We start from the raw sequence: 115,343 nt of genomic DNA on the forward strand, positions 1-115,343 counted from the left end.
CGACGGGACCACGATGGCAAGCAGGACGAGGAACTTCCATCCGATCGGGAATCGGAAGAGGTGGCGGCGTCGCGTTTGCGCACGCGACGACACCCCGCGAGGCCCGTGCCGGGCCGGGGCCGGGATGCCCATGGAGAACGCATCGACCGGCGCCGGTTGGTGCTTGAGGAGGCCCCCTGAGCAGCGGCGACGAGATCGGCCCGATCGCGACGAACGGAGCTTGCGAGGAGAAACACGGGGATGATGGCGCATAATCACGGCGTGACCAGAGCGGCGGGTCGAGCGACCCTCGTCCTTACCTAGCCGCGAGCGCGGGCTCCGCGCTCGCGGCACCTCGGCTGTCTTCGCGCCCAGCCGCCAGTTCCAATCTCGCTGAAGGCAGCTCGCACCCCGCACCGCGCAACGAACTGGTCATCCAGGGACGAGAGGAATTCCTTCTATGTCGGCACCGCCAGAGGATCGGGGGTACGACCCCTCCGCGATCGAGGCGCGATGGCAGGCGCGTTGGACCGCGGATCACTTGGCGCAGATCGACGTCGATCACGTTGCGCCGGATCGCAAGTTCTACAACCTCGTCGAGTTCCCCTATCCCTCGGCCGAGGGGCTCCATGTCGGGCATGCGTACACCTACGCGGGCGCCGACACCTACGGCCGCTATCTGAGGATGCGGGGCAGAGAGGTCTTTCAGCCGATCGGGTTCGACTCCTTCGGGATCCACACGGAGAACTACGCGCTGAGGGTCGGCGAGCACCCCCGCACCCTGACCCAGCGCACGATCAACAACTACCGGCGCCAGCTCACAGCGCTCGGTGCCGCGTGGGACTGGAGTCGATCGATCGCCACGAGCGATCCCACCTACTACCGATGGACGCAGTGGATCTTCGTCAAGCTGTACCGGGCGGGGCTTGCGGTACGTCAGGAGGCCCCGGTCGTGTGGTGTCCCTCGTGTCTGACGGTGCTGGCGAACGAGCAGCTTGAGGGCGACCGCTGCGAACGCTGCGGTACCCGCGTCACACAACGGGCGTTGCACCAGTGGTTCCTGAGGATGACCGCCTACGCGGATGAGCTCCTCCGAGGCCTCGACGACCTCGACTGGCCAGACTCGGCGAAGAGGGCGCAGCGCGAGTGGATCGGGAAGTCGGAAGGTGTCGAGATCGACTTCGAGGTCCCGGACCACGGGCTCACCCTTCGCACCTTCACGACCAGACCGGACACGTTGTTCGGCGTGACGTTCCTCGCCGTCCCCCCGGAGCACCCGGACGTTGACGCGCTGACGACAGGTACGGGTGCGTCCGACGCTGTTCGCCCGTACATTGATGAGGCCTCGCGGAACCGCGTCGCGGCCCCGAGTCACAGCGCGGCAGTGTTGAGTTCACCGCGAGGGGTGTTCACCGGGTCGTACGCCATCCATCCCGTCACACGAGAGCGAGTGCCGATCTACGTCGCTGACTACGTCGTCGCGACCTACGGCACGGGCGCGGTGATGGGTGTTCCGGCGCACGACGAGCGGGACTTCCGATTCGCACAGACGAACGCCCTTCCTCTGGTGCGTGTGATCCGGCCGCCCGGGAGCGCGGAGGGCTCCGCGGACGGGCCGTGGACCGGTGAGGGCGTGCTGATGCACTCGGGTGATTTCTCGGGACTTCCTTCGGAGCGAGCTCGGGATTCCATCGCGGAATGGCTGGAAGCGCGCGGGTCCGGCCGGCGCACCGTTCGATACCGGCTCAGGGACTGGCTGATCTCCCGGCAACGCTACTGGGGCCCTCCGATCCCCATCGTGTACTGCGCCGACTGCGGCACGCTTCCGGTTCCCGAGGAGGACCTCCCTGTGCTCCTGCCCGACGTGGTCAACTTCCGGCCGACGGGCACCAACGTGTCACCGCTCGCGACCGACGAATCCTTCGTCCACACTTCCTGCCCGTCGTGCGGTGGATCCGCGCGTCGGGAGACGGACGTCTCCGACACGTTCTTGGACTCCGCGTGGTACTTCCTGCGATACCCGTCGAGCGAACTCCACGACGAGCCTTGGAGCCCTGAGCGAACCGAGCGAATGCTTCCCGTGGACTCGTACGCCGGCGGACCCGAGCACGTCACGCGACATCACCTGTACGCCCGGTTCCTCACCCGAGCCCTCCACGACCTGGGACTCCTGCCGTTCGCAGAGCCGTTCGCGCGCCTTCGACTCCACGGCGTGCTCACTAGGGACGGCGTTAAGATGAGCAAGAGTCGGGGGAACGTCGTGAACCCCGATCGCTCCATCTCCGAGCATGGCGCCGACGTCACCCGGATGTATCTGCTGTTCATCGGACCATGGGGCGAGGGCGGCGACTTCTCGGATTCCGGCATCGCCGGGATCGAGCGATTCCTTCGTCGCGCTTGGCGCCTGGTGACCCAATTCCACAAACCGGGGCCCGGCGGCGTTGATCTCCGCCCGCTTGACCGAGCTATCGCGACGATCGGCTCCGACCTCGAGCAGATGAAGTTCAACACCGCGATCGCCTCGCTCACGGAAGTGGAACGATTTGCTCGGCGAGAGCGCGACAAGATGTCCGACGAGGAGTGGACCAGAGTGTCGAGCACACTCGTACTGATGCTTGCGCCACTCGCCCCCCACCTGGCCGAGGAGCTCTGGTCGAGAATCGGCGGGGCGTATTCGGTCCACCAACAGCGCTGGCCTTCATTCGACCAGAGCTCGCTCCTCGAACAGAACGTGACGTTGGTGATCCAGGTCGACGGCAAGACCCGCGACAGGATCCAGGTCCCCGCCGGCCTCGACGAGGAACAGACGCTCGAGCGAGCGATGGGCCGAGAGCACGTTCGACGCCACCTCATGGGCCGCGAACCGACGAAGGTGATCTTCGTTCCCAACCGGCTGATCAACATGGTGACGATGCCGCACCGATGAGTCTCGGAGTCCAGACGAGTCGTGGTGTTCGGGAAAGGAGGCAGCGAGATGAGCAAGCTCAAAGCGACCATGGCGATATCGCTCGACGGGTTCGGGGCCGGCCCCAACCAGAGCGAGAAAGATCCCCTGGGCGTCGGCGGCGAGCGCCTTCACGAGTGGTTGGTGTCGCTGGCCGTCTTCCGTGAGATGCAGGGTGAGGAAGGGACCGGCGGCGAGGTCACCGCGAGCACCGACGTGGTTCGGGCCTGGTGGGACAACGTCGGCGCCATCGTCATGGGAAGGAACATGTTCGGCGGCGGCCCCGGTCCGTGGCGAGGGGACTGGCGCGGCTGGTGGGGTGAGAACCCTCCATACCACGTGCCCGTCTTCGTGCTCACCCACCACCCCCGCGAGCCACTGGAGATGCAGGGCGGGACGACCTTCCACTTCGTCACCGAGGGCATCGAGGCCGGCCTGAAGTTGGCCACGGACGCTGCGGGTGGGAAGGACGTGTGGCTCACCGGCGGAGCCAGCGTGATCCGGCAGTACCTGCGGGCCGGCCTGCTCGATCAGATCGAGATCTCGTTGGCACCCGTCCTCCTCGGCGCGGGCGAGCGGCTGTTCGCCGACATCGACGGATCAGCGATCGAACTGGAGCAGGTCCGCGCGATCGAGGCGCCCGGCGTCACCCACATCACGTACCGCACCAAACGGGACGCATGATGACGGCGTGACCAGATCAGTCGGTCGACTGTTCGGTCTCGCGAAGAGCGTCTGCCAACCTCAGGAGCGCGTCACCGATCGCTGATGCCCGGTCCGCGGAGGTGATCTCCCCCTTCTCGAGGGCCTCGGACACCTTCTCGAGCAGCTTGTCGATCTCCTCGAGGGACCTGTCGACTTCCTCACCCTTGTCGGTTTCGCGGAGGATCTCGTCGATCGCGTGATCGATCTCGTGGTCGATATGGCCGGTGACCTCGCCCGTCTCGACGCCCTCACCCACCGTTGCGAGCACCACCGCCGCGGCTTCCTCGGGCGACGGTTCCGACGGTACTTCCGGCACCGGCGAGGTGGTCTCCACGGGCGAAGGCTCCTGCACCGCCGGCGAGCTGCTGACGTTCGGCGAGTTGGTCTCCACGGGAGAAGGCTGTTCCATCGCCGGCGAGCTGCTGACGTGTGGGGACGGCCGAGACGCGTTCGTTCGGCCCTCCGGTGCGCCCCCTGCCAGCAGGGCTATGAGGAAGAGCACGGCGAGGCCGCACGCCGCCATGACAGCCGTCGGCCAGGCCTTCGATCGGGATCTCCGACGTCCGCCCGCGGGCCGGCCAGCGATGAGGGCGGGTGTGTGCTGCGCCGGCACCAACACCGCGGTCGGCTCCACGGCCTCGTGCCTCATGGCGGACAGGAGGAGGCCTTGAACCGCGTCTCCGGTCTGGGGGCGGCGCGCGGGATCCTTCTCGAGCATCGAGGCGACAAGTTCGTCCATCGCGGCCGGGATGCCGGGGTTGATCGAGCTAACACGAGGTGGGGGCGTGTTGACATGGGCAAACGAAAGCGCCACGGGACTGCCCTCGAACGGCGTTCGGCCGGTAAGCATCTCGAAGAGCACACATCCCAACGAGTACACGTCGGATCGACCGTCGAGACGATCACCGCGCGCGTTCTCTGGAGACAAATAGCGGGCTGTACCGAGCACCGTTAGCGTGAGGGTGAGCGCCTCCTGAGAAAGGAGTCGCGCAATCCCCAAATCCACGAGTTTCACGCCACCGTCGTGAGGGAGCATGACATTCGACGGTTTGACGTCTCGATGAACGATGCCACGATCGTTAGCCAACCCGAGCGCCGAGGCGAGTTTGCTCGTGATCTCCGACGCTCGTTCGAGCGAAAGCGGACCGTCGTTGTCGAGCAGTTCGCGGAGCGTAGGTCCCTCGATGAACTCCATCACGATGAACCGGTCTTCGCCGTCGATCCCCGTATCGAACACGACGACGATGTTTGGATGATGGAGGCTGGCCAGGATCTGCGCCTCCCGCTCGAACCGCGCGGCCGAGCGGGGATCCCCGTCGTCACGAAGCAGCTTGATCGCTACGGTACGGCTGAGGCGCAAGTCCTCGCCGCGGCGGACCTCGGACATCAGACTCCGTCCGATCACGTCCCCGAGGCGGTAGCGCGCTCCGATGAGCCGCTGCGTTTCGATGGAGTCTCCGTCGATCGGACGATTCACAGAAGGTTCCATTCACGTAGTTCTCGACCCGGTCGGTGAACGGGTTGACGGCGCGCTCACACGTATCCAGCCTGGCCCGACCCTCGTCCGTGTTCGTCTGACCGCCGGGTAAAGGTGGGGCTGGCCTTACCCGATTCAATATCGACACGCGAGAGGGGGCTCGAGAGAGGGAGGCTGAAGATGTTGGAAGTCGAGCAGGCTGATGAAGTGGTGAACGCGGCGTCTCGACGTGTGCACGGCCTCGATCGCTTCTCACGGTCCGCGCCTATCGGAAGGGCCGAGCTTGCCACCATCGTGCTTCAGGGACTCGCGGAACTTGGTGCACACGCCGATTGGACGGTGATGCCGGGCATTACTGGCTCGATACTTCACCTTCTGAACGAAGACGAACGAGCGAGGTATGGCGAGTTTCAGGAGTCCGTTCGGCGAGCGGCCGAGAACGGTGGATCCGGGGAGGAGCACCAGTCCTCCAATGGGGCGGTCTCCACGCCCGCCGCACTCGAGATCGATCCGGCACCGCGAAGCGATTCGCGGACGGCGACGCTTGAAGAAGTCCTCAAGGATGAGCAGCTGGCAACGAGGGCGGCCGAGGCCATCGTGTATCAGCTCTACTACGAGATCGTCGACCGAGCTGCGCTGCTTGTTGAGCATTCGCCCGCCGCCCGGGAACGCCTGTGGCCGCTCGTGTGGGCGGTTGCCGCTCTGATTCCCCGGCCCGATACGTCGTTGCGCCATCTGGACGCGAAAGCGAAATAGGCGGGTCGCCTTGCCAACGGTTGTGGTCAAGACCGGATCGGAGGCCGGCCGGAGGTTGGAGCTGGGAGGCGCTGTGGCCATCGGCCGCCAGGATGGCGACCTCGTGTTGGAGGATCCCGAGGTGTCACGCCGCCACGCGGTGCTGAGGCGGGAGGGCGAATCCATCGTTGTAGAGGATCTCGATTCGACCAACGGCACCTTCGTCAACGGGGAAAGGATCCGAAGCCCCATTCCGGTCGGGCCAGGGGACCTGGTCAGGGTGGGACGGACCACGCTGGAGATCGAGCCGGATCGGCGAGCGGACGATACGATCGTGTCGGCACCCCAACGGGCAGACGACACGATCGTGGCGAGACCCGTACGGTCGGATCAGATCCAATCAGCCGAGGCGCAACCGTCCGACGATCCCGTCGCGGAGGACGCCGACGCGACTCAACCCTTGCCCAACCGATTTCTCGACAGCGGTTCGCGACCGTCGCGCTCGAACAGGAAGGGGCTCGGCGCCGCGGCGGCAGTCGTGGCCGTACTCGTAGGGGTGGTGATCGCGTACGCGGCAGGAACTGATCGATCCGTCGAGAGCGACTTCGTCACGCTCGCCAATGAAGCGTGCGTGGCAAGGCAGCGATCGGACGGCGGGGTGGATTTGAGCCGCGTCCCGACGCGCGGCGCAGTCCAGCACGCTCGAGATATCCGGCTCCAGGCGCTCGGCGCGATTCGCGCCGTCGACCGATCCCAACAAGAGGCCGCCGCGGTGAGCAAGTTCCTTTCCGCATTCGAGAAGACAAACGCGTCGATCACGCGCTTGGAGAGCGTGATCGGCGCTGACAACTCCAAGGTCGACAACGCCTTGCGAAGCCTTCGCGGGAACGTCCGAGACGAACGTGGCCTGGCGGCGAAGGCCGGTATCGCAGGATGTGGCGGTCTCGCGATCGGCTAGAGGAAGCAACGGCCGGCGTGCCGTGACACCATTCGGCGGTGACGAACAGATCCGCCGAAACTCAGCACCTGCGCGACCTCGCGCAACTCCGTCGCGTGCGCGACCGGATCGACCGGGACTACGCGCAGCCGTTGGACGTCGAGGCGCTCGCCCGCGGGGTACACATGTCGGGCGGGCACCTCAGCCGCCAGTTCCGGCTCGCCTACGGCGAGTCGCCGTACAGCTACCTGATGACGCGCCGCATCGAGCGCGCTATGGCGCTGCTGCGTCGCGGCGAGCTCAGCGTGACCGAGGTCTGCTTCGAGGTCGGCTGCTCCTCGCTGGGCACGTTCAGCACCCGCTTCACCGAGCTGGTGGGGGTGCCGCCCAGCGTCTATCGGCGCCAACAGCCGCGCCCGATGGCGGGGATCCCGCCGTGCGTGGCGAAACAGGTGACCAGACCGATCAGGAATCGAGAAGCGTCGGTCACCGAGCCGCAGCTAGCCTGAACGCCATGGACATCACCATTCACTCGAGCTACCTCCCGCAGGACGATCCGGACGCAGCCTTGGCCTTCTACCGCGACACGCTCGGCTTCGAGGTCCGCAACGACGTCGAGTACGCGGGGATGCACTGGATCACCGTCGGCCCGGCCGACCAGCCCGACACGTCGATCGTGCTGCACCCGCCGGCCGCCAACCCCGGCATCACCGACGACGAGCGCCGCACCATCGCCGAGATGATGGCCAAGGGCACGTACGCGGGAATCAACCTTGCCACGAAGGACTTGGACCGCACGTTCGAACGCCTGCAGGCACGCGAAGTCGACATCGTCCAGGAACCTATCGACCAACCCTACGGCGTTCGCGACTGCGCCGTCCGCGATCCAGCGGGCAACCTGATCCGTATCCAGGAGCTCCGCTAAGGCCGACGAGTGATGCCGTGGTGTTGGACCTCACCTGGGGTCGGGTCTCGTACCTCGGAGACGGGGGGCAAGCGATCAGGAATCGAGAAGCGCCGGTCGCGGAGCCGCACCTAGCATGAGGGCCAAGGACACACCACCGAGACTGGAGGAGGGAACATGACCGGCTCTACCACTGAAGTGGTCAAGACCGTTCTGCATCCCGTCTCCGACGTGGCGAAGGCCTCGGCGACGTACGCGGCCCTGCTCGGCGTGCCACCGCAGACTGAGAGCTCCTACTACGTCGGTTTCGAAGCCGAGGGCCAGCACATCGGACTGGTGCCGGGTGGAGGGCAGCAGGGCATGACTTCACCGGTGGCCTACTGGCACGTGTCGGATATCGAGGCGAAGCTGGCCGAGGTGACCGCCGCGGGCGCCTCCCTGAAAGACACAGCCCGCGATGTCGGGGGTGGTCGCTTGGTGGCCACCGTCACCGACCCCCGACGGGAACGTCCTCGGGCTGCTTCAGGACACATAGGAACGAACATTCGACACGAGGAGATGCTCCGCGATGGCTGAGCGGAAGGCCGCCACGAAGAGCAAAAAGACGTCGGCCAAGCGCACGACCGGCACGGCGTACACGGGGTTCTCGGCCGAGGAACGAGCGGCGATGAAGGAGCGAGCCCGAGAGCTGAAGGCAGAGGAGCGCTGGAAGAAGGACAGGGCGGCCGGGGAAAAGGCCGTGCTCGAGAAGATCGCCACGATGCCGGGACCGGATCGCACCATGGCCAAGCGGCTCCATGCCATCATCAAGGCCACCGCGCCGGACCTGTCGCCGAAAACCTGGTACGGGATGCCCGCGTATGTCAACCAGGACGGCAAGGTCGTCTGCTTCTTCCAAAGTGGGGATCAATACAAATCGAGGTACTCGACGTTCGGCTTCCAGGACGCGGCGAACCTCGACGAAGGCAAGATGTGGCCGACCGCCTTCGCGCTGGAGGAGTTGACCCCCGCCGAAGAGAAGAAGATCGCCGCGCTCGTGAAGAAGGCAGTGCGCAAAGCCTAGCTGCCTCCAGAAGTCGAGAGACTCGTCTCCTGGTGCTCCGTCGCCGTTCAGCAGCAGTCCGGCGGGCACTCCGGGCAGTCCGGACAGCAGGGATCCAGCCGCATCGCTTCACCACCCTTCGAGAAAGCTTCAACGCACATATCGATTCGCATCGATACGTTGACATATACATCGACCGTCGTCAATATGTCGGCCATGCGGAAGAAGATCGCCCAGCTCGACGCGTGTTGCACCCCTCTGGGGCCGGCCCCGCTCTCCGCCGATGAGGCGGGCCGCATGGCGGAGGCGCTCGGCGTCCTTGCCGATCCCGTACGTCTCCAGATCGTGAGTCTTCTCGCGAGCACGTCGGAAGCGTGCGTGTGTGACCTCACCCCCGCGGTGGGCGTGTCGCAGCCGACGGTCAGCCATCACCTTCGCGTCCTCACCGATGCCGGACTCGTCGACCGCGAGCAACGAGGGCGGTGGGCTTTCTACCGGCTCCGACCTGAACGGCTGCGACTCGTCGCGGACGCGCTCGTCCCTCGCTCGCGATCCACGGCTGCCTGATCGCCTCGCCGCTTGAGCGCCCGAATGGCGAGCGGGCGTCAGATCGACGGCAGCCTGAACCCTGATTTCGCGATGACGTGATCCCGGGAGTCCGCGGCCGCGCGCTTCACGGCGGCCCAGTCGACGTGGAGAAGCTTGCCGTGGCGCTTCATCACGCGACCGGCGATCATCACCGTGTCGACGTTACCGGTGTCCATCCCGGCCACGACTGCGGTCGCGGGATCGTTCAGCGGCGTGACGTTCATCCGATCGGTCCGTAAGAGGATGACGTCCGCCTGCTTCCCGGGCGTAAGCGACCCCGTCTTCGCGTCGAGGCCGTTCGCCTTCGCGCCGTCGATCGTCGCGCAGGCGAGCACCTCGGCAGGTGTGATCGGCGACTTCCCGTGCGTGGCCGCCATCGCGCGCTGAAGCGCGAGCACCGAACGCATCTGATTGAACATGTCTGCCGGCACGTTGGTCTCGACGTCGACGCTGAGGCTCGGCCGCAAGCCGCGATCGAGGAACTTTTGGATCGGCGGCATCCCGTGACCCATCATCATCTCGACGGGCGACGCGAGCGAGACGGTCCCGCCGGAGTCGACGATCATCTGGATCTCGGTGTCGTTCAGCGTCGTGCAGTGGATGTACGTCGTGTCGGGTCCAAGGAGGCCGGCCTCCCCCATCTCCTGGACCTTGCCGTCTTGGCCGTACGATCCGACGCCGACGTGCGTCGTGATCCGCGCACCGGCCTCGCGCGCGAGCTTCCAGTGATCGCGTGAAACCTCGAAGTCGGTGAACTCCGGTCCGGGTGCCGCGAGCGCAAGCGTCAGCATCTGGTCGTTCGTGGAGAAGTGCTCGTTCGCCGCCCGAACGAACCAGCTCGGCTGACGCTCCTCCCACTTGCCCCACCACGGGAACCCGTACGCGAACACCGCTCGGAGCCCCGAGTCCTTGAGCGCTTGGATCACCGCATCCGTGTGAGCCGGAGAGCCCTGGATGTGCGACCAGTCGAGGAGCGTCGTGATCCCCGCGTCGATCGCACCGAGCGCCGAGATGAGGTCGCCGACATAGGCGTCCTGGGGGCGATACGCCGGCGCGAGCTTGTGCAGAACGTACGAGATGTAGCTCGAACGACCCTCGAGCGGAACGTCGGTTCCGATGTTCCGCAGCAGGCCCTCCCAGATGTGACGGTGGGTGTCGACGAACCCCGGCATGACGATCATGCCGGACGCGTCGATCACGTCGACTTCCCCGTTCGACAGATCGCGTCCGACGGCGAGGATCCTGTCGCCGTCGATGAGGACGTCGCCTGCGGCGACGTCACCGACCTTCGCGTCCATGCTCAACACGTTTCCGCCGCGGATCAGCGTCCTGTGCGTCGGCGAGACGCGAAAGTCCATCGACGTGTACAGCCGCGGGATCTCGGCGGCCTTCGACGGCCGGCTGCCGATCACCAGGCGACGCGCTCGCTTGTAGTTCCGCTTCACGAGCTCCTTGATGTCGCCGAGCTGGAACAGCACGATGCCGAGCAGGACAAGGACGCCGATGATCATCGGTCCATCGTCAGGTGACAGACCGAGATATGGCAGGACGGTGACGATGAGCGCGAGGAGGATCGCAGCAACCGTCCCGCCGAGGAACGTGGCCCGGCCGCCCGCGAGCGAAGCGCCTCCGAGGACGGCGGCGGTGATGCTGTTCAACGCGAACGTCGAGCCGATCGTGGCGTTGCCGATCGGGGATCGGGCCATGACGAAGAACGCCGCCACTGCCGCCAGAAGAGCCGACAAGACGAGGGCACGAACCCTGACCCAGTTGGTTCTGACTCCGCCGCGCTTGGCCGCCCGCTCGTCGAAGCCCACCGCTCTCAATGCAAGTCCTGAGCCCGATCCATGGAGCCACAGATCCGCCAGACCTGCTCCAACCAGGATGACCATGAAGGCCACGGGGAGCGGACCGAGGCTCGCCTTGAGCGTCGACGCCAGTTCGGGGCTGATGATCCCCTGCGCCGTCGGTCGCAACGTCAGCGAGATCCCGTCCAGGATGCTCAATGTCGCCAGGGTGGCGATGATCGAGGGTATCTTCAGTCCCTTGATGAGCAGAGCGTTGACGAGGCCGAGCGCGACCCCACACAGAAGGATGACGCCGATACCCATCACGATCTGCGCGGCGGAGGCGTCGGCGCCGATCAGGAACGAAGCGATGACGACGCCGAGGCCGATCATCCCCCCGACCGAGAGATCGAGATACCCGACGAGCAGGGCATGGGTCTGGGCCATCGCAGCCACGATCAACGGCAGCGCCAGGATGAGGATCTGGTTGACGTTGTAGGCGTTGACGAAGCCCGGGAACCGCGAGTTCGTATACAGGAGCAACCCGGCGACCAGCAGGATCTGCAGCCCGACGGGCATCCACAGGCGGAACCTGACGATCTTCCGCCACTTGTTCTTGTCGCGGGCATCGCGGATGAGCTTCCGGACGGCGCGTCGCGCCGTGTCGATGCGGTTGCTCATCTCCGGCCGTTCGACCTGGATGCCTTCGGCATCGCGATGCCGAGGGGCGAACGTCCCGCTTTGGAGAGACCAGGCCCTCTGACCACCGCCTCGACGATGCGCAGCTCGTCGAGCTCATCGCCGGGGATCTCCTCGACGATCTGACCCCGGGACATGACGAGCACTCGGTCGCACAGCCCGGAGAGCTCGAGAGGGTCGCTCGACTTGACGAGCATCGCCGTTCCGGCATTGGTGCGAGTGCGAAGGGCCTTGTAGATGTCGAAGCGGGAACCGACGTCGACGCCCTGCGTGGGTTCGTACGCGAGGATCACTGCCGGCTCCTTGAGGAACGTGCGGGAAACCGAGACCTTCTGCTGGTTGCCCCCGGAGAGGAACTCGACCGGTTGCTCGAGGGACGGCGTGCGGATCTCCAACTGGCGGACGAGATCGGTGACGACGCGCCGCTCCCTGCGTCTCCTCAACAGACCGAACACCGAGAATCGGCGCAAAGCTTGGATCGTCGCGTTCACCTTGACGCCGAGCACCGACATCAGCGCTTCGCGCCGGCGATCGCCCGGCAGCAGCATCATCCCTGCGCCGACAGCCTCATGGGTCGAGATCAGCGACAATTCCTTGCCATCGCAGACGATGCGTCCTGCCTTCGGCGGTTGGCGGCCCGCCAAACAGTCGAAGAGCTGAAGCTGCCCGTTGCCTTCCGCACCGGCGACCCCGACGATCTCACCTCGGTCCAACGTGAAGCTGACCGGCCCGAACGACTGACCCTGAAGACCGTCGACTTCGAGCACCCCGCGACGCTCGTCCACGTTGAGGGCCGGTGGGGGGAAAGCCGCCTCGAATGGACGACCAACGATCAACTCGACCAGTGCCGGCTCCGACGTGGTCTTCGCGTCGAACGTGCCCTGGTTCCGACCGTCCCGAAGGACGGTGATCCGGTCGGCGATCTCGAGCACCTCGGGCAGTCGATGACTCACGTACACCACCCCGACGCCGCGACGGCTGCAGGCGGTGACGGTCCGGTGCAACGCTTCCACCTCGTGCGGCCCGAGCGCGGTGGTTGGCTCGTCGAGCAAGAGTACCTTCGGGTTGGTCACCAGCGCCTTCGCGACCTCGAAGAGCTGGCGGTCGGCAAGGCTGAGAAAGCCGGCCGGAGCGTCCGGGAACAGCTCGAGGTCGAGGTCGAACTCGGCCAGAAGCCTCCTGGCCCACTTCTTCCTCCGCCAAAACGGCGGCCGCTGGTCGTCGGGGGCGGCCAGGAACAGGTTGTTCTTCACCGGTTCCGGAAGGATCAGCGACGTGTCCTGGTATGCCATGGCCAGACCGAGCTTCTGGGCCAAAGCCGGGGAGTCGCGGCGAAGCGGCCGACCGCCGATCTCGACCGTCCCCACATCGGGGTCGATGAACCCGCTCGCGATGCCGAGGAGGGTCGACTTCCCCGACCCGTTCTCGCCGACGACCGCGTGGACCTCGCCGGCGCGACAGTCGAAGCTCACGTCGGTCAGCGCCCGAACGGCCCCGAACTGCCGCGAGACGCGGCGCAGCTCGAGGACCACACGGGGGAAGGCCGACCCTCCTCCGGTATCGCCTTTCTCCAAGTCAGCCGCCGAACATCAGCTGCAGGACCGGATCCGGAACCAGCGACGTGCCCGAAACGGCCTCGTGGACACGGTTGGGATCGCAGTCGTCCTCCGTCACCTGCCGCATCACGTGTGGCACGACGACCTCCGCCGGGATCTCGGCTCCCTTGAGCGACATCATCGCCGCGGTGACGCCGATCCGTGATTGGAAGTTCCCTCCCGCCGAGTAGAAGATGTTGTAGGAGGGCTCGTCCCGCTCCGCCCAGTCACAGAACAGGTTCTGCTCGTCCGTGCGCAACGCGACGGTCAGGTTCTTGACCGGGATCCCGAGGTCCTCGTAGGTCTGCAGGCCGATGTACATACCGTCGGCGTACTCGTAGGCCCAACCTCTGATGTCGGGGTTCGTCGTCAGCAACCCTTGATAGACACCGGGGATCGCCGGTGGGAACCAACTGGTATCACCGGTCGTGCTGTTCTCGTTGGCCGGCGGGTTGACCAGGTCGACGCCATCGGCAAGGGCGTCCACCGCGCACTGTTGCCAGCCGAGCGACAGCGCGTTGCCGGGGGTTCCTCCGAGGAGCGCCACTTCGCCGTTGCCGACACCCTCGTTGAGGACCTCGGCGAAGCTGTTGCCGAGGGCACACAGATCCTCTCCCACGACGCTGAGGTAGTCCTCGCCGGGAGTGAGCGCCCCTTCTTGACCGGGAAGACCGACCCAGCCCGCGGAGAACGGAACGTACGGGATGCCGGCGTCGTCGGCCTCCTTGATGGCGTCGGCGATGGCGATACCCATGTCGGGATAACCGACGATGAAGTCGACCCCTCGCTGGATCAGGAACCGTATGTCGTTGGCGTGGACGGCGGGGTCGGGGTCGAAATCGGCCTCGGTGGAGACGATGGTCCCGATCTCGTCGTAGGTCAGCGCCTGGAGGATAGCCTCCATGTGGCTCACGGCGCGCCACACGTTCACTGTGTCTCCGCCGCCGTCGGCGTAGCCCATGATCAGGTCACCGCCGGTTCCCGTGTCGCACTCCTGGTTGTTCCAACACTCCATCGCCTTGTCGATGGTGGCTTGATCGAGGTCCTGATCGGCCCTGGCCACGGACGCCAAGATGATGTTCCAGCTCGCCTCGTCCGACGGTTCCACGGGGCCAAGCGCCTTGTCGATCAACGCGGTGTCGGCATCGGTGCTCTCGCCGAACTCCGCAAGTGGTCCGGTGGCGCCGGTGGCGGTGCCAGTTTGTGCGGGTCCCGTGGGTGTCCCGTCATCGTCATCGCCCCCACCGCACGCGGCCGCCACCAACGCAAGTGCCGCGATGACCGCGGCGATCCTGATCCGGTGCATGTTCCTCCTCCCTGAATGGGCCGATCTCCGTCGGGGATCGATCGTGTTCGTCACATGTCCCCCCCTTCTTGGCCGTTGGTCAATCCGAACGATGGACGGCCGGCGGCTGCGAGGCATCCGGGCGTCTCCGTTCTCGAAGCACCTGCTCGACACCGCGGATGATGCGATCTCCCGAGACGAGCATGCCGCCGATGATCACCAGTCCGAACACCACGAATTGGAGCGACGTGGGCAGGCCCATCGTTCGCAACATCTGGTTGAGACCGGTGAGGAAGATCGCGGCGACGAACGTCGACAACGGGCTTGCCAGCCCTCCGGTGAGGGAGGCGCCTCCGATCACCACTGCAGCGATCGGGCCGAGGAGATACAACCTTCCGACCGCGACCCCGGGAGTGCGCAGCAGTCCTGCGAGCGCGACTCCCGCAAGCGCATAGAAGACGGCGGCCACGACGTAGACCAGGATCTGGTTCAAGTTCACCCTGACCCCGACCACGTGGGAGGCCACCGGGTTGGCCCCCACCACTTGGAACCTTCGACCGATCGCCGTATAGCGAAGGCCGAGGATCAGGACGATGGTGAGCGCGGCGCCACCCCAGAACACAGGGCTCACGCCGAGGATGCGGTTGGATGTCCACTCGGAGAGACCGCGTGGCACGGGGCTTGAAACCGGGAAGGTACCTCCGTAGCGGTTCACCACGCCGATCACGATGAGACCCACGGCGAGCGTGGTGATGAGGGCGTTCAGCTTGAACCCGCCGATCAGGATGCCGTTGACGAGTCCGATCGTCGCTGCGACGGCGATCGCGGTGACAACGGCGACCACGATGTTCTCGTTCGAGCCGTCCCCGACACCGACCATGATGACGGCCGCCAGACTCATCGTGCCTGGGACGCTGAGGTCGATCCCGCCGGTCATGACGACCAACATCTGACCAAGGGCAACGATGCCCAGGACCGCTCCATAAGGAGCGATGGCACGGACGGCGACACGACCGAGTGTGGCTGGAGCCCAGATCGAGGCGACGATCACGAGCACGAGGAGCGCGATGTACACGGGCAAGTACCGGGACGCCACGACGAACGACGTCAACGCGGACGAGGGTGTCGGCTTGCGCTGCTCGATCATCCGTCACCTCCCGCCCCAGAACGCACGACGAGAACCCCGGCGGTTGCGACACGCTCTCGGGCGGACATGGCCAACGCGCGGGCGCGCTCGACATCGGCGTCGAGGACTCCGTCCCGCACCAGCGCGCGTCCCGCGGCGAAGACCCAGCCAACGTTCGACGTATCCATCCCCCACACCACCGCACCGATGGGGTCGTTGATCGGGTAGATGTTCGGCCGGTCTGTCCGGAGAACGACAACGTCGGCCTGCTTGCCAGGCTCGAGCGATCCTGTGACCGTGTGCAGCCCGGCCGCCACCGCTCCATCGATCGTCGCGAACCGGATGACGTCGCGAGTGCTCATCAATTTCGGAAGCGCGGCCTTCCCCGCGAGCTTTCGGTCGAACACGACGGCGTGTTGCAGGGAAATCGTCTCGCGCATCTGCGCGAACAGGTCCCCGGGGGCGACGCGCTCGTCGTCCACGCCAAGGGCCGGCCGGACGTCGTGATCGATCAGCAATTGGATGGGCGGCGCCCTGAGTCCACCGGCCATCTCGCTCGACGGCGTCACCGAGACGGACGTGCCGGACGACGCCAGCGCCCTCGCCGCCGCGTCATCGAGCCCGAACGGGTGAACGAGCGTCACGTCCGATCCCAGCACGCCTCGCTCTGCCAGCCGTGCGATGGCGTTTGATCCGGGAACGTTCGAGCCGCCGTGGATGTGGATGCGCATTCCGAGTTCACGCGAGAGCGCCACCGGATCGCCGTCAGAACGGACACCGTCCGAGGTCAGGTCGAGCCCGAGGGCGATCGTCGTCCTCGGTCCCACTTCCTCACGCATGCGCGTGATGCCGGCTCGGGTCGGCATGCGCAGGCCGCCGTTCGAAGCCTCGACGAGACCGCGAACGAACACGGTTCGCGCGCCCGCGTCGGCGTGAGCCTGAAGCGCTGCGGCGGCGAGCGCCGGGTCGACCGGGAGATCCGACCAGTCGACCACCGTGGTGATCCCGGCTTCGACCGCGCCCAGCAAGCCGACAAGCGTCGCCGCGTACACGTCATCGGGTTGGAGTTGACCGCCGAGCTTCGCTGGGTCCACGACCGCGCCGTTCGTCGACGCGTCGCCCAGGTTCCTGAACAACGACCGCCACGTGTGGCGGTGGGTGTCGACGAAGCCCGGCATGACGATCGTTTCGCTGGCGTCGACGTTCTCGGCATCGCGGGCGCGAACGCCGGAGCCGACCTCGGCGATCCGGCCGTCCTCGATCAGCACGTCGGCGGTGGCGAAGTTCGGCGTCTTCTTCCCGAGCGTGAGGACGCATCCGCCGCGGAGCAGGGTGCGGCTCGTCACTGCGTGGATGGGGATCGGACCTGATGGGACCGATGACCGCGGACGTCAAACTCCGGCGCTATTCCGCCGCGACAGCCCTTAGTGACGACCGAGTGCCCCCCCACCGTTCAGCAACGCTACACATCTTCCTCCGGGCGCGCCAGGGACCCCTGCCGCCCGGAACCGTGCCTGACGCAGGCGATCAACGTCAGCGGGAGCACGATGGGAACAGCGTTGCTGCACACCGCGCGGCCACGCTCTTTCGCGCGGGATGTCGAAGCGAGTTACGGTCAGCCGTCGCGACCAACGACGAACCAGATCCCGTGGACCGGCTCGTCGCCGAGGTTCCACAGCCGATGCGGCTGCGTGGACTCGAAGGAGATCGAGTCGCCCGGTCCGAGCTCGTGCCGCTCGAACGTGAGCTGGACGCCGAGCCGTCCGGAGATGATGTAGCCGTACTCTCGTCCGGGGTGTCGCATGAGCCGGTCGTCGGGAGACGACGACCCTCCAACGTCGTAGATCACATGGAGAAAGTCGACGTCCTCGTCGTCGCTGGTGAGACGCTCCCACCGGACGCCGGAGGCCAGGTCGAGCGCGTGTCGCTCCTCCGAGCGCACCACCGATCCCGGCGCCGATCCCTCAACTGTCGTAGTCCCGCCGGCGATCGCCACGGCCGCCTCGTGGCGATGGACTTGAAACACGTGATCGAGCGAGACGCCGAGCTCCGAGACGATCGCGTACAGCGTGCTGACCGAGGGCTTGGATTGTCCGGATTCGATCTGCGATATCAGGCTGGCCGAGACGCCGAGTCGTCGTGCGAGCTCGCGCTGGCTGATCCTGACGCGTTCCCGCTCCTCGCGAAGGCGTGAACCGATCTCGCCAAGCTCACCCGTCACACATCCCCCCTGCCTTCCGCGCACCCTAACACGCGACATTCCTTCCACTCGTGCTGAACGACCGTCGCGTATCACTGGACGATGCAGCCGGTGACTTGCGGGTGGGCCGGATGACGTGGGACGCTCCGGCCCAATATCGTGCAGTCCCGCTTTCCGGTACGCGCCGGCCGGACGCTCGAGGGAGGTGCCGGGCATGGATGGATTCCCCGTTGCGACGACGCCATCGCCGGGTCTTCACGGCGTCGATTGGGAGAACCGCGTCGACTTCGGGCGCCTCCGCGAGTACCGGCTGTCGCGCGTCCGCGAGCAGCTCGACGCCTCCGACCTGGGCGCCGTCCTGCTGTTCGAGACCAGCAACATCCGCTACGCGACGAGCACCCACATCGGGTACTGGGCATTCAACAAAGGCGAACGGTACGCGCTCGTGACGCGCACGGGTCCGCCGCGCATCTGGGACTTCGGATCGGCGGCACGCGCGCACCGATTGCAGCTGCCGCAGCTGTACGACGAGACGAACGCCGTCGGCGGGAATACCGGGCTGCAGGGCGCGATCTCGCCGGCTGTCGGGCTGCAACGCCGCGCCGCCGAGGAGATCCGGTCGGTGCTCAAGGACAACGGGGTCGGCGACATGCCCCTGGGGGTCGACGTGGCCGAGACGTCGGTGTTCCTCGAGCTGCAGCGGGCCGGGATCGATGTCCGCGACGGCCAACAGGCGATGATGCTCGCGAGGGAGATCAAGAGCCCCGACGAGATCACGCTGCTTACGCAGGCCTGCGCAATGGTCGACGGCGTCTACCAGGACATCTTCGAGTTCCTGAAGCCGGGCGTGCGCGAGAGCGACGTCGTTGCACTCGCGCATGCCCGCCTCTTCGAGATGGGCTCGGAGTTCGTCGAAGCCATCAACTCGATCGCCGGCGAGCGCTGCAGCCCGCACCCCCACGTCTTCTCGGACCGGCTGATCCGCCCCGGCGACCAGGCGTACTTCGACATCATCCACGTGAACAACGGCTACCGGACCTGTTACTACCGCACGTTCGTCGTCGGTCGTGCGACGCAAGCCCAGCGCGACGCGTTCACCCGCTCGCGCGAGTGGATGGACGCGGCCATCGACCTGGTGAAGCCGGGCAACACGACCGATCAGATCGCGGCGGTGTGGCCGAAGGCGGAGGAGTTCGGGTTCAAGGACGAGTTCGACGCGTTCGGCCTGCAGTTCGGGCACGGGGTCGGCGTCGGCCTCCACGAGCGTCCGATCATCAGCCGGTTGAACTCGTTCGAGGAACCGATCGAGCTCAGGGAGGGCATGCTCTTCGCCCTCGAGACGTACTGCCCGGCAACCGATGGGCGATCGGCGGCGCGGATCGAGGAAGAGGTCGTGGTGACCGAGTCGGGCCCCAAGGTCATCACGCTGTTCCCGTGCGAAGAGCTGATGGTCGCCAACGAGTACTGACATGAGCAAGGCCCTTCGCTCTCGCAGCGACAAGCCGCGGACCGACGAAGCCGTTCGGCTCGATATCTACCGGATGATGGTCGAGGCTCGTCTGTTCGAGCGGCGCGTGCACGACCTGTTCCTGCAAGGGCTGGTCAAAGGCACATCGCACCTGGCGCTCGGTCAGGAGGCGATCGCCGCCGGCTACGCGGCGGTCCTGCAGCCGAACGACCTCGTGTACTGCACGTATCGCGGTCACGTCCACACGCTGCTCCGCGGTGCACCGATGTCCGCCCTCATGGCCGAGCTGCTCGGCAGGGCGAACGGTATCTGCGGCGGTAAGGGCGGCTCGATGCACCTCACCGATGTGTCGAAGGGCGCGATGGGGTCCTACGCGATCGTCGGCGCGCACATGCCGATCGCCGCCGGCGCGGCGTGGGCGGCGAAGGAACGGGAGACTGGACAGGTCGTCGTGTGCTTCTTCGGTGACGGGACGACCAACATCGGCGCGTTCCACGAGGCGCTCAACTTCGCCGTGGTGTGGAAACTCCCGGTTGTGTTCGTCTGCGAGAACAACCTGTACATGGAGTACACGCCGATCCGTTCGGTGACGGCCGTCGAGAACCCGGCCGCCGACCGCGCGAGCGCGTACGCCCTCGAGCCGATCCTCGTCGACGGCAACGACCCCGACCAGATGCACGCGGTCGCCCGGCGAACGGTGGACCTCGCTCGGAGCGGGGACGGTCCGTCGTTGGTGGAGGCGCGGACGTACCGCCACGGTGGCCATTCGCGCGCGGACCCCGCCAAGTACCGGCCGGAAGAGGAGGTCGCCGAGTGGGTGGCCCGCGATCCGATCCCCTCGCTCCGCGAGCGATTGATTACCGACGGCGTCGACGCGAGCACGCTCGACGGGATCGATCGCGCGGCCGAGCGCGTCGTCGACGACGCCACCGCGGAGGCGCAGGCGGGGCCGCCGCCCGACCGCTCGACGCTCCTCACCGAGCTGTGGGCGGACGGAGGTTCCGAGTGGCGGAACTGACCTACCGAGAGGCGGTCTCACGCGCGATCGCGCAGGAGATGGAGCGCGACGAAACCGTCTACTTCATTGGCGAGGACGTCGCGGCAGCGGGCGGAGTCTTCAAGACGACGGAGGGACTGCTCGAGCGGTTCGGTCCGCGTCGCGTTCGGGACACACCGATCTCCGAACAGGCGATCGTCGGCGCCGTGATGGGCGGAGCCATGAACGGCCTCCGACCGATCGCAGAGATCATGTTCAGTGACTTCTTCGCCGTGTGCTGGGACATGATCGCCAATCAGATCGCGAAGACGCGGTACATGACGAATGGACAGGTCGCCCTTCCGCTGGTGATCCGGACGGCGAACGGCGGCGGCGTCCGCTTCGGCGCTCAGCACTCGCAGAGCGCCGAGGCATGGGCGATGGCGATCCCGGGACTCAAGGTCGTCGTCCCGTCGAACCCAACCGACATGATCGGGCTGTTCGCCGCGGCCGTTCGCGATCCCGATCCGGTGATCGTCGTCGAGCCGAAAGCGCTGTACGCGATGAAGGCCGACGTTCCCGACGGCGAGATCGTCGACCGGCTCGGCGCGGCCACCGTGCGTCGCGAGGGATCCGACGTGACGATCTGCGCGCTGGGCTCGATGGTCCATCGAGCGATGGAGGCTGCCGAACGACTCGCTGCGGACGGCATCGGCGCCGAGGTCATCGACGTACGTTCGCTCGTCCCGCTCGACACCCAGTCGATCCTCGCGTCGACGTCCAAGACCGGGCGGTTCGTGACCGTCGAGGAGAGCCCGCGGCTCTGCGGGTGGGGCGCAGAGGTCGCATCGATCGTCGCGGAAGAGGTCTTCTACGACCTCGACGGTCCTGTCGTCCGTATCACGACACCGCACATCCCGCTGCCCTCCACCGACGCGCTCGAGGACCTGGCGATCCCGTCAACCGACGTGATCGTGGAACGGGTCGAGGCGTCGATGGGATGACGACCCCATCGAGGCCGGTCCGCCAGGGGGAAGCGCTCGTGAGCCCGAGCCACGTTGTCCGGAGCCGCGCGGACGCCACGTACGACGTCCCTCCGCTGTACGAGCCGCACGTTCAAGGATTCCGGAGGTGGACGGTCGTCGACGAGACCGCCGGATCGGTTCACACTGGGTTCGCCCTCGGCGAGATGGACCCGGGCGGCCGTATCGACCCACACGTTCACTCATTCGAAGAGAGCCTCTACGTCCTGGAGGGCGAGGTCGTGTGGCGGACTCCCGGCGCGGCCGTGCTCATGCGACCGGGCGATTACGGCGTGATCCCCGTCGGCATCACGCACGCATTGCGGAACGAAGGGACGACGACGGCGCGCTGGGCCGCGATGACGGCCCCGGTCCCCCGGCGCGCGCATCACGGCGACACCTACTTCGTCCCGGAGCTCGCCGACGCCGACCCCGTGCCCGTCGATCCGCGCGATCCGCGAACGCGTTCGTTCGGTCACATCGACCCCGCGAACATGGACGTGGGGAACCAACGTCAGGAGATGCTGGCCCTCTCCGCGAGCATGCGGACGGCTCTGCTCGTGTACAGCGGCATCACCGTGAAGATGATGGTGGACACCGATCTCGGCGCGAACCTGTCGACGATGTTCATGGTGCAGTACGAGACGCGCGGTGTCGTCGGCCCGCACGACCACCCGCTCGAGGAGACCTACTTGATCCTGGACGGCCTGGTCGACGCGACGTTCGACGGCGCTCAGTACCGGCTCGAGCCCGGTGACGTCGCATGGGCGGGCGTGGGATGCGTGCATTCGTTCACGAACCCTGGACCCGGAACTGTGCGATGGCTCGAGACGCAGGCGCCGCAGCCACCGGCCAGGCACTCGTACCGATTCGCGCGCGACTGGGATTACCTGCAACAGGCGCTGACCGAACTGACGGAGGCGGTGCGGGAATGAGCGATGGCGTGGTGGTGGTCGTCGGTGCGACGGCCGGTCTGGGCAAGGAGGTGGCTCGCCACTATGCGGATGCCGACCGCGATGTGGTGATCACCGGACGCGACGAGGCGCGCGTGAAAGAGGTCGCCGATGAGCTCGGCGGGAAGACGACGGGGGTCGCACTCGACCTGTCGCGGCCGAACGAGATCGCGGACGCGCTCCGCGGTGTCGGCGAGGTCCACCGGCTCGTGCTCGCCGGCGTCCAGCGCGACCAGAACACGATGCGCGATTACGACGTGGACGCGGCCATCCGACTGGTGACCCTCAAGCTCGTCGGCTACACCGAGGTCGTGCACGTGCTGATGGATCGGCTCCGAGACGACTCGTCCATCCTCATCTTCGGCGGGCTGGCGAAGGAACACCCCTACCCCGGCTCGATGACGGTCACGACGATCAACCATGGCGTCGACGGCCTCGTGCGGTCGCTCACATTCGAGCTCGCGCCGATCCGAGTGAACGCGATCCATCCGGGAATCGTTGAAGACAGCCCGTTCTGGGGTGGGAAGACCGAAGCGCTCCACGGACATCGCGCACGAACGACGACCGGGCGTCTGGTTCAGATGCAGGACATCGTCGACGCGGCCGTCATGATGCTGGAGAACCCCTCGATCGTCGGCGCGGAGCTCAGGGTGGACGCCGGCTGGTCTCTTCCTCTGTAGGCACATGACCACCGTCGCCGTTCTGGGCACCGGACGGATGGGCGGCGCCATGGTCGGAACGCTGTCGCGCGCCGGCTTCGACGTCGTGGCGTGGAATCGATCGAGCGGAAAGGTCGCGCACGTGGCAGCGTCTGCCGGCGCGAACGTCGCCGATAGCCCGACCGAAGCGATCCGCGACGCGGATGTCGTCGTCAGCAGCCTCGCGGACGACGCCGCGGTCGAGTCCGTCTTTGGGCAGACGACCGATGCGTTGCATGAGTCGCAGGTCGTGTTGGAGATGAGCACGATCTCCCCCGTCACGACCCGCCGGGTCGGCGAGCGGGTGCTCGCTCGGGGCGCCGGCTACCTCGACGCGCCGGTCTCCGGCAGCGTGTCGCTCGTAGAGGCGGGGAACCTAACGATCATGGTCGGGGGCGACGGGGCAACGCTCGACCGAGGTCGTCCCGTGCTCGAGGCCCTCGCGGGCAAGATCCTGCACGTCGGCGCCCTCGGTGCGGGGGCGACGATGAAGCTCGCGGTCAACGGGCTCGTCCACGGCCTCAACGTCGCTCTCTCGGAGTCGCTGGTCCTCGCCGAACGCGCCGGCGTCGACCGATCGGAGGCGTACGAGGTGTTCGCCTCGGGGGCGGCGGCGGCGCCGTTCGTCCTGTACAAGCGCGCTGCCTACGAACGTCCGGACGACACGCCCGTCGCGTTTAGCCTCGAGCTGGTGGCGAAGGACCTCGATCTGATCCTCGGTCTGGCCGACGACGTGGGCCTGCCGCTGAAGCAGGCCATGATCAACCGCGAAGCCGTCGATGAGGCCATCAGCGCCGGTCTCGGCGAACGCGACCTCAGCGCGCTAGCCGTTCACCTTCGATCGCTCTCGTAATCGCGCGTCGTCTGTTTGTTACGGTGCGCCCGTGAACGGAGCGGTCCTACGCGACGCGTTCGGCCACCACGTGTGGGCGACGCTCCGATTGCTCGACGTCTGCCTCGAGCTCACTGCCGACCAGCTCGCGACGACGGTTCCGGGAACGTACGGGTCGATCCTCGACACAGCGCGCCACGTGGTCGGAGCAGATGCGTGGTACCTGTCCAGGATGACCGACGATACGGCCTTCCGGGTCGACGAGGAGCAGATGAATCTCGCGGAGATCCACGCCGTCATGGAGCGGAACAGCCAAGCGTGGACCCGCATCATCGAAGGCGACATCGACCCCGATGCGGTCGAGGTCACCCCGCAGGAGGATGGATCCGAGTTCCACACGCCGAAAGGGATCCGGATCGCACAGGCGCTTCACCACGGGACCGATCATCGCAGCCAGATCTGCACGGCGATCACGACGCTCGGGATGGAGCCGCCCGACATCGACGTGTGGGCCTACGGCGAGCTGTACGGTCGGACGGCGGAGATCCCGGCGCAGTCCTGAGACCGCTTTCCATCGTCTGAATCCCACCGGCGCTGGAACGGCTCGGTCGTTTCGGCATCGCGCACCCCGTCTTGCGCGCCGCGAGCGGACGGACCTAGCATCGCCGCAAGTTTCCGCTCCGAGCCGCGAACGCGAGGGGGTACCGATGCCGGCCGTACGCGATCCGCTCCTTAGCCTTCCCATGGAACGCCGCACGCTCCTGAAGGGGATCGGTGCAGCCGGCCTCTTGGGGTCGGGGGTGCTCGCTGCATGCCGCCGCAACATCGACGAGCGAGCCGCGCCGGTCGCGCCGGAGGAGCGGCCGCCCATCCAAGAGGAGCCGGGGACCCTCAAGGTCTACGAGTGGGCCGGATACGAGGCCAAGTGGCTGTGGCGTGACTATGCACGGGCCGGCTTCCCGGAACCTCGATTCGCGTTCTTCACCAACACGCAGGAGGCGATCGCGCGAACGGTCGGCGGGTACACGTGGGACCTCTCCCACCCCGAGTCGACCGAGTTCCCCCAGTACGTCGAGGAAGGGCTGATCCAGCCGTGGGACACGTCCCTCCTCCAGACCTGGGACAGCCTGAACCCCGAGCTCCAGCGGCTCGGCATGTGGGAGGACCAGCAGTACGAGGTGGTGCTCGACTGGGGCTACTCGGGCGTGATCATCCGAAACGATCACGTCGACCCGGATATCAACTCGTACAACTACCTACTGGACGACGCCTACGAGGGTCACATCTCGTGGTGGGACACCGTCGCCATGCTCACGATCGCCGGACTGGTCCTCGATGTCGAATCGGACCCGAACGCGATGACGTCCGAGGACCTCGAGGCATCAAAGAACCTGCTGATATCCAAGAAGAAGAACCTCCATTCGATCTGGACCGACTACACGCAGATGTGGGACAACGTCCGCACAGGTGCGGTGTGGACCGCGTACTCGTGGCCGGACACGTACGTCGTGCTGAAGGACGAGGTTCCCGTCAGCTACAGCAAGCCGAGCGAGGGCGTGCTCGGATGGGCGGAGGGCCTGATCCTGCACAGCGAGTCGGAGAACTATTTCCACGCGCACGAGTACGCCGATGCATGGGCCGCGCCCGACGTGGGACAGCGGCTCGTCAGCACGTGGGGCTATGGACACTCCAACCTCGACATCGACCTTGCCCAGATCGATCCGGAGGTCGTCGACGTGTTCGGCCTGGACGACCCGATCGGGTCGCTTCAGGCGACCGTCTTCGGGCAGTACGTCCCCCAGGACGTCAACCAGGCGTACCAGCGCGCGTGGGATGAGGTGAAGGCGGCCTGAGGTAGGCCGCTGGCGACCGCGTGGCGACGCAAGCGGCGGTCGACGCGGCGAGCCCGCCGATCCAACGCGGGACGCGATATCAGCGCGCGCTCGGCACGCTCGCGCTCGTGTCGCCGTCGGTCGGATACCTCGTCCTGTTCTTCCTGATCCCCGTTCTCACCGTGGCGGCGTACAGCATCGGGCTGCTGACGTTGACGTCGCGGGATGCGTATCTGTCCGTTCAGCCGTGGCGCGACTTCCTGTTCGGCTCGATCTATCTCGGCGTGTTCTGGAGGTCGATCGAGATGGCCCTGGTCGTCTCGGTGATCTCGGTCGTTCTCGCCTACCCGGTGGCATACGTGCTGGCGCTCGTGGCGGGCTCGCGCAAGTACACGCTCCTCCTGGTGATCATCGCGCCATTCCTGACGAGCTACCTGCTCCGGGTCCTCGCGTGGCGCGTGATCCTCCAGGAGCAGGGCGTGGTGAACTCGTTCCTGCGCACGGTCGGCGTCATCGGAAGCGGCGAATCGATCCCCTGGCTGTTCAACAGCCGGTTCGCCGTCTACCTGGTCCTCGCCTACGCGTGGGTTCCGTTCGTTGCGCTACCGATCTTCGTGGCGCTCGAGAGCCTCGACCACGCCCTGCTCGAAGCGTCGAGCGACCTCGGCGCGAGCCGGTGGCGGACGTTTCGAACGGTTACGTTCCCGCTGTCGATGCCCGGAGTCATCGCCGCGTTCGTGTTCGTGTTCATCCCGACGATCGGCGAGTTCGTCACGCCGTCGCTCGTCGGCGGCGTCAACAACTTCATGTTCGGCAACGCGATCCAGGGCGCGTTCCTGCTGGGGCGGGATTGGCAGTTCGGGTCCGCGATGGCCGTGTTCCTGGTCGCGGTAGTGGCGCTGCTGTTCGTACTGTTCGGGCGGTTCCTCAACCCGCAGACGGTGGCCGAGTGAACTCCGCCGTCTCGCCGAACGGACGACGCGGCCTATGGGTCTTCTTCGGGCTGCTCGTCGCGTTCCTGTACGCGCCGATCGTGATCCTCGTCGTGTTCTCGTTCAACGACCGGGTCTTCGTCTCGTTCCCATGGCAGGGGTTCACCCTCCGGTGGTACCGGGAGTTCCTGGACAACGACGTGATGGTCTCGGCGCTCCGGACGAGCGGGTACGTGGCGCTCATCACGTCGATCGCCACCGTGGCGCTCGCCATTCCCGCGTCGATCGTGTTGGTCCGCCGCCGCTTCTTCGCCAAGGGGCTCGTGTCGGGCGTGCTGTTCGCGCCGCTGGTGATCCCGTTGATCGTGTTCGGTCTCGCCTTGCTCATCCTGTTCAACACGCTCGGCGTGCCGCTGTCGCCGCTCACCATCGTCGCCGGGCACGTCGTCGTGGCGCTGCCGTTCGCCATCCTGACGCTCGTGCCACGGCTCGAGCGGATCCCCGCGTTCCTGGAGGAGGCCTCGCGCGACCTGGGCGCGACGGCGGTCACCGCGTTCCGGACGATCACGTTTCCGTTGCTGGCGCCGGCGATCCTGTCGTCGTTCCTGATCAGCTTCACGATCTCGTTCGATGAGATCGTCGTCGCGTCGTTCGTCGCGGGCGACCAGCCGACGTTTCCGATCTACCTGTACTCGCAGCTGCGGCTGCCGCGGCGGTTGCCACAGGTCATCGCCGTCGCCGTCGTCGTGCTGGTCGTCTCGGTCATTGTGATCGTGGGCTCGGAGGTCGGTCGCCGGATCGCGGACCGCCGGCTCGAGGAACAGGTTGCCGGAGCGGAAGGAGCCGGGGCATGAGCGAGGCGCGTGTCGCCATCGCGCTCGAGGACGTTCGGAAGTCGTTCGGCGACGTGGAGGCCGTGCGCGGGGTATCGCTCGACATCCGCGAAGGCGAGTTCCTCACCTTCCTCGGGCCATCGGGGTGCGGAAAGACGACGACGCTCCGGATGATCGCGGGATTCGAGGAGCCCGACTCGGGACGACTCTTTCTACGGGGGCGCGACGTCGTCGGCGTGCCGCCGAACCGGCGCGAGGTCAACATGGTCTTCCAGCAGTACGCGTTGTTCCCGCACATGACGGTGGAGGACAACGTGGGGTACGGGCTCAAGCTGAAGAAGGTGCCGAAGGCCGACCGGCGCGAACGCGTTCGCACGATCCTCGAGGCCGTTCGACTGGACGGGTATCAGAAGCGGCGGCCGCGCCAGCTATCCGGTGGGCAGCAACAGCGCGTGGCGCTCGCCAGGGCGCTCGTGAACGAGCCCGCGGCGCTCCTGCTCGACGAGCCGCTCGGCGCGCTCGACGTGAAGCTCCGCAAGCAGATGCAGCTCGAGCTGAAACTGATCCAGAACGAGCTCGGAACGACGTTCGTGTACGTGACGCACGACCAGGAAGAGGCCCTTCTTATGTCGGACCGCATCGCGGTGATGAACCAGGGTCTGGTGGAGCAGATCGGGTCGCCGAGGGAGATCTACGAGCGGCCGGCGACGCCGTTCGTCGCCGACTTCGTCGGTGTGCTGAACGCGATGGAGATCAGAGTCGACGAGGTGCGGGACGGAGCCGCCGTCATGCGGCGTGGCGACGGCGAGCGGATCGTGGTTCCCACCCCGCTTGGGGCATCGGTCGGCGAACGACTCACCGCGGCGGTCCGGCCGGAGCGGGTCCGCATCGAGTCGCGGGGCGCCGGGGACGACGGGCTCGGCTCGCGCCTTCACGGCAACGTCGTGCTCGTGGTGTATCTCGGGACGCTGACGCAGTACCACGTCGATACCTCACTCGGGACCCGACTGATCGCACACCGCCTGTCGAACGATCTCGCCGCCGACGTACGGGAGGGTGAGCACGTGGTGCTCGCTTGGGAACCGAACGACGCATCAATCCTCGCCCCTTCGTCGGACCGTTCGGTCGAGTTCGAGACGGTGCAGCCTCGTCCATCCGCCGCGGCCGGGAACTGAGCCCTGGACGACCTCGGGCCGCTCGTCTCGGACTGGCCGGTAGAGACGGTGTCGGCGGGAGCGACGGACGCACGTACCACGGTCGGCCTTGCGGGCGATCCCGATCGAGTCGCGCGCATCGCGTCCGTCGGAAAGATCTTCGTGGGGATGGCGGCGATGGTCGCGGTCGAGGAAGGCACCATCGCGCTGGACGAGCCGGCAGGGCCAGAAGGCTCGACCGTTCGGCACCTGCTCGCACATGCGTCGGGGCTTGCGTTCGACGGTGACCAGGTGCTTTCTCCGCCGGGGCGGCGCCGGATCTACTCGAACACCGGCATCGAGGTGTTCGCCGACCACCTCGCGAGGCGTACGGGGATGGCGTTCGAGGAGTACCTCCGCGCAGGAGTGCTCCAACCGCTCGCGATGCAGCAGACGGAGCTGCGCGGCTCACCGGCACACGAGGTCTGGAGCAGTGTCGGAGACCTGATGTCCTTCGCGCGCGAGCTTCTTTCGCCCACGCTCGTCGCGCAGAAAACCCTCGGCGAAGCGACGCGCCCGCAATTCGCGGAGCTCGCGGGTGTCCTCCCTGAGGTCGGGCGGTTCGACCCGAACCCGTGGGGGCTCACCTTCGAGATCCGCGACGACAAACGACCGCACTGGACGGGGGCGCAGAACTCGCCGGGGACGTTCGGGCACTTCGGTGGTTCGGGCGCCTTCCTGTGGGTCGATCCCGCCGCCGGAATCGGCGCCGCCGCGATGGCCGACCGGGAGTTCGGGCCCTGGGCGCTCGACGCGTGGCCCCCCTTCTCCGACGCGGTGCTCGAACGGTCCGCGGTGCGGCGCGGGTAAGTTCGCACGATCCGGCTCACCTCGGGACGAGTGGCCCGCCGGACGCCCCACTTCCAGGCACGAGAGGGTCGGTTGCTGTTCGGGAAATCCCCCAGGTGAACCCGAAGAAAGTACTGATGGACTACTGCACCAGTCCTGCCGATACCTCTTCATAGAACCGGTTCATAGGAACCGGGCGCCACCGAGGTGGAAGGACCGGGATGGATCGGATCAGCATCCTCATCGCCGACGACGAGGAGACGGTCGTCGAGACCCTCGCGGCCGTCGTGGCCGCCGAGCCGGACCTGGAGGTCGTCGCCTCGGCCCACGACGCAGGCACGGCGATCGAGCTCGCGTCGCGGGAGCAGCCGGACGTCGCGATCGTCGACGTGCGGATGCCCGGCGGCGGCGGCGTCCGGGCCGCCCGCGAGATCGTCCGGCGATCTCCGCCCACGCACGTGCTCGCCCTTTCGGCACACGAGGACGCCTCCACGGTGCTGGCGATGCTCCGCGCCGGCGCGATCGGCTACGTCGTGAAAGGGGAGTCGACGCAGGAGATCGTCAAGGCGATCCATCAGTGCGTGGACGAGCGAACGACCATCTCGGGACTCGTCACCAACGAGCTGGCTCACACGTTGGCGGAGCAGCTCCACCACGTTCGAGGCGGATCACGCAACGACCAGCGGCTCGCGCGCGTCAGGAGCGTCCTCGAGGCGAACGCGATCCACATGGTCTTCCAACCCATCGTGAACCTCGCCACCGGGTACGTGGCCGGATTGGAGGCGCTCGCACGGTTCGACATGAAGCCCAACCGCCCACCGAACGTGTGGTTCGCAGACGCGGCGGCGGTTGGCCTTCTCGAGGAGCTTGAGCTGATGGCCGTCCGCGCAGCGATGTCGCGCCTCGATGACGTCCCCGAGCGGTGCTTCGTTTCAATGAACCTGTCACCGAGCTCCGCGTGCTCCGAGCCGTTTCGCGATGAGCTCAAAGACGTCCCGCTCGACCGGCTGGTGCTCGAGGTGACAGAGCACGCCCCCGTCGACGACTACACCGAGTTGAACTCGGCGCTGCGAGACCTTCGCCGCCGCGGGCTTCGCCTCGCCATCGACGACGCCGGCGCGGGATTCGCGAGCCTGCGGCATATCGTCTTGCTCTCGCCGCACCTGGTGAAGCTCGACATCACCCTTATCAGGAACGTCGACTCGGACGAGGTTCGTCGAGCCGTCGTCACGGCCATCACGGCGTTCGCCTCGCAGATCGGGGCACGGGTCGTCGCCGAGGGCGTCGAGACGGCGGCCGAGCTCGCGACGCTCCGCGACATCGGCGTCCAGTTCGCGCAAGGCTTCTTCATCGGCATCCCCGGCGACATCCCCGCAGACATCGACGATGCGTGGTCGCTCGCTGTGCGGGGCGCGCGAACAACGAGCGCGGCAGTTGGGTGAGCAAGGGAGACCATCGATGACACGCGCCGCGGAATCCGGAGCACGTCGGATAGCGCTCATGGTCGCGATGCTGTCGACCATGACTGCCTTCCTCATCGCGCTCACGCCAGGCCAAGCCGGGGCGGCGGACTGCGGTTTGCTCGGCACGTCGTGCGTCGTGGACACGGTGGCACAAACGGCAGGCGGCGCGGTGTCGACCGTCCAGGAGACGGTCGATCAGACGGTGGACGACGTTGTCACCGTCGTCGAGGAGACGGTCGATGAGACGGTGGACCAGGTCGTCGCCGTCGTCGAGGAGACAGTCGACAAGGTCAAGAAGACGCCCGATGAGGTCGTCGACACGGTCGACGACACCGTGGGCAACGTCGCCGACACAGTGGACGCCCTCGACCCGGTCGCGCCTGCACCGCCGGATGGTCACTCCGAGCAAGGAGCGAACCATCCGTCCGGGAGCGGCTCGCGTCCCGACACCGAACCCGCGGTCGTGCGTCCGGACCGACCGAATCGCTCGGCGCCGACCCTGGAAGAGGTCGCCCTCGTCTCCGAAACGTTGCGGGCAAGCGATACGGTCATCGTCACTCCCACCGCTTCGGCCTCGCCGTTCGACCCGCTCGGGCCGTTCGCGAGATCGCTCCCCGAGTTGGCACGTACGCTCGCATTCCCGCTCGTTCTCGTGGGGCTGGTCCTCGGGTTCGTCGCCGTCCAGAACCGCCTCGACAGGAAGGACCCGAAGCTCGCGCTGGCCACGACGACACCGGACGTCCTGACGTTCGAATGAGGGTGGCGGCCAGCGGCGGGCCGAAGGTCGCCGAACGGAGCGAATTCGCATCGCTCGCCGAACGGGTCAACTGGCTGAACGTTCTGCGCGCAGCAACGGCAGTCGCGGTCGTCGGCGTCGCGGCCGCCGCTCCCGAGATCCGCACGGACTCGCTGTCGACGATCGCGGCGGTGACGGGCGGGTACCTCGTGGTGTCGCTGGCGCCGTCTGCTCTCATCGGATCGCGCCGCCGGCTCGCGCTCGTCGTGATCGGTGCAACGCTCCTGGTCGACGGCGCCTACCTCGCGTGGGTCACGTACTCGACCGGTGGCATCCTCAGCCCGCTGCGATTCCTCGCGCTCGCGCACATCGCAGCAGTCACGCTCGCGGGGTCGTATCGCACCGGCTTCAAGGTCGCGGCGTGGCACTCGCTGCTGCTGTTCGTGACGTCGTACGCGCAAAGCACGGGCAGAATCGAGATTCGCGAGACCGCCGTGGCCGCGCTTCCGGGAGAAGAGCACTTCTGGTCGCTGGCGATGCTCGTGGTGGGAGCGAACCTCGCCGTCGCCGTCGCCACCGCTGCATTCTCCTCGATCAACGAGCGTGAGCTCCGCGCGCAGAAGATCGACCTGGACGAGCTGTCGTCGATGGTTCGTCGGATCGACGCGAGCGGCGACGCGACCGTCATCTCCCGAGTCCTGCTCGAGGACCTCTCGCGGGTCTTCGGCTTCACCGGAGGCGCCGTGTTCGGATCCTCGAGTGGGGAGCTCACGCTCCTCGCGTCGCGCGAGGCGAACGAGGCGACGGTCCCGGCACCGTCGGAGGACGAGGTCGTCACGAGGGCGCTCGATGGGGGGAACGTGGTCCTCGTGGGCGCGTTCGACCCCGCCAACGACCCGGTGCTCACGTCGCTCTTCCCGGACGCGCGGAACGTTGCCGTCGTCCCCATGTACCTCTCGGGCGAGTGGCCACTCGGCATCGTGGTCCTCGAGCACGCCGGGGGGAACCGCATCAAGCGATGGGTCGTCCGGCTCGTCGAACAGTACATCTCGCACGCCGCGCTCGCGCTTCGGAACACGTGGCTGTTCAACGAGCTGCAAGCCGAGCTCACGGTGAACGAGACGCTGCGGCGCAAGCTCGTCGCGTACAACGAGACCCTCGAGGCCGAGGTGCAGGAACGCACGAGGGAGCTGAACGAGAGCCTTTCAGATCTCCGGGTCGCCCACGACGAGAAACGAAGGCTCCTCGCGCGGCTGGTGAACGCACAGGAGGAGGAGCGACTCCGGGTCGCGCACGACATCCACGACGCACCGTTGCAGAACATGGCCGCCACCTCGATGCGGCTGCAGCTGTTGCGGAACCGGACGCAGGACGCCGAGTACGCGGCGGCGCTCGACAAGCTCACCGACAACGTTCGCGCGACCATGAAGAGCCTGCGCGGGATGATCTTCGAGCTCAGGCCGACGATTCTCGACGAGGAGGGCGTCGGCGGGGCGATCGTGGAATACCTCGAGTCGGCCGGCGACGGACCGGAGTTCGACGTTGACAACCGGCTCGAACGCGAGCCGCCGCAGGAGCTTCGCGTGATCCTGTACCGGATCACGCAGGAGGCTCTGGCGAACGTCCGCAAACACGCGCAGGCGAGCAAGGTGAGCGTCGTGCTCGAGGAGCAGGACGGCGGCTACCTCGTCAGCGTCGTGGACGACGGCGTTGGGTTCGCCCCGCCGGAGGTCCTGCGCTCCGCGCCGGGGCACCTCGGCCTGTCGGCGATGAGAGAGCGCGCGGAGATGGTCGGAGGGCGCTGCACCGTTCGAAGCGCCCCCGGAAGCGGGACGCGCGTCGAGTTCTGGCTCCCGGCGGCGGAGGTGCCGGCTCCGTCTGAACGACTCGATGAGATCGATTCGTTCGACGTCCTCGAGCCGTCGCAGGCCGAGGCGCTCGAACCATCGAGCATCGACGATCGCCAGCCCGAGAACGTCTGAGCCGACGGCCCACGAGTTCGGCGCAACCTCGGGCGCCGACGCGGGCTTCAGCTAATCGAACGAAACGTCCACCGAGCGTTGGAGGAACGCCTTCAGCCTGTTCGCTTCGGCGAGGACGGCTCTCCGCGTGGCCGCCGTCGGCCGGTTGAACGAACGGACGTCGAGAACGACGCGCGAAGGGGTTCGATCGATCCTCCACGTTGCGATCGCCGTGCCGTCGCGGAGCACGGTGGGGCGGACGAAGCCGCCGCCGGCGTTCACGTCGCGTCGATGCTCGGGCGGGACGGCGAACCCGCGGTCCCGCCATCCCAAGAGGTACTCGTCCAGATCCGGTACCAGCCGCACGTCGCCTGCGGGCGCCTCGACGAGGCGCCGTCGCGGGCTCGTCATCACGCCGAACGGCGTTCGGACATGCGTCGCATGGGGGGCGATCGCTGCCCACGCCTTGCGCGCGTCGCGCAAGCGGAGGCCCGACCACGCCGAGAAGTCGTCGGCGGTGGCAGGCGCGTGCGAGCGCACGTAGCGAAGCGCGAGCTCCCGAAGGGCGTCGTCGTGATCGGTGATACGCCTCGGTGCGCCGATCCAGTCGCGCGCGAGGACGAACGTGCGCTCACCACCGCGATCGGGCCCGAAGGACACGCCTCGTTGCGCCGCGGCCAGCCACACAAGATGCGCGATCGCCTGGCCGTCCGTTCGGATGCGACGTCGACGGAGCCGGGCGGCGATCTCGGCTCTCGTCAGCGGGCCGTCGCGCGACAACATGCGCTCGATCAGGTCGCACGCGCGCTCGACGTCGCCGGGGAGGACACCCTCTTCGCGCAAGCGGCGCAGCGAGCGCCCCACGTGCGGTTCGGTCACGAGCGGAACGAACGTGTGGAAGTCCTCGGCCGTGACGAGATGCAGCGTTCCGCGCATGGCCCACGTGAGGACGATCGAGCGCTCCTCCACGCGAGCGGCCGTGACCGCGTCCTCCGTCAGGCCGTTGGTGCGCGCCGCCAGCGCGAGCCCGGCCGAGCCGAGCTGCTGCGCCTGCACGCCGACCAGATGGGCCACGACGGTTTCGGCGTGCATCCGTCGCGGTCGATGCAGGAGCTGAGAGGCGACGCGGGTACGTCGAACGCGTGTCGACGTGAACGCTCGCTCGGCCGGCACGGCGGCCGAGTCTAGGCCTCGAGGGCGCCTCGCAGGTGACGCAGCTTGTCTGGATTCGCGACGGCGCGCATCGCCTGCACGCGGTCGTCGGCGATGTCGAGCGTGATGGCGACGACCGGCTGGCCGGCAGCATCGAACAGGATCGCGCCCGGCTGGCCGTTGATCGTCGCCAGTCGCATCGCGCTGACACCGACGACGCGCTGCCCTCGCCACCTCGCGGAGAGGATCAGGCGAGCAACACGTTCGGCGCCGTGAACCGGCTTGGGCAGCGCGGGAGCCTTCCCGCCGCCGTCGCCATAGGCGACCACATCCGCCGAGAGGAGCGCGAGGAGAGCCTCCTCGTCGCCGTTCCACGTCGCCTCGAAGAATCGCCGCGCGAGCTCCTCGCGTCGCTTCCTCGACGCCTCGAACCTCGGACGCTCCGACTGGACGTGGCGTCGGGCCCGAGCGGCGATCTGCCGGCAGTTGTCCTCGCTCCGCTCGACGACCTTCGCGATCTCGTCGTAGCCGTAGTCGAAGACCTCGCGAAGGAGGAACACGGCACGCTCGACGGGCGTGAGATTCTCGAGAAGGAGCAGGAAGGCCATGGAAAGGGAGTCGGCCGTCTCCGCATGCGCACCCACCTCTTCCTCTTCGGTCACGATCGGTTCGGGCAGCCACGTTCCGACGTAGCGCTCTCTCCTCACCCGGGCCGAACGCAGGTGGTCGATCGCCAGCCTCGTCGTGACCGCCGACAGGTACGCCTTCGGCGAGTCGACATGGGTCCCCGCCGAGACCTCGCGGTGGTACCGGAGGAAGGCCTCCTGGGCGATGTCTTCCGCGTCGCTGGCGCTGCTCACCATCCGATAGGCAATCGAGAACATGAGCGGCCGAAGCTCCTGATACAGATCGCCCACGGGCGCCTCCCGGCCAGACCTGATCGCCATCCTGTCACCCAAGACGAGATGGCACCTCGTCCTGTGACACCTCTCCGAGGTGTCACGCCGCCGCTCGGGCGTTCGTCTTGTAACAGAAGAGAGAGGAGGGATGATGCGAGGCCCGAACTCGAAGGCGGCACGAGTGCTCCTGCGACAGGACATGCCGCTGGGTGAGGTGCGCGCCGTCCTGGAGGCGGCCGACCCGGCGGTCGTCCACCGATATCTGGAGCTGCACCGCGAGCGCCTCGAGGAGCAGATCGCCGAGCGAGGGCGCGTGCTCGACGTTATCGAGCGGATGCTCACGGAAAGCCTCGTGGCGAACGACAACGCGAGGACCTCCGCCGGGTCTCGCGAGCCGGTTCAGCCTTCGCCCGGGTCGACCTCGGCGTCGGGTCGTTTGTACCGCCGCATGCGTTCCGGATAGCCCACGCGCGTCGCGTCGTTGACCTTCAGGCCTCGGGTGCGGGCGAGGTCCCGGAGGAATCGGTCGTCGGCGAGTGCGATGCGGGTCCACTCACCGTCGGCCGCATCCAGGACCACGGAGAGCGGATGCATGACCGTTCGCGGCTCGACGAACGCCTCGACACCTTGGCGCGAGTCGAGGAACGCCGTGATCCACTGGCGATCCTCGGGCTCTCCCGGGCCGAGCTTCATCTGACGGGCGATCTGCCGCGTCCGTGGCTCCCAGTCGTAGTTCCGCTGGCGCGGGGTGAACGTCGGTCCTCGGCGACGGAGCCGAGCGCGGATCGAGCCGACGACCGTCCACACGACGCCCGCCGCCAGCGCGACCATCAGTGCGAGCAGGACGAGTCGGATCATCCCCCGGGATCATACGGAGGCCCTTCCACCGCGGCGTTTGGCACTCCGGGCCCGGGGCGCCATCATCGGGTCATCTCGTGAAGACGCGCCTTGCGCTCGCCGTCGCGCTCGTGACTCTGTTCGTGACGACATCGGACGCGTCGCCGGTGGCGCGGCAGGACCTCCCACGCATCCAACGCCTCCTCCCGCGCGGGCTCCCGGGGCGGTTCGTGATCGGCGCCGCCGGCGACATCGCGTGCGAGTCCGATCCCAACGGCAGCGCCACGCCGGGCCTGTGTCAGTACGACGACACGTCAGATCTGATCCACCGCACGGGGCTCGCCGAGGTGCTCTTGCTGGGGGACATCCAGTACGAGCAGGGCGAGTACCGGGCGTTCCAGTCCTACTTCGACCCGACGTGGGGGCGCGCACTCTCGAACATCAGCCCGGCTCCGGGCAACCACGAGTACCCCAACGGCCCGTCCTCGGTCCCTCGCGGGTACTTCCGGTACTTCGGCAACGACGTCAGGGGGCCGAACCGCCTCGGCTACTACTCGTTCGATATCGGCGCGTGTCCGAACGACCCGTGCTGGCACCTCATCTCGCTCAACTCGGAGCTGTGTTTCGCGCCGGGCGGGTGCGGGCCCGCGGCCGATCCGAATGACCCGGGGCCGGGCAACCGGATGCACACGTGGCTCACGCGCGACCTGGCAAACCACCCGGACAGCGAGTACCCGTGCACGCTCGCCTACTGGCATCACCCGCTCTTCTCGTTCTCGACGGGGAGCGGCGCGTCCGCGGCGATTCGGCCGCTGTGGCAACTTCTGTATGACGCCGGCGCGGACGTCGTCCTCAGCGGACACTCGCACAACTACCAGCGGTGGAAGCCGCAGCATCCTTCGGGAACGCTCGATCACGACCGGGGCATCCGGCAGTTCGTCGTCGGAACGGGCGGACGCAGCCTGTACGCCCTACCGAGCGGCGACATGCCGCAGAACCTCACCGCCGCGCAGGCGTACTCGTTCGGCATCCTCGAGATCGCACTTCGGCCCGATGCCTACCGGTGGAAGTTCCTAACCGCCGTGGGGCAGCCGGCGTTCGAAGACTCCGCCGCCAGGACGGCGGCCTGCGTCCGCCTCACCGCCTGACCTGCCGCCACCGTCGGTGGGCGATCATCACCCTCTGGCCGAGCGGTAGGCATGCTCGACCACCTGCATCACGACGCGTCCGACCTCGCCCGACGGGCGCGGTTGACGGCCCTCGGCGATCGCGTCGAGGAACTCCGCCATCTGAGCCGAGTACATCGGCTGCGTGTCGTGTTTGTAGTCCTCGCTCGGCGGCTCCGGATCCCAGATGCGAGCGTACCCCTTCGTCCCGTACACCTCGGTGTCGGCCTCGAGCCCACCGACGTGGGGTTGCCACCATCCGGACTCGACGACCGAGTTCGTTCCGTTCGACCAGGTGATGAGCAGGATGCCGTCGTCGTCGACCTTGTACGTGCCGAAGCGGGTGCCGATCGCGGCGCACACGCGGTTCGGCGTCGGGTCACCGAGCAGGAACCGCGCCGTGTCGATCGCGTGCACCCCCATGTCGACGAGCGCACCGCCGCCGGCGAGCGCGGGGTCGACGAACCACCCCTCGGGTCCCCACGTAGCGTGGGCCCCGTACCCGCGCGTCTTCACGACCTCGCCGAGCTCACCCGACGCCACCCGCTCGCGCATCGCGCGCACCTCGTCCCGGAACCGCCAGCAGTGCGCGACCATAAGGAACGCGCCCGACGCGCGAGAGGCGCCGATCATCTCGTCGCATTCGCCCACGGACATCGCCATCGGCTTCTCCACGATCACGTGCTTGCCGGCACGAAGGAGTGCAACCGACTGAGGGGCATGGAGCGCGTTCGGCGTCGCGACGACGGCCGCGTCGACATCGGTTGCCTCGACGATCTCGTTCCAGTCCGCCGTCACATGCGGGATCGCGTAGCGCTCGGCGAGCGCCGTCGCCGACGGCTCACGCCAGTTGGCCACGGCGACGAGCTCCGCGCCCGGATGCTCGTGCACCGCGCGCGCGTGGAACTCCTGCACGTAGCCAGATCCCAGCAGGGCGACTCGAATCACCGAAAGGGGACGCTAGCCCTTCACGCCGGTGAGCGTGACGCCCTCGACGAAGACCCGCTGCGCCAGGAAGAACAGGATGATGACCGGAAGCATGAACAGGATCGACGCGGCCATCACGAGGTTCCACTCCGTTCCGTGTCGCTGGTTGAACTCCGACATCGCGATCGTCAGCGTCCAGAGCTTCTCGTTCGCTCCGACGAACAGGAGCGGGGCGAACAGATCGTTCCAGTTGTAGAGGAAGTTGAAGATCGCCACAGCGGCGATGGCCGGCTTGGCCAGCGGCACGATGACCCGGGTCATGATCTGGAACTCGCTCGCTCCGTCGACGCGCGCGGCGTCGGACAGCTCCTCGGGAATCGTGAGGAAGAACTGCCTGAGCAGGAAGATGGAGAACGCGTCGCCCAGGAAGCTCGGCAGGATCAGCGGCGTGAGATGTCCGACCTGCCCCAGACGGACCCAGATGATGTACAGCGGAACGATCGTCACCTGGACCGACAGCATCAGCGTGGACAGAATGAGAACGAAGGCGAACTGCCGGCCTCGCCAACGCATCCGCGAGAGCGCGTACGCCACGGGGATACACGATACGAGGATGCCGATCGTGGATCCCACGGCGATCTGCGTCGTGTTCCACGCGTAGCGAATCAGCGGCAGTCGGTCGAAGACCTCGGCGAAGTTCACCCAGCGGAACGGGTCCGGCCAGAACGACGGCGTGACGGCTTGGTGATCCGTCATCACCGCGGTGAGCGTGATGAACACGAACGGTGCCAGGAAGATCACGCAGAAGGCGATCAGCACGGAATGCCGGGCGATGGTCAGCAGGAACTGCCTGCGGCGCACGTCGTCCGGTACGGGCCGGCGCCGGATCTCGGCGACGGATCTCCGTCGAGGGCGAGCGGTGGCGACTGTGGCTATCGGAGCGCTCCTTGGTAGTGGACCCACCTGCGCGAAGTCTTGATGAGCACGAGCGTGCAGATCATCGTGATGGCGAACAGCACCCAGGCGAGCGCCGCGGCGTATCCCATTCGGAACGCCTGGAAGCCCTGCTGGAAGAGGTAGATCGAGAAGAACAGCATCGAGCCCTCGGGCGCTCCGAGGTTCTGCGCGCCCTCGGCGATCGACGTCCCCGCCACCGACAGTGCGACGACGTACGCCTGCGTGAACAGCTGGAAGCCGTAGATCACGCCGATCACCAGGGAGAAGAAGATGACGGGGGAGATCATGGGCAGCGTGACGTGCCGGAACTTCTGCCACCCGCTCGCGCCCTCGATATCGGCGGCCTCGTAGAGCTGGCTGGGGACGTCGAGGAGCCCGGCGAGGAAGATGATCATCGCGTCGCCGATCCCCCATAGGCCGAGGATGATCAGACCCCACTTGGACGTCCCGGGCCCGTGGAACCACAGCGGTGGATCGCCGATGCCGATCCCCCGGAGGATCTGGTTGATCGGTCCGAATCGCGGGTTGAACACGACGACGAAGGCGAGCGCCGCGGCCGCCGGCGGCGCGATCGACGGCAGGAAGTAGATCGTCCGATACACGCGCGAGCCCTTTCGTGGGAGCGTGAGAAGCCACGCCGTGAAGACGCCGAATACGATCCGCAACGGGACACCGACACCGATGATCCATAGCGTGTTGCGGATCGCCTCCCAGAAGAACGGGTCGCGCGTGAACAGCAACCGGTAGTTCTCGGTTCCGATCCACTCGGGAGACGTGAGCAGCGAGTACTTGGTGAACGAGAAGTACAGCGACGACACCATGGGATAGAGGATCAGGAACAAGAATCCCGCGATCCACGGCGACATGAACAGCAGGATGGTGAGGCCGCGTTTGACGTTGCGGGGGCGGGGCCGGCGTCGTACGACGCCGGCCCCGGCCCGAGCCGTCCGAATCTGGCCCTGAGCGACGCCCGTGATCGAGCTCCCCCTCTCCTGGGCTCTAGTTCTCTAGGCCTGCGCGAGCTGGTCGTCGATCTGTTGCGCGACCTGCGCCAAGCCGCCCTCGAGGTCGTCGGTCCGTCCCGTCTGCCACCGCGCGGCGAAGTCGGCCAGCGTGGTCTGGTCGGCCGAACCGATCGCGGAGTGTTCCTTGTAGTGCGACTCGGGGTGCTGGAAGATCTCGAGGAACGTCTCGAATTGCGGCGTGACGTCGAGATCCGGGGACTCCAGGGCGTCGAATGTCGTCGGGACGTTCCTCACGTTGTTCGCCATGTACACGAGCGTGTCGGTGTTCGTCGCCATGTACTGCAGGAGCAGCCAGGCTTCCTCTGGGTGCGCGGAGCCACGAGGAATCCCGATGATCGTGCCGCCGATCTGGCCGACGCCGTACGAGTCCGCGCGGTCATCCGGAACGGGGAAGGGCGCAGTGGCGTAGTTCATGTCGGGGACCTCGTCCGCGATGAACGCCGTCCGCCACTCGCCGTCCATGTTCATGGCGACGCGGCCGTCCTGGAAGTCGTTGGCCGAGGAGAACTCATCTCCCTGGCCGGCCACGAACTCTTCCAGGCGAGCGGCTCCGGTCTCGAAGTCGCCCTCGCCGTACACGTTGGCGATGAAATCGCGCTGCCACTCGAACATCTCCACCCACGCGGCGTCGTCGTCGATCGCGGACTGCGTTCCGTCCTCGCTGTACCACTGGGCGTCGAACAGCGTGCTCACCGTCACGACTGTTGTCTCGTAATAGCCGAGCGACATGACGATGCCGGCGCGTTCGATCGAGCCGTTCGGGGCGAACACTGTGAGCTCGCGGGCAACGTCTTCGAGCTCCGAGAACGTCGTCGGCGGTTCCTCGATCCCCGCCTCCTCGAACATGTCGACGTTGTAGTACAGGCCGTACGCATCGGTGAGGAACGGGAGCGCGCACTGGCTGCCCCCGAAGCTCGTGTATGACAACGCTGCGTCAGGGAACTGTCCGAGGTCGAATTGATCGCGCTCCATGAACGGCGTCAGGTCCTGCCACGCGCCCGACGAACAGAACTGACCGATGTTGTCGAGCGTGAACGACAGCACCACGTCAGGCGGCTCACCCGCGTTGATCGCGTTGATGATCCTCTGATCGCCGACGCCGCCCGTGCTGTTGACGGTGATGTTCGGATGCTCCTCCGTGAACCCGTCGAAGATCTGGTTGAACTGACGCAGCTCACGCCCCGTCCACGCACCCCACATCTCGAGCGTGACCGGTTCCTGCGGTCCGGTCGGCGCCGTCTCCGCCGGACCCTCGTCCTCGCCGCCGGCCGTGCAGGCCGCGGCCACCAGTGCGAACGTCGCCACCACGATCAACCCACGTTTCATGTCGCCTCCCTCTGTTGCCCCCACGTCACCGAATACTCTTCGCCCCGCCCGATCTTCGCTAGGCAGGCACCTCCCCGCGGTCGAACAGCCGATCCTGAGCTGCCTGCAACGCCATCCACACGGCACCGTTCAGCGTCGCGTCTTCGCGGAGCACGGACACCTCGATCCGTGGCCGGAACGGCGAGAGCTGCTCGATCTCGCGCTCGACTCGCTCGAGCAACAGATCACCGTTGGAGCCGATCCCGCCGCCGAGGATCACCAGCTCCGGATCGACGACCGAGGCCACCGCGGCGACGGCGAGCGAGATCCGTCTTGCAAGATCAGCTACGACGCGCATCGCGGTGCGGTCTCCGCGACGGGCCGCCGAGAACACGTTCTTCGCCGTGAGCGGAGGCGCCATCCCCAGCCGCCGAGCCGCGGATACGACGCCCGACGCCCCGGCGACCGCGTCGAGAGCGCCGCGCTTGCGGCTCTCGGGCTCGTAGGGCTGCGTCCCCACCAGCGGCAGGTAGCCGATCTCGCCAGCGGCGCCGCTGCTCCCCCGATACAGCTCGCCGTTCAGGACGAGACCGACGCCCACGCCGGTGCCGACGTGCACCACCACGAAGTGCTCGACATCCTTCCCCAACCCGCGCCATAGCTCCCCGAGCGCGGCGAGGTTCACATCGTTCTCGAACGCGATATTCGTCCCGAGCTCGCGCTGCACGGCTTCGACGAGACCCTGACGCCCCCACCCCGGCAGGCTGTGCGCCAGCGCGACCTGTCCGAGCTCGGGATGGAAGACGCCGGGACTGCCGATCGTCGCGAACGTCACGTGGCGCCACCGCAACCCGGCTTCATCGGCGAGCGCTCGAGCGATCTCGCCGAGCTGAGAGATGAGCGTCTGAGAGCTCCGCACCCGAGCCCGTTCGTCCCGCCGAGCGACGATCTCTCCTGTGAGATCCGCCAACGCAGCGCGGACCCACGCACGGCCCACGTCGATCCCGACGACCCAGCCGGCTCGCGCGTTCAGCTCGTACAAGACGGCGCTCGGTCCCTTCCCGCCGGACGACCGGCCGGCCTCGCGCGCGAGCCGCGAGGACGTCAGGGCCATGAGTGCTTGCGAGACCGTCGGCTTCGACAGACCGGTGGCGCGAGCGATCTGCGCTCTCGAGATCGGCCCCCGCTCCCGGATGGCCTCGAGCACGATGCGCTCGTTGATCGCGCGAAGCAGTCTCGGCGTGCCGACAGCAACGGATCCGCCAGGACTCGTCGGTCGCCCCCTCCGCTCGAGTGTCTTTGCTTAGAGTTCCTAAGGAAAGTTTCCTAACTATTCCGGCGGATGCTACGCTCGCTCGCTTCGGCGAGTCAAGCCACGTTCCTATCGCTGCGAGCGAAGCAATGCGCACCCCTGACGTGATCGCTCTCGGAGAGACGATGCTCTCCCTGGTCGCGACGGATGGGCCGCTCGCGGAGTCGCAGACACTACACGTGACGTTCGGCGGCGCTGAGGCGAACACGTGCGCCGGCCTCGTTCGCCTCGGCGTGAGCGCGGCGTGGGTCAGCCGTCTCGGGGCCGACGTCGCCGGACGGCGCGTCCATGAATCGATCGATGGCTGCGGCGTCGACGTCCGATGGGTCCGCTGGGATCCGGATCGTCCGACGGGGTTGATGCTTCGCGACACGCGCGGCACGGTCGTCTACTACCGCGGCGGATCCGCGGCGAGCGCCCTCGGCCCGAGCGACCTGGACGCCGTGCCGGTCGAGGAGGCTCGCGCCGCCCTGGTAACGGGGATCACCGCGTTGATCGGTCCCGATCCCCAGCGCGCGGCGATCGCGTTGCTCGACCGAGCGACCGGCCTGCGCGTGGTCGACCCCAACATCCGCTCCGGCCTGTGGGGATCCGATCGCGCCAAGGAGCTCATCGCGCCGCTCGTCGAGCGCGCGGACGTGCTCCTCGGCGGCGAGCGTGAGCTCGCCGAACTCGCCGGCGACCTGTCCGGTGAAGCGCTCGCTCACGCCTGTCTCGCGTTGGGTCCCCGCGAGGTCGCCGTGAAGCGCGGTGAACGCGGCGCAGGCGTCCTCGACGAGGAGGGCGAGTGGCACGAGGTCGTTCCCCAGCGCGTACACGACGTCGATCCCGTCGGCGCGGGCGACGCGTTCAACGCCGGGTACGTGGCGGCGCGGCTCAACGGGGTTCCGCCTCGCGACGCGCTCGTCCAAGGCGCGAGGTGCGGTGCTGATGCCGCCGGAATGGTCGGGGACGCGATCGCGGTCCGATGACCCTCGGAGCAGCTCAGAAGAACGTGGCCACTGCGTCGGCAACGCGATCGTTCGCGTCGAGCACCGGGATCACCCGCCATCGGTCGAAGGCGCTGCACGGGTGCGAGATACCACACTTCACCAGATCGCCGACGTCGAGCGCGACGTCCTCCTCGACACGGATGAACGCGTGCTGATCGTTGAGGTCCGTCACGACGCAGCCGTCGAGCGGTCGCTCCTCGCCTGAGCTCGACCTGACGGCCATGGGGATCGGCATGCCCTGGTCGAATGGAACGTCGCGACGCCCGAACCCCGCGATCGCCATCCGGCGTTCCGGTCGCGACAGCACCGGGCCCCACACCTCCATGGCCGAGCGGAACCGCGAGGCGCTCTCGGACTGGCCGGCGAACGGCGACAACCGCTCGTACATTCCGGAATCGTGCGTCAGGTAGCAACCGGACCGCAGGATGACCCGCGCGGGCACATGGCCGGGCCACATGTCGTGGAGGCGTTCCACGACCACGTCGAAGAACGCGCTTCCGCCGGCGGTGAGGACGACACCATCGTCCAACCCGCCACCCTTCACGAGCGCCTCGCCGAGGCCGCGCACCGCGTCGAGATACTCGCGGACGCGATCGAGGCATGCCTCCGACCGGTCCCGGCAGACGAGTCCTTCGTACCCGGCGACACCGGCCAGCCGAAGCGTGCTCGATGCACGAACGCGTTCGGCCACGCCGATCGCCTCCTCCACCGTTCTCGCGCCGGTGCGGCCGCCGAGAAAGCCGAGCTCGACGAGAACGTCGAGTCGTCTCGGTGCGTTCGCGTCGGCTAAACGCGCGTCGAGGGTCTCCACCCCGCGCGCCGAGTCGACATAGCAGAGGAGCTCGACCTCGGGGTCGCGGAGCGCGTTCGCCGCCCACGCGATCGACGCGCGATCGACGAGCTCGTTCGCGATCACGATCCGCCGTACCCCGACCTCGCGCATCACGCGCGCCTGCGAGGCCGTCGCGGCAGTGATGCCCCACGCACCGGCCTCGAGCTGTCTGGCCCAGAGCTGCGGCGCCATCGACGTCTTGCCGTGCGGCGCCAGGTCAACGCCGGAGCGGTCGCAGAACGCCGCCATCAACGCGAGGTTGTGGCGAAGCGCGTCCTCGCGAAGGAGCAGCACGGGAGGTTCGAGGTCGTCGAAGGTCCACCCCTGCATCGCGACCTCGCGCAGCGCGACGTCCTTCGCCGGGAACCCCCGCGCCAGATGGTCGACGCGGACGCCACCGGCGACGTCGTCCAACCGAAGCCGAGGATGTGGGACGCTCACCGCGCGGACGCTAGCACCGCCCATCGGAAGGAGTTGCGGAGATGCCCGAGCTGGCGATGAACGGCGGCACACCCGTCAGGGCCACGTCCTACCCCTCGTGGCCCGTTTGCGACGAACGTGACGTCGAGGCGGTCACGACCGTGGTCAAGAGTGGGTACTGGGGAGGGTTCCCCGAGCCCGGTCCGAACGCCGAGCGTTTCGAGGACGCGTTCGCCGCGTACCAGGGCGCGCGGCACGGCGTCCTGATGGCGAACGGCACCGTCACGATGGAGGTGGCGCTCAAGGCGCTCGGCATCGGCTGGGGCGACGAGGTGATCGTTCCCGCCCTGACGTTCGCGGCGACGGCCTACGCGCCGATGGCGTCGGGAGCGGTCCCGGTCATCGTGGATGTCGAGCCGCGGACGTGGACGATCGATCCGGACCAGGTCGAGGCGGCGATCACCGACCGAACGCGCGCCATCATGCCCGTCCACCTCGGCCATCAGATGGCGGACATGGACCGGCTCGAGGGGATCGCGCGACGCCACGGCCTCGCCGTCGTCGAGGACTGCGCGCACGCGCCGGGACAGCAGTGGCGCGGTCGCGGCGCGGGGTGCATCGGAGAGTTCGGCTCGTTCAGCCACCAGTCCTCGAAGATCCTCACCTCAGGCGAGGGCGGCACGCTCCTCACCAACGACGACGACCTCGCCAGGCGCGCGCACTCGATCGTGGACTGCGGTCGAGCGAAGGACCCGGACGAGAAGGAGTTCACGTTCGGCGCGAACTACCGGTTGGGCGAGCTCCACGCCGCGCTCCTGGTGGTCGGCATGGAACGGTTCCCCGAACAGCAGCGCGAGCGGGCCGAGGCGGGGAAGGAACTGGAGCGATTGCTCGCTGACGTCCCGGGCGTCCGCGTCATGCCGGCCGACGAACGGATCACCCGATGGAGCTTCTACAACTACATCTTCGCCATCGATCCAGACTCGTTCGGCGGCCGGACGAACGAGGTCGTGTGCGCAGCGCTCGAGGCCGAGGGCATCCCGGCCGAGGTCCAGTACCCGCCGATGAGCCGGTACGAGCTGTTCCAGACGTCGCTTTCGCGGCTGCCCGTCGCCGTCGAGCATGCCGATCGGTTGGATCCGCAGCGGATGTCATTTCCCGTTGCCGAGGCGGCGGGCCTGCGCGAATCCGTGTACCTGATGGAGAACGTGTTCCGCGACGGCTCCCGCGGCGTCCAGGACGTCGTCGAAGCGCTGACCAAGGTGCAGCGGAACGCCGACGAGCTGCCCGCCTAGTTCGGGAAGAACCGCGGCAAGTGCTCGCGGTTGGCTTCGAGGAGCGCGTCGAGCAGCGGGCGGGCGACGTCGTAGCCACCGACGAGGGGGTTAGTCATCAGCGCCTTGAGCGCGAGAACACGGTCGCCGGACGTCGCGGCGTCGATCGTGAGGAGCTCGTACGCCTTCGCGTGCTCGACGAGGCCGAGCATCTCAGGGGCGAGCGGGGCGACGTGGAGGGGGTGCGCGCCGTCGTGGTCGATCGTCGCGGCAACCTCCACCACCGCGTCGGTCGGCAGGTTGGGGATCGCGCCGTCGTTGCGGACGTCGACCACCTGCACGTCCCCCGTGCCGGCGTGCAACGAGGCGACGAGCGCCGCCGCCGCGTCGCTGTAATAGGCGCCGCCGCGTTGCTCGAGCAGCTTCGGCTTCACGTCGAGCGACGGATCGCGGTACAGCTCGAGCAGCCCGGCCTCGATCCGCATGACCTCCTCGGCGCGAGTGCCTCCCGAACGCTGGCGCTCGAGCACCTCGTTCGTGAAGTAGTAGTAGTGCAAGTACGAGCTGGGCACGGCTCGGAGCGCGGCGAGCAGCTCGGCGGGCATCTCGCTCTGCTCCGCGACGCTGTCCATATCGGTGCCGAGCAGCTCGGGCAACCGGTCGACGCCGTCGACGAACACTGCTCGCTCCCACGACAGGTGGTTCAGCCCGACGTGCTCGAGCTGGACGCGTTCGGGCTCCACGCCCAGTTGCTTCGCGACCCCCCGCTGCATGTTGATCGCCACGTTGCACAGCCCCAGGGCGCGGTGTCCCCTGTCGAGAAGCGACTGCGTGATCAACCCCGTCGGGTTGGTGAAGTCGACGAGCCAGGCCCCCGGCGCCCCACGGCGCTCGATCTCCTCCGCGAGCTCGAGCACGACCGGAACGGTTCGGAGCGCCTTGGCGAACCCTCCCGGCCCGGTGGTCTCCTGCCCAACGCAGCCGAACCGCAAAGGGATCGTCTCGTCGTTCAGCCGCGCAGCCTGGCCGCCGACGCGGAGCTGCACGATGACGAACTGCGCCCCGTCGAGCGCCTCGTCGCGCCGCGACGTCCGGACGAGCGTCCCGGTCCACCCCGCGCGGCGGAGCATCCGATCAGCGAGACCGCCCACGACGTCGAGGCGTTTGGCGTCCACATCGAGGAGAACGAGCTCGTCGACCGTCAAACGGTCGTCACGGGTGACGAAGCCCTCGACCAGCTCGGGCGTGTACGTGCTCCCGCCACCGACGACCGCGATCTTGACGCCCACGTCGGCGGGCATCGTACACTCGTCCATCGAAATCGTTAGGAAACTTTCCTGATTGCCCTTGACGCCGGATCGGGAGCGCGCGGAGACTCTCCGCGACGCCGAGGGGGCTGACGATGGCGCGGATCGTCCTCGAGAACGTAACGAAAGTCTTCGGCGATGACGTCATCGCGGTCGACGACGTCTCGCTCGAGATCGGCGACGGCGAGTTCATGGTGTTGGTCGGTCCCTCTGGGTGCGGCAAGTCCACGATCCTGCGGATCGTCGCCGGGCTGGAGGACGTCACGGCCGGCGAGGTCAACATCGGTGACACGCAGGTCACGGACCTGCCACCGAAGGAACGCGACATCGCGATGGTGTTCCAGAACTACGCGTTGTATCCGCATATGACCGTAGAGCAGAACATTGGGTTCGGCCTGAGGCTGTCGCGGCGACCCAAGGACGAGATCCGACGGCGCGTTCACGACGTCGCGACGACCCTCGGGCTGGAGCGGTTGCTCGAACGCAAGCCGGCGGAGCTCTCGGGGGGCCAACGGCAGCGCGTCGCGATGGGACGCGCGATGGTGCGCGAACCGCAAGCCTTCCTCATGGACGAGCCGCTGTCGAACCTCGACGCCAAGCTCCGCGTTCAGATGCGCGCCGAGCTCGCCCGGCTTCACGAGCGTCTGGGGACGACGACGCTCTACGTCACGCACGACCAGGTCGAGGCTATGACGCTCGGCCACCGGGTCGCCGTCCTGCGAGACGGGATGTTGCAGCAAATCGACACGCCGCAGAACCTGTACTCGCGTCCTGCCAACCTGTTCGTGGCGGCGTTCATCGGTTCGCCGCCCATGAACCTGGTGGAGGCGACCGTCTCCGATGGAAGGGTCGCGTTCGGCGAACACGAGATTGCGCTCCCGAACGGGCTCCCGGACGCCGCCGGTGGGACCGTGATCCTGGGGATCCGACCGGCCGACTTCGAGGACGCGGACGTCTGGCACGACGCGCGCCGCCCCACCATCGAGGTGACCGCCGAGGTCACCGAGGAGCTCGGCTCGGAGATGAATGTCATCTTCCCGGTCCAGGCGCCTCCGGTCCTGACCGAGGACACGCTGGCCGCGGCGACCGACGTGGAAGACGACGCCGTGCAGCTCATGGCGGAGATCCACGAGCGAGCTCGCTTCTGCGCGCGAGTCGACGCCAGGAGCAAGATCCGCCCCGGCGCTACCGCTCGCCTGTCCGTGGATCCGGGGCGGTTCCACTTCTTCGATCCCGCCACCGGCCAGGCGCTCGAGCGCGCTCGCGCGATGTCGGCGTCGGTGTGAGCGCCGGCGTATCGGTGCTCCCACCCGCTCCGTAGCGGCCGGCCGGATGGCTCGCCGAACGGGCTCGGCCGCCCACCAGCGGGAGGTTCCATGGAAGCCGACGCGCGAACAGCTCGCGGCCGCACGCGGCGCGACGGTGCCGGACGTGCTCGCGCCGGGACTCGACGTGCTGTTCGTCGGGATCAATCCGGGGCTGTACTCGGGCGCGGTCGGGCACCATTTCGCACGTCCCGGCAACCGATTCTGGAAAGCGTTGCACGCGAGCGGGTTCACGGATCGCGTCCTTTCGCCGTTCGACGAGCGCGATCTACTGAAACTCGGGGCCGGCGTCACCAACATCGTCGACAGCGCGACTGCGACAGCGGACGAGCTGTCGCGTGACGAGCTGCGGGCGGGCACACACGCGCTCGAGCTGCGGGTCCGGCGGGCGCGACCTCGTGTCGTGGCCTTCCTCGGCATCGGCGCGTACCGTGCCGCGTTCGGTCGGCCGAAGGCCCAACTCGGGCCGCAGGACGAGACGTTCGGCGGAGCTCGCGTCTGGGTGCTTCCCAACCCGAGCGGGCTGAACGCGTCGTACCAGGTCCCCGCGCTCGCGGCGTGGCTCCGCAAGCTGCGACATGCAGTTCGGGACGACCTCACGTGATACGCGTCGCCCTCACCTTCGACGCGGAGCACCCGGACCGATCGGCGTGGTCGCAAGTGAACGCCGGGCGCATCCTCGACGAGCTCGCGGCGGCCGGCGTCCGATGCACGTTCTTCGTCCAGTCGCGATGGGCTGAAGCCGAGCCGGTCGTCGCTCGACGGATCGCGGCCGAAGGCCACCTGATCGGCAACCACTCCGCGTACCACGCGCGGATGACGTTGCTCAGCGACGACGGCGTTCGGGCAGATGTCGCGCATGCCGAGCGCACGATCGCGACGATCACCGGGGCCGACACGAAGCCGTGGTTCCGCTGCCCGTTCGGCGACGGCTACGACGACGATCGCGTGCTCTCGCTCCTCGACGGGATCGGCTATCGGAACGTGCACTGGAACGTCGAGCCGTCGGACTGGGAGCCGTCGCGAACGGCCGGCGATGTTGCCCACGACACAACCGCTCGCGCGCTCGAACGCGGAGACGGCGCGGTCGTCCTCCTTCATACGTGGCCAGACGCCACGTCGGGGGCGATCGCCTCGATCGTCGACGGCCTCACCCGCGCGGGCGCGACGCTCGTCACCGTCGACGAGCTGGACGCTCTGCCGTGAAACCGGCGGCGGTTCTGGCGATCGACGGCGGCGGCTCGAAGATGGACGCGGTCGTCCTGGGGGCCGACGGCGAGCTGCTCGGTTCGGCTCGCGTGCCCCCTGTCGGGAGCGACGGCCGTGATCCCGACTACCTGGAGCGACTGGAAGCGGCCGTCAACGCGGTGTTCGACGCGGTGGGACTCGATCCGTCGAGCGGCCCTGTCGCGCGCGTGGGCGTGTTCTGCGTCGCCGGGGCCGACCTCTCCGCCGACGAGCGGCGAATCCTCAAGTGGCTCCGAGCGCGAAAGTGGACCGACGACACGCTGCTTCGCAACGACACGTTCGCGGTCCTTCGCGCGGGCACGGACCGAACGTGGGGCGTGGGCATAGTCTGTGGGTTCGGCACGAACTGCGCGGCGGTCGCACCCGATGGACGAACCTTCCGATTGCCGGCGCTCGGGTGGATCGCCGGCGACTGGGGCGGCGGTTCGGACCTGGGCGAGAAAGCCGTCTGGCACACGATGCGCGCGCACGACGGTCGCGGGAAGCGGACCGTCCTGGCAACCGCGGTTCCGGTGCACTTCGGGCTGAGGGGACCTCATCAGGTCATGGAGGCGCTGTACTCGGGCGAGATCGGCGTGCAGCGGGTGGCGACGCTCGCCCCGGTGGTGTTCCGGGTCGCAGCGGAGGGTGATCTGGTGGCGCGATCGCTCGTCGAGCGCCAGGCGGACGAGGTGGCCACGATGGCCGGCGCCGCGATCAAGAAGCTTCGAATGTCGAAACTCGACGTCGACGTGGTCTTGGGAGGCGGCATCTTCCGAAACGGCTATCGACCGTTCTTCGAGCGGATCGAGAACGGCGTCCGGTCGGTCGCTCCCGCGGCGAACGTCTCGGTGCTGATGGTGCCGCCCGTCGTCGGGGCCGCGCTGCTGGGGCTCGATCGCCTCGATGCGCCGAGCCAGACGAAGGAACGCGTCCGACGTGCGCTGACCCACGACGCGCTGGCGGCTGGACGACGAAGTGGCCGATGACAGTGGCGATGCTCAGATTCCGGCGCCGACCGGGCACGTAGACTCGGTAGCCATGCGTTCCCTCGACGGATTTTCCGACCCGTTCTTCGCCGAGATCGCCGGCCAGCCGGACGCGATGCGGCGCGCCGCGGCCGCGCTCCTCGACCAGCGCGACCATCTCGACCGCGTTCGCGAGGCGGCGTCCGTTTCGCCGACGATCGTGTTCACCGGCATGGGGAGCTCATACGACGCGTGCTACCCGGCGGTGAACGACCTGGCGGGCCGAGGCGTTTCGTCGCTCCTCGTCGACACCGCCGAGCTCTTGCACTTCCGCCGGCCGATCCTGAACGCCAAGACGCTCGTCGTGATCGTCAGCCAATCGGGCGAGAGCGCCGAGATCGTCAAGCTCGTCAGCGCGATCGCCAAGCAACGCCTGAGACCCTTCGTCATCTCGATCACGAACGGTCTCGACAACGACCTCGCCCGTCGGTCGGACGTCAAGCTCGACACGTGGGCGGGCAGGGAGGTCGGCCCGTCGACGATGACGTTCGCCGCGGCGATGGCGACGCTTTCGGGGATCGCGCGTCTGCTCGCCGGCGACAGCGTCGACACGGCGGTCGATCGGACGCGGACCGCAGCGGAGGGCGCCGCGCTCTCGGCCGAGCGTTTGCTCGAAGATCCCGAACGCACCGCTGCGGATCTCGCCGAGTGGCACGGCGGGCGAGAGCTGATGGTGATCCTCGGCCGTGGCCCGGCACGCGCCGCGACCGAGATGGGCGCGCTCACGTTGAAGGAATCCGGCGTGATGGCGGAGTCCTTCGAGGCCGGCGCGTTCCGTCACGGTCCGCTGGAGCTCGCCGGACCGTCCATGACGGCGATCGTCCTCGCCACCGAACCCGAGACACGGCGACTCGATCTTGGACTGGCCGCCGACCTCATCGATACCGGCGCGAACGTTCTCGTCGTGACGCCCGACGGGGAGGCGCCGAAGCGCGCGCGCGCCGTCGCGACCGGCTATCTCGACCGCGCGCTGATCTCGGCCGTGTCCATCATTCCCGTGCAGTTGCTCGCGTGGCGGCTCGCCCAAGCCCGCGGGCGAACACCGGGCCAGTACACCCGCGCGTCGAAGGTAACGACGCGCGAGTAGCTGCACTTCCCCCGAACAACCTCGTTCCGAGCGCCGTGTCGACGGCCGCGATCGGCCACGGGCCGATCGGTCAGAAGGAATCGTCGAGCTTGGAGACCAGGCCGGCGAGCAACGAGATCCTCGGAACGACGCTAGAGACGTCGATCCACTCGCGCGGGCCGTGGTCGTCGCCGCCGATGGGACCGAGCCCGTCGAGCGTGGGGACTCCCGCGGCGGACGTCGTGTTCGCGTCGGACGCCCCACCTGTCGACGCGTCGCGGAGCTCGAAGCCGAGCTCTCGAGCGACGTCGGCGGCGAGCGCGGCGAGTTTCGCGCCACCCTCGCGCTTCTCCATCGGGCGGTGCCACTTGCCGCCGATGATCGTGGTTTCAACGTCGGGGACGGTTCGCTCGTTCGCGACGCGCTCGACCTCGGTCTCGGCCAAGACGAGCGTGTCTTCGTGGGGGCTGCGGACGTCGACGTGCATCGAGCAACGCTCGGCCACCACGTTCGGGCGCGTGCCGCCCTCGAGGATACCGACGTTCACGGTCACGCCGGGCCAACGGTCGTTGAGCGCGTGGAGGGCGATCGTCTTGTGCGCCGCCTCGAGGATGGCGCTCCGTCCGCGCTCGGGTTCGACACCCGCGTGCGCGGCGCGACCGACGAGCTCGATCCGATAGTCGCTCACGCCCTTGCGCGAGCTGACCACGTCGCCGTTCTCCCTCGCCCCTTCGAGGACGAACGCCACGTCGGCGTTCGTCGCCTCGGCGCGGATCACCTCTCGCGACCAGGGAGATCCGATCTCCTCGTCCGGGTTGCAGATGTACGTGATGCTTCCGAACCCGTCAAACCCCACCGACTGCAGCGACTCCACCGCGAAGAAGCCTGTGAGGAGCCCACCCTTCATGTCGGACACCCCAGGCCCGAACGCGCGGTCGCCGTCGACGCGAAACGGCCGGGCCGCGGCGGTTCCGAGATCGAACACCGTGTCCATGTGACCGATCATCAGGATGCGCGTTCGCCCGGTTCCATCGAGACGTCCGATGACCATGTCGCCGAGCTGCGCCTCGCCTTCTGCAGGACGATGGTCGCGGCGGTCGACCTTCCATCCGCCGTTCTCGAATCGGGCCTGACACAGATCGGCGATTTCGTTCACGCCCTTCGTTGTGTAGGAACCGCAGTCGACGTTGACCATCCGCTCGAGAAGCGAGACGAACTCGTCATAGCGTTCGGCGGCGTGCTGCTCAAAGGCTCTGACGTCCACGGGTCCCGCAGTATATGGAGCGGGCGGAAGGCCAGACATCGATCGAGGCGGCAAACCCATCCCGGGACGAATTGCCCGCTACCATCCGCCGCGATGCGAGGCCCCGGCGACCTCAACGTGTGGTGGCGTCTCGGGATCGCCGTCCTCGGACCAGTTGCGCGCGCCCTCTTCCGCATCCGGGTCGTCGGGGCCGGGCACGTCCCTTGGGACAGCGCGGCGATCGTCGCTTCGAACCACGTCAGCGCCTTGGACGGCCCGATCCTCGCCGTCGTCATCGCACGGGAACGCTACCGGATGACCCGGTTCGTCACGGGAGCGGAATTCTTCGAGCGACCTGCGTACGGGTGGATCCTGCGGCTGTTTCGTCAGATACCGATCCACCGCGGCACGGGAGATGATCGCGCGCTGGACGAGGCGGTGGGTACCGTTCGCTCCGGCGCGGTCGCCGGCATCTTCCCCGAGGGTCGGGTCAACGCGGCTCCCGACGACGGCATGCAACGTGGCCGGACCGGCGTCGGCCGGATCGCGCGCGCGGCCGAGGTACCGATCGTACCCGTCGCCATCTGGGGAACCCAACATCGATGGCCTCGCCAAGGCCTCTGCTGGAACCGCCCTTGGCGCACCACGGTCGCCGTCGCCTTCGGCCCCCCGCTCAGGGTCGACGCCTCAGACGACGCAGCGGAACTCGCGGCCAAAGTGATGGATTCGATCGAGGACTCACTCGACCGGGCTCGACACCTTCGCGGCGACGGGTAGCTCGCCTCAGGCCACGCGTTGCTCGCTCCGCCCGAGCACGTCTCGCAGGAACAACGCGTCTCGAACGGCGGCGCCGCCGTGATCGTTGTTGAAGAACGCCCAAACCTCTCGCGCGGGTAGCGTCGAGATCCGCTCGGCCCATCGCCGCAGCTTGCTCCTCCGGTAGTCCGGCCCGACACCTGTGCCCTGGTGGAATCGGATGTACGACCAGCCACCGGTCACGACCAGCGGTCCTCGGAATCCCGGCCGGTCGGCGAGGACCAACGCATATCCCCCATCGTCGAGCACACCGAGCACCTCGTCCTTCAGCCACGACGTATCGCGGAACTCGAACGCGGCCCGCATCTCCCGCGGCAGCCACGAGACGAAGTCACGAAGCCGCGCGACGTCGGCCGGAAACCGCGGCGGCAGCTGGAACAGAACGGGCCCGAGCTTCGAGTCGAGGCCCGTCGCACGCTCCCAGAAGAGCTTCACCCCGTCCTCGGCCTCCCTGAGCCGCTTCAGGTGCGTGAGGTACCGGCTGGCCTTGACGACGAACGTGAACCGGTTCGGCGTGCGGGCGCGCCACCTCTCGAATGTCGCGCGTTCCGGCAGGCGGTAGAAGGAGTTGTTCACCTCGACGACGTCGAACACCTCTGCGTACCGCTCGAGCCACCGGTCCTGAGGCAGACCGTCGTCGTAGAGGACGCCCCGCCAGTCCCGGTACTGCCAGCCGCTCGTACCGATACGGATCATCACGCCGACCGTACCCGTTCGCCGAGGTTCCGAACGAACCAGGACGTCGCCAGGTCCGCGACGATCTCCAGCGCGCCGGGCTCCTCGAACAGGTGTGTGGCGCCGGGCACGACCTTGACGCGAGTCTCGGCGCGGATCCGCTCAGCTGCAACGCGGTTCAGATCGAGAACGTCGGGGTCGTTGGATCCGACGATCAGGAGCACCGGCGCCGTCACGCGTTGCAACACGTCGCCGGCCAGATCGGGACGCCCGCCCCGTGAAACGATCGCTCCCACGTTCGCCTCGTCGAACGTCGATGCCACGAGCGCGGCGGCCGCACCGGTGCTCGCGCCGAACAGTCCTAACGGCAGCGCCCGGACTTCGTCAGCAGCACGCACCGCGACGATCGCTGCTCCGAGCCGTGACGCCAGAAGCTCGATGTCGAACACCAGCGCGCGATCGGCCGCCTCGGCCCGCGTGAGCAGATCGAACAGCAGCGTCGCGAGCCCGGCGACGTTCAGGCGCTCGGCGACCGCGACGTTGCGGGGCGAGCGGCGGCTCGAGCCGCTCCCGTGGGCGAACACGACGACGCCGCCCGCGTCCCCGGGGACGATGAGATCACCGGGGAGCTGAGCGACGTCGGTGTGGATCTGGATCGAACGACGAACCGTCACATCGCCGCGACGGCGGAGATCAGGTTCGAGTCGCGCAGCTTGCGAAGCGCCTCTCGCTCGATGAGCCGCACCCTCTCGCCGGAGAGGCCGAGCACCTTGCCGGTCTCTCGGAGCGATAGCGGCTGACCGTTCTCGAGCCCGTACCGCAGCGCGACGACGTGGCGCTCCCGCTCGTCGAGGACGTGCTCGACGGCGGTACCGATCTCGTCGCGGAGCAGCGCGTCCTCGACCTCGTTGAACGGCGCGTCCGAGTCGACCTCCTCGATGAGGTCACCGAGCTCGGTGTCCTCACCCACGGGCGACTGCAGCGACAGCGGCTCGCGGCGGCCCATCTCCGTCAGGTCGTCGATCTCGTCGACCGTCGTGTCGAGCGCCTTGGCGAGCTCGTCTCGCGATGGCTCGCGCCCCATCGACTGCGCGAACTGGAACCGCGTGCGGTTCAGCTTGCGCAGCCGGTCGTGGATGTGCACGGGCAGCCGGATCGAACGCGACCGGTCGGCGATGGCGCGCGTGATGCCCTGGCGGATCCACCACGTGGCGTACGTGGAGAACTTGAATCCCCGGCGCCAGTCGAACAGCTCGACCGCGCGCATCAGACCGATGTTGCCCTCCTGGATCAGGTCGAGCAGCGGCAGCCCCTGGCCCTGGTACTTGCGCGCCACCGAAACGACCAGCCGGAGGTTGGCCATGATGAACCGCTGACGCGCGGCCTCGGCCTTCCGGACTTCCTGGCGCGCCTTCATGATCGACTTCTCCGAGCGAAGACGCCCGGCGCGCAGGCGCTCCTCGGCCTCCTTACCGTGCTCGATGAGGATGGCGAGCTCGACCTCCTCCTCCTTGGTGAGGAGTGGCTCGCGCGCCGCGGCCTCGAGGTACAGCCTCAGGTCGTCGGCGTCATCCGTTCCGAGCGGTCGTGCGGGCTCCGGCATCTGTTCCTCTCGCTCCCTCCCGGCTCCCATCGGGGGCGCGCTTCGCCCTCGGAAAGGGGACCGGGACCTTCTCTCGCGCGTTCGTGTCGGGGACGCGAAAAAATCGGCCTCCCCGGGCCATCGACCGCATGCTATCGATGGGGCGATGTTCCTGTAAAGGCCCTGCCTATGGAGACATCGTTGCGATGCGATCTATTCCCGTCTTCGGGCCACTCGACGCAGGTTGAACACACCCGGGGGGCCCCCTATTGGGCCTACGTCAGACGTCACGCGACCCGAACGGACAGGACCGGCGCGATGTCCCCGGCCGTGAGCGACCACGTCGCGCCGCCGTCCGCGGAACCGAACACCTCGCCGGACGTGGCCCCGAAATACAGGCCCAGGGGAGTCCCACCGTCCTGCGCGAACGCCTGCCGGAGCACCGTGAGGTATCCGCTCTGAGGCAAACCCTCAGCGTGAGCTGTCCATGAACCGCCCGCGTCGCGTGTCTCGAAGACACGGACCCGACCCTCGGCCGTCACGCGATCCCCGTCGGAATTGAGCGGGATGACGTAGGCCGAGTCGGGATCGTCCGGGTCGATCACTATGGGAAAGCCGAAATCGGACGGGAGCCCCTCCGCGATGCTGGTCCACGACATCCCTGCGTCATCGGACCGGTAGACCCCCCCATGGAACTGCATCATCAGGCGTTCCGGACGGCCGGAAGCGCGATGCATGTTGTGCACACACCTGCCGAGCGGCTTCGCTCTCGCCTCCTCGGGTAGGTACCGGGGCACGATTCCGGAGTTCCCGACCTCCCACGTCTTGCCGGCATCCTCGGTGACCCACACGCCGACGGCCGAGATGCCGACCGCAAGGCGGTTGGCGTCGCCGGGCCACGGGCATATCGAGTGGACCATGAGACCGCCGGCACCCGGTCCCCATTCGGAGCGACTGGGCTGCTCCCACAACCCTCGGTTCAGCTCCCACGTCATGCCGCCGTCGCGGCTCTCGAACAGCGCCGCCGGATCGACGCCGGCGTAGAGCAGACCATCCTCCTCGCCCGGCGTGACGATCCAGATCCGAACGACGCTCGCGTCATCACCCTCGGGAAATCGAGGGCCGTCGGTTTGCTCCCAGTCGCCCGTCGGATCGTCGGACACGAACACGCGCGGGCCGAACTGACCGTGGGTAACGCTCGCGTAGTAACGGCGGGTCCGGGGATCGCGCATTGCGTACTCGACCGCCTCGCCGGGAAACGCGCGTGCGGCCACTTCCATGGGTCCGCCGCGGGAACCGCGCAGAACGAACAGGCCCTTTCTCGTCCCCACGAGCAGCTCCGAGTTCTCGTCCCTCGGGGGGCCAACGCTCACGCCTTCGCGCTCGCTTCTTGGGACCCCCGTACCCCCCGCGCCACCGGAGACCGCGCCGATGATCTCCAGGCGGTCCGCATCGGTGATCTTGGCTTCACCGTCGACGCGTTCGCCGCCGACGAACACGGCGACGTGCTCGCGAACCCGCCCCTGATCGTCGAGCACCCAGCCGGCGAGCTTTGGGTGAGCGCGCTCGAGACCACGGAGCGCCTCCTCGACGGTCGCGCCCTCGACGGAGATCTCACGCCGTCCATCGGCGCGCTCTCGAAGCGGCGGGCGAAGCCTGACGACTGCCACTGGTCGGGAGTGTAGCGACGACGGCCGACCCGTCGCTCGGCCGCGAATACAGTTGAGGCGTGACGATCGAGGTTCCGCAGAGCCGCTGGACGGATATCGACGGTTCGGTCCACTACGCCCGTTGGGATGGACCGGACGAGCGAACGTTCGTCCTCGTTCACGGTCTGGGCGGTTCGCTCCTGTCGTGGCTTCCTGTCGCAGAGGGACTCGCACGAAACGGTCGGGTGTTCGCGCTCGATCTCGCCGGCTTCGGCGACACGCCCCGCGCGGGGCGCCGCAGCCGAGTAACGGATAACCGCGCGCTGCTGTCGCGATTCATCTCCAGGATCTCCGACGGTTCGCCGGTCGTCCTGTGCGGGAACTCCATGGGCGGCGCGATCGCGATGCTCCAAGCCGCACTCGAGCCATCCTCCGTCGAGGGGCTTGTGCTCTCGAACTCCGTCTTCCCGTGGGTGCGCGGCGCCTACCCGGCGCCGATCGTGATGTTCGGCTTCGGCATGTACCAGCTGCCGCGCGTCGGCGAGTGGGCGTCTCGTCAACGAATGACGCGCCTCGAGGCCGAACGCGCGGTTCGATTGGGGCTGCGGGTGATCGCCGCGGACCCGTCCACGATCGATCCCGAGCTCGTCCGGCTCCACGTCGAGACGTTCCAGCGGCACCGCGAGGATCCGGATGCCGCGCCCGCGTTCCTCGAGGCGGCGCGCTCGTTGATGGCGCTCGGACGGCGTGCGGAGACTGCGCGGTGGATCGTCGACGCGGTCCGCTGTCCCGTGCTCGTCATCCACGGACGGCGCGATCGACTCGTTCCGCTCCACTACGCCGAGCGCGCGATCGAAGGACATCCCACGTGGGAGATGCGGGTTCTCCCCAAGGTGGGGCACATCCCGCAGATGGAGGCGGGCGATCGTTGGCTCGGCACGGTCGAGTCGTGGCTCGCCCGCCTCCCGGTCGCAGCGTCCGCCTGACGTCGTCGATCGGCGTTCCTTTGGTCAAGGGATCTGTTGCTCGCGCGGCATCGCGGCACGCGCCAGACTGGCCATCACGGCCGCCACGAGGATGAGCCCTCCTCCGATCGCCGTGCCGGCGTCGACTGCCTCGTCCAGGAACAGGTACCCGAGGAGCGCGGCCGACAGCGGCTCGGTGGCCGAGACGATCGCCGTTCGAACCGCGCCGATCCGTTGCAGGGCGCCCATGAGGCACACGAACGCACCTGCCGACGCGGCGCCCATGGCCAGCAGTGACCACCAGTCGGCGGCCGACGTCGGCGAGGTGTACCGGCCGGACACCGTCGAGAACACGAACAATCCGATCGAGGCGCCGGCGCTGATCCACATCGCGCTCGTGAGCGGATGCGTTCGGCGAAGCACAGCGTCGGCGCCGAGGAGGTAGGCGCTGTACGTCAGTGCCGCGGCGAGGGCGAACATGACGCCGGTCGTCTCGACCGACAAGCCCGCGCCGGTCCCCGCGACGATCCCCGCTCCGACCACGGCAAGCACCAACGCGGCGACGGTGAGACGAGCCGGCGCTCCGCGTCCGACGAACCATGCGCCGATCGTCACGAAGACCGGATACGTGAAGAACAGGAGCGTGACGGCGGCCGCGGTCCCGTGACGCGCGGCGGTGAAAAAGAAGGTCGCCTCGACGCCGTAGCCCAAGACGGCGAGCGCGGCGGTTCCGACGCGCTCGCCGGGCGCCGCCAGGACCGGTTTGCGCAGCGCGACCAGCACGAGCACCAACAGCGATGCGGCGATCGCGAACCGGAACGCGAGCATCGACTCCACAGCCATGCCGCGCTCCAACACGCGCTTCCCGACCACGACGATGACGCCGAACTGGAGCGATGCCGCCGCGGCGAGCACTCCGCCGAAGAGATCGCGCCGCGTCGCGGCGTCGGTTGAGGTCGTCACGCCTCAGGCGTCGACGAGCTCGATGCGCATCCGCTTGAAGGCCTTGCCCTTGTTCTCCGTCTTCGCGACTCGGACCGCACCGACCTCGCCGGTCGAGCGCACGTGCGTTCCGCCGTCGGCCTGCTTGTCGAGCCCTTCGATCTCGATCACGCGGATCGGGTCGACCGCCTCGGGGATCAGATTCACCTTCGTCCTGATCAGATCGGGATCGGCGAGCGCGACCTCGCGAGCGAGGAAGGTCACCTTTACGGGCCGGTCCGCGGAGAGTTCAGCGTTCAGCTTCTCTTCGACCTCACGTCCGAACTCCGACGTGATCGATTCGAGCTCGAAGTCCATCCGCGCTGCTCCCGGCTCCATGTTTCCGCCGGTGACCTTCGCACCGTAGTCGCGAAACACGATCGCCGAGAGCGCATGGAGAGCCGTATGCGTTCGCATGAGCGTGTGCCGACGATCCCAGTCGATATCGGCAACGACCGGCGTTCCGGCTGCTGGGGCCTTGTCGTCCACCACGTGCAGGAGCATGCCGCCGTTCTTCAAGGTGTCGGTGACTCGAGCCTCGCCGCCCTCCCACCGCAACGTCCCGGTGTCGCCGGGCTGCCCACCGCTCCGGGCGTAGAACACCGTCCGGTCCAGAACGACGCCGTCGTCGGTGACGTTGGTGACCGTCGCCTCGCACGTTCGCGCGTACGCCTCGACGGAGAACAGCTCCTCGGTCACGCTCAAGAGAGTATCGAACGACTCGAACGACACTGGCTACGAGTGGACCGGAACCTCGTGCGCGCCGGGGAAGGTCTTCTCGCCCGCGCGAATCGGAACCGTCATCCAGTTCTCGCCCGGGGGGATCGGACAGGACCAATTCGGGTTGTACGCGCAGGATGGGCTGTAGGCGTAGTTGAAATCCACGACGACGCGTCCGTCCGCGTCGGGCGGATCCACTTCGAGGTACCGGCCGGCGCCGTAGGTCTCCTTGCCGCTCGTCGTGTCGCGGAACGGCAGAAACAGATCGTGCATGTCTGGGGACGCATACAGCGTCAAGCGGGCGCGCTCGCCTTCGATATCGAACTCGATCGCGCCCGCACGGTGGTAGTCCTGCTGGTCGCCAGTCGTCGTCTGCATGACGATGCGCTCCTGGCGATCGACGCCCTCGGTGATGAGCTCGGCCCGCACGGCGAGATCCGGGTTCTCGGGGAAGTAATTCAGCCCTCCGAAGGACGAGCGCTGTTCGGGCGTGAGCGGCGACTGCGGATGCTCACGGAAGAACTCGTCCTTCTCTGCGCGGAACTCATCGAGCTCGCTCATCGCTCCATCCTCAACGCGTCGGCGCGCGCGCCCATTCCACACTACGCGGCTTCGCCGATGAACGCGGAGACGCGCTGCACGAGCGCGGGGATCTGCCGAAACAGGTCCTCTTGGTCGTCGAACGCGATCAACTCCGCGTTTGGCATGAGGTCGGACAGGATGCGCGCCACCTCGGCCAGGTGAACCTCGTCGCCCTCGATCGACACGATCAACGTGGGGATACGAACCTCTCGGAGGAGCTCTCGATCCGGGATCGGGAAATCGGTGACGGCTCCACGGATCGCGCGAGCGAGTCCGTCCGGGTCGCCGTGCTCCCACAGGACGCGGTCGAACTCCAGGCGCCACGGCGTCTCCAGATACCGAGCGACTCGCTGCGGGTCGTTCAGCACCGCGTCGAGCGTTTCCTGCGGGGTCTTGCCCTCGAGATCGCCGGCCAACCGCTGGTACCGATCGGCGAGCGTGAACGGGCGGTCGAGCCCCGCGGGTAGCAGCCACACCATCCGCTCGAACCGGTCCGGAACGCGACAGACCAGGTTCCCCAGCGCACCCGCACCGAGCGACGTTCCGACGGCGACGGTCGCGCCGAACACATTCGCCACGGCGTCCACGTCGCGAGCGAGGTCGGCGAACCGGTACCCGTCGGGGGGGCTGCTCGAGCGACCGTGTCCCCGGAAGTCGAAGCGAACCTTCGTCCCAGGCACGAGCGGTGTGAACGCCGCGAGCTCGTTGCGGTTGTTCGTCAGTCCGTGCGCTAGCACGGTGACGGGCTCCCCCTCGCCCTCGACCTCGCAGAACAGGGTGGCGTCGTCGGTCCGGATCTCCGGCACGGCATAAGGGTACGGGCGGGCTCGTAGGATCCTCGGTCCGTGCCCGAGATCACCGTCCGACCAATCGACCGCCAGTCAGACATGTCCACGTTTCACGTCGACATCCGCGACGAGGAGTCGAGCACGGAACACGAGGTCACGCTCTCCGCGCGCGACTACGACAGGCTCGGCACGGAGTACGGAACGCCCGAGGAATTCGTCCGCGCGTGCTTCGAGTTCCTGCTGGACCGGGAACCGAAAGAGTCGATCCTTCCCGGCTTCGACGTCTCGATGATCTCGAGGTACTTCCCGGAGTTCGAGTCGACGATCCAGGGGTTCGATCCGACGTCGTAGCCGCCTCGCGGGCGGTTGCCTAGACGCGAGCGGCTTCCAGGGCGCGGCGGCCCTGCGCCAGATGGAACCGGTCGTGCCCCGCGATCATGCGGAACAGGAGGTCGAAGCTCTCGTTCCCGCGTTCGGCATGGACCCCGAACCGTTGGCGCTCGGCCTGGGACGATCGTCGCCACAGCTCGATGTTCGAGGCGCGAAGCGCGACCAGAACCTCGAGCAGCCTTTGAGGGTCGTCGTCGCGGTGCCGGAGACGATCGACCCAGAGATCTTGGTCGTAACCGATGAGCGCCGGCCGGTCGTGCGCCACGATCCATCGGTACCTCGCGGACGTCACGATCTCGGCGTCCACGGCGTGACCGACACATTCGAGCACGGACCATTCCTTCGGCTCGGGCCTCTCACGAAGTCGGTCTCCGGCCTCATCGACAAGCGAGCGCCATGCCGCCGGCGCGGTCGCCTGGGCATCCGCCGGGTCGTCGTCACAGAGGAGCCCGAGCAGGTGTTGAACGTACTCCGCGGCCTGGCTGACGGGATCCGGTGACGGAGGACCCGGCATCAGCGCGCCTCCACCAGATCGTCCTGTGGCGCAAGCTCGTCTCGGATCGCGCGTGCCCACCGAGCGATCAATGCCGTGAGCAGGAGGAAGACCGCGCCCGATGCAACGAGCAGGGCGCCGGCCCGTCCTTCGTCCCACACGAGAACCAAGATGAAGGCAGGGACGATGAAGCCGAGGTTGTACGCGATGTCGAACAGCGCGAACGCACGTCCGCGGAAGTCGTCCGGCATGGCCTGCTGAACGATCGTGTCCGCCGAGATCTTCCCCAGGAAGAATGCGAAGAACCCACAGAACAGGAGGGCCGCGAACCCCGCGACGCTCACCCAGAACCCGAACACGAACGAGCTCGCGCCGAGTAGGAGCATCGAGCCGAGGAGGAGCCGTATCGGCGGAATGCGGTCCTTCCACCGCTGCGCGAGGACCAGGCCGAGACCTCCGCCGACGAGACCGCCCCCGCCGACGAGCCCCAGCGCCACCGTGTCGACGTCGCCGCCGGCGATCAACGAGCGCGCGTACAACGCGAACACACCGAGGGTGAATCCCCAGAACTGGTAGCGCAGCATCTGGAAGGACGACAGACCGAGCGCCGCGGCCGGACGGCGCGCGACCTCGCGGATGCCGTTCACGATGTCGCCGATCACTCGCTTGGCCTCTTGGGCGAACGACGTCTCGTGGGGCGACGCCTCCATCCGCCGGATCCGTCCTGCAACGACGGCCGCGACGACGAGCGCCGCCCCGCCGAGGACCACGACGATCCACGCCGGCACAGCGCCGCCGGCGCCGAATGCGACGCCCGCGCCGAGCACCTGGAACAGGGCGCCGCCCGCCTGCGACAGGCCGTTGCCGTTCAGCAGGTCGCGCCCGCGCAGGACACCGGGGAGCGCGGCGGACTTCGCGGCGAGCATGACCCTCACGCAGGCCTGCATCACGAGCATCGCGACGACGAGGCCGGCGGTCGCGGCGACGTTGCCCTCGGAGGTGTCGTCGCCGAGCGGGACGAGGATGGCGATCGCGAGCAGCGTCGTCACGACGGCGGTCGCGACGCTCGACACGGCCAGCACTCGCCGACGCTCGAACCGGTCGATGAGCACGCCGATGAACGGGGACAGGAATGTGTACGGCACGTAGAGCGCCAGCACGACCTTCAACAGGTAGTCGGCCGACGGGACCGTCGTGATGTCGAACCCCTCCTGACCGCCGAACGCGATGGACTTGGCGATCGCCCCCCGGACCAGACCGTCGGCGGCGAGGACGAGGAACTGCACGCCCATCAGCGCGGCGAAGTCCGCGTTCGAGAACGTCGAGAACATCCGGTTGAAGAACTCACCGAATGCGTTCAGCACTCGGAGGATCGGGCGCTCGCCGACGCGAAGGGCGCCGCCGAACGCCGTCGCGAGCGCAAGCGACACCCACCCGTCGGCCGTTCCGAACGGCACGCGGTGCACCGCCACGACGATCACGCCGGCGATAACCGTGAGCGCGATCGAGATGCCCGGGATCAGCGCGACCCTCAGCCACCAGTCGTCCAGTCCGACGAACCGCGCGGCGAGCGCACCGGGGACGACGAGCAACAGCCCAAGCGCGACGATCACCCACAGGTTGTGGCCGACGTTCCCGAACGCGTTCGGGTGCTCAGCGTAGAACTCGGCGACCTCCGCCTCGGCCGCGCGCGCCGCGTCCACCGAGTCTGCGGATGGGGTCGCTAGGCCCTCACCCGTCACGACCGCGACGTCGGCGCCCAGCGGCAGAAGCGACTCGTCGCCCGAGTCGAGCAGCTCCTCGTTGGCCGTACCCTCGTTGAACTGCCGGACGAGGAACACGACGGGCTCGCCGGGATACTCCTCGCGCACACGCGTGAGCTCGTCGTGGAACGCGCGGGACATCCGGTTGTAGGTCGGGTCGGTGAGGACCGTCGGCTCGTCGGCAAGGAACGAGTTCAGCGCGCCGAAGTACGTCATGGACCGCTTGACGGCATCGCCGGGCACTCCGGTCTTCGAGACGTTCGTGAACGTCTTCGACCATCCGTACGCCTGATACGTGTCGCCGAAGTCGACGATGAACACGAGCGGCGAATCGTCCGGGCGTGATTCGGCGATCGCCGTGGTCGCCGCGAGCGCCGTTCGCGTGGGCTGGTCGATCCACTGGCTGTTGGGGTCCGCCCAGTTCGACGCCTGGCGCCCGTTCACCCAGATGTAGCCGATCGAAGCGACGATCAGCACCGATGCGACGACGCCAGCGATCCGGGCGGCGCCCACGCGCCCGAGCAGCCACCTGATCGCGACGTACGCGCCGAGGCCGGTCAGTGCGAACAGCGCGACCGTCGCGTTCATGAACCGGTAGTACGGATACGCGGCGCCCGTGACCCAACCGAGGCACCCGATCAACGGCAGAAGAAGGACGGTCGAGATCGTGCCGAAGCCATCCGACGGCTGCCGGTCCCTCCTCGCGCGCCAGATCGTCCAGCCGATCGCGAGCAGGATGAGCGGAACGACGATCGCCGGCTGGAGCGAGTCGATCCAGCTGTCCAGCCGCTTCATGAAGACCTCGCGCGTGTACGGCGGCGGAAGCGCAGCGTCGGCGAGGGAGCCGGCCACGCCCCACGGCGCCGTCAGCCACGTCGCGAGGCCGAAGATCATCCCGAAGCCGGTCGCCATGAGCGAGGGCCCGAGCTCTTTCAAGGCGGGTCCCAGGTGGAATCGGCTCGTCAAGACGCGCAGGCCGAACAGCGCAGTCAACGATGCCCCGAACACGACGCACGTCGTCGGGTGCGTGTACGCGGCGGCGATCCCCAGCACGAACAGCGCGACCCGTGCGCCCCACGAGGTTCGAGCCGGTTCAAAGAAGGCGAGTATCAACGAGAGGAAGTACAGGACGACGAGGTTGTCCAGGTAGCCGACGTACGGCGTCGTCATGAACAACGCCGCCGTGGCCAGCATCACCAGAAGGAACAACAGCGGGTCGCGATGTCGCCGCCAGCTGAACGCGCCGAGCGCGAGCCCCGTGAGCGCGGGGACGCCGACCATCATGAACGTGCTGAACGTGTACAGGTCGATCCCGGCCACGCGTTGGAGGATCGAGCCGTACAGCGGGACCGAGACGCGGTACCCGCCGCCGAACATGTGAAGCGGACCCCAGTCGCCGGCGACGAGACCGGGATCGTCGTTCATGATCAGGTTCGAACGCCACGTGTACCAGGCGGGGTCGCGCGTCGGAGCGCTGATCGAAGGGTCCTGGAGGAACGTCCAGCCAAACGCCACCAGGACGATCAGCGTCGCCAGAAGCGGAACCGCCGGTGAGGCGAAGACGCTCGTGCGATCGGTCTCGGTCGTCCGAACGACCTGCCCCGGACGGTCCTTCGTCAGCGCCAACGCGTGCGGTCTCCCTCGCCCCTACGAAGAACTCCCGCTGACACACGGGAGCGCCGCAAGGATAGACGACGGAAGGGCCGCGGCGAACACGCGCTCGTTCTCGTGCCCCGGGTCCGGGACGTTCTGGTTCTTGAACGTGTCCGCCTGCGTCAGCTCGAGCAGCCACTGCGACACGTCGGCGAGTGTGTGCCCGTTGTCGCGCAGCTCGTCTCGGTCGAGCCAGATCTCCGACGGGCGGACGCGTTCGACGACGGCGACGTCGTCGCCGTCGTCGAACGCGTCGCTGAGGCCGGTCTCCAGCTTGGCCACGTCGATCTGGAACGCGCCGGACACCTCTGGGTCCGGCTGCGTGCCGTGGTCCGCGGCAAGCACCATGACCCACTCGCCACGACCCACGGTTCGATCGAGGAACTCGACGAATCGTTCGAGCGCAGCGTCCTGCGTGGCGACGGCATCGGACATCTCGATTCCGTCAGCGCTGAACAAGTGCCCGATCGTGTCGATCGCCTTGTAGTTCACGTACAGGAGGTCGGGGACGTCGTCCACGCCGAAGCGCTCGCGCTCGACCAGCCGCTCGACCAGAGCTTGCTGGAACGGCGTTCGCGCCGGCGTGTCGAAGCCGTTGGAGAGCTGCTCGATGGAGTTCCCCCGCCACATGCCGTCGCGGGCGCCATCGGCCCGATCGACCTCTTCGACGTAGCGCGACAACGGGGGAAGGTCGTTCACGTACGACGGCAGCTCGTAGAACGGCGCCATCCCGCTGGTGAGGTTCCACTGGACGCTCTCGGCTCCCGCGGTCTCGCCGAACTCCTTCTCGCGGGTCACCGCGAGATCGCGGTCGGCCCCGCCCCACTGTGAGCCGTGGCTCATCATCATCACGTGCGCCGCGAGCGTCGCGATCGCTCCGACTTTCGGGCGGTTGCCCATCGCCCGGTCGTAGAGATCGGCCAACGTCGGCTCCAGCAGAAAGGCCGGCCCGTTCGCGTTCGGCTTCTGGAGGAACCCATTCACGCGCATGTATTCGTCGACGAAACCGTTGTGAACGGGAAAGGCGCCCGTACCGATCGTCGCGTGGCCGATCGGCGTGTTCGACGGCGACGCGCCGACGGTCGCGTTCGTGAACCACGCACCGTGGGGCACGAGCGACGCGAGGTACGGCCAGCTGTCCGGCCACCGCTCGAGCACGTTCGTCCCGCCCGAGTCCCAGATCAACGTGACCACCAGGCGCGGGAGGTCACGCTCGTCGTCGGGAAGCAGGGCCTGCGTCTGTGCGGCCCCGTCCGGTGCGACGAAGGGGAACTTCAGCAGCGCCGCCGTGGTCGGCGCAACGTCCGCGAGCGTGATCGGCGCGTCGTAGGTCCCGGGACGAACGAACCCCGGCCCATACAGGAAGACGGGGACTTCCTGCGTGTAATCGAACGGCGTGGCGTGGGTGAGACCGCCCGAGACGAAGTTCGGCTCGATGGGGATGATCTGAACGTCCCCGCTTCGATCGAGCCGAACCCCGCGCCACGTCCGAAGCAGCACGTCGCGATCGATCGTGCGACACGCGTCCCCGGCCAACGAGCTCTCGCGGGCGACCGGCGACGTAGCCGTAGTCGGTGGCGTGGTGGCGCGGCGCTGCGGCGAGGGGGACGGCGATCCACCGTTTCCGGTGCACGCGACGAGGACGAGAACCAGCGCCAGAGCGGCGCCGGTAGGAACGCGCGGCGTCACGCTCGCGCCTCGGGCAGGCACTCCAGGGTCGGCAAGTCCTGGATCGGGAACGCCGCGGCGAACACCCGGTCGTCGCGTTCGGATTCGGGAACGACGCTCGGATCGGAAGCGCCCTGCGCCTTCGTGTACTCCAGGAGGAACCGGGCGATATCCTCGAACGTGTAGCCGCTCGCGCGCATCGCCGGTTCGTTCACGTAGATCTGGCTGGTTCGGACCGCCTGGAACACCGACCCCTCGGTGGACGAGGGGAACGCCCCCTCCAGGTCTTGCTCGAGCTGTCCGGGAGTGACCTGGAATGCGCCGGAGACGCGCGGGTCGTACTGCGCGCCGTGATCCGCCGTGAGCACGAGCGCCCACCGGCCGCGGCCGACGGTCTCGTTCAGGAACCGGATGAACCGTCCGAGGTCCTCGTCCTGCGCTCGAAGCGTGTCCCGCATCTCCGGGCTGTTCACGCTCCAGATGTGGCTCACGTGATCGATGGCCTTAAAGTTCACGAACAGCAGGTCCGGGACGTCGTCCGCGCCGAATCCCTCTCGGTCGATCACCTCGGCCACCATGTCGCCCTGGTAGGGGATCCGTGCCGGCGTCGCCCATCCCTCCTCGTATTGCTCGATGGAGTTCGTGCGCCACTTGCCGTCGAGCGCACCGTCCGCGCGATCCACCGCGTCCACGTAGGAAGACAAGGGCGGCAGGTCGTTCACGTACTCGGGGAACGTGAAGAACGGGACGTTCTTGCCCTGGAGGTTCCACTCCGTCCCCTCGGCGCCCTCGTTGATCGAGCGTCCGGGGACCCGGAGCACGGCGATGTCGCGATCGCCGCCACCCCACAGGGCGCCGTGGCTCGCCATGTTGAGGTGCCACGTGACCGACGCCAGCGCTCCCACGAGCGGCTCGTTGCCCATCGAGCGGTCGTAGAGGTCGGCAAGCGTCGGCCGCATCAACAGCAGCGGGCCGAGCGCTCCGGCCCGGACGAGGTCGGGACCGATGCGGAACTCGGCGTCCGTCTGTCCCGTTCGCATGGGGAAGGCGCCGGTGCCGATCGTCGCGTGCGTGGCCGGCGTGATCGACGGGCTCGAACCGACGGTCGCGTTCTCATACCAGACGCCGCCGTCGACGAGAGACCGAAGAACGGGCCAGTCGTTGGGAAAGGTGTCGAGGACGCCGATGCCGCCCGCGTCCCATACGAGCGTCACGATGAGCGCCGGAGGCGTTCGCGGCGCGGGGATCTCCTCGAGCGCGACGCCGTCCGGGGCGCGGAACTCGAAGTCGAGGAGCCCCGCCTGGGTCGGCGCGATGTCGGCGATCGTCACCGGGCGCTCGACGCGGCCAACCGCGGGGATGATCCCCGGGCCGTACCAGAGCAGCGGAACGTCCTGCAGGTAGTCCCACGGACCGGAATGCGGAAAGTTCGAGCCGACGAAGTTCGGCTCCTGCGGCACGAACGCGATCTGCCCGGAACGACTGGGATCGGTGCCGCGCCAAACTCTGACTAGGTACTCGTGGGGCATCGCGCATGCCGCACCTTCGATATCGTCCGAAACGGCTCGCACCGGCGCCGCGGGGACGAACACACTTGCCGCGGCGGTGACGAAGGCCGCAGCTGCCAAGGCCGTGAGCGCGAGCGGTCTCACGTTCTCGCTTCGGGAAGACACTCGAGCTGCGACATGATCGCGGACGGGAACGCCGCCTGGAACACAGGGTCATCCGCTTCCGAGGCCGGTACGACCACGCCTGGCAGCTTCGTGTCGGCCTTGGTCAGCCCCATGATCCACTCGCTCATCTCCTCGAGCGTGTGACCGTTCTGGCGAAGCTCGGTCTCGTTCACGAAGATCTGTGTCGGCTGGACGAGCTCGATGAGCCGCACATCGTCCTGATCGTCGAAGCGACGCGCGAGCCCGTTGACGATCGAGGTCGTAGAGATCTGGAACGCGCCGGTGACGTCGGGGTCCGGGAGCGACCCGTGATCGGCGGTGAGGACGAACGCCCATTGACCCTCGCCCACGGTTTCGTCGAGGAACTCCACGAGGACCTGGAGCTGTTCGTCCTGCGCCTCGACCGCGTCGCGCATCTCCGGACTGTTCACCGTCCAGACGTGGCTGATGTAGTCGATCATCTTGAAGTTCACGTAGAGCAGGTCGGGGATGACGTCGTCGCCGAACCCCTCGCGTTCGATCAGCTCCATCAACACGCGCGTCTGGTAGGGGATTCGCGCGGGAGTGTCGAACCCACGAAGGAGCGGCTCGATGTCGTTGTTGCGCCACCGGCCGTCGATGCGCCCGTCGGCCGCGTCGACGGCCCGCACGTCGGCCTCGAACCCGCCGACCTCGTTCAGGTACTCGGGGAACCGGTAGTACGAACGGAGAGCAGGCGTGAGGTTCCATTCGAAACCCTCGGCGCCGAGCGTTTCGGCGCCGACCTTCTCCCGGACCACGGCGATATCCTGGTCGCCTCCGCCCCACATCGATCCGTGACCGAGCATGCCGAGATGGATCGACACCGTGCCGAGCTCGCCGACGACGGGGTCGTTGGCCATGGCCAGGTCGTATACGTCCGCGAGCGTCGGGTCGATCAGGTAGGTGGGTCCGCGCGCCCACGGCGTGGTCAGGTCTTCGCCGATGCGCAGCCGGTGCGCCACGATGCCGTGGTTGTCAGGGAACGTGCCGGTCCCGATCGTGGCGTGCGTCTGCGCGGTGGACGTCGGTGACGATCCAACCGTGGCGTTGTCGTACCACGTGCCGTTCGGGATGAGCGAGTCGAGGAACGGCCACGCGTTCGGCCATCGCTTCAGGACGTTTCGTCCGCCCGCGTCCCAGACGATGGTGAGGATCAGCCTCGGCGGGTCGGCGGAGCTGATGAGCGCCTCGTGCATCGGCGAGCCGTCCGGAGTCCTGAACGGAAAGTCGAGCAGCGCCGCCTGCGTCGGCGCAACTCCGGCGAGCGTCACCGGACGCTCGACCACGCCGGCCGGAGCGATGTGCCCTTCGCCGTACCAGAACATCGGAATATCCTGCGCGTAGGGCCACGGACCGACGTGTGGAAGCCCTGAACCAACGAAGTTCGGCTCGATCGGGAGGATCTGCAGCTCGGCGCTCCTATCGTTCCGGTTGCCGCGCCACGTCGCGAGCAACCACTCGTGCGGGATCGAGCACGCGAGCTCGGCCAGCTCACCCGTCGCCGTTTGAGCCACTCCAGCGCGAGCGGCTCCTGGCTCGTCGAACGGTTGTGCCGCGCACGCCGAGACGAGGAGCGATGCGGCCGCGGCCAGCGCGAGACAGGGGGAGGCGGCCACAGACGGCATACGAAACACCACCGTGCGTGGAACGACAACCCACCCACCGGTTTACCGTGGACGAACGTGAACACGCGCAGGTTGCTCGTCCTGCTCGCGGTCATCGCGGCGATCGGCCTGCCGGCGGCCGCGCTGCAAGCGCTCTGTGTCGGCCGATCCTGCGATGCGGGAACGAACGAGACGCCGCGCGTGCCGTTCTGCCCCCTCGACGCCAAGCTCCGCCAGCTGATCGCGAACGGGTATCGCGAGGGACGCTCCGCCGACGTTCTCGGCGTAGCGGGTGACGTACCGATCTTCACCGAGCTCGGCGGCACGAGGATCGCGTGGCCGAGCGCCACCGCCGACACCCGTGTGCCCATGGTGTTCTGGGGCTCGGGCGTCGCGTCGGGCGCGGCCATGCCGCGGAACGTCGGGCTCGACGGGATCGCGCCGACAGTGAGCGAGATCCTCGCGTTCCACCGGCCGTTCCCGGACGTTCGTTCCGGAGAGAGAATCCAACGAGTGGCGGCGCGAAAGGGATCGCGACCGCGCCTGGTCTTGCTTATCGCGTGGGCGTCGACGGGAGCGGCGGACCTCGAGGACAACCCAAACGCGTGGCCGTACCTCCGATCGCTCATGGACGACGGCGTCGGAACCCTCGACGCGACAACGGGGTCCTTGCCGCTCGATCCCGCTGCGACGCTCACGACGATCGGGACGGGTGGGCTCCCGTCCCAGCACGGCATCACCGGCTCGTTTGTCCGGAACGACGTGTCCGGCTCTCACGCCGGCGAGGTGCATGAAGCGTTCTCCGACGGTGCCCCGGTCCACGTGATCGCCACGCTCGCCGATGATCTCGAGGAACACTCCGACCCGCGAACGCTCGTCGGTCTGATCGCGGCGGACGAGCGCGACCGCGGGTTGGTCGGCGGCGGGTGGTATCCGGGCCAGGATCCCGTCGACGTGGTGTACGGCGACGCCGCTGCGGCCCCCCTGGCGTTCGACGTGGACCTCGCGTCCGGCTACGGGGCGGACGCCGTCTCCGACCTCATCGGCGTCGTGCTTCACGGTGGCATCCACCGCCTCGATCGGTTGACGCGGGAGATCGTCCGTTCGGCCGAACGCGCGACGAATCGTTCCGTCCTGGTCGTCGTGGCCGGCACCGGGACCAGCGAGAGACATCGACTCGCGATGCCCGACACGACGCTCGTCCACGCCGTCGAGGACGCTGTTCCCGGCACCCGCCGTGCCGTCGAGGCGACGGTCGCCGGCGGGGTCTACCTCGATCAAGCCGTGCTCACCGAAACGGCCGTAACGGGCCGGGCCGCTGCCGACGCGATGTTGGACGTGACGAGCTCGAACGGGGAGACGATGATGGTTGACGCCTTCCAGGGGTTCGCCGTCTCGTTCTCGAGGTACTGCTGATGGCACTCGCCGCACCTCATTCCCGTCCGGTCACGGCGCGCACGGTGATGCTCGTTGCGACCGCACTCGTCCTCGGGACCCTCTCGCTCCGCGCGCTCGACCCCCAGCGCGTGGCGTGGATCCGTTCCTACATCGTGATCTTCGGATCGCTCCTCGTTCAGGCGCTGCCGTTCGTGACGCTTGGCTCCCTCGCCGCCGCGTTCGTCGAGGTGTTCGTGCCGATCGGAACGCTCGAGCGGCTCGCCCGACTGCCGCGTCCCCTGCAGCTTCCGGCCGCCGCGCTCGCGGGAGTCGCGTTTCCCATTTGCGAATGCGGTTCCGTCCCGGTCGCGCGACGGCTCGCACAACGAGGGCTCATGCCGTCCGCGGCTGTCACGTTCATGCTCGCGGCGCCGGTCGTGAACCCCGTCGTCATCGCGTCGACGTTCGTCGCGTATCGGGCGCGGCCGTCGACGTGGACGATGGTGGGCGGGCGGTTCGCGCTCGGCATGCTCGTCGCCATCGCCGTCGGCTGGGTGATCGGCAACCGGTCTGTCGATGAGCTCCTCAAACCGAATCCCGAGGACGTGCACGAGCGGCATCTGCGGGTCGAACGGCCCGAGGCACGCTGGCGGCGGTTCTTCTCACACCTCGGCAACGACTTCCTGTTCATGGGCCGCTATCTGATCCTCGGCGTGACGATCGCCGCCGCGATCCAGACGTTCCTGCCCGCATCTGCGCTCACGAGCGTTTCCGGCGTTCCGATCGTTTCGATCGTCGTAATGATGGTTCTCGCCGCGGCCCTGTCGCTGTGCTCGGAGTCCGACGCGTTCGTCGCCGCCTCGTTCGTGCAGTTCGGACCCGCGGCGCAGCTTGCGTTCCTCGTCTCCGGACCGATGGTCGACACGAAGCTGCTGGCCCTCTACGCAGGCACCTTTCGCCGGGGGTTCGTTCGCGCCGTTGTCGCCGTCGTCTTCGTGACGACGCTGGTCTCGACGTTGTGGCTCGGAGTGATAACTGGATGAGCGAGGTCGTCGAACACGGCGGCATCGGCGTCCGGGCGGCGCACTCGACGCGACAGCGCTGGAGCGCGGTTCGCGTGGCCGGGGCCGTCGCTCTCGGCGCGTGGGCGGCGGCGTTCTGGTTCCTGCTCGTCACGGGACGCGATGCGCTGTACCTGTCGACGCGGACGGAGTGGGTCGTGCCCGTCGCCGCAGGGCTGCTCTCCGCGGCGACGTTCGGCCGTCTCGCGTCCGCTCGATCGAGCCACTCCGAACCGCTCGGCCGTCGAGAGCTCGGCGTCGTCGTCGCCACGATCGTTCCGGTCCTCGTGCTGACGGCCCTGCCGGCGACGACGCTCGGCTCGTACTCGGCCGGTACCCGTTCACCGGTTTCTGGTTCGCGGTTCTCGGCGTCGCCCGGCGACGTCGCCACCGGCGAGCTCTCGCTCGTGGACGTGGCCGCCGCGCAGACGACGCCCGAGGCTGAACGAGCGCTGGCCGGCCGAGCCGGCGAGACGGTGACCTTCGTGGGCTTCGTCGCTCGGTACGGCAGCACCCTGGCCGACGAGTTCATGCTCACCCGGTACGTGGTGTCGTGCTGCGTGGCAGATGCCACCGTGGCATCGGTTCGCGTCGTCAACGTCACGCCGGGACGGTTAGACGAGAACGATTGGGTCGAGGTGACCGGCACGATCTACCCGATCGGTCGAGAGGTGATCGTCGACGCCACGTCGGTGGGCGGCGTCCCTCGACCGGACCGGCCTTACCTCTCGGCCTGACGAGACGCCGTTGCGCGGCTTCTGTTCCCCGCGCATCGGCGACACGTGCCGATCACGTCGAGCCGGTGTCCTGCGGCGGAGAATCCGCTCCTGCCTGCGACGTCGGACACCGTCTGCGCCATGAAGCGCTCGAAGCTCGGCGGCACCGTCACGTCCTCGACCGTCCCGCAGCTGCGGCACACCAGATGGTGATGGTGCTCCGTCAGGTCCTCGGCGAGCTCGTATCGCGTGAACTCCTCGCCAGTGACGACGCGGTGCACGACGCCAGCATGCTCGAGCACGACGAGGTTCCGATACACGGAGCTCTGGGGCAGCCCACTCGGCCCACCCGAGAGATCTGGTGTCGCGACCGGGTTCCCCGCCTGCCGTAGCGCCTCGACGAGCGCGCGGCGCTTCGGCGTGTAGCGTTGACCTACGGCGCGGAGCCGCGCCTCGACCACCTCGTCGATCCGACTCATGGACCTGACCCCTCCGCGCGAAGTCGCGGCACCCTCCCTCTCTTCACGAGCGCGATTACGGCGAACGACGCCGATGCCAACAGGACGATCGTCCCGCTCGGCGCGAGCCCCCAGATGCGCGACGCGGCGAGGCCGAGCACGACCGCCGCCACGCCGATGACGACGCTCGACCAGAGGGTTCCGCGGAACGAGCGAGCGAGCAGCTGACCGCTCGCGACGGGGAGCACCATCATCGCGGCCACAAGGAGGATCCCAACGATCCGCATCGCCGCGACCACGGACACGGCGATCAGGACCGCCAGAAGCGCGTTCACGAAACCGACCGGCAAACCTGCGACGCGCGACCACTCCTCGTCCGTGACCACAGCGAACAGCACGCGCCTGAGGAACAGCATGATGAGCACGATCCCCGTACCGAGCCCGAGGATGACGGCGATCTCGGAACCGTCGACCGTGAGCGGCTGGCCGAACAGATAGGTGAGCAGGTTGGCGTCGAGTCCGCCTCCCAGACCAACGAGAACGACTCCGGCGGCGATCCCGGAAAAGAAGAAGAGCGCGAGCGCGACGTCCCCGGACGCCGAGCCGCGGGCGCGCAGCCACTCGAGCCCGAGCGATCCCACGACCGCGACGGCGAGCGCGCCCCATACCGGCCAAATGCCCGCGACGAGTCCCAGGCCGACGCCGGCGAACGCGAGATGGCCTATCCCGTCACCGATCAGCGACATCCTGCGCTGAACAGCGAAGGTTCCGATCATCGGCGCGAACACGCCGACCGCGACGCCAGCGACGAGCGCGCGCTGCATGAACGACAGCTCGAACGGATACGGCAGCACGTCGATCGCTCGAGCGAAAGGAGAGATCAGCGGAGGCCCTCGAGCCAGAGGGGCAGGTCCTCGTGGTGGATCCCCAGGCTCACACCGGAGGCGGCGAGGTCCGACGGCTTGCCGTCGAACAGCACGCGCCGCTTCAAGACGATGACGCGGTCGAGCTCGCGCGCAACGGCCGACAGCTCGTGAGAGACGAGCAACACGCCGGCGCCGTGTTCGTCGATCAGGTGCGTCAGCGACTCCCTGAACCGGCGCTGCGATTCGGCGTCGACGCCGGCGATCGGTTCGTCCAGCAGCAGGAGCTCCGGCTCACTGGCGAACGCCCGCGCGATGAACGCTCGTTGCTGCTGACCTCCCGACAGCTCGTTCAGCGGCCGGCGCGCGAGGTCCTTCAGCCCGACCGACGCGAGCGCGTGGTCGATCTCCTCGCGGTCCTCTCGACGGAACGCGCGCCACCATCCACGACGAGCGAGGCGTCCCGCGCCGACGATCTCGTCGACCGTTGCGGGAACCTCCGAATCGAGCACGGGGCGCTGTGGAACGTATCCGATGCGAGCCCGCTCGCCGACGCGCGCCGGCGGCTTTCCGAACAACCGAACGCTTCCCTCCCACGGCGCGATCGAACCGAGGAGCACCTTGAGCAGTGTCGACTTCCCCGAACCGTTCGGCCCGACGAGCGCGACGAACTCCCCGCGCCGCACGACGAGGTCGACGCCCTCCACGACGGGAGTTCTGCCGTACCCGAACGTGACGCCTTCGGCCTGAACGAGGACGTCGTCGACTAGGTCGGTCCGAACGGCGACATGTCGGTCAGGCGCAGCCAAGTCCGTCCTCGAGAGCAACGAGGTTTTCCCGCATCACCGAAAGGTAATCCTCGCCGGCGTCGACCTGCTCCTCCGTGAGACCTTCGAGCGGATTCAACACCGCGGTCCGGACGCCGGCCTCAGCGGCGAGCGTCTCGGCGACCTCCGGCGACGCGAGCGCCTCGGTGAAGATCGTCGTGACGCCTTCGCGCTCGACGAGGTCGCGAAGGTCCGCGAGGTGCGCTGGATCGATCTCCGCCTCGGGCGAGATCCCGGAGATGGGGTGCTGCTCGAGCCCGTACGCTTGGGCCAGATATCCGAACGCCGCGTGGTTCACCACGAGCGGACGGCCGGCGCAGCTCTCCAGACCCGCGCGGTAGTCCTCGTCGAGCGAACGAAGCTCGGCGACGAACGTCTCGGCGTTCTCGCGGACCACGTCCGCCCGCTCGGGCGACACGGCGGCGAAGACGTCGGCCACATGATCGACGATCTGCGCGTACAGGATCGGGTCGAGCCACACGTGTGGATCCGCGGTGAGCTCCGCCTCACCGTGGTCTTCTTCGCCCTGGTGCACCTCGTCCTCCGGTGGCGGTTCGAGCGTCTGGATCCCCTCGAGGGCGTCGAGGGCGCGCCCCTCCACGTCCGCGATCGCGTCCTCGACCGCGGGCTGGAACCCGGCCCCGACGTACAGGACGACGTCGGCGGTGAGAATGAGCTCGAGATCGTCGGGGGCGAGCTCGAGGTCGTGAGGCTCGACACCGGGTGGCGTCAGGTTGTGGATCGTCACGTCGGGTCCTCCGACGCGGCGAGCCGCCTCGGCGAGCGGGTAGAAGCTGGCCACGACGACGACATCTCCTTCCCCGTCCTCCGCAGCACCACTCCCGCACGCCGCAAACGAAACGGCGACGAGGAGCGCCACCCCGACCGCGATGAACCGCGCCGGAACGCTTCGCCACTTCGATGGCTGGAGTTTGGTCACACGCGTAATGAGAACGATTCCCACTATCAGTGTTGGAACATACGTCTACCCCGTGGTGGTCGTCAACGGTTGTAGCGACCGCTCAGATGGCCGAGTGGCGAGACGATCAGTCAGCGAGCCGAACGCGGCCGGTCGGGCGTCCGACTCGCGCCGCAGCGTCGGCGACGACGAGTCCGTCGCGAACGAGAGCACCGATCGCGTCGACGATCCGTTCGATCGGGAAACCCGACTGTGCCGCGAGCTCGCCGACGCTTGCTCCTCGTCGCCGCAGGACGCGCACGATCCCGCCCCGCACCTGTCGCATCGAACCCTCGAACGGGGCGGCCCGACGCTGTGCTATCCGCCCGCGTCGGGACCTCGAACGCGCCCGGCAATCGGCGGCGATCGGACACGCCTCGCATCGCGGTTCCGGCCGGCAGACTTCGCGACCCAGATCCATGAGCGCCTGGTTCCACTCGGCTGGGTGACCGCGGTCCAGCCAGCGCACGGCCTCGTCGTCGATGGTGTCCCGCCGCACTTCTCCCGGCTCCCGTCCGAGTCGAGCGCGCGCAACGACGCGTCGCACGTTCGTGTCGACCGCCGCGATCGTCGCGCCGTAGGCAAACGACGCAATCGCGGCCGCCGTGTACGGACCGACCCCGGGAAGCCGCTTCAGCTCGTCGGGATCTGCGGGCACTCGTCCACCGTGATCGCGGACGATCGCACGTGCGGCTCCCGAAAGAGCGACGGGGCGGCGGTTGTACCCGAGCCCCTCCCAAGCGCGCACCACGTCGGCTCGCGACGCGTCCGCGAGCGCGGCAACGGTTGGGAACCGGCCGAGGAACCGTTCGAACGCCGGCACGACGCGGGCGGCCTGGGTCTGCTGAAGCATGATCTCTGAGACGAGGACAGCGTAGGGATCGCTCGTCCCGCGCCACGGATACGCGTGGCGTCGCGGCTCGAACCACTTCATGAGGGGTTCCGCGAGGCTCGTTGCACCGTTACGCTTCGCGGGAGGGTCATGGCCACGATCCGGGACGTCATGACGAGCGAGCTCGTGACGGTCGAGCCGGGAACGACCGTCGCGGAGGCGGCCACCATCATGGGTGCGCATCACGTCGGCTCCGCGCTCGTCTTCGGCGACGGCGGGATGGCCGGCATCTTCACCGAACGCGACATCCTCCGGGCCCTGGCGAGCGACTTCGACGCGGCCCGGCACGCGGTCGAGCAGTGGATGACTCCCCATCCCGCGACCATCGTCGCGGACGCCGGTCTCCGCGAGGCCCGCGACCTGATGCTCGAGCGCGGGTTCCGGCATCTCCCGGTGCTGGACGGCGACGACGTGGTAGGGATCGTCTCCCTTCGGGATCTCTCGCGCTCGGACTCGTAACCGCGACGACGTCGGCTCAGAAGCCGGTCCGTGCGCGCTCCGGAAGCTCCGCGGCAGCCTCCTTCAGTGCGGCGAAGACCTCCTTGAACACCTGTCCCGGATAGGACGCCGGCTGGCTGGTCTGTCCGCCCAACGAGCCGCGGACGGCCGACGCCGTGATCTCTACCGCCTTCTCGAACAGGATCCAGTCGAACTCTCGAGCCATGCAACGCCTCCCACTCCGTGTCGGACGACGCCGCGAACGACCGGAAGGGCGCGCGGCGGGCGAAAGGCTACCGAACGGCCCTCTACTCGTACGCGCGAAGGCCGGTGAGCGCCTCGCCGACGATCAGCGTGTGGATCTCGTTCGTGCCCTCGTAGGTGAGGACCGATTCGAGGTTGTTCATGTGACGGATCACGGGGTACTCGAGCGTGATGCCGCTCGCGCCGAGGATCCCGCGCGCTTCGCGTGCAATCGCCAGCGCCTCACGCACGTTGTTCAGCTTGCCCATGCTCACCTGCTGCGGGAGCAGTCGACCCTCGTCCTTCATGCGGCCGAGATGAACCGCAAGGAGCGTGCCCTTGTTGAGCTCGACGGCCATGTCGGCGAGCTTGCGCTGCGTCAACTGGAACGCGCCGATGGGACTTCCCCACTGTACGCGCGTGGTGGCGTATTCGAGCGCGCTCTGGAAGCACGCGCGCGCGGCGCCCATCGCGCCCCAGATGATCCCGTACCGCGCTTCGGTGAGACACGACAGCGGTCCCTTCATGCCGGTGACGCCGGGCAGCACCGCGTCTTGGGGAACGTGGACGTCGTCGAGCGTCAACTCTGACGTGACCGACGCGCGGAGCGACAGCTTGCGGTGGATGTCCTTGGCGGAGAAGCCGGCCGTATCCGTCGGCACCAGAAACCCCCGGATGCCGTCGTCCGTCTTCGCCCAGATGACCGCGAGGTCGGCGATGCCGCCGTTCGTGATCCACGTCTTCGTGCCGTTCAGGACCCACTCGTCGCCGTCGCGTTTGGCGCTCGTGCGCATCCCGCTCGGGTCGGAACCGAAGTCCGGTTCGGTTAGGCCGAAGCAACCGATGACTTCACCTCGAGACATCGGCGGCAGCCAGCGCTCCTTCTGCTCCTCGCTGGCGAAGGCGCGGATGGGGAACATGCACAACGATCCCTGCACCGAGACGAACGATCGGAACCCCGAATCGCCGTACTCGAGCTCCATGCAGGCGAGCCCGTACGAGACCGCGCTCGTCCCCGGAAGGCCGTAGCCCTCGAGATGCATCCCCAGGAGGCCGAGCTGGGCGAGTCCGTTCGCGACGTCTCGAGGGAACTCGCCGCGCTCGAACCACTCGCCGACGTCCGGGACGATCCGTTCGCTGACGAACTGGCGGACGGCGTCTTGGATCGCGCGTTCCTCGTCCGAAAGCAGGCGCTCGATGTCCAAGAAGTCCAGCGGATCGATCGACCGCGCCATGTCGTTCGGCTAGCCTAGCCGCAACGAGAAACCCATGGCCGCCCTTGGGCGGTCTGATCGATGGCCCCACATCGAACGGACCGTTAAAGGACAATTGATGCTCTTCCCCACCACGGATTTCGCCATCTTCTTCGCGATCGCCTTCGCGATGCACTGGGTGCTGAATCCGTACCCCCGGGGTCGGAAGTGGTTCCTCCTCGTCGCGAGCTACGTGTTCTACGCGTGGTGGGACTGGCGGCTCGTGTGGCTGCTCGTGGCGGTGAGCGCGATCGCGCAGCTCGGCGCGCTGTGGGTCGAGCGCCAGGAGGAACAGGCCTCGCGCACGCGCCGGGCGGTCGTCGCTTCGCTGGCATTGCTCCTCCCGCTCGCCTGGTTCAAGTACTACGGATTCTTCGCGTTGAGCCTGGCCAACGCGTTCGAGAGGATCGGTCTGTCGCCGCCGCTCCCACTGCTGCAGTTCGTTCTTCCGGTCGGGATCTCCTTCTACACGTTCATGGCGATCAGCTATGTCGTGGACGTGTCGCGACTGGAGATCACACCGGCGTCCTGGCTCGACGCGTTCGTGTACCTCTCATTCTTCCCGCATCTCGTCGCCGGTCCGATCGTCCGCGGAGAGGAGCTGTTGCCACAGATCCGCAGGCGTCGCGATCCGGAGAGGATCGACGTCTCACGCGCTGCCTTCCTGATCCTCGGCGGGTTGTTCAAGAAGGTCGTCGTGTCGAGCTTCCTGGCCGCGCAGATCGTCGATCCCGTGTTCGGCGCACCGGGCGCCCACTCGGCGCTCGAGACGCTGGTCGCGATCTACGGCTACGCGATCGTGATCTACACCGACTTCAGCGGCTACACCGACATCGCGATCGGCGTGGCGCTGCTGCTGGGGTTCGAGTTCCCGGTGAACTTCGACCGGCCGTACGCGGCCGTCTCGCTCCGCGACTTCTGGCAGCGCTGGCACATCACTCTCTCGAGATGGCTGCGCGACTACCTTTACGTCCCGCTCGGCGGCAGCAAGCGCGGCGAGGTCCGGACCGCGATCAACGTGATGATCACGATGCTGCTCGGCGGGCTGTGGCACGGGGCGGGTTGGACGTTCGTCGCGTGGGGTGGCCTGCACGGGATCGGACAGGTCGTTGGTCGGTGGCGGCGACGCCGCCGCGAACGACTGGGGTTGCCGTTGGACCCGGCATCGGTGACCGCCGTGCTTCGAGCCCGCGTCGTTACGTTCCACCTGATCTGCCTGGGTTGGGTGTTCTTCCGCGCGGGTTCGATCGAGCGCGCGTTCGACGTTCTCGATCGCTTGGTGACCGGGTGGGCCGAGCCGTCGACGCTCGTCACGCCGCTCGTCGTCGCGGCGATCGCGGGCATGTTGCTGCTCCAGAACGTCCCGCGGACGCCGGCGCCGGTGGTGCTGCGGACGTTCTCGCGGCTCGCGCCGGTGATGCAAGGTGCGGCACTGGCGGTCGTGCTGTTCGCCATCACAACGTTGGGGCCGAACGGCGTCGCGCCGTTCATCTACTTCCGGTTCTGACATGGCGGCCGAAGAGCTCCCTCCCGAACTCGCCACACTCGTGGACCCGGACCGGGACCCGGACCGGGCCCCGCGCGAGGACGCCGACCGCGGCCGACGGGTGACTCCGATGCAGGCCGGCGTGACGCTCGCCGTCTGCCTGGCGCTGTGGGCGATGGCGTTTGCTCCGACGCTGGAGAGAACCGCACACACCGCGCCACCAGGGGCACGGCGCGACGCCGCCCTGGCCATCCTCCGGCCGGTCGCCGTGATCTCGGACGTGCTCGCCGTCGGCGACGCGGCGGAGGGCGCGATGCGAGCGCTCGGCCACGACCCGAACGGACCACCGGGCGGCGAGCTGGTCATCCCCGAACTCGAGACGCCGGATTTCCGCCTGCAACCGGGCTTGTCCAACGAGACGCCGACCCCAACGACGACGCAGCCCAGGTCTCCCACGACCTCGAGGCCGACGGAAGGCGGGCGGCGCCGGCCGAGCCCTCCGGTCGACGTAGCCCTCCCTTCCGACATCAGGATCCCCACCGAACGCGATCGTCTCCGCGTCGTCGTGGTCGGCGACTCGCTCTCCCAAGGTCTCGCTCCGGCTCTCGCGGAGCTGTTCGACCCGTCGAGCGCCCGTGTGCTGTCGCTGGGAAGGATCTCCACCGGACTTGCGCGTCCCGATTACTTCAACTGGCAGGGGGCCCTGCGAAGGATCGTCGACGAGGTCCGGCCGGACGTCGTGTTCGTCCTTCTTGGTACGAACGACGACCAGCCCATCGTCACGAGCGAGGGAACGGTCGATCTCGGCACCACCGACTGGACGTACGCGTACCGCGAGCGGGCGGCGGCGTTCCTTCGCGAGGCGACCTCGGCGGGCACGCGCGTCGTCTGGGTAGGCATCCCGGTGGTGGCAGAGCGGGACCGATGGGATTTCTACCGCCGCCTGAACGACGTCTACGCGGACACGGCCGCTGCCGATCCGCTCGCGGCGTACGTCGACTCGTGGCGACTTCTCGAGACGCGCGATGGCGGCTACGCCGCGTACCTTCGGAACGAACGCGGAGTGCTACAGGAGATGCGCGCTGGCGACGGCTTCCACTTCACGCCCAACGGCTATCTCTATCTCGGCCGCGCCGCGATCCGCGCGGCGGTCGAGGCGTTCGGCCTGGCCCCGGCGTCGCTCGAGTTCAGGATCTGAGCGAGGAGAATCTCGGACCGGCTGTCGAAATTGGGTCCTTGCGCTCGTCGCTAGGCTGACCACGGGATCGGGGAAGTCCAACGAGAAGGAGGCACGGATGCGGTATCTGCTGCTGATCTACGGCGACGAGTCGGCGTGGGGTGACATGACACCGACGCCCGAGGCCCTCCAGGGGGAGATGAAGCGATGGGGGGACTACACGGATTGGTTGAAGCAGAACGGCTGGCATCTCGGCGGAGAGGCGCTCGAGCCCACGTCGGATGCGACGACGGTCCGTGAGCAGAACGGCAAGGTCATGACGACCGACGGGCCCTTCGCCGAGACGAAGGAGCAGCTCGGCGGGTACTACCTGATCGACGCGCCGAACCTCGACGACGCGATCGAAGCGGCGTCGAAGATGCCGAACATCCCCACCGGCGGCTCGGTCGAGGTACGACCGATCCAGGAGTTCGACTAGCCGTCGTCGCGACGCACGCGCGCGGGGTCGTCGAGCGCCTGTTCCGCGAGGAGCAGGGACGGGCCGTCGCGACCCTGATCAGGATCCTCGGTGACTTCGATCTCGCCGAGGACGCCGTCCAGGAGGCGTTCGCCGAGGCGCTCAGGACATGGCCCTCTCGCGGGGTGCCGGCGACGCCGGGCGCGTGGATCACGACGACCGCCCGCAACCGTGCCATCGACCGAATCAGACGAGAGCGAACGCTTCGCGAGAAGAACGTCGCGATCGCGCGGCTCGCCGAGCTCGAGGCGCTGGCCGGCGACGAGACGGACGTGAGCGGCATCCCGGACGACCGACTTCGTTTGATCTTCACGTGCTGTCATCCGTCGCTCCCGCTCGACGCGCGCGTCGCGCTGACGTTGAAGACGCTGGGCGGGCTGTCGACCGGCGAGATCGCCCGCGCGTTCCTCGTCGCCGAGACGGCGATGGCGCAGCGGATCGTCCGCGCCAAGCGGAAGATCCGAGCGGCCGGAATCCCGTACCGCGTTCCGCCACCATCGCTCCTGCCCGAACGTCTTCCGAGCGTGCTCGCCGTCGTCTACCTCGTGTTCAACGAGGGGTATTCCGCGACGACCGGCACGCTCGTGCGCACAGCGCTCTGCGACGAGGCCATCCGACTCGGCCGCGTCCTTCGCGCGTTGATGCCGCGCGAGCCCGAGATCGAAGGGCTGCTCGCCCTGATGCTGCTCCAGCACTCAAGGCGCGAAGCGCGTGTCTCGGGTGACGCCGAGCTCGTCGTGCTCGAGGAGCAGGACCGCGCGAGGTGGGATCACGACATGATCGACGAGGGCCTTGAACTGCTCGACGAGGCGCTCGCGCGACGTCGAGCGGGCCCGTATCAGTTGCAGGCGGCGATCGCTGCGCTCCACGCTCGCGCGCCTCGAGCCGAGGACACCGATTGGCCGCAGATCGTCGCACTGTACGTGGCGCTCCGTGCCCAGTCCCCGAGCCCCGTCGTCGACCTGAACCACGCCGTGGCCGTGGCGATGGCAGACGGACCCGATCTCGGTCTGCCGCTCGTCGAGACGCTCGCGTCGGAGCTCGACGGATACCTCCACTTCCACTCCGCTCGCGCGGACCTGCTCCGCCGACTCGGGCGTTTCGACGAAGCCGCGAGCGCCTACCGACGAGCGCTGGAACTCGCGACGAACGAGACGGAGACGTCGTACCTGCGACGTCGCCTCGACGAGGTCACAGCTCCTTCGTCCACATCGTGACCACGTCGCACCAGCTCGCGGGATCGGCGTCGGGCGGCGGGGCCGCGGAGATGATGTACGGCTCGGGCCGCTCGACGTAACCGAGGCGACGGTACAGCCGCCTGGCCGCGGCGTAACCGGGGCCCGTTCCCGTGTCGAGCGCGATCCCCGAAGGTCGGCAGCCCGCCCCGCCGCCTCCACCTGGAGCATCAGCGCGAGACCGATGCCGAGGCGGCGGCTGCGCGGCATGACCCAGAGGTCCTCCACGTGCGCTCGACCCCGCCACTCCAGCAATGAGTCGATCCTCCGGTCGTCGGGGAACGCCAACCCCACGTGCCCGACCGCGGTGCCGCCGAGCCACGCGCCGAAGTAGCGGAATGTCCCGCGTTCCTGGGAGCGGATCCGTCGTTCGTGGAGGCCTCGGTCGCTCGCGGAGGTCCTGGCAGATCACGTCGAGCTCGGCCGCGACGAACGGACGGATCTCGACGTGGCTCAGCCGATCGGCACCTCCGGCAGGCGCGCCAGCGCCGCCTCCTCCTGCGCCGGATCGAACTCGACCTCCGGCAGTCGCGCGTTCAGGTAGTCGTCGTACGCCTGCATGTCGAAGTGCCCATGGCCCGATAGCCCGATGAGGATCACGCGCGACGCACCCGCCTCGCGCGCCGCCACCGCCTCGTCGATGGCTCCCCGGATTGCGTGCGCCGACTCCGGCGCCGGCACGATCCCCTGCGCCTTGGCGAACTGCACCGCCGCGTCGAACACCTCGTTCTGCGAGTAGGCCCGCGCCTCCATGTGCCCCTCGCGAACGAGCAGCGAGAGGGACGGCGAGTCGCCGTGATACCGGAGTCCGCCCGCGTGAACCGGCGCGGGGACGAAGTCGTGACCGAGCGTGTACATCGGAAGAAGCGGCGTCATCTGCCCGGTGTCGCCGAAGTCGTACGCGAACCGTCCTCTGGTAAGCGTCGGGCAGGCCGTCGGCTCCGTCGCCAGGAAGCGCATGTTCGGCCGGTCGCCTCTCAGGCGATCGGCCATGAACGGGTACGCGAGGCCCCCGTAGTTAGAACCGCCGCCGACGCAACCGACGACGACGTCGGGAACCTCGCCCGTCATCTCCATCTGCTCCTTGGCCTCGAGCCCGACGACGGTCTGGTGGAGCAGGACGTGGTTCAGGCACGAGCCGATCGAGTAGTTCGTGTCGTGGTTCGTCGCGGCGACCTCGATCGCCTCGCTGATGGCGATCCCGAGCGAGCCGGTCGAGTCGGGGTTCTCCTCGAGGATCTTCTTCCCTGTCTGGGTCGTCGACGTCGGCGAGGGGCGAACCTCTCCGCCGAACGTCTCGATGAAGATCCGGCGGTACGGCTTCTGCTCGTATGACGCCTTCACCATGAACACCAGGCAGTCGAGATCGAAGAACGAACACGCCATCGCCAGCGAAGACCCCCATTGCCCGGCGCCGGTCTCGGTGGCCAGCCGCTTCGCCCCGGCTTGCTTGTTGTAGAAGGCCTGCGCCACGGCGGTGTTCGGCTTGTGCGACCCCGCGGGCGACACGCCCTCGTACTTGAAATAGATGTGCGCCGGCGTGTCGAGCGCGCGCTCGAGCCGCGTCGCCCGATGAAGCGGCGAGGGTCGCCACAGCCGGTAGACGTCGATCACCTCGCCGGGGATGTCGATCCACTCGTCGCTCGAGACCTCCTGCAGGATCAGTTGCTCGGGGAACAGCGGCGCAAGCAGGTCGGGCGTGACCGGTTGCTTGGTCCCGGGATGCAGCGGGGGGAGGAGTTGGATGCCCGCACGGGCCATCACCGGCAACAGGTTCTGCCACGCAGCCGGGATGAGGTTAGGCGGTAGGTCGAAACGGGTGCGATCGGTCACGGGAGAGCCTCCTCGCTGGGGAACGCGAAGCCTAGCGACCGATGCCGGACACCGCTACTCAACGAGCGACGTTGGGGATCCGGAACATCCCGGTCATGTTGTCCGCGGCGTCGCGCTGGCCCGTGAGGTGCCACGTGCGCGGAGCGATCAGCTGCTCGGCCTCGGGCGGTCCCCATGTCCCCTTCGCGTAGTGGACGATGGGGGGCGGCTTCTCCATGACCGGCTGGAGGATCTCCCATGCGCGCTCGACGGCGTCCTCGCGGATGAATAGGGAGTGATCACCCTCCATCGCCTCCAGGAGCAGCAGCTCGTACGCGTCGAGGATCTCTTGCTGCGCGAAGTCCTCCGCATAGTCGAACTCCATCGTCACTCGGCCGAGCTCCATCTCGGGCCCAGGCTTCTTCGCGTTGAACGCGATGGTGATCCCCTCGTTCGGCTGGATTCGGATGGTCAGGTGGTCCCGCTTGCCGAGCTCGAAGCCTGATCCCTTGAGCACGTCGAACGGAACGCGGCGGAACTTCAGCGTGATCTCGCTCACCTTGTCCTTGAGCGCCTTTCCCGTTCGGAGGAAGAAGGGCACGCCCGCCCACCTCCAGTTCTCGATGTCGAGCTCCATCGCCGAGAACGTCTCGACCGTCGAATCCGGCGCGACGTCGGGCTCTTTCCGATACCCCCGGTACTGCCCTCGGACTACCTTCGACGGGTCGCAGACTCGCGTGGAGCGGAGCGCCTTCACCGTCTCGTCGCGCAGGCGTTCCGGGTCGAACGAGACCGGCGGCTCCATCGCGACGAACGTCATCGTTTGAAACAGGTGTGTCGACATCATGTCGCGGATGTTCCCGGTCTCTTCGTAGAACGCGCCCCGGCCCTCGATCCCGATCTTCTCGGCCACCGTGATCTGTACGTGATCGATGTACCTGCGGTTCCAGATCGGTTCGAACATCCCGTTGGCGAACCGGAACATCAGGATGTTCTGCACCGTCTCCTTGCCCAGGTAGTGGTCGATGCGGAAGACCTGCGACTCGTCGAAGACCTCGTGGATCGTGGCGTTCAGCTCGCTCGCACTCTCGAGGTCTCGGCCGAACGGCTTCTCGAACACGATCTTCGCGTTCTGGTGCAGACCGACCTCGCCGATCCTGTGGATGATGTCGGGGTATGCCGAGGGGGGCGTCGCGCAGTAGAAAAACCGCCCACCGCCGGTGCCGTGTCGCTCGTCGACACGCTCGAGGTGCTCGACGAGCGGCTTCATCGCCATCGGGTCGGAGAAGCCGAGCGGGCAATACGAGAGGTGACTCGCGAATTCCGTCCATCGGGCGCCGTCCACGCCCTGCTTCGAGAACTCCGCGATGTGTTCCCGCGCCTGCTCAACGAACTGCTCGTCGGACATCTCGGTTCGAGCCGACCCGACGATCGCCCACCGCGTGGGGAGTCGGTCAATGAGGAAGAGGTGATAGAAGGCCGGCAAGAGCTTCCGCTTGGTGAGATCGCCCGAGGCGCCGAAGATCACCACGGCCTGCGGGAGCAACTCGGTGCGCATCTCGTCCTCCTGCTTCGTGAAGCGTTCCTCAGACCGGAACGTCCGCCGGCGGTCCGATCTCGATCCACTCATCGTGCACCCGAACCGCGAACACGGTCACCGGATCGAGCGCGGGTCCATCGAGCGGTTCGCCGGTATGAAGGTCGAACGCGCTTCCGTCGCCCGGGCAGACCACCGCGTCCTCGTTCGCGTCGAGCTCACCTTCGGAGAGCGAGCCGAGATCGTGCGGGCACTCGTCGGCAAGCGCGAAGATCTCCTGCTCGACGTGGACCACGGCGACGCGTCCAAGCGTGAGGTCGAACGCGCGCAGCTCGCCCTCGGGGACCTCCGCGAGCGACGCGACCCGTTGATAGTGCTGCTCCGCCGTTTTTACCTCACCATCCGGGCGTGGTCGGTCTGCATCTTCCACGATGCGTCCTCGGCTCGAGCCACCGCGTGCGCGTTCAACCTCCGGCCTCGGTTCGCGCCAGTGCCGCCCACCCTCGCTGCAGGACGGTCACGCCCCCGAGCACGGTGAGGACGGCCAGCGCCGGAAGCAGCGCACCGGGGACGGGGAGACCGATCATCATCGCGATGTAGCGCTCGAGTCGCTGGAAGTAGCCTTCTGAAAGCGTGACGCCCGCGGCCTCGGCCTCGGCACGGATGTGGCTGACGAAGAGAGCGATCACCAGTGTCGCCAGCGCGAGCGCCGCTTCGACGGTATCTCCCTGACCGGCGAGCGACCAGTACAGGCACCCGAACAGGATCAGGTCCGAGACGCGATCGAGGACCGAATCGAGGAACGCGCCGAGGCGGCTGTCCTCGTGGCGGAGGCGCGCGACCGCGCCGTCGAGGATGTCGAACAGTCCGGCCGGGATGAGCAGCAAACCGGGGACCAGCCGGTCGCCGCGGAGGAGCAGCACACCGACCCACACGTTCGTCGCCAGTGCAAGGAGCGTCAACTGCCACGGCTTGAACCCCGCGCGGTATACGCCGGCGAGCGCGACTCGATACGGCCAGGTGAACACCCACCGCATCGGTTTCGCGGCAAGGCCGGTAGCGCTCCGCGGCGCCGGCATGTCCTTGACTCGGGGGGCCAACGCTCGCTCATCCGCGCTCGCTTCTTCGCGCCTTCGCATGCCCCGAACGCGATGGGAGCCGCCGCCTCGATCCGTCACTTCGGTGAGGCTACTCCGCGATGGATCGCGAGTTCCTACGCGCGCGGCTCGAGCCGCATGACGACGTAGTGGAACGTGCCTCCGGGAGCCTCGTACGCGACCTTCTCCTCCAGGCGAGCTCCGAGGATCGCGCTGCCGAGCGGTGAGGTGGTCGTGATGGTCCGAACGCCGTTCGCGCGCTCCTCCGCGGACTCCGCAAGGAGGTAGGTCTCGTCCTCGGGATCGTCGTCGTCGAGCGGACGGAGCGTGACGAGCATGCCGGGCGTGACCACCTCGGATGCGGGAGGTGCCTCGACGATCTCGGGGTCGCGGAGCATGCGTTCGAGCGTGCGGATACGCGATTCCATCAACGCCTGCTCGTTCTTGGCGGCGTCGTACTCGGCGTTCTCGCGGATGTCGCCGTGTTCCCGCGCCTCCTTGAGGCGCTCGGCGATGTGCGCTCGGCCGGACGAGGTGAGCTCGTCGAGCTCAACTCTCAGCCGCTGGTAGGCGTCGAGCGTCAGCGTCGCCGTCGGGTCCGAGCCGGCTTTTCGAGGCGGACGTGATGCAAGCTCTTCGGGGAGTTCCATGGGATGCGTCGAGCCTACCAACGGAGGCGCGGCGTCAGCACGCGCTCGGCGGAGCTCTACAGCTCGGAGAAGAACACGTTCTTCACCTCGGTGTAGAGGTTGACCGCGTGCATCCCCATCTCGCGCCCGATCCCGCTCTGCTTGTATCCGCCGAACGGCGCCTCGGTGTGCACGCTGTGCGCGGTGTTCACCGAGAGCACGCCGGTGCGGATGCCCTTCGCCACTCTGATCGCGCGTCCGAGGTCGCGCGTCCAGATCGAGCCGGAGAGCCCGTAGAGCGTGTCGTTGGCGAGCCGGATCGCGTCCTCCTCGGTGTCGAAGGGCATGACGCACACCACCGGCCCGAAGATCTCCTCGCGCGCGACGCGCCACGAGTTGTCGACGTCCGCGAGGATCGCCGGCCTGATGTAGAACCCGTTCGGCGGCTCGGGCGGAACGTCGCCGCCCGTGACGAGCCGCGCACCTTCGTCGATACCGATGTTGATGTAGTCGAGAGACGTCTGGCGCTGACTGGCGGAGATCATGGGGCCGAGATCGGTCGTCTCGTCCTCGGGCCGCCCGACGTGCAGCTCGGCCGTGCGCTTGGCGAAACGCTCGATGAACTCGTCGTACACCGGTCGCTCGACGAACATGCGGGAGCGTGACGTGCAGTCCTGACCGGTGTTGTCGAAGATCGACCACATCGACTTCTCGACGCACAGGTCCATGTCGGCGTCGGCGAACACCACGTTCGCGGACTTCCCGCCGAGCTCGAGCGACACGCGCGTGATGTTGTCGGCCGCCTGCCGCATGATCTCGGCGCCGACCGCTGTCGAGCCCGTGAACCCGACCTTGTTGATTCGGGGATCCGTCACGAGTGCCGTGCCGGCCGTCTTTCCCGGTCCCGGCAGAACGCTCATCGTCTCGGGTGGCAGACCGGCCTCGACCAGCAGATCCGCCAGCATGAGAACCGTGAGCGGCGTGTAGGTCGCGGGCTTGACGATAATGGCGTTCCCGCACGCGAGCGACGGCGCGATCTTCCACGTCGCGATGACGAGCGGGAAGTTCCACGGCGTGATGAGCGCGCACACACCGACTGGTTCGCGCAGCGACACGTCGAGGCCGGGGTCTTGGACGGGGATCGTCTCGCCGAAGATCTTGTTCGCCGCGCCGCCCCAGTACTCCAACGTGTTCGCCACGATCCCCATCTCGCCGCGGGCAGCGTTGATCGGCTTGCCGGCGTTCCGGCTCTCGGCCGCCGCAAAGGTCTCGAGCCGCTCGCGGAACAGCGCCGAGGCTCGCAGGAGCACCCGACCGCGTTCGGTCGCGCTCATCCTGCGCCACGCACCCTCCTCGAAGGCTCGAACGGCGATGTCCACGGCACGCTTCGCATCCTCGGCGCCGGCCTCGGCGACGTCGACCATCGGTCCGCCCGTACCGGGCTCGATCACCTCGAACGTCGAACCGTCCGCTGCTTCCTTCCGCTCACCTGCCAGGACGAGAAGTTCGGTCGCCATACGTATGCCTCCTCTACCGAGGTCACGATGATAGGCACGACGCGATGGCAGCGTTCGGCACGCTCGGTAGCGCTCGTGCGCCCGTATGCTCGCGCCGCATGGGACGTCTCGACGGCAAGGTCGCCCTGATCACCGGCGGCGCGAGCGGGATGGGGATGGTCGCGTCCACGCTGTTCGCGGCGGAGGGCGCTCGCGTCGTCCTCACCGACGTCGCCGACGAAGCGGGTGAAACGGTCGCCAGGGAGATCGCCGAGGCGGGCGGGGAGGCCGCGTACGTCCACGCCGACGTCTCCCGGGAAGCTGACGCCCGCTCGATGGTCGAGGCCGCGATCGAGCGGTTCGGTGCCTTGCACGTCCTGTACAACAACGCGGGCGTGATGCTCGCCGACGACGGATCGGTCGATTCGACGGATGAGTCGATATGGGATCGAACGTTGGCGATCAACGTCAAGGGCGTCGCTTTCGGCTGCAAGTTCGGAATCCCGGCGATGGTCGAGTCGGGCGGCGGGTCGATCATCAACGTCGCCTCGTTCGTCGCGTGGATGGGAGCGGCGACCTCGCAGACCGCGTACACGGCGTCGAAGGGCGCCGTGCTCTCGATGACGCGAGAGATAGCCGTCGAGTACGCGCGACGCGGCATCAGGTGCAACGCGCTATGTCCCGGACCCATCGACACGCCGCTGCTCGCGGAGCTGTTGAGCGATCCGACCCGCCGCCAGCGACGGTTCGTCCACATCCCAATGGGACGGCTCGGGCAGGCCGAGGAGCTCGCCAAAGCCGCGCTGTTCCTCGCGAGCGACGACTCGTCCTACATGACCGGTGCGTCGCTCGTCGTCGACGGCGGGATCACCGCGGCGTACGTGACTCCGGAGGACTGAACCGCCGGTCGGAAGATGCCGATTACCCTCCCGTGATGGAGGTCATCGGCTTCGGCGTGCCGGGCTGGTCCCGGCCGGGTTCGTCCTCGTACGACTGGTGGCCGCTGGTCTTGCCAGTCGTGGCCATCCTCGTTTCCGCCTGGCCGTTCGGCCTGCGTCTCACGAGGCGATCCGCCGTCGCCCTGGCGGTCGGCGGGATCCTGACGGGATGGCTCGCTGCCTCGGTTGGGCTCGTGACGGCCGTAGCGCTCGGCGTCTTGGTGCTCGCCCTGGCGTCGGTCGTGTCCAGGCGTCGAACGAGACCCAGTCGCAACTGAGCGGCCTCAGGTGCCGAAGACGGGCTTGAGCGCGGAGTACACGTCGCGGTACCGGCGGTACGCGTCGTCGTAGGCTGCGCGCCGCTCGGCGTCCGGCTCGTGCTCGTCGGGCTGGAACGCCACGAACGCCTCGACCGCGCCGGCCACCGAACCGTGAACGCCCGATGCGACGGCCGCAAGGATCGCCGCGCCCGTTGCGGTGGTCTCGACGTTGACCGGCACGCGGACGGGGAGACCGGTGACGTCGGCCTTGATCTGCCGCCACAGCGGTCCCTTCGCCCCGCCGCCGACGATCGTCAGTCGCCGGACGTCCAGCCCCGCAGCGGTCATCGCCTCCAGGATGTCGCGGAGACCGAACGCGCTTCCCTCGAGCACGGCGCGTGTCATGTGCGCGCGCGTGTGCGCGAGCGTCAGGCCGTAGAAGACGCCGCGGGCCGAGCCGTTCCACTCCGGCGCCATCGCGCCCTGCATCGCCGGCAGGAACACCAGGCCCTCCGCGCCCGGCTCGATCCGTTCCGCCTGGTGCGACAGTAGGTCGTACGCGTCGCCCAGTCCCTCGGCCTCCGCGCCGCGCTCGATCGGCGCGAACTGGTCTCGCCACCACCGGAGGTTCCCTCCGGATACGAACCCCGGATTCTCGAGCAGCCACGCATCGGGGTCGGCGTGCGGATGACACTCGACGAGCATCGTCGGATCCTCGCGCGGTTCGGCGGACGCCGCGCATACCGGTTCGGCCGTGCCCACGACGTCGCACACCTCGCCGGGGGCGAAGACACCGGCGCCCAGCGTCGCGGCCATCTCGTCGCCGCACCCGATCGCCACGAGCGTCGACGGATCGAGTCCCGACGCCTCGGCGAACGCGGCGGTCACGTGACCGATCGGGTCGGTGCCGCCGCCGAGCTCCGGCAACATCGATTCCGGCACGTCGACCGCCGCAAGCACCTCTGACGACCATTTCCGCGAGCGGGGGTCGAGCAGCGCGAGTGACGACGCGTTCGAGTAGTCCACGGCGATCGGCCCGGCGACCTCGCGGAGAACGAACGTCCCCGGCGACATCAACCACGAAGCCTTCGCCCAGATCTCCGGCTCCTCGTCTCGCACCCACAGGGCCTTGAACACCGCGTGCGAGGAGTCGAGGTTCGCGCCGACGGATCGGTAGAAGTCCTCGCGAGAGATGTGCTCCGCGACGCGCGCCGCCTGGGCTTCGGCTCGCCTGTCCATCCAGATCATCGCGGGACGGAGCGCGCGGCCGGCCTCGTCGCACACGACCATGCCGTCCAGCTGGGAGCCGAACGAGATGCCCTTGACCGCGGACGGGCCCTCGGGAACCACAGACAGAACCTCGCGGACGCCGGCCGCGACGGCGTGCGGCCAGGCGTCGGCGTCCTGTTCCGCCGCGCCAGGAAACGGAAACGACGGGTCATAGGACTGATACGACGACGCGACGAGCTCCCCGTCGGCGGAGTACAGGGCGACGTTCGTGCCCTGCGACCCAACGTCACACCCGATCACATACGGCGGGCTCACGGGACGATCACCATCTTCAATCCGGTCCCATCCCGGATCGTCGCGAACGCCTCCCCGATCCGCTCGAGCGGGAACCGGTGCGTTACGACCGGCGCGAGATCGTCCTTCCGCCTGTTCAGGTAGTCCATCGTGATTCGGTACTGGCGATGGGTCGCCCCATACGCGCCGAGGATCGCCAGCTCCTTGTAGTGCAGCTGGTTCATGTCCAGCGGACTGACGGGGTCGTGCTTCGGCAGCCCGGCGAAGTACACGACGCGAGCGCGCTTGGCAGCCATCTCCAGCGCCGCCTGCTGGGCCTGCTTCGACGGCGCGGCGACGCTCACACGGTCGGCGCCGCGACCATCGGTTCGTGACACGACCTGCTGGACGCCGTCGTCGTCCTCACCGGTGACCCATGCGTCGTCGACGAACCGACCGACCACCCCGAGCGCCACGTCGAGACGGTCCTTGTTCACGTCGGTCATGTAGATCGTGCTCGCGCCTCGGTCCCTGCACATCACCGCCTGCCAACACCCGATCGGACCGGTCCCCAGGATCACGACGACGTCGCCGAGACGAACGTCGAGCATCTCGACGCCGTTCAGCGCGCAGGCGAACGGATCGGCGACCGTCGCGAGATCGGACGGCAGCTCGTCCGGCAGAGGGATGAGGTTCTTGGTCGCGATCGGCGGAACGAGCGCCCACTCCGCGTACGCGCCCGGAAAAGGATCGTAGCCGTAGAGCAGGTGCCGCTCGCACAGGTTGTGGAACCCGTCGACGCACCAGCGGCACTCACCGCACGTGAGGATCGAGCCCAGGAACACGCGGTCGCCGCGCCGGACGTCGGGCGGCAGGTCCGCGTCCGGACCGACCTCCTCGAGTACCCCTACCGGCTCGTGCCCGAGCTGCCACGGGACGGGCGCCCGGGGATCGCCGTTGAAGAAGGTTCGCGCATCGGTTCCGCAGATGCCGCATGCCTCGACCTTCAAGACCGCGCCGGCCGGGTCGGGCTTGGGCTCCTCGACGTCACGGACCTCGACGGCGTTCACATCGGTCATGAACGCCGCCCTCACGAGGCGACCCCAGTGCTCAGCTCCCCCACGAGGGCGTCGTGCGCCTTGTCGGCGCTCCACCGTTCGCGGATGACCCGCGAGAGCGCCCGCGTGATCGCCTCTGGCGACTCGTGCATGAAGATGTTCCGTCCCACCGAGCAGCCGATCGCTCCGGCTTCAATGGCGACCTGCATCCGCCACAAGAGCTCCTTGTCCTCCAAACGCGAGCCGCCGGCGAGCACGACGGGGATCCCATTGGCCGCCTCGACCAGCCTGCCGAACGAGTCGGCCTCTCCGGGCCAGTTCGTCTTGACGATGTCGGCGCCGAGCTCCGCGCACAACCGCACGTTCCGACGCAGGTACTCGAACCCGTACTGCTGTTTGAGCACTTCGACCGTTGCGTACGTGGTGGGGAACTCCGCCTCGGCGATGAACGGCATGCCGAGCGCGGCACACTCTCGACCTACTCCCGCCAAGATCTCGATCATGCCGGGCTCGGTGTCGCCTCCGAGCGCGGTGAACAGGACGACGGCGTCGGCGCCCAACACGAGCGCCTCTTCGACCTCGGCGATCTGAACGATCTGCGGCCGGTCCCCGTCGGGACTCCCCGACGCCGATAGCAACAACGCGAGCGAAGTCGTCGGCGCGAACGCCGGCTCCGCGACTCGGATCATGCCCTTGCTCATCATGATCACGTTCGCGCCGCCCATCACCGCCTCGGCCGTTCGCGACGCGATGTCGGCGAGCGGTTCGAGGAACGTTGGCGACGTCATCCCGTGATCGAGCGCGCAGATGATCGAGACGCCGGTCGGATCGATGACGCGCTTCAGGCGGATCGTCTTCCCAACGTGAGCCGTCACGAATACCTCCTTCCGGGCCCACGTCGGACCACGGAGAACTCGAACACCTCGGCCAGGTGGTGCTCGTGCGACGAGAGCACCGCCCGGCCGGAGGCCTCGTAATCGACCTGACGGATGTACAGGAGAAGCGTCCCGCGGGGGACGTCGAGCCTCGACGCGACGTGCCCGTCCGCTTGCGTCGGCTGGAACGTCGCGAACCCGTGGTGGACGACGATCCCGAGGTCGTGCTCGAGGGCCTCGTAGATCGAGACGCTGTCCAATCGCTCCACGACCGACTCGTCGCTGCGCGCGAGCCGGAGCGGGAATATGTCCCGCGAGAGCACGACCGGGCGCCCGTCCGCAGTTCGCGTTCGATCCAGCACGACGACGTCCTCGCCCGGCTGCAGCTCGAGACGTTCTGCCTCGTCTGCCGAGGCGGCCTCGATCCGCGCGGTCGCGTTCACCGTTCCCGGCACCATCCCCGATGAACTGATTGCGTCGGTCACGCCGAAGTTCGCATCGAGGTTGTTCGCCATGCGCGGACGCTCGGCGACGAACGTGCCAGCGCCGCGCGTTCTCCGGACTAGTCCTTCGTCCTCGAGAGAGCGGAGCGCCTCACGAAGTGTCGACCTGGAGACCCCGAGCTCGGCTGCCAGTTCGGGCTCCGGCGGCAGCTGGCTGCCCGGAGGAACGTCGCTGATGCGGGAAACGATGTTGCCGCGAGCCGAAACGGTCTTCGATCTCGATCGTTCGGTCACGCTGCCCCTCCCCGGCAGCAGTATTTGTCGGACAAGCGCGAGCGTCAAGCGGCGACGCGGTACGCAGTCGCACCAGCGAGGCCGCCAAGTCGCGCGCACGTCTGTTTGACATGAATCGCCCGTTCGAGGCTCAATACGGCCGCGAACGTCCTACGTCGCCAAAGGAGGGGTGGCACGTGGCTGAACGCAAGGTGGGCTCGGTTACCTACCGGGAGGTCGACGAGGAGTACTTCAAGCAACGGGGCCTCAGGCGCCATGCCGGCGTCTGGGCGCTCTGGGCGCTCGGTGTCGGCGCCGTCATCTCCGGCGACTTCTACGGCTGGAACTTCGGCCTGTCGACCGCGGGCTTCGGGGGCCTGGTCATCGCGACGGTTCTCATCGCCGTCATGTACTACGGCCTCTGTTACAGCATCGCCGAGATGTCGCCGGCCCTGCCACATACGGGCGGCGCGTATTCGTTCGCGCGGTCGGCGATGGGCCCGTGGGGCGGGTTCCTGACCGGTCTGGCCGAGAACATGGAGTACGTGATCACACCGGCGGTCGTCGTCGGCGCGATGGGTTTGCTTATGCAGTCCCTCGTCGTGTCGATCTTCGACGTCGCCGGCGACCCATGGTGGAACAGCGAGCCCGTCTGGTGGGCGATCTTCTACGTCATCTTCGTCGGGATCAACATCATCGGCATCGAGGCGACGATGCGGTTCACAATCGCGATCACCGTCCTGGCGCTCGCGGTCCTGGCCATCTTCTACGTCGCGGCACTGGTCAGCGGAGACTTCGACACGAACCTCTGGTTCAACATTCCCAAGGACTGGGCAGCGACCCCCGAAACGACCAACCAGCTACTCGCGGAAGGCGGCGGGCCGTTCCTCCCGTACGGCATCGGCGGGATCTTCAAGGCCTTGCCGTTCGCCATCTGGTTCTACCTCGCAATCGAGGAGATCCCGCTCGCGGCCGAGGAATCGATGGACCCTCGGCGTGACGTCCCCAAGGGAACGATCTGGGGGATGCACACGCTGGTCCTGACGGGCGCGCTCATCCTCCTGCTGAACAGCGGGGTCGGCGGCGGCGCCGGCGCCATCGGCATCTCCGGAACCCCTCTCTTCGACGGTTTCATCGGCATCTTCGGCGAGGGCTTCGCCGCGGAGCTGCTCGCGCTGTTCGGACTGATCGGTCTCATCGCGAGCTTCTTCACGATCATCTACGCCTACGGCCGGAACACGTTCTCGCTGTCGCGCGCCGGGTACTTCCCGAAGTTCCTCTCGGTCACGCACGGCGTGAGGCAGACCCCGCACGTGGCGCTGATCGCCGGAGCCGTCGTTGGATACCTCGTGGCGCTCATCGTCTGGTACCTCGGGCGTCAGGAGGGCGACTACGCGGCGCAGATCGTCGCGGCGTTGCTCTACATGGCGGTCTTCGGTGCCGTCATCTCGTACGCGCTGCAGTGCCTCTCGTTCATCATGCTGAGACGGAACCTGCCGAACATCGACCGGCCGTACCGCAGCAAGTGGGGGGTTCCGGGCGCAGCCGTGGCAGGCATCATCGCGCTGGTCTCCCTCGTGACGATGTTCACGAACGACGACTACCGTCCCGGCCTGTACGGGGTGGCCATCTACTACGTCCTCGGCGTGCTCTACTTCGCCATCGCCGGACGCCACCGCCTGGTGCTGTCGCCCGAGGAGGAGTTCGCGCTGACGAAGGGAGAACGCGGGGTTCCGCAGAAGTCATACGAGACATCGGAGGCAGCACAAGAGGAGATTCTGCGAGGCGCACGCGAGGAGACGCCTCGACAGGTCCCGAACTGAGCGCTCGAGCGAACGGATCGATTCGGACGGCGGGCCCGCGAACGCGGGCCCGCCGTCCGTTTGACAGCCCGAGCGCACCGTTCTCTCATAGCCGCGATCCCGATCCGCGGAGGCGAACGTGACAGCGAACACCGGAACGCTCGACGCCAAGCAACTCGAGGAGCTTGCCGAGCTGGGCCAAGTCGACACGGTCCTGTGCATGTTCACCGACCTCCAAGGGCGGTTCATGGGCAAGCGCGTCGTGCCCCACTTCTTCCTGGAGGAGATCCTCGGCGAGGAAGGGCTCCACGCCTGCCTGTACCTGCTGGCCATCGACATGGAGATGGAGCCGCTCCCCGGCTACCAGTACGCGAGCTGGGAGACGGGCTACGGCGACTTCCGAATGATCCCGGACCTGTCGACGCTCCGGTGGTGCCCCTGGCTCGATAAGACGGTCATGGTGATCTGCGACATCGCGGACGAGGAGACGCGCGAGCCGGTCGAGGTGTCGCCTCGGCAGATCCTGAAGCGGCAGATCGAGCGCGCCGCCGCGGCCGGCTACACGATCAAGACTGGATCCGAGCTCGAGTTCTACCTGTTCCAAGACGGATTTCGAGAGCTAGCGGAACGCGGGTACCGCGGTCTGCGTCCCTCCTCTCCGTACATCATGGACTACCACATGCTCCAAACCACTCGCGACGAGTGGGTCATCCGTCAGATCCGCAACGGCATGTTGGGCGCCGGCATCCCCGTGGAGTTCAGCAAGGGTGAGTTCGGCCGGGGCCAGCACGAGATCAACATCACGTTCTCCGACGCGCTGTCGAACGCCGACCACCACGCGCTCTACAAGCACGGCGTGAAGGAGATCGCCGAGATCAACGGCGTCGCCGCCACGTTCATGGCCAAGTGGACGATGGCCGAGGCGGGTTCGAGCTGTCACCTGCACTCGAGCGTGTGGAACGCCGACGGCTCCGAGAGCCTCATGTGGGACGAGAACGGCGAGCACCACATGAGCGACACGTACAGGTGGTACCTCGGCGGCCTCATGGCGTGCGCCCGAGAGATGGCGTGGATGTACGCGCCGTTCGTGAACTCCTACAAGCGCTACCAGCTCGGGTCGTGGGCACCGACAGCCATCGTGTGGAGCCGTGACAACCGCACGTGCGGATTCCGAACGGTCGGGGAACACAAGGGCTCGCGCGTCGAGTCGCGCATACCCGGCGCCGACGCGAACCCCTACCTCGCGTTCGCGGCGACGATCGCCGCCGGACTGTGGGGCATCGAGAACAAGATCGAGCCACCGGCGATCTTCCGGGGCAACGCGTACGAGGCGAAGGATGTGCCGCGCGTGCCGTTCTCGCTGCACGAGGCGATCGAGACCTTCCGCGACAGCCAGGTGGCGCAGAAGGCGTTCGGCACGTTCGTGTTCGAGCACCTGTTGAACACCGCCGTCCAGGAGCAGGTCATCTTCGACAACACGACGGTGACGGATTGGGAGCTCGCCAGGTACTTCGAGCGCGGCTGACGACTGTCGGCGGTACGGTTACGGCGTGACGCCGATCCTGCTCGTCCGCAATGACGGGTTCGAGACCTTCGGCGTGGCTCCCGGCGCGCTCGCCCGCGCGGGCATGGACCTCGTCACGGCGAACCTGACCGACCCGACTGTCGAACTGCCTCCGCTCGACGACGTCGCCGGCGTCATCACGTTCGGGGGAACCGTCAACGTCGACCAGGTCGACCAGTACCCGCAGCTCGGCGCGGTGCGGCAGTACACGCGCGAGGCCATCGACCGCGGCGTGCCGTACCTCGGCATCTGTCTTGGATCGCAGATCCTTGCCCGAGCGCTCGGGACCGAGGTCGTGAAGGGCCCAGTCAAGGAGGTCGGGTTCGAGCCGGTGCGGCTCACATCCGACGCGAAGGAGGACGCGCTCCTCTCGTTCCTCGAACCGGAGGAACGAGTGATGCAGTGGCACGAGGACACGTATGCCCTCCCGGAGGGTGCAACGCTGCTCATCACCGGAGACCGCATCCCGGTTCAGGCATTTCGCGTCGGCGAGACCGCGTGGGGCGTGCAATTCCACCTCGAGGTCGAGGCGTGGGAGCTCGCCTGGTGGATCGAGTCGGCGGACGCCGCGATGGACCTCAAGTCCACGTGGGGCAAGTCGGCCGATGAGATCCGGGCGGAGGCCGAACGCCACATCGAGCGGCACGAGGAACGGGGACGGGAGATCTTCGCGCGCTTCACCGACGTCGTGCGTACGAACACACAGGGATAGGATCGCCGAGCCTTACCAGGCCGCGAAGGAGGACAGGCGATGACCGACCTGAACGTCGTCACGTATCGCCCCGAGCGCGCCGAGTACGCGTGGACCTTCGGCGGCGCCGCACCCGTGATGAAGGTCAAGCCCGGCGACGTCTTGGAGCTGTGGACCGACGACTGCTTCGGCGGCCTGATCGAGACCGTCGATGACATGCCTTCGGACAAGATCACCGCATTCAACCCTCAGACTGGACCGTTCCACGTCGAGGGCGCCGAACCAGGCGACACGCTCGCGTTGCACTTCGTGTCGCTCGAACCCGCGCGGGACTGGGCGGTGTCGACGACGTTCCCGCTGTTCGGCTCGCTCACGTCGACCCTTCGAACGGTGACCTTGCAGGACGCCCTTCCGGAGATCGTGTGGCGCTACGAGGTCGACCGTTCACGCGGCACGGTTCGGTACGAAGCGCGGAACGGCGACCAGACCATTGATCTTCCCCTCGAGCCGATGCACGGGACCGTCGGCGTCGCGCCGGCAGGGGGCGAGGCGCGTTCGTCGCTGGTCCCCGACGCGCACGGCGGCAACATGGATACGCCCGAGATGTGCGCCGGCTCGACGTGTTACCTCGGCGTCAACGTCGAAGGCGCCCTGTTCTCGATCGGCGACGGTCACTACCGGCAGGGCGAGGGCGAGACCTGCGGCGTCGCCGTGGAAGGCGCGATGAACACCGTCCTCGTCGTGGACCTGATCCCCAGCCGAGCGACGCCATGGCCGCGCCTGGAGAACGACGACTACATCATGTCGACGGGTTCGGCGCGCCCGCTCGAGGACGCGTTCCGGATCGCGCACGGCGACCTGGTGATGTGGCTCGCCGAGGAGTTCGGGTTCGAGAAGCTCGACGCCTACCAGCTCGTCTCGCAGATCTCCGAGAGCCCGGTGGCGAACGTCTGTGACCCCAACTACACGTTCGTGGCGAAGGCTCCGAAGCGGTACCTGCCGCGCTCGGACGTCTACGCCTCGACCCGGGGCCGCCTGAAGGAGATGGCAGCCGAGTACATGAGCCGGCGCGACGCCTAGAGCGGCTTGGCTGGACAGCCGCACCGCTTGCGGTGCAGGATTCTCTGAACGAGGCCTGGGCGGCGGCTCGGCCGACCGTCCCGTCACAGGGAGGGGTGTTGCATGGCTACGAAAGCCGACGAGCACATGATCTCCGAGAGGGTCGCGCCGGTCCTCGTCGCCAGGACGCTCGGGGCCTTCGACCTTGTGGTGATCTTCGTTGCAATTGTGCTGTTCATCAACAACGCGGCCGGCGTGCAGTTCGCTGGACCGTCCGTGTTCATCTTCTGGATCCTCGCGTTCCTGACGTTCCTCATCACTGGTGCCTTTGTGACCGCGCAGCTCGGGCGGATGTTCCCGGAGGAGGGATCGCTGTACGTCTGGACGCACAAGGTGCTCGGACCGTTCTGGGGGTTCTTTGCCGGCTTCGTCGCGTGGTGGCCCGGCCCGATCTCGCTGGTGTTCATCGGAGTCCTCTTCGCCAACTACCTGCAGCAAGCCGCCGTGTTCATCAACCCGGATTGCGAGTTTCCGTGCCTCTTCACGGAGAACTGGCAGATCGGTGTTGTCGTCCTGGTCGTGATCTGGTTCAGCGCGCTGATGTCTTATCTGAAGATGCGCGTCACGATGAACTACGTGAACGTCCAATTCTTCGCGTACGTCACGGCGATCTTCCTGATCGGGTTCGCCGGGGTGTGGTGGCTGCTCCAGGGCAACGGCACGTCCACGGACTTCGGCGCGGGATGGAACCCCTTCCACGGTGAAACGTTGGCCCTTGGCCTGCCGGCGAATCTCACGTTCTTCTCGTTCGCGATCCTCGCGCTGTTGGGGATCGAGACGCCGCTGAACATGGGCGTCGAGGTATCGGGCGGCGAGCGCGCTATCCGAACGTTCCTGCTCTGGGGCTGCGTGATCGTGATCGCCGCATACCTCTGGGCGACTTGGGGGAACATGGTCGTCATCGAGGCCGGCGGCGCGAACGGGACCACCGGCGGGATCGAGACCGTCGGTCTCGCGCTCGGCAGATGGCTCGGTGCGGCGGTCGGGCTCGTCCTGGCGTGGGTCGTGTTGACGGTCGCGGTCGTCTACAACTTCTCGTTCGGACGCCTGCTGTTCGTCTCCGGACTCGAGCGTCGCCTGCCCCACCAGATCGGGAAGGTCAACCGCAATCAGGTGCCCGCTATCGCGATCACGCTCCAGAGCGTGATCTCCACGGTGATCGCGGTCGTCGTGTTCATCATCCTTGGCGCAGGCGAAAGCGACCCGTACCGATACTTCTACGCGCTCTACGCCGGCGTGACGATCGTGTGGTGCTTCTCGACCGCGCTGCTGTTCCTGGACATCTTCTTCGCGGAACGCGCAGCCCCGCGACGGTTCGAGGAGGCGCGTCGCGTTTCCCGGTCGGTCCTGAACCTCAGCGGGGCCATCGGGTTCATCGCGAACATCCTGGCGGTCCTGTTCATCTTCGTGGGCTCGTGGTACCCGATCTCCGATGCGAACCCGACCGGCTGGGAGCTCGGGGATTGGAACGTATGGATGGTGGGGATCACCGTGGTGTCGGTCGTCACCGGCATCGTGATCTACCTCATCTCCCAACAGACCCGCCGCCGCATGAGCGACGAGGAGCTGATAGCGCGGGGTGTCGCCCAGGAGGAGATCGCCCAGGACATGCCGCGCGGCGTCGAGCCGACGACGTGACCTGGACGAGGCCGGCGCCCGCCCGCGCGCGGGCGCCGGCCCGCTATACCGTCAGGCCATGGAGCCGGCGGCAGGCGCCGGCGAGGACGAACGCCCCCAGCGTGTGCGCTTCGTCCGCGGTGACGTAGTCGCGATCGACGAATCCTGACAATGCCCGTTCGAGGCACGATCGGGCGAGCAAGGCGGACGCCCAGAACGCCTCCGGCTCTCCGGCCTCGTCCGAGCCGTACAGCAGCTTCGCCGCCGGAACGGTTCCCACCAGCATCTCCAGAGCCCACTCGACCTGTCCCCATCCCCATGGGATCAGCTCGGAGAGCTCGAGATAGACGTTCGGCAGGACCGAGGCGACGTATGCCGCCTCGCGCACCCACGGGTAGCCCGAGTGGATGAGAACGACGGGTTGATCCTGAACGTCGACGAGAAGCGGAAAGATCGATATCGGCGATGCGTGCGCGAGGTTGATGTCGGGATCGCCACCGCCGCAGTGGAAGTGGAACGGCCGGTCGTGCTTCTTCGCGATCTCGAGGGTCCGCCGGATCAGGAAATCGCGGACCGGCTTGGCGTGCTGTCGCTTCTCCGTCCACGAGTCGTTGCGCCAACGGGAGAACGCGTCCGCAGCCTCCGTCGCGCTCGGGTCGCCGACGTCCAGACCGGTGCGGTAAGCGACGATCGACTTGAACGCGACGCAGTTCGGATCGGACGCCGCGTCGGTCGCCTCGGCTTCGACGCCACCGATGAGCTCGTCGAACGAGCCGTCCCGGTGAAGGAGGATCCACGGCTCGAGCCGCGCGACGCGATGAACGGTTACGCCGACCGTCTTGGAGAACTCGTCGGCCGGGATGGGCGGCTGCGGGAAGCCCTCGTCGGAAAGCACGGCGACGATGCCTGCTGCATCGAGCAGCCCCTTGGTGTACCCGGCGGCGTCGTTCTCGATCGCCCCGGCGCGCGCCGTGGTGACCGCGTCTCGCGTCGGCTCGCACCCGAGGTGCTCGGCGAGCCATCGCCGCATCGCCAACGCGAAGACTGTGGAATCGGTGAACGAGTCGGCGATCGACCACAGGTCGTCGTGGACGTGAGAGGACGACGAGAACGCTTCGCCGAGGAACATCATCCGCGTGTCGAAACCCTCCGACGAACGCGAGACGAGGTCATCGAGGCGGTAGGGATGGACGTGCGCGTCGACGATCTCCACCTCGGAGAGGTCAATCGTCTTCGCCATCTAGTACTTCCACCGATGCGCGCGAACCGCTTCTTCCGGATCCATGTCCTCGTAGGCGTCGCGTTCGGCGCGACGCGTCGCGACGAACGCGTCGAACAGCACGTCGCCCATCGCGCGACGGAGCATCTCCGACGCCTCGAGCTCCTTGATCGCCTCACCGAGCGTCGCAGGTAGCTGACGGACACCGAGCCGCCGCCGCGCCTGTTCGTCCAGGTCGGCGGGATCGTCGAGCACGGGCTGGGGAAGCGACAGGTCGCGTTCGAGCCCGTCGATGCCGGCAGCGACGATCGCTCCGAGTGCCAGGTACGGGTTCGCCGCCGGATCCATCGACTTCACTTCGAGGTTGGCGGCTTGCGCGCGGCCGCCGACCATTCCCGTGATGAACCGCAGTGCAGCTTCGCGGTTCTCCCTCCCCCACGCCGCCCACGGCCCGCTCCAGCGATGCGGCTGGAGGCGCTGGTAGCTCACCACCGAAGGAGCCGTGATCGCGGTGAGCGCCGGCAGCGCGTCGAGGATCCCCGCGGTGAACGCCTCGGCCTCGCGCGTCATCCCTTCGGGTCCGCGACCTCTGTCGAACAGGTTCCGCCCTCGACGGTCCCAGATGCTCAGATGCAGATGGGCGCCGTTCCCGACGAGCCCCGCCCACACGACCGGTGCGAACGACGCCGCGAAGCCGTGCGTCCTGGCGACGGCGCGGATGGTGTGCCGGACGACCAGGTTCGTGTCGGCGATCGAGATGCCCGGAACGTGAGGCACCGACAGCTCGAGCTGCCCGGTCGAGTACTCGGGATGGAACTGCATCACGCCTGTGCCCTGCGCCTCGAACGCGCGGATCAGCGAGGTGGCGAACGGCTCGACGTCGACGAGCGCGATCGACCCGTAGGCCGGGCCGTTGTGAGCCGGAACGGGATCGGTCTCGCCCTCGGAGGTGAAGGTTCGCCGGCCGAGGAAGAACTCCACCTCGTAGCCGCCGCGCAGCTCGAATCCCGCCGCTCCGAGGCGATCAATCGTCGTGCGAGCGAACGTGCGTGGACAGGCCGGGTACTCCTTACCCTCCTGATCGAGCTGGTCCACCGGCGCGAGCGCCCAGCCCGGGCTCGCCGCGAGCGGGACGGTCGCTGACGGATCGGGCATCAGCCGGGTGTCGCCGACGGGTCCGTGGATGTGCGGCGACGAGGTGATGTTGTCGTCGAACAGGAACACGCTGAATACGGGCGACAATCCGATACCGAAGCGCACGGCTTCTTCGAAACGACGCAGCGGGATCGTCTTCACGAGCGTCACGCCGGCCGTATCGACGATCGGCAGTGCCACGGCCTCGACGCCGGCGGCGGCGAGCCGGCGGGCGACCCGCGCCGCCGCGTCCGAACGAGTTCGTGCGCCGCGACGAGTCGACGTTCCGCGTCGAGGCGAAGGCCCGACTCTGCGCGTGGAGGAGGCGCTCTTGCGAGTCGTTCGGCGGCGGCCTGCGCCGTCCGTCATGGTCAGGCAGCTCCCTCAGAACAGCTCGAGGTACTCGGTCCGCTCCCAGTCCGAGACCGCATCCTTGAACCGCGACAGCTCGTACCGCCGCATCGTCGTGTACGCGGCAACGAACTCCTCACCGAAGAACTCCTTTGCCGCCGGCTCCTGCTCGAGCGCGTCCAGGGACTCCTCGAGGTCGGTCGGCAGCTTCTCGAACGAGTCGTCGTCCTCCGCCGGCACGCCGGGCTTCGAAGGCTCGGGAGCGGGAAGGCCCTCCTCGATCCCTCGGAGACCGGCTTGGATGAGCGCAGCGCCCACGAGATACGGGTTCGACAGCGCCGATGGCGCACGGTATTCGACGTGCCTGCTTTCCGGCGTGCCCCCCTTCACTCGCACGAGCGCCGAACGATCCTCTTGACCCCACGAGATGTTCGTGGGGCTGAACGTGTGGCGCCGCCTGCGACGCAGGCAGTTCACCGTCGGCGCGATGACTGCGTCGATCTCCCGGGCGTACTTGAGCAATCCGCCGATGAACGACCGAGCCGCTTCGGTCAACCCGTCGGCCGCATCTGGATCACCGAACGCGTTCTCCCCGGACTCGGCGTTCACGAGCGAGAGGTGCGTGTGGCACCCGCTCCCGGCCGAATCGCTCCACGGCTTGCTCATGAACGTCGCGAGGTAGCCGTCCTGCTTGGCGATCTCCTTCACGCCGTTCTTGAACGTGAACGCATCGTCCGGCCCGGCGAGCCCGCTGCCGGGAGCGAAGTTGATCTCCCACTGCGAGCCGGCGTACTCACAGTTCGACGTGATGATGTCGACCCCTGCCTGTGGCATCTCGTCGAGGATCCGCCTGATCGTCGGGACGTAGTCGTTCCGAACGGTGTTGAAGATCTGGTACCCCGAGAACAGCGGCTCGTGCGTCTCGGGCGTGAGGAGGTAGAACTCGAACTCAGAACCCATTACCGGCTCGAACCCCATCGAACGGGCCTTTTCGAGCGCCCGACGGAACACGTGACGCGGGGTCGCCGCGAGCGGCTGACCGTCGTACCACGTCGCGTCGCAGATGAACCGAGCCGTTCGGTCAGCCCACGGGATCACCGTCGCCGAATTCGGATCGGGAAACAGCAGCTGGTCCCCGTATCCGCGCTCCTCGTGGTAGAGCGTGCTCGGCACGACGTCGGAACGCGAATCGAGCACGCTGGTCCCCCCGTACATGTTCAGCCCTCGCGAGGCGTAATCGGTCGCGTGGGCGATCGGGATCGTCTTCGACCGCGAGATCCCGTGCATGTCCGGGAGCTCGAAACGGACGTATCCGATCCCGTCCTTCCGCCAGTCCTCGAGGACCTGCTCGACCTCCGCCATACCTCGGCTCCTCCTCGCGGTCGCGACAACGGTTCGGTGGCTCGGTATAGCGTGAGGACGGGCGAACGTGCAACGCGAGTACGCTCATGAGGTTCGAGGAGGGCGGGTCAGGTGCCTGAGACGTTCATTGAGAGCCGGCGTTCGCACGTGTTGCCTCTCGAGCTAACCAAGCCCATGCCGGTCGTCGCTCGCGGCGAGGGCGTGTGGATCGAGGACTCGTCCGGCCGCCGTTACCTCGACGCGATGAGCGGCGGCTCCATGGCGGCCACGCTCGGACACGGGCGCCGCGACATCGTCGCTGCGGCCCGGGCACAGGCCGAGAAGCTCGCGTTCGTCCACAACGAACGGCTGACGAACCCGCTGCAGGAACGGCTCGCAGCCGAGCTCGTCGACGTCGCGCCCGAGGGGTTCACGCGGGTGCGCTTCACGGTGAGCGGTGCCGACGCCAACGAGATGGCGATCCAGCTCGCGCGGAGCTATCACGTCGAGCGCGGCGAGCCCGAGCGGTGGCAGGTGATCTCGCCGACGCAGGCGTACCACGGGCCCACTATGGAAACGCTGGCGCTCACCGGACGACCTGGATTGCACGGCCCGTTCGGCCCGTACATGCCTGATCACCTCCACATCCCGCCGAGCACGTGGCGGTTCGACCCGTCCGGCCGGGCGGCGCTCGACGCGCTCGATGCGGCGATCGACGAGGCTGACGGAACAATCTCGGCGTTCTTCTGCGAACCGATCAGCGCCGCCGCACTCCCGGCATACACGCCGCCGGGCCGATTCTGGGAAGGACTCGCGGAGCGGCGTGAACGCCACAGGTTCCTCGTCTGCTTCGACGAGGTCGTCACCGGCGTGGGGCGAACGGGAGGATGGTTTGCCGGGGCGGCAACGGCGTGCCCGCCGGACATCATCGCTACTGCCAAGGGCCTCGGGGCGGGGTACGCCGCCATCGGAGCCGTCCTCGTGCGCGATCGCGTGTACGACGCGATCGCGAACGGCTCCCGGAAGTTCACTCTGGGGCACACGTGGGACGGCGCGCCGCTCTCGTGCGCCGTCGGTCTGGCCGTGCTGAACGCGCTCCGGTCGGAGGGCCTGATCGAACGCGTCGCCGACCGCGGCCCTCGTCTGCGGGACGAGCTCGAGCGTTCGATCGGGGACGTCGCCATGGTCCGCGAGGTTCGAGGCCACGGCTACCTGCTCGGCGTCTCGTTCGTCGACCCTCGCGACGGCGAGAGCTTCCTGCCGCGCGAACTGCGGGTGGGCGGTCGCATCGACGAGGCGGCGTTCGAGAACGGACTGATCACCTTGTCCACGCAGCCGACCCGCGACGGCTACGCCGCCGACCAGACCCTGTTCGCGCCGGCGTTCACGGCGACCGACGACGACTTGGACGAGATGGTGTCGCGGTTCGCCGACACCGTTCACCACGTGGCGAAAGAGATCGAGGCGGAGCTGGGGATGCTCTCGCCGACGGGAGGTTCCTAGATGGGGTCGACCGACCGACGCAAGCTGCGCGCGCTGATCCTTCAGCACGAGGATCCAACCCCGCCTGGCCACGTCATGGAGTGGCTCCGCTCACACGACGCCGAGATCGAGATCCTCCGGATCGACCTCGAGGACCGCGAGATCGATCCGACCGACTACGACCTCATCGTCTCGCTCGGATCGGAGTACGCAGCGTTCGACGACACGAAGACGTTCGTCGTCCGCGAGGCGACGCTGATGCGCCGAGCCGTCGACGATGACGTACCGATCCTGGGTTTGTGCTTCGGCGGCCAGCTGCTCGCTCGGGTGCTCGGTGCAGAGAACTACCGGGGCGAGGTGGCTGAGATCGGTTGGCTCCCCGTGCGGAGCGAGGACGCGCAGCTCGTTCCGGAGGGGCCGTGGTTCCAGTGGCACTTCGACACGTTCACCAAGCCACCCGGCGCGACGGTCATCGCAACGACCGACGCCGGATTGCAGGCGTTCGTGGCGGGTCGTTCGCTCGGACTGCAGTTCCACCCCGAGGTGACCATGGACATCATGGACGAGTGGGTCCGCGTCTACCGCCATGAACTGGACGGCGACGGTGTCGATCCAGATGCGCTACTGGAGGAGACCAAACGGCTGGCGGACGCGAGCAAACAAAACGCCTTGCAGCTGTTCGAGCACTTTTACAGCGACGTGGCCAAGCTCGATGAACGCGCCGAGGCCACGGACGAGCGCGCGGCGGGCTGACTCGGAGAGCCACGAAACGTGACCGGGACGATCACATCCGACCGAACGAGCGTCTTCCCGCGATTCCTCGACCTTCCGTACCCGAACGTCGAACGCGGCGAAGGCGTATGGCTCGTCACCTCGGAAGGCGAACGCGTCATCGACGCGTCGTCCGGCGGGGCGATGGTGACGTGCCTCGGATACGGCGTCCCCGAGATCGTTGCCGCGGCAGCCGAGCAGGCCGATCGCATCGCGTACTTCTACAACCATCACTTCACGAGCGAACCTGCCGAGCGTTACGCCGACCGCCTGCTCGAGGTCGCCGCCCCAGAGATGTCGCGGGTGCGGTTCGTCTCGGGAGGTTCAGAGGCGAATGAGACCGCTCTGCAGCTCGCTCGCCTGTATCAGGTAGAACGCGGCGAGCCCGAACGCTGGCGGGTGATCTCGCCGGCACAGAGCTACCACGGCTCGACGATGGGAACGCTCGCGCTGAGCGGTAGAAGCGCCGTGCAGGAGCCCTACGCCCCGTATCTGGCGAACCACCTGCACATCTCGCCGAGCACGTGGCGGTTCGATCCGTCGGGGGAAGCGGCTCTTCGCGAGCTCGACCGAGCGCTCCAAGAGGCGCAGGGCACGGTCGCCGCCTTCTTCTGCGAACCGATCAGCGCGGCCGCGCTTCCCGCCTACTCGGCCCCGGATGCGTTCTGGCTGGGACTCGACGAACGGCGCCGAGAGCACGGGTTCCTCGTTTGCTTCGACGAGGTGGTCACGGGTTTCGGCCGGGTGGGGAGTTGGCTCGCCGCTCACCAGCTGCCGATCGAGCCCGACATCGTCGCGGTCGGCAAGAGCCTTGGCGCGGGCTACGCGCCGCTTGGGGGCGTGATGTGCCGTCGACACGTCTACGACGCGATCGAGGCCGGCTCCGGAGAGTTCGACCTCGGTCACACCTGGGACGGCGCGCCCCTTTCGACGGCGGTCGGCCTGGCGGTCCTCGAGGCGATGGTCGAGAAGGCGCTGGTCGACCGCGTTCGCGGCCGTGGACCGCGTCTGCGACAGGAGCTCGAGGCGGCCGTCGGTTCGTTTGAGATCGTCCGGGAGGTTCGCGGCCGCGGGTTCTTGCTCGGGATCGAGCTCGTCGATCCTCGCGACGGCGGATCCTTCTTGCCCGTCGAGCTCCCCGTCGACGAGCTCGTCGATCGGACCGCGTTCGAGCACGGCGTGCTCGTGACGTCGACCCATCCGCAGGCGGACGGGCTGGCCGGCGATCAGGTCCTCCTTGCGCCTGCCTACGTGAGCACCGACGACGAGCTCTCTCAGATGATCGAGCGCTTCTCTGCGGCCCTAAACGTCGTCGAGAGAAAGATCAAGGCCTCCCTGTGACCACGCGCGAGGAGTTCGTCCTGCTCGGCGTTCCCGACGTGCACGGCCAGATCCGGGGGAAGGCGCTTCGGCCGGACGCGTTCGAGACCGCCGTCGAGCGCGGCACCGTGATGACGGACCTGATCCTGGGGCTCGATCCAGTGGACGCGCCGATCACCGACTACGAGCGGTTCGGCATCAAAACGGGCGCGGCGGACCTGATCGTTCGTCCCGACACGGACACGTTGCGCGAGCTCGCGTGGCGGCCGGGATGGCGCGTGTGTCTCGCCACGCCGAGCTGGCCCGACGGGTCGCCGTGTGAGCTCTCATCACGCGAGGTCTTCCGGTCCATCGTCCACGACGTTTCGTCGCTCGGGCACGAGGTGATGTCGGCGATCGAGTACGAGATCCGGATCTGGGACGCGCAGGGCGCGCCGACCTCGACGGGCGTCAGCTACTCGCTTCAGGAGATCGGCGGCTACGAGGGATTCCTGGCCGACCTCGTTCCCGCGCTCGAGAGCCTCGGGATCGAACTGTCGGCGGTTCACACCGAGGCGGGGCCGGGTCTTCTCGAGCTCAACGTGAAGCCTCGACGGGGGATCGCTGCGGCCGACGACGCCGCGCTGTTGAAGTTCGGGGTCAAGCACGTCGCCGCGTCACGCGGGCTCCGCGCCAGCTTCCTGGCGAAGACGAACCCGGGCGAGGAAGGGTCGAGCGGCCACGTCCACATGTCGTGCTGGACGGACGACACGAACGCGTTCGCGGCGGGAGATCCCTCGGCCGAGGCCCCCGCGGTGTTCGCTTCGGCGATCGGCGGCGTGGTCGAGCACCTCCCGGCAGCTTCGCTCCTCCTCAATCCCACCGTGAATTCCTATAAGCGCCTCGTCCCCGGTTGGTTCGCCCCGATCAACGCGACGTGGGGGTACGAGAACCGGTCGTGCGCCGTCCGCGCGATCCGTTCTGAGCGAGAAGACCTGTGGCGGTTCGAGTGCCGAAGGCCGGGAGCCGACGCGAACCCGTATCTGGCGCTCGCGGCGATCGCGGCATCCGCGGCCGACGGCATCCGAAGGCAAGCCAAGCCGCCGGAGCCGATCGAGGGCGACGCGTACGCGCGACCCGATCTCCCGGGGCTACCGGGTTCGCTCGAAGCCTCTCTGCGTGCGTTCGAAGCCGATGCCGTCCTCCGACGGGCGTTGGGCGAGGGCTTCAGCGAGTACTACGCCACGTCTCGCGCGTGGGAGTTGAAGGCATGGCGCGAGACGGTGACCGACTGGGAGCGAGAGCGGTACGAGCGGGCGGTATAGCCGAGGGTGACCGGGTACCGGCCGCTCGTCGCCGTCGTCGCGTATCACCTCGCGGACGATCGCGTTCCCCGGTGGCCACACGGCGGATACGGGGTTCCGGGACCGTATCTCGATCGGTTGCGTGCGGCGGGCGCTCGCACCGCGATCATCTCGCCGAGCGAGAGCGGCGCCGCCGAGGAGATCCTCGAACCGTTCGACGGGCTGATGCTGGTCGGCGGCGGTGACGTGGACCCCAGCCGCTACGGACAGGAGCCGAGCGAGAACATCTACGGCGTCGAGCCCGACCGAGACGCGCTCGAGATCGACGTCCTGCACGCGGCGGACGAGCTCGGCATCCCCACGCTCTGCATCTGTCGCGGCATGCAGATCATGAACGTGGCGTTCGGCGGCACGCTCCTGCAGCACCTTCCGGAAGTTCCGGGGACCCAGGAGCACGGCACGCCGGTCGCGGACGAACGCACCCTGCACGAGGTTCGTAGCGACGAACGGAGCCACCTGCGCGCCACGACGGGGGTCGAGGTGATCTCGTGCTCGTCACACCATCATCAAGCGCCCGACCGGATCGGTGAAGGCCTCCTCGCCACGGGATGGACGGCCGACGGCATCGTGGAGGCGATCGAACGCGAGCGCGACGACCAAGACGAGCGTCCGTACGAGGCGGGGTGGATGCTCGGCGTTCAGTGGCACCCGGAGGACACTGCTGCGAGTGATCCGGCACAGCAGTCGTTGTTCGATGCGCTGTCGAACCTGGCGCGGTGGCGTGGCTCACGCGCGAAGCCGGGCGTCCGCGGCGGACGCAACCGCGAGTACGGGCTCGTCGACTACGACACGGCGTGGCCGACGATGTTCGAGGAGGAGTCCGCGCGGATTCGCGCGGCGCTCGGTGACGTCGCCGCGCGTATCGAGCACGTCGGATCGACAGCGGTACCGGGTCTCGCCGCCAAGCCCGTGATCGACATCCAGGTCTCGGTGCGATCGATGATGCCTCGGGACCGGTTCGTCGCTCCCCTCGTCGGACTCGGGTACGAGTTCCGGCCCGACCCCATCGACACGGAGCACGAGTACTTCAAGAAAGAAGAGAACGGGGTCCCGACGTACCAGATCCACGTGTGTCCCGTGGGAAGCGAGTGGGAACGGCGGCATCTGGCGTTCCGCGACCATCTCCGGGTGAATCCCGTCGACGCTGTTCGATACGCGGAGCTGAAGCGGCGCCTGGCGGCGGAACATCCGCGCGACATCATTGCGTACGTCGAGGGCAAGACGCCCTTCATCCGCGAGGTCGAGCGGCAACGGGTCGGTTCAGCGGAGCGAAGGCTCGGGTCGTAGAACTCGCCGCCCACCGGCCCCTTTCGAATCATCTCCGGCACGCTCGGGGTCGCGGCTAGCCGCACGAGCGGCTCCGCCCGGGCTTATGTGAGCGAATTTTCATGAACCGTCCGAGTGGCTGATGCGTACGGGGGTAGCGCTGCTTCCGGAAGGACGCACCCCGTGTCCGCTCCTGATCGGAGGGCAGGATGAAAGCTTCGCGGCTCGTCAGGTTGGCTGCGACAGTTGCGCTCACGTTGACCGCGGCCCTAACGACGGTCGCAGCGCCGGCGGCGAGCGCGGATGGCGTTCCAGATCTCTCGACGAGGGAGGCCATCGAAGCCTACCTCATCTCCATTGGCGTCGATCCAGCGGACGCCGTCTGGCAGGAGGGCCGCCGCAACTACGCCGGTCCCAGGTGCCCCGGCGCCGAGTGGAACTGCGTCGCCGCGACCACTCCCATCGTCCAGATCGCCAACGCCGGTGGATTCAACCTGTTCGCGTGCGGTGGCCTCGATTGCGTGGTGGTCCAGGTGGCGCTGAACGGGGGGCAGAACGGCAGCGCCTGCGACCGCGGAGACAACCAGAGCAACAGTCAGGTTCAGGTCTGTGACATCACGCAGGTCAACGGGGGAGACAACCCGAACAGCACGAACGCGGCCGCCATCGCGCAGAATATCCAACAGAACGGGGGGTCTACCCAGAAGGCGAGGCAGGTCGCCCGCATCAGGCAGGAGAACACCCTCGGGAAGAACATCTCGACGATTAACCAGGTGATCGGCCAGTCCCAGAACGCTAGGGGCGGGACCACAATCATGCAATCGCAGGAGGCCCATCAGGGCGCCACGGTGAACCAGGGGACAACCGAGGGCGGGAACGTATCTAACGTCACC

General features: G+C 67.7%; 106 protein-coding genes and 2 pseudogenes (1 of these 108 running past the window's edge). 57 read left to right on the forward strand and 51 right to left on the reverse strand.

Translation table 11 applies throughout. The features are described 5' to 3' along the window. Positions 1-439 precede the first annotated feature (439 nt). A complete protein-coding gene (gene leuS, locus VFA08_04485; GenBank protein HYZ12847.1) occupies positions 440-2,905 on the forward strand; it encodes a leucine--tRNA ligase in 2,466 nt (821 codons plus the stop codon). Positions 2,906-2,953: 48 nt separating this feature from the next. Further along, positions 2,954-3,607 carry a dihydrofolate reductase family protein gene (locus VFA08_04490; GenBank protein ID HYZ12848.1) on the forward strand — a complete coding sequence of 218 codons (654 nt, stop codon included), beginning with the start codon at positions 2,954-2,956 and terminating at the stop codon, positions 3,605-3,607. 16 nt (positions 3,608-3,623) lie between these two features. Here VFA08_04490 and VFA08_04495 read toward each other — a convergent pair whose 3' ends face one another. Further along, positions 3,624-5,105 carry a protein kinase gene (locus VFA08_04495; protein HYZ12849.1) on the reverse strand — a complete coding sequence of 494 codons (1,482 nt, stop codon included), beginning with the start codon at positions 5,103-5,105 and terminating at the stop codon, positions 3,624-3,626. Between the two features lie 180 nt (positions 5,106-5,285). Between VFA08_04495 and VFA08_04500 the strand changes: the two genes are divergently transcribed. The 7 genes and pseudogenes from VFA08_04500 to VFA08_04530 all read left to right on the forward strand — a co-directional run bounded on the left by VFA08_04500 (position 5,286) and on the right by VFA08_04530 (position 9,290). Beyond that, entirely contained in the window at positions 5,286-5,861 is a 576-nt protein-coding gene (locus tag VFA08_04500; protein HYZ12850.1) for a hypothetical protein, read from the forward strand. Positions 5,862-5,871: 10 nt separating this feature from the next. Beyond that, the gene (locus VFA08_04505) at positions 5,872-6,798 is read left to right on the forward strand and encodes an FHA domain-containing protein (GenBank protein ID HYZ12851.1); all 927 of its coding nucleotides are present in this window, start codon (positions 5,872-5,874) and stop codon (positions 6,796-6,798) included. A gap of 38 nt (positions 6,799-6,836) precedes the next feature. Next, positions 6,837-7,286 (forward strand): helix-turn-helix transcriptional regulator, encoded by a 450-nt coding sequence (locus VFA08_04510; protein HYZ12852.1) that lies wholly within the window; start codon positions 6,837-6,839, stop codon positions 7,284-7,286. A 5-nt stretch (positions 7,287-7,291) separates the two neighbouring features. Further along, on the forward strand, positions 7,292-7,702 hold the full coding sequence (locus tag VFA08_04515; protein ID HYZ12853.1) for a VOC family protein: 411 nt from the start codon (positions 7,292-7,294) through the stop codon (positions 7,700-7,702). Between the two features lie 156 nt (positions 7,703-7,858). Continuing rightward, a pseudogene (locus VFA08_04520) lies at positions 7,859-8,216 on the forward strand (VOC family protein). A 33-nt stretch (positions 8,217-8,249) separates the two neighbouring features. Further along, positions 8,250-8,744, forward strand: coding sequence for a DUF1801 domain-containing protein (locus VFA08_04525; GenBank protein ID HYZ12854.1), 495 nt, complete (start codon positions 8,250-8,252; stop codon positions 8,742-8,744). A gap of 276 nt (positions 8,745-9,020) precedes the next feature. Next, on the forward strand, positions 9,021-9,290 hold the full coding sequence (locus VFA08_04530) for a metalloregulator ArsR/SmtB family transcription factor (GenBank protein ID HYZ12855.1): 270 nt from the start codon (positions 9,021-9,023) through the stop codon (positions 9,288-9,290). Between the two features lie 38 nt (positions 9,291-9,328). Here VFA08_04530 and VFA08_04535 read toward each other — a convergent pair whose 3' ends face one another. From VFA08_04535 to VFA08_04560, 6 genes are all read right to left on the reverse strand, one after another. Further along, the gene (locus tag VFA08_04535) at positions 9,329-11,779 is read right to left on the reverse strand and encodes an amidohydrolase family protein (protein HYZ12856.1); all 2,451 of its coding nucleotides are present in this window, start codon (positions 11,777-11,779) and stop codon (positions 9,329-9,331) included. Continuing rightward, positions 11,776-13,329 carry a sugar ABC transporter ATP-binding protein gene (locus VFA08_04540; GenBank protein HYZ12857.1) on the reverse strand — a complete coding sequence of 518 codons (1,554 nt, stop codon included), beginning with the start codon at positions 13,327-13,329 and terminating at the stop codon, positions 11,776-11,778. The genes VFA08_04535 and VFA08_04540 overlap by 4 nt, the downstream gene beginning before the upstream one ends. 43 nt (positions 13,330-13,372) lie before the next feature. Then, the gene (locus tag VFA08_04545) at positions 13,373-14,698 is read right to left on the reverse strand and encodes a substrate-binding domain-containing protein (GenBank protein HYZ12858.1); all 1,326 of its coding nucleotides are present in this window, start codon (positions 14,696-14,698) and stop codon (positions 13,373-13,375) included. A gap of 79 nt (positions 14,699-14,777) precedes the next feature. Beyond that, complete coding sequence (locus tag VFA08_04550) at positions 14,778-15,824, reverse strand: ABC transporter permease (protein ID HYZ12859.1); 1,047 nt, start codon at positions 15,822-15,824, stop codon at positions 14,778-14,780. Then, positions 15,821-17,149 carry an amidohydrolase family protein gene (locus VFA08_04555; protein HYZ12860.1) on the reverse strand — a complete coding sequence of 443 codons (1,329 nt, stop codon included), beginning with the start codon at positions 17,147-17,149 and terminating at the stop codon, positions 15,821-15,823. The genes VFA08_04550 and VFA08_04555 overlap by 4 nt, the downstream gene beginning before the upstream one ends. 269 nt (positions 17,150-17,418) lie before the next feature. Then, positions 17,419-18,024 carry an XRE family transcriptional regulator gene (locus VFA08_04560; protein ID HYZ12861.1) on the reverse strand — a complete coding sequence of 202 codons (606 nt, stop codon included), beginning with the start codon at positions 18,022-18,024 and terminating at the stop codon, positions 17,419-17,421. A gap of 193 nt (positions 18,025-18,217) precedes the next feature. Between VFA08_04560 and VFA08_04565 the strand changes: the two genes are divergently transcribed. The 15 genes from VFA08_04565 (at position 18,218) to VFA08_04635 (ending at position 33,712) form a co-directional block, all read left to right on the forward strand. Then, on the forward strand, positions 18,218-19,471 hold the full coding sequence (locus VFA08_04565) for a Xaa-Pro peptidase family protein (GenBank protein ID HYZ12862.1): 1,254 nt from the start codon (positions 18,218-18,220) through the stop codon (positions 19,469-19,471). Position 19,472: 1 nt separating this feature from the next. Next, on the forward strand, positions 19,473-20,489 hold the full coding sequence (locus VFA08_04570) for a thiamine pyrophosphate-dependent dehydrogenase E1 component subunit alpha (GenBank protein ID HYZ12863.1): 1,017 nt from the start codon (positions 19,473-19,475) through the stop codon (positions 20,487-20,489). Beyond that, positions 20,477-21,451 (forward strand): alpha-ketoacid dehydrogenase subunit beta, encoded by a 975-nt coding sequence (locus VFA08_04575; protein HYZ12864.1) that lies wholly within the window; start codon positions 20,477-20,479, stop codon positions 21,449-21,451. The genes VFA08_04570 and VFA08_04575 overlap by 13 nt, the downstream gene beginning before the upstream one ends. Then, on the forward strand, positions 21,448-22,404 hold the full coding sequence (locus VFA08_04580) for a cupin domain-containing protein (GenBank protein HYZ12865.1): 957 nt from the start codon (positions 21,448-21,450) through the stop codon (positions 22,402-22,404). Before VFA08_04575 ends, VFA08_04580 begins: the two co-directional genes overlap by 4 nt. Continuing rightward, positions 22,401-23,102 carry an SDR family oxidoreductase gene (locus VFA08_04585; GenBank protein ID HYZ12866.1) on the forward strand — a complete coding sequence of 234 codons (702 nt, stop codon included), beginning with the start codon at positions 22,401-22,403 and terminating at the stop codon, positions 23,100-23,102. Before VFA08_04580 ends, VFA08_04585 begins: the two co-directional genes overlap by 4 nt. A 4-nt stretch (positions 23,103-23,106) precedes the next feature. Beyond that, the gene (locus tag VFA08_04590) at positions 23,107-23,973 is read left to right on the forward strand and encodes an NAD(P)-dependent oxidoreductase (protein ID HYZ12867.1); all 867 of its coding nucleotides are present in this window, start codon (positions 23,107-23,109) and stop codon (positions 23,971-23,973) included. Between the two features lie 31 nt (positions 23,974-24,004). Next, a complete protein-coding gene (locus tag VFA08_04595) occupies positions 24,005-24,514 on the forward strand; it encodes a DinB family protein (protein HYZ12868.1) in 510 nt (169 codons plus the stop codon). Between the two features lie 145 nt (positions 24,515-24,659). After that, the gene (locus VFA08_04600; GenBank protein HYZ12869.1) at positions 24,660-25,805 is read left to right on the forward strand and encodes an extracellular solute-binding protein; all 1,146 of its coding nucleotides are present in this window, start codon (positions 24,660-24,662) and stop codon (positions 25,803-25,805) included. A gap of 20 nt (positions 25,806-25,825) precedes the next feature. Then, positions 25,826-26,737 (forward strand): ABC transporter permease, encoded by a 912-nt coding sequence (locus tag VFA08_04605; GenBank protein ID HYZ12870.1) that lies wholly within the window; start codon positions 25,826-25,828, stop codon positions 26,735-26,737. Next, positions 26,734-27,570: an ABC transporter permease gene (locus VFA08_04610; protein HYZ12871.1), complete on the forward strand. Its 837-nt coding sequence runs from the start codon at positions 26,734-26,736 to the stop codon at positions 27,568-27,570. Before VFA08_04605 ends, VFA08_04610 begins: the two co-directional genes overlap by 4 nt. After that, positions 27,567-28,724: an ABC transporter ATP-binding protein gene (locus tag VFA08_04615; GenBank protein HYZ12872.1), complete on the forward strand. Its 1,158-nt coding sequence runs from the start codon at positions 27,567-27,569 to the stop codon at positions 28,722-28,724. The genes VFA08_04610 and VFA08_04615 overlap by 4 nt, the downstream gene beginning before the upstream one ends. Positions 28,725-28,772: 48 nt before the next feature. After that, complete coding sequence (locus VFA08_04620) at positions 28,773-29,552, forward strand: serine hydrolase domain-containing protein (GenBank protein HYZ12873.1); 780 nt, start codon at positions 28,773-28,775, stop codon at positions 29,550-29,552. 200 nt (positions 29,553-29,752) lie between these two features. Continuing rightward, entirely contained in the window at positions 29,753-30,973 is a 1,221-nt protein-coding gene (locus tag VFA08_04625) for an EAL domain-containing protein (GenBank protein HYZ12874.1), read from the forward strand. Positions 30,974-31,052: 79 nt separating this feature from the next. Continuing rightward, entirely contained in the window at positions 31,053-31,751 is a 699-nt protein-coding gene (locus tag VFA08_04630) for a hypothetical protein (GenBank protein HYZ12875.1), read from the forward strand. Beyond that, positions 31,748-33,712, forward strand: coding sequence for a GAF domain-containing sensor histidine kinase (locus VFA08_04635; GenBank protein ID HYZ12876.1), 1,965 nt, complete (start codon positions 31,748-31,750; stop codon positions 33,710-33,712). Before VFA08_04630 ends, VFA08_04635 begins: the two co-directional genes overlap by 4 nt. A 51-nt stretch (positions 33,713-33,763) precedes the next feature. Here the strand turns inward: VFA08_04635 and VFA08_04640 are convergent, their stop codons facing one another. Both VFA08_04640 and VFA08_04645 read right to left on the reverse strand, forming a co-directional pair. Continuing rightward, positions 33,764-34,864, reverse strand: a complete 1,101-nt coding sequence (locus VFA08_04640; protein ID HYZ12877.1) for a winged helix DNA-binding domain-containing protein — start codon at positions 34,862-34,864, stop codon at positions 33,764-33,766. An 11-nt stretch (positions 34,865-34,875) separates the two neighbouring features. Beyond that, positions 34,876-35,790, reverse strand: coding sequence for an RNA polymerase sigma-70 factor (locus tag VFA08_04645; GenBank protein HYZ12878.1), 915 nt, complete (start codon positions 35,788-35,790; stop codon positions 34,876-34,878). A 100-nt stretch (positions 35,791-35,890) separates the two neighbouring features. Here VFA08_04645 and VFA08_04650 point away from each other — a divergent pair, with 100 nt between their 5' ends. Further along, complete coding sequence (locus VFA08_04650; protein ID HYZ12879.1) at positions 35,891-36,205, forward strand: hypothetical protein; 315 nt, start codon at positions 35,891-35,893, stop codon at positions 36,203-36,205. Here VFA08_04650 and VFA08_04655 read toward each other — a convergent pair. Next, complete coding sequence (locus VFA08_04655; GenBank protein ID HYZ12880.1) at positions 36,142-36,600, reverse strand: hypothetical protein; 459 nt, start codon at positions 36,598-36,600, stop codon at positions 36,142-36,144. The genes VFA08_04650 and VFA08_04655 overlap by 64 nt on opposite strands. Before the next feature lie 77 nt (positions 36,601-36,677). Between VFA08_04655 and VFA08_04660 the strand changes: the two genes are divergently transcribed. Next, positions 36,678-37,727: a metallophosphoesterase gene (locus VFA08_04660; GenBank protein ID HYZ12881.1), complete on the forward strand. Its 1,050-nt coding sequence runs from the start codon at positions 36,678-36,680 to the stop codon at positions 37,725-37,727. Between the two features lie 27 nt (positions 37,728-37,754). On the opposite strand, the gene VFA08_04665 is transcribed toward VFA08_04660, so the two are convergent. From VFA08_04665 to VFA08_04685, 5 genes are all read right to left on the reverse strand, one after another. Then, complete coding sequence (locus VFA08_04665; protein HYZ12882.1) at positions 37,755-38,693, reverse strand: Gfo/Idh/MocA family oxidoreductase; 939 nt, start codon at positions 38,691-38,693, stop codon at positions 37,755-37,757. A 12-nt stretch (positions 38,694-38,705) separates the two neighbouring features. Next, positions 38,706-39,533, reverse strand: a complete 828-nt coding sequence (locus VFA08_04670; protein HYZ12883.1) for a carbohydrate ABC transporter permease — start codon at positions 39,531-39,533, stop codon at positions 38,706-38,708. 71 nt (positions 39,534-39,604) lie between these two features. Beyond that, positions 39,605-40,495, reverse strand: a complete 891-nt coding sequence (locus tag VFA08_04675; GenBank protein HYZ12884.1) for a sugar ABC transporter permease — start codon at positions 40,493-40,495, stop codon at positions 39,605-39,607. A gap of 141 nt (positions 40,496-40,636) precedes the next feature. Next, on the reverse strand, positions 40,637-41,980 hold the full coding sequence (locus VFA08_04680) for an extracellular solute-binding protein (GenBank protein HYZ12885.1): 1,344 nt from the start codon (positions 41,978-41,980) through the stop codon (positions 40,637-40,639). A gap of 58 nt (positions 41,981-42,038) precedes the next feature. Then, positions 42,039-43,166: an ROK family transcriptional regulator gene (locus VFA08_04685; GenBank protein HYZ12886.1), complete on the reverse strand. Its 1,128-nt coding sequence runs from the start codon at positions 43,164-43,166 to the stop codon at positions 42,039-42,041. Positions 43,167-43,360: 194 nt separating this feature from the next. Here VFA08_04685 and VFA08_04690 point away from each other — a divergent pair, with 194 nt between their 5' ends. Then, on the forward strand, positions 43,361-44,242 hold the full coding sequence (locus VFA08_04690; protein ID HYZ12887.1) for a sugar kinase: 882 nt from the start codon (positions 43,361-43,363) through the stop codon (positions 44,240-44,242). A gap of 13 nt (positions 44,243-44,255) precedes the next feature. Here VFA08_04690 and VFA08_04695 read toward each other — a convergent pair whose 3' ends face one another. Continuing rightward, a complete protein-coding gene (locus tag VFA08_04695) occupies positions 44,256-45,536 on the reverse strand; it encodes an alanine racemase (protein ID HYZ12888.1) in 1,281 nt (426 codons plus the stop codon). 41 nt (positions 45,537-45,577) lie between these two features. Here VFA08_04695 and VFA08_04700 point away from each other — a divergent pair, with 41 nt between their 5' ends. After that, positions 45,578-46,810, forward strand: a complete 1,233-nt coding sequence (locus tag VFA08_04700; protein ID HYZ12889.1) for a DegT/DnrJ/EryC1/StrS family aminotransferase — start codon at positions 45,578-45,580, stop codon at positions 46,808-46,810. Here VFA08_04700 and VFA08_04705 read toward each other — a convergent pair. Beyond that, entirely contained in the window at positions 46,807-48,090 is a 1,284-nt protein-coding gene (locus tag VFA08_04705) for a 6-phospho-beta-glucosidase (GenBank protein HYZ12890.1), read from the reverse strand. The two genes, VFA08_04700 and VFA08_04705, sit on opposite strands and share 4 nt — an antisense overlap. 101 nt (positions 48,091-48,191) lie before the next feature. Here VFA08_04705 and ugpC point away from each other — a divergent pair, with 101 nt between their 5' ends. Genes ugpC through VFA08_04730 form a run of 5 tightly spaced genes read left to right on the forward strand, consistent with a single transcriptional unit; the run spans position 48,192 to position 52,763 of the window. Then, positions 48,192-49,382, forward strand: a complete 1,191-nt coding sequence (gene ugpC / locus VFA08_04710; protein HYZ12891.1) for a sn-glycerol-3-phosphate ABC transporter ATP-binding protein UgpC — start codon at positions 48,192-48,194, stop codon at positions 49,380-49,382. 46 nt (positions 49,383-49,428) lie between these two features. After that, on the forward strand, positions 49,429-50,025 hold the full coding sequence (gene mug / locus VFA08_04715; GenBank protein ID HYZ12892.1) for a G/U mismatch-specific DNA glycosylase: 597 nt from the start codon (positions 49,429-49,431) through the stop codon (positions 50,023-50,025). Then, positions 50,022-50,627 carry a polysaccharide deacetylase family protein gene (locus VFA08_04720; protein HYZ12893.1) on the forward strand — a complete coding sequence of 202 codons (606 nt, stop codon included), beginning with the start codon at positions 50,022-50,024 and terminating at the stop codon, positions 50,625-50,627. The genes mug and VFA08_04720 overlap by 4 nt, the downstream gene beginning before the upstream one ends. Further along, complete coding sequence (locus VFA08_04725) at positions 50,624-51,637, forward strand: BadF/BadG/BcrA/BcrD ATPase family protein (protein HYZ12894.1); 1,014 nt, start codon at positions 50,624-50,626, stop codon at positions 51,635-51,637. Before VFA08_04720 ends, VFA08_04725 begins: the two co-directional genes overlap by 4 nt. Positions 51,638-51,689: 52 nt before the next feature. Next, positions 51,690-52,763, forward strand: coding sequence for an SIS domain-containing protein (locus tag VFA08_04730; protein HYZ12895.1), 1,074 nt, complete (start codon positions 51,690-51,692; stop codon positions 52,761-52,763). A 70-nt stretch (positions 52,764-52,833) separates the two neighbouring features. Here the strand turns inward: VFA08_04730 and VFA08_04735 are convergent, their stop codons facing one another. After that, positions 52,834-54,006, reverse strand: coding sequence for a M20 family metallopeptidase (locus VFA08_04735; protein ID HYZ12896.1), 1,173 nt, complete (start codon positions 54,004-54,006; stop codon positions 52,834-52,836). 93 nt (positions 54,007-54,099) lie between these two features. Here VFA08_04735 and VFA08_04740 point away from each other — a divergent pair, with 93 nt between their 5' ends. Then, positions 54,100-54,762: a lysophospholipid acyltransferase family protein gene (locus VFA08_04740; GenBank protein ID HYZ12897.1), complete on the forward strand. Its 663-nt coding sequence runs from the start codon at positions 54,100-54,102 to the stop codon at positions 54,760-54,762. Positions 54,763-54,768: 6 nt separating this feature from the next. On the opposite strand, the gene VFA08_04745 is transcribed toward VFA08_04740, so the two are convergent. The 4 genes and pseudogenes from VFA08_04745 to VFA08_04760 all read right to left on the reverse strand — a co-directional run bounded on the left by VFA08_04745 (position 54,769) and on the right by VFA08_04760 (position 58,728). After that, positions 54,769-55,497 carry a DUF72 domain-containing protein gene (locus VFA08_04745; GenBank protein ID HYZ12898.1) on the reverse strand — a complete coding sequence of 243 codons (729 nt, stop codon included), beginning with the start codon at positions 55,495-55,497 and terminating at the stop codon, positions 54,769-54,771. Beyond that, positions 55,497-56,069: pseudogene (locus tag VFA08_04750) on the reverse strand (alpha/beta family hydrolase). The gene VFA08_04745 and the pseudogene VFA08_04750 overlap by 1 nt, the downstream one beginning before the upstream one ends. A gap of 77 nt (positions 56,070-56,146) precedes the next feature. After that, entirely contained in the window at positions 56,147-57,079 is a 933-nt protein-coding gene (locus VFA08_04755) for a sigma-70 family RNA polymerase sigma factor (protein ID HYZ12899.1), read from the reverse strand. Between the two features lie 266 nt (positions 57,080-57,345). Beyond that, the gene (locus VFA08_04760; GenBank protein HYZ12900.1) at positions 57,346-58,728 is read right to left on the reverse strand and encodes a MoaD/ThiS family protein; all 1,383 of its coding nucleotides are present in this window, start codon (positions 58,726-58,728) and stop codon (positions 57,346-57,348) included. A 59-nt stretch (positions 58,729-58,787) separates the two neighbouring features. On the opposite strand from VFA08_04760, the gene VFA08_04765 reads away from it, so the two are divergent. Continuing rightward, on the forward strand, positions 58,788-59,693 hold the full coding sequence (locus VFA08_04765) for an alpha/beta fold hydrolase (protein ID HYZ12901.1): 906 nt from the start codon (positions 58,788-58,790) through the stop codon (positions 59,691-59,693). A gap of 24 nt (positions 59,694-59,717) precedes the next feature. On the opposite strand, the gene VFA08_04770 is transcribed toward VFA08_04765, so the two are convergent. Genes VFA08_04770 through VFA08_04785 form a run of 4 tightly spaced genes read right to left on the reverse strand, consistent with a single transcriptional unit; the run spans position 59,718 to position 62,761 of the window. Further along, positions 59,718-60,635, reverse strand: coding sequence for a DMT family transporter (locus VFA08_04770; protein ID HYZ12902.1), 918 nt, complete (start codon positions 60,633-60,635; stop codon positions 59,718-59,720). A gap of 3 nt (positions 60,636-60,638) precedes the next feature. After that, positions 60,639-61,352 (reverse strand): alanyl-tRNA editing protein, encoded by a 714-nt coding sequence (locus VFA08_04775; protein HYZ12903.1) that lies wholly within the window; start codon positions 61,350-61,352, stop codon positions 60,639-60,641. Between the two features lie 36 nt (positions 61,353-61,388). Then, positions 61,389-61,934, reverse strand: coding sequence for a DUF1684 domain-containing protein (locus VFA08_04780; protein HYZ12904.1), 546 nt, complete (start codon positions 61,932-61,934; stop codon positions 61,389-61,391). A gap of 41 nt (positions 61,935-61,975) precedes the next feature. Beyond that, positions 61,976-62,761 carry an alpha/beta fold hydrolase gene (locus tag VFA08_04785; GenBank protein HYZ12905.1) on the reverse strand — a complete coding sequence of 262 codons (786 nt, stop codon included), beginning with the start codon at positions 62,759-62,761 and terminating at the stop codon, positions 61,976-61,978. Positions 62,762-62,800: 39 nt separating this feature from the next. Between VFA08_04785 and VFA08_04790 the strand changes: the two genes are divergently transcribed. Next, positions 62,801-63,094 (forward strand): hypothetical protein, encoded by a 294-nt coding sequence (locus VFA08_04790; GenBank protein ID HYZ12906.1) that lies wholly within the window; start codon positions 62,801-62,803, stop codon positions 63,092-63,094. 19 nt (positions 63,095-63,113) lie between these two features. Here VFA08_04790 and VFA08_04795 read toward each other — a convergent pair whose 3' ends face one another. The 5 genes from VFA08_04795 to VFA08_04815 are packed head-to-tail and all read right to left on the reverse strand — an operon-like array spanning position 63,114 to position 72,020. Beyond that, positions 63,114-63,647, reverse strand: a complete 534-nt coding sequence (locus VFA08_04795) for a DinB family protein (protein HYZ12907.1) — start codon at positions 63,645-63,647, stop codon at positions 63,114-63,116. Beyond that, the gene (locus VFA08_04800; GenBank protein ID HYZ12908.1) at positions 63,647-67,015 is read right to left on the reverse strand and encodes an MFS transporter; all 3,369 of its coding nucleotides are present in this window, start codon (positions 67,013-67,015) and stop codon (positions 63,647-63,649) included. The genes VFA08_04795 and VFA08_04800 overlap by 1 nt, the downstream gene beginning before the upstream one ends. Positions 67,016-67,036: 21 nt before the next feature. Next, complete coding sequence (locus VFA08_04805) at positions 67,037-68,731, reverse strand: alkaline phosphatase family protein (protein HYZ12909.1); 1,695 nt, start codon at positions 68,729-68,731, stop codon at positions 67,037-67,039. After that, complete coding sequence (locus tag VFA08_04810) at positions 68,728-70,362, reverse strand: alkaline phosphatase family protein (protein ID HYZ12910.1); 1,635 nt, start codon at positions 70,360-70,362, stop codon at positions 68,728-68,730. The genes VFA08_04805 and VFA08_04810 overlap by 4 nt, the downstream gene beginning before the upstream one ends. Next, the gene (locus VFA08_04815; GenBank protein ID HYZ12911.1) at positions 70,359-72,020 is read right to left on the reverse strand and encodes an alkaline phosphatase family protein; all 1,662 of its coding nucleotides are present in this window, start codon (positions 72,018-72,020) and stop codon (positions 70,359-70,361) included. The genes VFA08_04810 and VFA08_04815 overlap by 4 nt, the downstream gene beginning before the upstream one ends. Before the next feature lie 66 nt (positions 72,021-72,086). Here VFA08_04815 and VFA08_04820 point away from each other — a divergent pair, with 66 nt between their 5' ends. Genes VFA08_04820 through VFA08_04830 form a run of 3 tightly spaced genes read left to right on the forward strand, consistent with a single transcriptional unit; the run spans position 72,087 to position 75,183 of the window. Further along, positions 72,087-73,424 (forward strand): hypothetical protein, encoded by a 1,338-nt coding sequence (locus VFA08_04820; GenBank protein ID HYZ12912.1) that lies wholly within the window; start codon positions 72,087-72,089, stop codon positions 73,422-73,424. After that, positions 73,424-74,428 carry a permease gene (locus tag VFA08_04825; protein HYZ12913.1) on the forward strand — a complete coding sequence of 335 codons (1,005 nt, stop codon included), beginning with the start codon at positions 73,424-73,426 and terminating at the stop codon, positions 74,426-74,428. The genes VFA08_04820 and VFA08_04825 overlap by 1 nt, the downstream gene beginning before the upstream one ends. Further along, a complete protein-coding gene (locus VFA08_04830; GenBank protein HYZ12914.1) occupies positions 74,425-75,183 on the forward strand; it encodes a TIGR03943 family protein in 759 nt (252 codons plus the stop codon). The genes VFA08_04825 and VFA08_04830 overlap by 4 nt, the downstream gene beginning before the upstream one ends. Here VFA08_04830 and VFA08_04835 read toward each other — a convergent pair. From VFA08_04835 to VFA08_04855, 5 genes are all read right to left on the reverse strand, one after another. After that, the gene (locus VFA08_04835) at positions 75,168-75,641 is read right to left on the reverse strand and encodes a Fur family transcriptional regulator (GenBank protein HYZ12915.1); all 474 of its coding nucleotides are present in this window, start codon (positions 75,639-75,641) and stop codon (positions 75,168-75,170) included. The genes VFA08_04830 and VFA08_04835 overlap by 16 nt on opposite strands. Beyond that, on the reverse strand, positions 75,638-76,474 hold the full coding sequence (locus VFA08_04840) for a metal ABC transporter permease (protein HYZ12916.1): 837 nt from the start codon (positions 76,472-76,474) through the stop codon (positions 75,638-75,640). Before VFA08_04840 ends, VFA08_04835 begins: the two co-directional genes overlap by 4 nt. 26 nt (positions 76,475-76,500) lie before the next feature. Beyond that, on the reverse strand, positions 76,501-77,292 hold the full coding sequence (locus VFA08_04845; protein ID HYZ12917.1) for a metal ABC transporter ATP-binding protein: 792 nt from the start codon (positions 77,290-77,292) through the stop codon (positions 76,501-76,503). Next, on the reverse strand, positions 77,279-78,250 hold the full coding sequence (locus VFA08_04850; GenBank protein HYZ12918.1) for a zinc ABC transporter substrate-binding protein: 972 nt from the start codon (positions 78,248-78,250) through the stop codon (positions 77,279-77,281). The genes VFA08_04845 and VFA08_04850 overlap by 14 nt, the downstream gene beginning before the upstream one ends. A 106-nt stretch (positions 78,251-78,356) precedes the next feature. Beyond that, on the reverse strand, positions 78,357-79,202 hold the full coding sequence (locus tag VFA08_04855) for an A/G-specific adenine glycosylase (GenBank protein HYZ12919.1): 846 nt from the start codon (positions 79,200-79,202) through the stop codon (positions 78,357-78,359). 48 nt (positions 79,203-79,250) lie between these two features. Here VFA08_04855 and VFA08_04860 point away from each other — a divergent pair, with 48 nt between their 5' ends. Continuing rightward, positions 79,251-79,619, forward strand: coding sequence for a CBS domain-containing protein (locus tag VFA08_04860; GenBank protein ID HYZ12920.1), 369 nt, complete (start codon positions 79,251-79,253; stop codon positions 79,617-79,619). A 16-nt stretch (positions 79,620-79,635) separates the two neighbouring features. Here VFA08_04860 and VFA08_04865 read toward each other — a convergent pair whose 3' ends face one another. Both VFA08_04865 and VFA08_04870 read right to left on the reverse strand, forming a co-directional pair. Continuing rightward, positions 79,636-79,824, reverse strand: a complete 189-nt coding sequence (locus tag VFA08_04865; GenBank protein ID HYZ12921.1) for a hypothetical protein — start codon at positions 79,822-79,824, stop codon at positions 79,636-79,638. Positions 79,825-79,906: 82 nt separating this feature from the next. Further along, a complete protein-coding gene (locus tag VFA08_04870) occupies positions 79,907-81,076 on the reverse strand; it encodes an acyl-CoA dehydrogenase family protein (GenBank protein HYZ12922.1) in 1,170 nt (389 codons plus the stop codon). Between the two features lie 97 nt (positions 81,077-81,173). Between VFA08_04870 and VFA08_04875 the strand changes: the two genes are divergently transcribed. The 4 genes from VFA08_04875 to VFA08_04890 all read left to right on the forward strand — a co-directional run bounded on the left by VFA08_04875 (position 81,174) and on the right by VFA08_04890 (position 85,491). Beyond that, positions 81,174-82,601 carry an MBOAT family O-acyltransferase gene (locus VFA08_04875; protein HYZ12923.1) on the forward strand — a complete coding sequence of 476 codons (1,428 nt, stop codon included), beginning with the start codon at positions 81,174-81,176 and terminating at the stop codon, positions 82,599-82,601. Between the two features lie 40 nt (positions 82,602-82,641). Further along, positions 82,642-83,778, forward strand: coding sequence for a DUF459 domain-containing protein (locus VFA08_04880; GenBank protein ID HYZ12924.1), 1,137 nt, complete (start codon positions 82,642-82,644; stop codon positions 83,776-83,778). A gap of 97 nt (positions 83,779-83,875) precedes the next feature. Continuing rightward, entirely contained in the window at positions 83,876-84,235 is a 360-nt protein-coding gene (locus VFA08_04885; protein ID HYZ12925.1) for a YciI family protein, read from the forward strand. 38 nt (positions 84,236-84,273) lie between these two features. Then, positions 84,274-85,491 (forward strand): RNA polymerase sigma factor, encoded by a 1,218-nt coding sequence (locus tag VFA08_04890; GenBank protein HYZ12926.1) that lies wholly within the window; start codon positions 84,274-84,276, stop codon positions 85,489-85,491. A gap of 471 nt (positions 85,492-85,962) precedes the next feature. On the opposite strand, the gene VFA08_04895 is transcribed toward VFA08_04890, so the two are convergent. The 6 genes from VFA08_04895 to VFA08_04920 form a co-directional block, all read right to left on the reverse strand. Then, positions 85,963-87,342, reverse strand: coding sequence for a TrpB-like pyridoxal phosphate-dependent enzyme (locus tag VFA08_04895; protein HYZ12927.1), 1,380 nt, complete (start codon positions 87,340-87,342; stop codon positions 85,963-85,965). 58 nt (positions 87,343-87,400) lie between these two features. Further along, the gene (zwf, locus tag VFA08_04900; protein ID HYZ12928.1) at positions 87,401-88,879 is read right to left on the reverse strand and encodes a glucose-6-phosphate dehydrogenase; all 1,479 of its coding nucleotides are present in this window, start codon (positions 88,877-88,879) and stop codon (positions 87,401-87,403) included. Between the two features lie 28 nt (positions 88,880-88,907). Then, positions 88,908-89,288, reverse strand: coding sequence for a Rieske 2Fe-2S domain-containing protein (locus VFA08_04905; GenBank protein ID HYZ12929.1), 381 nt, complete (start codon positions 89,286-89,288; stop codon positions 88,908-88,910). 34 nt (positions 89,289-89,322) lie between these two features. Beyond that, a complete protein-coding gene (locus tag VFA08_04910) occupies positions 89,323-89,958 on the reverse strand; it encodes a CDP-alcohol phosphatidyltransferase family protein (protein ID HYZ12930.1) in 636 nt (211 codons plus the stop codon). A gap of 113 nt (positions 89,959-90,071) precedes the next feature. Further along, the gene (gene greA, locus VFA08_04915) at positions 90,072-90,605 is read right to left on the reverse strand and encodes a transcription elongation factor GreA (protein ID HYZ12931.1); all 534 of its coding nucleotides are present in this window, start codon (positions 90,603-90,605) and stop codon (positions 90,072-90,074) included. Between the two features lie 56 nt (positions 90,606-90,661). Beyond that, positions 90,662-92,101, reverse strand: a complete 1,440-nt coding sequence (locus VFA08_04920) for an aldehyde dehydrogenase family protein (protein ID HYZ12932.1) — start codon at positions 92,099-92,101, stop codon at positions 90,662-90,664. A 98-nt stretch (positions 92,102-92,199) separates the two neighbouring features. Between VFA08_04920 and VFA08_04925 the strand changes: the two genes are divergently transcribed. Then, complete coding sequence (locus tag VFA08_04925) at positions 92,200-92,979, forward strand: glucose 1-dehydrogenase (GenBank protein HYZ12933.1); 780 nt, start codon at positions 92,200-92,202, stop codon at positions 92,977-92,979. 35 nt (positions 92,980-93,014) lie between these two features. Next, positions 93,015-93,296, forward strand: a complete 282-nt coding sequence (locus VFA08_04930) for a hypothetical protein (GenBank protein HYZ12934.1) — start codon at positions 93,015-93,017, stop codon at positions 93,294-93,296. A gap of 6 nt (positions 93,297-93,302) precedes the next feature. Here the strand turns inward: VFA08_04930 and VFA08_04935 are convergent, their stop codons facing one another. Genes VFA08_04935 through VFA08_04950 form a run of 4 tightly spaced genes read right to left on the reverse strand, consistent with a single transcriptional unit; the run spans position 93,303 to position 97,451 of the window. After that, positions 93,303-94,823 (reverse strand): FGGY family carbohydrate kinase, encoded by a 1,521-nt coding sequence (locus tag VFA08_04935; GenBank protein HYZ12935.1) that lies wholly within the window; start codon positions 94,821-94,823, stop codon positions 93,303-93,305. Then, complete coding sequence (locus VFA08_04940) at positions 94,820-95,875, reverse strand: alcohol dehydrogenase catalytic domain-containing protein (GenBank protein HYZ12936.1); 1,056 nt, start codon at positions 95,873-95,875, stop codon at positions 94,820-94,822. Before VFA08_04940 ends, VFA08_04935 begins: the two co-directional genes overlap by 4 nt. Then, the gene (locus VFA08_04945) at positions 95,872-96,714 is read right to left on the reverse strand and encodes a hypothetical protein (protein ID HYZ12937.1); all 843 of its coding nucleotides are present in this window, start codon (positions 96,712-96,714) and stop codon (positions 95,872-95,874) included. Before VFA08_04945 ends, VFA08_04940 begins: the two co-directional genes overlap by 4 nt. Further along, entirely contained in the window at positions 96,711-97,451 is a 741-nt protein-coding gene (locus VFA08_04950) for a GntR family transcriptional regulator (GenBank protein HYZ12938.1), read from the reverse strand. Before VFA08_04950 ends, VFA08_04945 begins: the two co-directional genes overlap by 4 nt. Before the next feature lie 176 nt (positions 97,452-97,627). Between VFA08_04950 and VFA08_04955 the strand changes: the two genes are divergently transcribed. From VFA08_04955 to VFA08_04975, 5 genes are all read left to right on the forward strand, one after another. Next, complete coding sequence (locus VFA08_04955) at positions 97,628-99,253, forward strand: amino acid permease (protein HYZ12939.1); 1,626 nt, start codon at positions 97,628-97,630, stop codon at positions 99,251-99,253. A gap of 118 nt (positions 99,254-99,371) precedes the next feature. Next, positions 99,372-100,757, forward strand: coding sequence for a glutamine synthetase family protein (locus tag VFA08_04960; protein HYZ12940.1), 1,386 nt, complete (start codon positions 99,372-99,374; stop codon positions 100,755-100,757). A 25-nt stretch (positions 100,758-100,782) separates the two neighbouring features. Next, entirely contained in the window at positions 100,783-101,508 is a 726-nt protein-coding gene (locus VFA08_04965; protein HYZ12941.1) for a type 1 glutamine amidotransferase, read from the forward strand. A 39-nt stretch (positions 101,509-101,547) separates the two neighbouring features. Then, positions 101,548-102,567 (forward strand): acetamidase/formamidase family protein, encoded by a 1,020-nt coding sequence (locus tag VFA08_04970; protein ID HYZ12942.1) that lies wholly within the window; start codon positions 101,548-101,550, stop codon positions 102,565-102,567. A gap of 102 nt (positions 102,568-102,669) precedes the next feature. Next, positions 102,670-104,244, forward strand: coding sequence for an APC family permease (locus tag VFA08_04975; protein ID HYZ12943.1), 1,575 nt, complete (start codon positions 102,670-102,672; stop codon positions 104,242-104,244). Positions 104,245-104,287: 43 nt separating this feature from the next. Here VFA08_04975 and VFA08_04980 read toward each other — a convergent pair whose 3' ends face one another. From VFA08_04980 to VFA08_04990, 3 genes are all read right to left on the reverse strand, one after another. Next, positions 104,288-105,463 (reverse strand): amidohydrolase family protein, encoded by a 1,176-nt coding sequence (locus VFA08_04980; protein HYZ12944.1) that lies wholly within the window; start codon positions 105,461-105,463, stop codon positions 104,288-104,290. Next, positions 105,464-106,777 (reverse strand): glutamine synthetase family protein, encoded by a 1,314-nt coding sequence (locus tag VFA08_04985; protein HYZ12945.1) that lies wholly within the window; start codon positions 106,775-106,777, stop codon positions 105,464-105,466. Positions 106,778-106,960: 183 nt separating this feature from the next. Next, positions 106,961-108,289: a glutamine synthetase family protein gene (locus VFA08_04990; protein ID HYZ12946.1), complete on the reverse strand. Its 1,329-nt coding sequence runs from the start codon at positions 108,287-108,289 to the stop codon at positions 106,961-106,963. A gap of 111 nt (positions 108,290-108,400) precedes the next feature. Between VFA08_04990 and VFA08_04995 the strand changes: the two genes are divergently transcribed. From VFA08_04995 to VFA08_05020, 6 genes are all read left to right on the forward strand, one after another. After that, positions 108,401-109,771, forward strand: coding sequence for an aminotransferase class III-fold pyridoxal phosphate-dependent enzyme (locus VFA08_04995; GenBank protein HYZ12947.1), 1,371 nt, complete (start codon positions 108,401-108,403; stop codon positions 109,769-109,771). After that, on the forward strand, positions 109,772-110,503 hold the full coding sequence (locus tag VFA08_05000) for a type 1 glutamine amidotransferase (protein HYZ12948.1): 732 nt from the start codon (positions 109,772-109,774) through the stop codon (positions 110,501-110,503). An 18-nt stretch (positions 110,504-110,521) separates the two neighbouring features. Then, on the forward strand, positions 110,522-111,862 hold the full coding sequence (locus tag VFA08_05005) for an aminotransferase class III-fold pyridoxal phosphate-dependent enzyme (protein ID HYZ12949.1): 1,341 nt from the start codon (positions 110,522-110,524) through the stop codon (positions 111,860-111,862). Next, positions 111,859-113,145 (forward strand): glutamine synthetase family protein, encoded by a 1,287-nt coding sequence (locus VFA08_05010; GenBank protein ID HYZ12950.1) that lies wholly within the window; start codon positions 111,859-111,861, stop codon positions 113,143-113,145. Before VFA08_05005 ends, VFA08_05010 begins: the two co-directional genes overlap by 4 nt. A 6-nt stretch (positions 113,146-113,151) precedes the next feature. Beyond that, positions 113,152-114,471 carry a GrpB family protein gene (locus VFA08_05015; GenBank protein ID HYZ12951.1) on the forward strand — a complete coding sequence of 440 codons (1,320 nt, stop codon included), beginning with the start codon at positions 113,152-113,154 and terminating at the stop codon, positions 114,469-114,471. A 188-nt stretch (positions 114,472-114,659) separates the two neighbouring features. Next, positions 114,660-115,343 carry the 5' portion of a hypothetical protein gene (locus VFA08_05020; GenBank protein HYZ12952.1) on the forward strand. Its footprint extends 687 nt past the window's final position, so the window shows 684 of its 1,371 coding nt (coding positions 1-684); it begins with the start codon at positions 114,660-114,662; its stop codon lies beyond the right edge, outside the window.

The sequence above is a fragment of the Actinomycetota bacterium genome, assembly GCA_035640355.1.
Classification (GTDB): Bacteria; Actinomycetota; UBA4738; order UBA4738; family HRBIN12; genus CALGFI01.

Excerpts from the sequence above, each read along its gene's own strand:
- leuS (HYZ12847.1), top strand. The coding sequence starts at position 440 with ATGTCGGCACCGCCAGAGGATCGGGGGTACGACCCCTCCGCGATCGAG.
- VFA08_04490 (HYZ12848.1), top strand. The coding sequence starts at position 2,954 with ATGAGCAAGCTCAAAGCGACCATGGCGATATCGCTCGACGGGTTCGGG.
- VFA08_04500 (HYZ12850.1), top strand. The coding sequence starts at position 5,286 with ATGTTGGAAGTCGAGCAGGCTGATGAAGTGGTGAACGCGGCGTCTCGA.
- VFA08_04515 (HYZ12853.1), top strand. The coding sequence starts at position 7,292 with ATGGACATCACCATTCACTCGAGCTACCTCCCGCAGGACGATCCGGAC.
- VFA08_04525 (HYZ12854.1), top strand. The coding sequence starts at position 8,250 with ATGGCTGAGCGGAAGGCCGCCACGAAGAGCAAAAAGACGTCGGCCAAG.
- VFA08_04530 (HYZ12855.1), top strand. The coding sequence starts at position 9,021 with ATGGCGGAGGCGCTCGGCGTCCTTGCCGATCCCGTACGTCTCCAGATC.
- VFA08_04535 (HYZ12856.1), bottom strand. The coding sequence starts at position 11,779 with ATGAGCAACCGCATCGACACGGCGCGACGCGCCGTCCGGAAGCTCATC.
- VFA08_04545 (HYZ12858.1), bottom strand. The coding sequence starts at position 14,698 with ATGCACCGGATCAGGATCGCCGCGGTCATCGCGGCACTTGCGTTGGTG.
- VFA08_04550 (HYZ12859.1), bottom strand. The coding sequence starts at position 15,824 with ATGATCGAGCAGCGCAAGCCGACACCCTCGTCCGCGTTGACGTCGTTC.
- VFA08_04565 (HYZ12862.1), top strand. The coding sequence starts at position 18,218 with ATGGATGGATTCCCCGTTGCGACGACGCCATCGCCGGGTCTTCACGGC.
- VFA08_04570 (HYZ12863.1), top strand. The coding sequence starts at position 19,473 with ATGAGCAAGGCCCTTCGCTCTCGCAGCGACAAGCCGCGGACCGACGAA.
- VFA08_04580 (HYZ12865.1), top strand. The coding sequence starts at position 21,448 with ATGACGACCCCATCGAGGCCGGTCCGCCAGGGGGAAGCGCTCGTGAGC.
- VFA08_04585 (HYZ12866.1), top strand. The coding sequence starts at position 22,401 with ATGAGCGATGGCGTGGTGGTGGTCGTCGGTGCGACGGCCGGTCTGGGC.
- VFA08_04590 (HYZ12867.1), top strand. The coding sequence starts at position 23,107 with ATGACCACCGTCGCCGTTCTGGGCACCGGACGGATGGGCGGCGCCATG.
- VFA08_04600 (HYZ12869.1), top strand. The coding sequence starts at position 24,660 with ATGCCGGCCGTACGCGATCCGCTCCTTAGCCTTCCCATGGAACGCCGC.
- VFA08_04615 (HYZ12872.1), top strand. The coding sequence starts at position 27,567 with ATGAGCGAGGCGCGTGTCGCCATCGCGCTCGAGGACGTTCGGAAGTCG.
- VFA08_04625 (HYZ12874.1), top strand. The coding sequence starts at position 29,753 with ATGGATCGGATCAGCATCCTCATCGCCGACGACGAGGAGACGGTCGTC.
- VFA08_04630 (HYZ12875.1), top strand. The coding sequence starts at position 31,053 with ATGACTGCCTTCCTCATCGCGCTCACGCCAGGCCAAGCCGGGGCGGCG.
- VFA08_04635 (HYZ12876.1), top strand. The coding sequence starts at position 31,748 with ATGAGGGTGGCGGCCAGCGGCGGGCCGAAGGTCGCCGAACGGAGCGAA.
- VFA08_04645 (HYZ12878.1), bottom strand. The coding sequence starts at position 35,790 with ATGGCGATCAGGTCTGGCCGGGAGGCGCCCGTGGGCGATCTGTATCAG.
- VFA08_04650 (HYZ12879.1), top strand. The coding sequence starts at position 35,891 with ATGATGCGAGGCCCGAACTCGAAGGCGGCACGAGTGCTCCTGCGACAG.
- VFA08_04655 (HYZ12880.1), bottom strand. The coding sequence starts at position 36,600 with ATGATCCGACTCGTCCTGCTCGCACTGATGGTCGCGCTGGCGGCGGGC.
- VFA08_04675 (HYZ12884.1), bottom strand. The coding sequence starts at position 40,495 with ATGTCGCCGTGGATCGCGGGATTCTTGTTCCTGATCCTCTATCCCATG.
- VFA08_04680 (HYZ12885.1), bottom strand. The coding sequence starts at position 41,980 with ATGAAACGTGGGTTGATCGTGGTGGCGACGTTCGCACTGGTGGCCGCG.
- VFA08_04690 (HYZ12887.1), top strand. The coding sequence starts at position 43,361 with ATGCGCACCCCTGACGTGATCGCTCTCGGAGAGACGATGCTCTCCCTG.
- VFA08_04700 (HYZ12889.1), top strand. The coding sequence starts at position 45,578 with ATGCCCGAGCTGGCGATGAACGGCGGCACACCCGTCAGGGCCACGTCC.
- VFA08_04705 (HYZ12890.1), bottom strand. The coding sequence starts at position 48,090 with ATGCCCGCCGACGTGGGCGTCAAGATCGCGGTCGTCGGTGGCGGGAGC.
- ugpC (HYZ12891.1), top strand. The coding sequence starts at position 48,192 with ATGGCGCGGATCGTCCTCGAGAACGTAACGAAAGTCTTCGGCGATGAC.
- mug (HYZ12892.1), top strand. The coding sequence starts at position 49,429 with ATGGCTCGCCGAACGGGCTCGGCCGCCCACCAGCGGGAGGTTCCATGG.
- VFA08_04730 (HYZ12895.1), top strand. The coding sequence starts at position 51,690 with ATGCGTTCCCTCGACGGATTTTCCGACCCGTTCTTCGCCGAGATCGCC.
- VFA08_04740 (HYZ12897.1), top strand. The coding sequence starts at position 54,100 with ATGCGAGGCCCCGGCGACCTCAACGTGTGGTGGCGTCTCGGGATCGCC.
- VFA08_04745 (HYZ12898.1), bottom strand. The coding sequence starts at position 55,497 with ATGATCCGTATCGGTACGAGCGGCTGGCAGTACCGGGACTGGCGGGGC.
- VFA08_04755 (HYZ12899.1), bottom strand. The coding sequence starts at position 57,079 with ATGCCGGAGCCCGCACGACCGCTCGGAACGGATGACGCCGACGACCTG.
- VFA08_04780 (HYZ12904.1), bottom strand. The coding sequence starts at position 61,934 with ATGAGCGAGCTCGATGAGTTCCGCGCAGAGAAGGACGAGTTCTTCCGT.
- VFA08_04795 (HYZ12907.1), bottom strand. The coding sequence starts at position 63,647 with ATGCCGGGTCCTCCGTCACCGGATCCCGTCAGCCAGGCCGCGGAGTAC.
- VFA08_04825 (HYZ12913.1), top strand. The coding sequence starts at position 73,424 with ATGGCACTCGCCGCACCTCATTCCCGTCCGGTCACGGCGCGCACGGTG.
- VFA08_04830 (HYZ12914.1), top strand. The coding sequence starts at position 74,425 with ATGAGCGAGGTCGTCGAACACGGCGGCATCGGCGTCCGGGCGGCGCAC.
- VFA08_04835 (HYZ12915.1), bottom strand. The coding sequence starts at position 75,641 with ATGAGTCGGATCGACGAGGTGGTCGAGGCGCGGCTCCGCGCCGTAGGT.
- VFA08_04855 (HYZ12919.1), bottom strand. The coding sequence starts at position 79,202 with ATGAAGTGGTTCGAGCCGCGACGCCACGCGTATCCGTGGCGCGGGACG.
- VFA08_04860 (HYZ12920.1), top strand. The coding sequence starts at position 79,251 with ATGGCCACGATCCGGGACGTCATGACGAGCGAGCTCGTGACGGTCGAG.
- VFA08_04865 (HYZ12921.1), bottom strand. The coding sequence starts at position 79,824 with ATGGCTCGAGAGTTCGACTGGATCCTGTTCGAGAAGGCGGTAGAGATC.
- VFA08_04870 (HYZ12922.1), bottom strand. The coding sequence starts at position 81,076 with ATGGCGCGGTCGATCGATCCGCTGGACTTCTTGGACATCGAGCGCCTG.
- VFA08_04875 (HYZ12923.1), top strand. The coding sequence starts at position 81,174 with ATGCTCTTCCCCACCACGGATTTCGCCATCTTCTTCGCGATCGCCTTC.
- VFA08_04885 (HYZ12925.1), top strand. The coding sequence starts at position 83,876 with ATGCGGTATCTGCTGCTGATCTACGGCGACGAGTCGGCGTGGGGTGAC.
- zwf (HYZ12928.1), bottom strand. The coding sequence starts at position 88,879 with ATGCGCACCGAGTTGCTCCCGCAGGCCGTGGTGATCTTCGGCGCCTCG.
- greA (HYZ12931.1), bottom strand. The coding sequence starts at position 90,605 with ATGGAACTCCCCGAAGAGCTTGCATCACGTCCGCCTCGAAAAGCCGGC.
- VFA08_04920 (HYZ12932.1), bottom strand. The coding sequence starts at position 92,101 with ATGGCGACCGAACTTCTCGTCCTGGCAGGTGAGCGGAAGGAAGCAGCG.
- VFA08_04925 (HYZ12933.1), top strand. The coding sequence starts at position 92,200 with ATGGGACGTCTCGACGGCAAGGTCGCCCTGATCACCGGCGGCGCGAGC.
- VFA08_04930 (HYZ12934.1), top strand. The coding sequence starts at position 93,015 with ATGGAGGTCATCGGCTTCGGCGTGCCGGGCTGGTCCCGGCCGGGTTCG.
- VFA08_04970 (HYZ12942.1), top strand. The coding sequence starts at position 101,548 with ATGACCGACCTGAACGTCGTCACGTATCGCCCCGAGCGCGCCGAGTAC.
- VFA08_04975 (HYZ12943.1), top strand. The coding sequence starts at position 102,670 with ATGGCTACGAAAGCCGACGAGCACATGATCTCCGAGAGGGTCGCGCCG.
- VFA08_04980 (HYZ12944.1), bottom strand. The coding sequence starts at position 105,463 with ATGGCGAAGACGATTGACCTCTCCGAGGTGGAGATCGTCGACGCGCAC.
- VFA08_04990 (HYZ12946.1), bottom strand. The coding sequence starts at position 108,289 with ATGGCGGAGGTCGAGCAGGTCCTCGAGGACTGGCGGAAGGACGGGATC.
- VFA08_05000 (HYZ12948.1), top strand. The coding sequence starts at position 109,772 with ATGGGGTCGACCGACCGACGCAAGCTGCGCGCGCTGATCCTTCAGCAC.